This window comes from Chitinophaga filiformis (assembly GCF_900102545.1).
Taxonomy (GTDB): Bacteria; Bacteroidota; Bacteroidia; order Chitinophagales; family Chitinophagaceae; genus Chitinophaga; species Chitinophaga filiformis.
Genome location: NZ_FNBN01000009.1, coordinates 288,358 through 396,822, shown reverse-complemented (window position 1 = coordinate 396,822; position 108,465 = coordinate 288,358). Strand labels below are relative to the sequence as shown.

General features: G+C 46.2%; 75 protein-coding genes (1 of these 75 only partly in view). 31 read left to right on the top strand and 44 right to left on the bottom strand.

Features of this window, described 5'->3' with window-relative positions; translation table 11 throughout:
* A partial coding sequence (tnpA, locus tag BLR32_RS34670; RefSeq protein ID WP_394331203.1) for an IS66 family insertion sequence element accessory protein TnpA occupies positions 1 to 241 on the bottom strand: 241 nt, incomplete at its 3' end.
* A gap of 36 nt (positions 242 to 277) precedes the next feature.
* On the opposite strand from tnpA, the gene BLR32_RS28900 reads away from it, so the two are divergent.
* Positions 278 to 1,246, top strand: a complete 969-nt coding sequence (locus tag BLR32_RS28900; RefSeq protein WP_143011629.1) for a putative phage abortive infection protein — start codon at positions 278 to 280, stop codon at positions 1,244 to 1,246.
* 31 nt (positions 1,247 to 1,277) lie between these two features.
* On the opposite strand, the gene BLR32_RS28895 is transcribed toward BLR32_RS28900, so the two are convergent.
* The 3 genes from BLR32_RS28895 to BLR32_RS33880 form a co-directional block, all read right to left on the bottom strand.
* Complete coding sequence (locus BLR32_RS28895; RefSeq protein ID WP_089837233.1) at positions 1,278 to 1,757, bottom strand: hypothetical protein; 480 nt, start codon at positions 1,755 to 1,757, stop codon at positions 1,278 to 1,280.
* A 250-nt stretch (positions 1,758 to 2,007) separates the two neighbouring features.
* A complete protein-coding gene (locus tag BLR32_RS28890; RefSeq protein WP_143011628.1) occupies positions 2,008 to 2,520 on the bottom strand; it encodes a hypothetical protein in 513 nt (170 codons plus the stop codon).
* A gap of 132 nt (positions 2,521 to 2,652) precedes the next feature.
* Complete coding sequence (locus tag BLR32_RS33880) at positions 2,653 to 2,970, bottom strand: hypothetical protein (RefSeq protein WP_143011627.1); 318 nt, start codon at positions 2,968 to 2,970, stop codon at positions 2,653 to 2,655.
* A 301-nt stretch (positions 2,971 to 3,271) separates the two neighbouring features.
* Between BLR32_RS33880 and BLR32_RS28885 the strand changes: the two genes are divergently transcribed.
* Positions 3,272 to 4,231, top strand: coding sequence for a retroviral-like aspartic protease family protein (locus BLR32_RS28885; protein WP_089837230.1), 960 nt, complete (start codon positions 3,272 to 3,274; stop codon positions 4,229 to 4,231).
* Positions 4,232 to 4,734: 503 nt separating this feature from the next.
* On the opposite strand, the gene BLR32_RS28880 is transcribed toward BLR32_RS28885, so the two are convergent.
* Together BLR32_RS28880 and BLR32_RS28875 are read right to left on the bottom strand one after the other, a co-directional pair.
* Positions 4,735 to 5,043 carry an RNA recognition motif domain-containing protein gene (locus BLR32_RS28880; RefSeq protein ID WP_089837228.1) on the bottom strand — a complete coding sequence of 103 codons (309 nt, stop codon included), beginning with the start codon at positions 5,041 to 5,043 and terminating at the stop codon, positions 4,735 to 4,737.
* A gap of 581 nt (positions 5,044 to 5,624) precedes the next feature.
* Positions 5,625 to 6,164, bottom strand: a complete 540-nt coding sequence (locus tag BLR32_RS28875; RefSeq protein ID WP_089837226.1) for a hypothetical protein — start codon at positions 6,162 to 6,164, stop codon at positions 5,625 to 5,627.
* Between the two features lie 319 nt (positions 6,165 to 6,483).
* Here BLR32_RS28875 and BLR32_RS28870 point away from each other — a divergent pair, with 319 nt between their 5' ends.
* Positions 6,484 to 7,074: a hypothetical protein gene (locus BLR32_RS28870; RefSeq protein WP_089837224.1), complete on the top strand. Its 591-nt coding sequence runs from the start codon at positions 6,484 to 6,486 to the stop codon at positions 7,072 to 7,074.
* Positions 7,075 to 7,205: 131 nt separating this feature from the next.
* Positions 7,206 to 9,221 (top strand): M13 family metallopeptidase, encoded by a 2,016-nt coding sequence (locus BLR32_RS28865; protein ID WP_089837222.1) that lies wholly within the window; start codon positions 7,206 to 7,208, stop codon positions 9,219 to 9,221.
* An 83-nt stretch (positions 9,222 to 9,304) separates the two neighbouring features.
* On the opposite strand, the gene BLR32_RS28860 is transcribed toward BLR32_RS28865, so the two are convergent.
* On the bottom strand, positions 9,305 to 10,060 hold the full coding sequence (locus BLR32_RS28860) for an SDR family NAD(P)-dependent oxidoreductase (RefSeq protein ID WP_089837221.1): 756 nt from the start codon (positions 10,058 to 10,060) through the stop codon (positions 9,305 to 9,307).
* Between the two features lie 110 nt (positions 10,061 to 10,170).
* On the opposite strand from BLR32_RS28860, the gene BLR32_RS28855 reads away from it, so the two are divergent.
* Together BLR32_RS28855 and BLR32_RS28850 are read left to right on the top strand one after the other, a co-directional pair.
* On the top strand, positions 10,171 to 10,524 hold the full coding sequence (locus BLR32_RS28855) for a winged helix-turn-helix transcriptional regulator (protein ID WP_089837219.1): 354 nt from the start codon (positions 10,171 to 10,173) through the stop codon (positions 10,522 to 10,524).
* A 30-nt stretch (positions 10,525 to 10,554) separates the two neighbouring features.
* Positions 10,555 to 11,097: a hypothetical protein gene (locus BLR32_RS28850; protein ID WP_089837217.1), complete on the top strand. Its 543-nt coding sequence runs from the start codon at positions 10,555 to 10,557 to the stop codon at positions 11,095 to 11,097.
* A 17-nt stretch (positions 11,098 to 11,114) separates the two neighbouring features.
* On the opposite strand, the gene BLR32_RS28845 is transcribed toward BLR32_RS28850, so the two are convergent.
* Complete coding sequence (locus BLR32_RS28845) at positions 11,115 to 11,957, bottom strand: alpha/beta fold hydrolase (RefSeq protein WP_089837278.1); 843 nt, start codon at positions 11,955 to 11,957, stop codon at positions 11,115 to 11,117.
* A gap of 143 nt (positions 11,958 to 12,100) precedes the next feature.
* On the opposite strand from BLR32_RS28845, the gene BLR32_RS28840 reads away from it, so the two are divergent.
* From BLR32_RS28840 to BLR32_RS28830, 3 genes are all read left to right on the top strand, one after another.
* On the top strand, positions 12,101 to 13,090 hold the full coding sequence (locus BLR32_RS28840; protein WP_089837215.1) for a GlxA family transcriptional regulator: 990 nt from the start codon (positions 12,101 to 12,103) through the stop codon (positions 13,088 to 13,090).
* A 162-nt stretch (positions 13,091 to 13,252) separates the two neighbouring features.
* Entirely contained in the window at positions 13,253 to 14,182 is a 930-nt protein-coding gene (locus BLR32_RS28835) for a S1C family serine protease (protein ID WP_245705546.1), read from the top strand.
* A 136-nt stretch (positions 14,183 to 14,318) separates the two neighbouring features.
* Positions 14,319 to 15,845, top strand: coding sequence for a TolB family protein (locus BLR32_RS28830; protein ID WP_089837213.1), 1,527 nt, complete (start codon positions 14,319 to 14,321; stop codon positions 15,843 to 15,845).
* A 2-nt stretch (positions 15,846 to 15,847) separates the two neighbouring features.
* Here BLR32_RS28830 and BLR32_RS28825 read toward each other — a convergent pair whose 3' ends face one another.
* Complete coding sequence (locus BLR32_RS28825) at positions 15,848 to 17,665, bottom strand: glycoside hydrolase family 15 protein (RefSeq protein WP_089837274.1); 1,818 nt, start codon at positions 17,663 to 17,665, stop codon at positions 15,848 to 15,850.
* Positions 17,666 to 17,685: 20 nt separating this feature from the next.
* On the opposite strand from BLR32_RS28825, the gene BLR32_RS28820 reads away from it, so the two are divergent.
* Positions 17,686 to 18,420 (top strand): hypothetical protein, encoded by a 735-nt coding sequence (locus BLR32_RS28820; RefSeq protein ID WP_089837211.1) that lies wholly within the window; start codon positions 17,686 to 17,688, stop codon positions 18,418 to 18,420.
* Between the two features lie 125 nt (positions 18,421 to 18,545).
* Here the strand turns inward: BLR32_RS28820 and BLR32_RS28815 are convergent, their stop codons facing one another.
* On the bottom strand, positions 18,546 to 19,313 hold the full coding sequence (locus BLR32_RS28815; RefSeq protein ID WP_245705545.1) for a basic secretory protein-like protein: 768 nt from the start codon (positions 19,311 to 19,313) through the stop codon (positions 18,546 to 18,548).
* Positions 19,314 to 19,445: 132 nt separating this feature from the next.
* Positions 19,446 to 20,231: a patatin-like phospholipase family protein gene (locus BLR32_RS28810; RefSeq protein WP_089837208.1), complete on the bottom strand. Its 786-nt coding sequence runs from the start codon at positions 20,229 to 20,231 to the stop codon at positions 19,446 to 19,448.
* Between the two features lie 62 nt (positions 20,232 to 20,293).
* On the opposite strand from BLR32_RS28810, the gene BLR32_RS28805 reads away from it, so the two are divergent.
* From BLR32_RS28805 to BLR32_RS28795, 3 genes are all read left to right on the top strand, one after another.
* On the top strand, positions 20,294 to 22,048 hold the full coding sequence (locus tag BLR32_RS28805) for an amidohydrolase family protein (protein WP_089837206.1): 1,755 nt from the start codon (positions 20,294 to 20,296) through the stop codon (positions 22,046 to 22,048).
* Between the two features lie 37 nt (positions 22,049 to 22,085).
* On the top strand, positions 22,086 to 22,490 hold the full coding sequence (locus BLR32_RS28800) for an ACT domain-containing protein (protein ID WP_089837205.1): 405 nt from the start codon (positions 22,086 to 22,088) through the stop codon (positions 22,488 to 22,490).
* Positions 22,491 to 22,648: 158 nt separating this feature from the next.
* On the top strand, positions 22,649 to 23,224 hold the full coding sequence (locus tag BLR32_RS28795) for a hypothetical protein (protein WP_089837203.1): 576 nt from the start codon (positions 22,649 to 22,651) through the stop codon (positions 23,222 to 23,224).
* A 106-nt stretch (positions 23,225 to 23,330) separates the two neighbouring features.
* On the opposite strand, the gene BLR32_RS28790 is transcribed toward BLR32_RS28795, so the two are convergent.
* Both BLR32_RS28790 and BLR32_RS28785 read right to left on the bottom strand, forming a co-directional pair.
* A complete protein-coding gene (locus BLR32_RS28790) occupies positions 23,331 to 23,732 on the bottom strand; it encodes a hypothetical protein (protein WP_089837201.1) in 402 nt (133 codons plus the stop codon).
* A 203-nt stretch (positions 23,733 to 23,935) separates the two neighbouring features.
* Positions 23,936 to 27,889: a caspase family protein gene (locus tag BLR32_RS28785; RefSeq protein ID WP_089837199.1), complete on the bottom strand. Its 3,954-nt coding sequence runs from the start codon at positions 27,887 to 27,889 to the stop codon at positions 23,936 to 23,938.
* Between the two features lie 386 nt (positions 27,890 to 28,275).
* On the opposite strand from BLR32_RS28785, the gene BLR32_RS28780 reads away from it, so the two are divergent.
* A complete protein-coding gene (locus BLR32_RS28780) occupies positions 28,276 to 28,515 on the top strand; it encodes a hypothetical protein (protein ID WP_089837198.1) in 240 nt (79 codons plus the stop codon).
* Positions 28,516 to 28,646: 131 nt separating this feature from the next.
* Positions 28,647 to 30,179 (top strand): serine hydrolase domain-containing protein, encoded by a 1,533-nt coding sequence (locus tag BLR32_RS28775; protein WP_089837196.1) that lies wholly within the window; start codon positions 28,647 to 28,649, stop codon positions 30,177 to 30,179.
* Positions 30,180 to 30,239: 60 nt separating this feature from the next.
* Here the strand turns inward: BLR32_RS28775 and BLR32_RS28770 are convergent, their stop codons facing one another.
* Together BLR32_RS28770 and BLR32_RS28765 are read right to left on the bottom strand one after the other, a co-directional pair.
* Positions 30,240 to 31,334, bottom strand: coding sequence for a hypothetical protein (locus BLR32_RS28770; RefSeq protein WP_089837194.1), 1,095 nt, complete (start codon positions 31,332 to 31,334; stop codon positions 30,240 to 30,242).
* A 185-nt stretch (positions 31,335 to 31,519) separates the two neighbouring features.
* Positions 31,520 to 32,416, bottom strand: coding sequence for an AraC family transcriptional regulator (locus BLR32_RS28765; protein ID WP_245705544.1), 897 nt, complete (start codon positions 32,414 to 32,416; stop codon positions 31,520 to 31,522).
* Between the two features lie 400 nt (positions 32,417 to 32,816).
* Between BLR32_RS28765 and BLR32_RS28760 the strand changes: the two genes are divergently transcribed.
* Complete coding sequence (locus tag BLR32_RS28760; protein ID WP_089837191.1) at positions 32,817 to 33,704, top strand: helix-turn-helix domain-containing protein; 888 nt, start codon at positions 32,817 to 32,819, stop codon at positions 33,702 to 33,704.
* 344 nt (positions 33,705 to 34,048) lie between these two features.
* On the opposite strand, the gene BLR32_RS28755 is transcribed toward BLR32_RS28760, so the two are convergent.
* The 6 genes from BLR32_RS28755 to BLR32_RS28730 all read right to left on the bottom strand — a co-directional run bounded on the left by BLR32_RS28755 (position 34,049) and on the right by BLR32_RS28730 (position 44,237).
* Entirely contained in the window at positions 34,049 to 35,479 is a 1,431-nt protein-coding gene (locus BLR32_RS28755; protein WP_089837189.1) for an efflux transporter outer membrane subunit, read from the bottom strand.
* Between the two features lie 34 nt (positions 35,480 to 35,513).
* Positions 35,514 to 38,684 carry an efflux RND transporter permease subunit gene (locus BLR32_RS28750; protein ID WP_089837187.1) on the bottom strand — a complete coding sequence of 1,057 codons (3,171 nt, stop codon included), beginning with the start codon at positions 38,682 to 38,684 and terminating at the stop codon, positions 35,514 to 35,516.
* Positions 38,685 to 38,788: 104 nt separating this feature from the next.
* Positions 38,789 to 39,970 (bottom strand): efflux RND transporter periplasmic adaptor subunit, encoded by a 1,182-nt coding sequence (locus BLR32_RS28745; RefSeq protein ID WP_089837185.1) that lies wholly within the window; start codon positions 39,968 to 39,970, stop codon positions 38,789 to 38,791.
* Between the two features lie 340 nt (positions 39,971 to 40,310).
* A complete protein-coding gene (locus tag BLR32_RS28740) occupies positions 40,311 to 41,192 on the bottom strand; it encodes a helix-turn-helix domain-containing protein (RefSeq protein WP_089837183.1) in 882 nt (293 codons plus the stop codon).
* A 281-nt stretch (positions 41,193 to 41,473) separates the two neighbouring features.
* On the bottom strand, positions 41,474 to 41,914 hold the full coding sequence (locus BLR32_RS28735; RefSeq protein ID WP_089837180.1) for a MarR family winged helix-turn-helix transcriptional regulator: 441 nt from the start codon (positions 41,912 to 41,914) through the stop codon (positions 41,474 to 41,476).
* Positions 41,915 to 42,113: 199 nt separating this feature from the next.
* Entirely contained in the window at positions 42,114 to 44,237 is a 2,124-nt protein-coding gene (locus BLR32_RS28730) for an endonuclease MutS2 (protein WP_089837178.1), read from the bottom strand.
* Between the two features lie 204 nt (positions 44,238 to 44,441).
* Between BLR32_RS28730 and msrA the strand changes: the two genes are divergently transcribed.
* The 4 genes from msrA (at position 44,442) to BLR32_RS28710 (ending at position 47,786) form a co-directional block, all read left to right on the top strand.
* Positions 44,442 to 45,092 (top strand): peptide-methionine (S)-S-oxide reductase MsrA, encoded by a 651-nt coding sequence (gene msrA / locus BLR32_RS28725; protein WP_317042851.1) that lies wholly within the window; start codon positions 44,442 to 44,444, stop codon positions 45,090 to 45,092.
* Between the two features lie 161 nt (positions 45,093 to 45,253).
* The gene (locus BLR32_RS28720; protein ID WP_143011626.1) at positions 45,254 to 46,009 is read left to right on the top strand and encodes a hypothetical protein; all 756 of its coding nucleotides are present in this window, start codon (positions 45,254 to 45,256) and stop codon (positions 46,007 to 46,009) included.
* Between the two features lie 66 nt (positions 46,010 to 46,075).
* On the top strand, positions 46,076 to 47,023 hold the full coding sequence (locus BLR32_RS28715; protein WP_089837175.1) for a hypothetical protein: 948 nt from the start codon (positions 46,076 to 46,078) through the stop codon (positions 47,021 to 47,023).
* Positions 47,024 to 47,063: 40 nt separating this feature from the next.
* Positions 47,064 to 47,786, top strand: coding sequence for a hypothetical protein (locus BLR32_RS28710; RefSeq protein ID WP_089837173.1), 723 nt, complete (start codon positions 47,064 to 47,066; stop codon positions 47,784 to 47,786).
* A 143-nt stretch (positions 47,787 to 47,929) separates the two neighbouring features.
* Here the strand turns inward: BLR32_RS28710 and BLR32_RS28705 are convergent, their stop codons facing one another.
* The 6 genes from BLR32_RS28705 to BLR32_RS28680 form a co-directional block, all read right to left on the bottom strand.
* A complete protein-coding gene (locus BLR32_RS28705) occupies positions 47,930 to 48,421 on the bottom strand; it encodes an SMI1/KNR4 family protein (protein WP_089837171.1) in 492 nt (163 codons plus the stop codon).
* Complete coding sequence (locus tag BLR32_RS28700; protein WP_143011625.1) at positions 48,421 to 54,543, bottom strand: hypothetical protein; 6,123 nt, start codon at positions 54,541 to 54,543, stop codon at positions 48,421 to 48,423. The genes BLR32_RS28705 and BLR32_RS28700 overlap by 1 nt, the downstream gene beginning before the upstream one ends.
* 26 nt (positions 54,544 to 54,569) lie before the next feature.
* Positions 54,570 to 56,360: a hypothetical protein gene (locus tag BLR32_RS28695; protein WP_089837168.1), complete on the bottom strand. Its 1,791-nt coding sequence runs from the start codon at positions 56,358 to 56,360 to the stop codon at positions 54,570 to 54,572.
* A gap of 28 nt (positions 56,361 to 56,388) precedes the next feature.
* A complete protein-coding gene (locus BLR32_RS28690) occupies positions 56,389 to 58,461 on the bottom strand; it encodes a fibronectin type III domain-containing protein (RefSeq protein WP_143011624.1) in 2,073 nt (690 codons plus the stop codon).
* A 5-nt stretch (positions 58,462 to 58,466) separates the two neighbouring features.
* Positions 58,467 to 62,879 carry a hypothetical protein gene (locus tag BLR32_RS28685; protein ID WP_143011623.1) on the bottom strand — a complete coding sequence of 1,471 codons (4,413 nt, stop codon included), beginning with the start codon at positions 62,877 to 62,879 and terminating at the stop codon, positions 58,467 to 58,469.
* A 567-nt stretch (positions 62,880 to 63,446) separates the two neighbouring features.
* A complete protein-coding gene (locus tag BLR32_RS28680; protein ID WP_089837162.1) occupies positions 63,447 to 63,650 on the bottom strand; it encodes a hypothetical protein in 204 nt (67 codons plus the stop codon).
* A gap of 91 nt (positions 63,651 to 63,741) precedes the next feature.
* On the opposite strand from BLR32_RS28680, the gene BLR32_RS28675 reads away from it, so the two are divergent.
* Positions 63,742 to 64,143 carry a hypothetical protein gene (locus tag BLR32_RS28675; RefSeq protein WP_245705543.1) on the top strand — a complete coding sequence of 134 codons (402 nt, stop codon included), beginning with the start codon at positions 63,742 to 63,744 and terminating at the stop codon, positions 64,141 to 64,143.
* A gap of 5 nt (positions 64,144 to 64,148) precedes the next feature.
* Here the strand turns inward: BLR32_RS28675 and BLR32_RS28670 are convergent, their stop codons facing one another.
* The 8 genes from BLR32_RS28670 to BLR32_RS28635 all read right to left on the bottom strand — a co-directional run bounded on the left by BLR32_RS28670 (position 64,149) and on the right by BLR32_RS28635 (position 75,096).
* Positions 64,149 to 65,675 (bottom strand): SusD/RagB family nutrient-binding outer membrane lipoprotein, encoded by a 1,527-nt coding sequence (locus BLR32_RS28670; RefSeq protein WP_176842462.1) that lies wholly within the window; start codon positions 65,673 to 65,675, stop codon positions 64,149 to 64,151.
* Between the two features lie 9 nt (positions 65,676 to 65,684).
* A complete protein-coding gene (locus tag BLR32_RS28665) occupies positions 65,685 to 68,855 on the bottom strand; it encodes a SusC/RagA family TonB-linked outer membrane protein (protein ID WP_176842461.1) in 3,171 nt (1,056 codons plus the stop codon).
* A 62-nt stretch (positions 68,856 to 68,917) separates the two neighbouring features.
* Positions 68,918 to 69,832, bottom strand: a complete 915-nt coding sequence (locus BLR32_RS28660) for a FecR family protein (RefSeq protein WP_089837156.1) — start codon at positions 69,830 to 69,832, stop codon at positions 68,918 to 68,920.
* Positions 69,833 to 69,876: 44 nt separating this feature from the next.
* Positions 69,877 to 70,434 carry an RNA polymerase sigma-70 factor gene (locus BLR32_RS28655; RefSeq protein ID WP_176842460.1) on the bottom strand — a complete coding sequence of 186 codons (558 nt, stop codon included), beginning with the start codon at positions 70,432 to 70,434 and terminating at the stop codon, positions 69,877 to 69,879.
* 43 nt (positions 70,435 to 70,477) lie between these two features.
* Positions 70,478 to 71,260 carry an ethanolamine ammonia-lyase subunit EutC gene (gene eutC / locus BLR32_RS28650; protein ID WP_089837152.1) on the bottom strand — a complete coding sequence of 261 codons (783 nt, stop codon included), beginning with the start codon at positions 71,258 to 71,260 and terminating at the stop codon, positions 70,478 to 70,480.
* Positions 71,261 to 71,284: 24 nt separating this feature from the next.
* A complete protein-coding gene (locus BLR32_RS28645) occupies positions 71,285 to 72,661 on the bottom strand; it encodes an ethanolamine ammonia-lyase subunit EutB (RefSeq protein ID WP_089837150.1) in 1,377 nt (458 codons plus the stop codon).
* A gap of 10 nt (positions 72,662 to 72,671) precedes the next feature.
* Positions 72,672 to 73,991: an ethanolamine permease gene (gene eat, locus BLR32_RS28640; RefSeq protein ID WP_089837148.1), complete on the bottom strand. Its 1,320-nt coding sequence runs from the start codon at positions 73,989 to 73,991 to the stop codon at positions 72,672 to 72,674.
* A gap of 100 nt (positions 73,992 to 74,091) precedes the next feature.
* Positions 74,092 to 75,096 carry a GlxA family transcriptional regulator gene (locus tag BLR32_RS28635; RefSeq protein ID WP_089837146.1) on the bottom strand — a complete coding sequence of 335 codons (1,005 nt, stop codon included), beginning with the start codon at positions 75,094 to 75,096 and terminating at the stop codon, positions 74,092 to 74,094.
* Positions 75,097 to 75,232: 136 nt separating this feature from the next.
* On the opposite strand from BLR32_RS28635, the gene BLR32_RS28630 reads away from it, so the two are divergent.
* From BLR32_RS28630 to BLR32_RS28610, 5 genes are all read left to right on the top strand, one after another.
* Positions 75,233 to 75,622 carry a VOC family protein gene (locus tag BLR32_RS28630; protein WP_089837143.1) on the top strand — a complete coding sequence of 130 codons (390 nt, stop codon included), beginning with the start codon at positions 75,233 to 75,235 and terminating at the stop codon, positions 75,620 to 75,622.
* A 267-nt stretch (positions 75,623 to 75,889) separates the two neighbouring features.
* On the top strand, positions 75,890 to 77,050 hold the full coding sequence (locus tag BLR32_RS28625; RefSeq protein WP_089837140.1) for an alginate lyase family protein: 1,161 nt from the start codon (positions 75,890 to 75,892) through the stop codon (positions 77,048 to 77,050).
* Positions 77,051 to 77,173: 123 nt separating this feature from the next.
* Entirely contained in the window at positions 77,174 to 77,572 is a 399-nt protein-coding gene (locus tag BLR32_RS28620; protein ID WP_089837138.1) for a BlaI/MecI/CopY family transcriptional regulator, read from the top strand.
* Positions 77,573 to 77,587: 15 nt separating this feature from the next.
* Positions 77,588 to 79,393, top strand: coding sequence for a M56 family metallopeptidase (locus BLR32_RS28615; protein ID WP_089837136.1), 1,806 nt, complete (start codon positions 77,588 to 77,590; stop codon positions 79,391 to 79,393).
* Positions 79,394 to 79,636: 243 nt separating this feature from the next.
* Entirely contained in the window at positions 79,637 to 80,545 is a 909-nt protein-coding gene (locus BLR32_RS28610) for a hypothetical protein (RefSeq protein WP_089837134.1), read from the top strand.
* Between the two features lie 144 nt (positions 80,546 to 80,689).
* Here the strand turns inward: BLR32_RS28610 and BLR32_RS28605 are convergent, their stop codons facing one another.
* A complete protein-coding gene (locus BLR32_RS28605) occupies positions 80,690 to 83,929 on the bottom strand; it encodes a S41 family peptidase (protein WP_089837132.1) in 3,240 nt (1,079 codons plus the stop codon).
* Between the two features lie 100 nt (positions 83,930 to 84,029).
* A complete protein-coding gene (locus BLR32_RS28600) occupies positions 84,030 to 85,472 on the bottom strand; it encodes an amino acid permease (RefSeq protein ID WP_089837130.1) in 1,443 nt (480 codons plus the stop codon).
* 637 nt (positions 85,473 to 86,109) lie between these two features.
* Between BLR32_RS28600 and BLR32_RS28595 the strand changes: the two genes are divergently transcribed.
* From BLR32_RS28595 to BLR32_RS28575, 5 genes are read left to right on the top strand one after another with little or no spacing between them, the layout of a single operon-like run.
* Positions 86,110 to 88,458, top strand: a complete 2,349-nt coding sequence (locus BLR32_RS28595; protein WP_089837128.1) for an ABC transporter permease — start codon at positions 86,110 to 86,112, stop codon at positions 88,456 to 88,458.
* A 22-nt stretch (positions 88,459 to 88,480) separates the two neighbouring features.
* Positions 88,481 to 89,470, top strand: coding sequence for a hypothetical protein (locus tag BLR32_RS28590; RefSeq protein WP_089837126.1), 990 nt, complete (start codon positions 88,481 to 88,483; stop codon positions 89,468 to 89,470).
* A 46-nt stretch (positions 89,471 to 89,516) separates the two neighbouring features.
* Positions 89,517 to 89,945 (top strand): winged helix-turn-helix transcriptional regulator, encoded by a 429-nt coding sequence (locus BLR32_RS28585; protein WP_317042850.1) that lies wholly within the window; start codon positions 89,517 to 89,519, stop codon positions 89,943 to 89,945.
* A 13-nt stretch (positions 89,946 to 89,958) separates the two neighbouring features.
* Entirely contained in the window at positions 89,959 to 90,753 is a 795-nt protein-coding gene (locus BLR32_RS28580) for a helix-turn-helix transcriptional regulator (RefSeq protein WP_089837124.1), read from the top strand.
* A 59-nt stretch (positions 90,754 to 90,812) separates the two neighbouring features.
* The gene (locus BLR32_RS28575) at positions 90,813 to 92,651 is read left to right on the top strand and encodes a hypothetical protein (protein WP_089837122.1); all 1,839 of its coding nucleotides are present in this window, start codon (positions 90,813 to 90,815) and stop codon (positions 92,649 to 92,651) included.
* 5 nt (positions 92,652 to 92,656) lie between these two features.
* Here the strand turns inward: BLR32_RS28575 and BLR32_RS28570 are convergent, their stop codons facing one another.
* From BLR32_RS28570 to BLR32_RS28540, 7 genes are all read right to left on the bottom strand, one after another.
* Positions 92,657 to 95,053 carry an ABC transporter permease gene (locus BLR32_RS28570; RefSeq protein ID WP_089837120.1) on the bottom strand — a complete coding sequence of 799 codons (2,397 nt, stop codon included), beginning with the start codon at positions 95,051 to 95,053 and terminating at the stop codon, positions 92,657 to 92,659.
* A 239-nt stretch (positions 95,054 to 95,292) separates the two neighbouring features.
* The gene (locus BLR32_RS28565) at positions 95,293 to 96,747 is read right to left on the bottom strand and encodes a PQQ-dependent sugar dehydrogenase (protein ID WP_089837118.1); all 1,455 of its coding nucleotides are present in this window, start codon (positions 96,745 to 96,747) and stop codon (positions 95,293 to 95,295) included.
* A gap of 489 nt (positions 96,748 to 97,236) precedes the next feature.
* A complete protein-coding gene (locus tag BLR32_RS28560) occupies positions 97,237 to 100,461 on the bottom strand; it encodes a TonB-dependent receptor (RefSeq protein ID WP_089837116.1) in 3,225 nt (1,074 codons plus the stop codon).
* Between the two features lie 660 nt (positions 100,462 to 101,121).
* Positions 101,122 to 103,146, bottom strand: coding sequence for an aceric acid hydrolase (locus BLR32_RS28555; protein ID WP_089837265.1), 2,025 nt, complete (start codon positions 103,144 to 103,146; stop codon positions 101,122 to 101,124).
* A 7-nt stretch (positions 103,147 to 103,153) separates the two neighbouring features.
* Positions 103,154 to 105,334 (bottom strand): alpha-L-rhamnosidase-related protein, encoded by a 2,181-nt coding sequence (locus BLR32_RS28550; RefSeq protein ID WP_089837114.1) that lies wholly within the window; start codon positions 105,332 to 105,334, stop codon positions 103,154 to 103,156.
* Positions 105,335 to 105,346: 12 nt separating this feature from the next.
* Positions 105,347 to 107,221: a right-handed parallel beta-helix repeat-containing protein gene (locus BLR32_RS28545; protein ID WP_089837112.1), complete on the bottom strand. Its 1,875-nt coding sequence runs from the start codon at positions 107,219 to 107,221 to the stop codon at positions 105,347 to 105,349.
* Positions 107,218 to 108,465: the 3' portion of an alpha/beta hydrolase family protein gene (locus tag BLR32_RS28540; RefSeq protein ID WP_089837110.1), read on the bottom strand. The gene runs 147 nt beyond the window's last position; only the last 1,248 of its 1,395 coding nucleotides appear in the window; its start codon lies off the right edge, out of view; its stop codon occupies positions 107,218 to 107,220. Before BLR32_RS28540 ends, BLR32_RS28545 begins: the two co-directional genes overlap by 4 nt.

Here is a 108,465-nt window from a genome sequence, read left to right as displayed (position 1 = left end):
ATTTCTCAGGAATGAGCGCAACAAACGATGGTGCTTTGATTATCTTGGATTTACGTTTTCTTCCCATGTCAAACTGTTTCATCCAGGTCTTCAAACCAGACAGAGATATACCATTTTGCTCGCAAAACGCTTTCATCTTTAAAGAACTCTGTTGCCACTCAGATAGCAATCGCTTCTTTTCCGTAACAGATATCCGGGGTCTGGGAGATCCCTTGCCGAGACTTGATGTTGATTGGTCCATATTCCAAAACTACAACCGATAAACACCGCCGAAAAGATGCACTTGCTCGTAGGGATACAGATAGGCGATACTATTGGTGGAATTATGGGACCGCCAATAGCATTCTTAGGCGCTGGTTTGACATTCTTAGCCTTTTGGATCCAGTATAGAGCGAATCAACTCCAACGCTCACAATTCAGAATCTCCTTACGTCAACAAGAAGATCAACTAGAAGAACAACAAAGGATCTGGGAGGTAGAACGTTTCGAAAGCAGATTCTATGATTTATTAAAGAATCATAAAGAAAATGTTACGGAAATGAACCTTGCACCTGATGTAATCGGCAAAGTGTCGTTTCAGGCCTTATTTTATGAAATGCGGCACGTCTATAATGTAATTATAGACGTAAAGAAATCACACCCAATGATAGATGCACAGCAGCCTGCCGAGCGTCTGAACGCCATGTTAATGGCTTACAATATCTTCTATTATGGAATAGGCCCGAATTCAGAAAAGGCATATATAGGTGACTTTTCCAGCTTAGAAAAGTCAATGTTCATCCGGGTGAAGGGAATACTTCAAAATTGGCAAAAATCTTATCAGACTATCGGTAAACTAAGAGAATCTGCGGCTGAAGAACTAAGAGCAAAATGGCCGATTCATTACCACTATTATCCATATGATGGTCATTCAAATCTTCTTGGCAACTACTACAGACAGCTCTACCAGACTGTCACTTATGTTCAAACCAGGACGTTTTTGGATCACAATCAGAAATATGACTACTTGCGGTTTCTAAGGGCGCAATTAACAACCTTTGAGCAGCTGATGTTATTCTATAATGGGACTACCTGGTTTCCGGACAAATGGAAAATATATTTTACCGATTTCAGGTTGATCAAAAATATCCCACTAGAACTTGCAGACCTTGGCACAAAACCTGAACAATTGTATAAACCTGAAATTGAAAAACTGTGGAAGGAAAAACAAATAAAAATGTTCGAAGGCCAATCCATTATTGCGTGATAAAAAAACTAATTGTAATCAAATCAAGATTTCATTCGTTAAATAGTGGATCAAAGATAGCTATTGCAAAATGCTCCAAACGGCCAAGTTCATGTTCATCTTCCATAGGATGAAACCGAAATTTCAGTGCGGTTCTAATGTGTTGATTCACATAATCTTGATGGCTTTTAAAGTCATCAAGGCTGATCTGACCATTCTCGATCCACTCCTTTTTTAGCTCATTTCTTAAGGTTTTAAAGACGAATCCAAGTTCTTTAAATCGCTTAGATAAAAGCTTTTTGTTGAAGGTATGACTACGAAAATCAGCAGCCAATTCCCTGATACGAACCTTGCCGCTACGGGTAGTCTTACCAACATAAACAATATCATCTCCTTCATAAATAATATACAACCCCTGTTTCTCGACCGTTGTAATTTCTTTAAATGTCAACTGAGGGGAACCAATCACCCGCTGTAGAACTTCGGAAAATAGTTCGCTCTTAATGCGTATAATGCTTTTTTCTTCTTTCATGTTAATAAATGTACGTTCATGATGTTAAATTCCCATTTTTGAGCAACTGTTGCTCCTACTTTGTTTCCAGGTTGTAAAAGAAGGCGACAATAACTATAATCAGCCAAATGACGGCTAAGCCATCACCACAATACATAATAAAATATATAAATCAATCATCCTTACAAGTCATGAAATATATAATTTTCATTAAATCATTAGTAAAAAGGTTCGAACTTCGTCCCCGGTAGCCCGCGGAAGTTAAAAGCCTTCAGATGAAAGTCTGAAGGCTTTTTGTTGTAGAAGATTGTGGATTGAATGATCCAGAGCCTTCCATAACCAAAGGCTTCATCTCTCCTTTATCCAGGTCAAGTTTAAAAGATTGATAAATCGGCACATCCACCGATGAAGCCTTCAAAGATGCCCTAATACCTTCCAACGTCTTTGTATTTGGTTCATTTACAGAAAACACCACTATGGAGCAATCTGTGGAAAATGATATATGATTGATTGTAGAATATGCTTCGTGATTATATGTTTTTAACCTGATTTTTGTTTCATCCTTCGGACCTGGGCCGTCTCTATATATAAAATAGCCATTCTTGAAATATAGTATCCCATCTCCATTTGGCAACAAATATCCCTCCCCTGTATTACTATTATCCGAGGTATACACGGCATTGGGAATACCTGGTTGATATAATAAAATACCAGTGCTACTTTTTACAAAAACACCATTATCGCCGGCTACCGCATCAATCACTTCGCCTCTTACTAACGGCAAACTATATACGGAAGATTTCGCTATAGACCCCGGCATGGACTACGCAAGACTCGCTTCCGATGGTTGACTAGACCTTGTCGGGCAGGGTTGTTTACCTGCCGGGTAATTCCGAAGTGTTTCATTTATAAATCCTCACCCCATGGACTTTGCACAGCGCAATCGAAACTTGTCCCTTGTATCCGCTAAAGGGGACTGATTATCTAAATGATGATCAGTCCCTTTTTTCGGTTTGGGGTGGATTGCCCGATAGATGGGCAATCCTATCACACCATCTTTTATCTTCAGGTCAAGGAACTCACGCAGGCAGCCATGGTGGATTCTACCCAATCCTGCATAATTTGGTTCGAGGTTGCGATACCTGGGGCGGCGCGACTCAATTAAATGAGATAACTTCTTAGCAAAGAAGCATTCAAAATAAAGGGTTTGCGGGCTTTTTGCTTTTTTAGGCATTACCTGCTTTTACTTCGCATTATGGATGTAGTTCACTGCGTCATACCTAATTTTAAAAAGACTCAGTGACTTTTGCGCAAGATGCTGCTTATTAACCCTGTATAAGAACTGAACTCGGGATTTCACGCGACTTGCAGACGTAATTTTAAAACACTAAATGCGTAGTAAAATGGAAAGAGCTTCATTAGGAGCCATAGACCCGGCACCAAACAAGAGGGCCCGTTCTTTTTCTTACTTGCTTTGCATTGTAGTTTTTTTTATTTTATTTAGCGCACTTTTTTGATTAAAATGATTTGTTCCTATGAAAAGAATGCATATCCTGTTTGGTGGTTTGTTGATTCTTACTGTTCCCGCTTTTTCTCAGATACCCAAAGTTAAGTTGGAAAGTATCAGGAATAACGTAAGCGTAAAAAGGTCTGAAATAAAGACCAGCATTCCATTTGAACTTGTAGACGGAAACATTATCATCAATACTTATTGGGGAAAAGAAGGCCAGCCGGTAAAACTAAAGCTGGATAATGGCGCGAATACCGTGGTTGATTCCCTTACAAAAATTACCCTCAAAGATATTCGGGAAACCAACACTCCGGACAAAGCACGTCATACCCCTAACGGGCAAACTATCATGAGCCACTATTTAGTGACAGATAATGTCCGGGTGGGAGATCTTAATTTTAAGAACGTACCATTTCTGCCCGTACCTCATCAGGAGGGGCCGGAACAGGGCTTGATGGGTATTAATATGCTGAAAAAGGGGATCTGGAAAATTGATTTTGAGCACAAGCAGATCAGCTTTGCCACCACGATAGATTCTATTGAAGGAGTGAAGGATGCCAAACCTTTCCCTGCCAAATTTAACCGCGACGGTGATATCAAAGTAGAGATAGAGATAGATCATTCCCAGAAAGAACTAGTGAGTGTGGATTTAGGCTATAACGGAGATCTGGTTTTGCCACCCGCCTCCTTTACCCCAGTGATAAAGGATAAATATGTATACAAGGCAACAGGCACCAGTTCCACCATTGCAGGGGTAGTAGATACCAGATTTTATTTATATGAGCATGCCGTCTTCTCCTTTAATGGTGATACATATCTTGACTATGAAGTTTCCACTTCGGATATTGTAAAAGACAAGCTTTTAGGCGCCGGCTTTTTCTCTGATTTTAAATTTGTGATCTTTGATTTTGTGAACAGAAACATGTATGTATCTAAGGGGCTGATTCCCAGGAAGGTCAAGAGAATTCGTAAATGGTCGTTATAGCCATATCGCTGAAACATTCAGTTATCAGGATCTCGTAGGCAAAAAGCCGATAGCAATTCACACCTTATGCTTGATTTGACAATGCAAAGTCTATAGAAGTATAGTGACTGCACAGGAACTAAATAGTAAGTTCAGTGTGTGGCAAATCACAATATTTCGAAATCAGGCTTAGGGTTTCATTTTAAACAATGCACTATTCATACAGACCGGGGAACTCGTAAAGGCTAAAGTTTCCGAACTCACACCACCAATATGATGAGACAAATCTTCATCATCACGTCATAGGCCAAACGCAGTTGCCAACAGTTCTTGTTACTATATCCCATCCAGGAGGTTTATTGACGGTATAATTAGAAAATTAGGTGGGAAGTTCAGCTTGGGTTCCTGCTATTGGTACATAGAAAAGTAAAAGCAAAGCCACAAACTACTTAACGTATTCTGCGGCTTTGCTCTTCTGCTCTCTTAACAGATAAAGGTAATCGACGTTTTAAAACATCCAACTATTAGTATCTGGGTCTAAATCCAGGTCTTGGGCCGGATCTGGAGAAACGATTATTTTCTGGTCTTTCAGGTTTGGGACGAGCCTCATACACTACTATTGTCTGGCCAGCAACTACTGAATTATTCAATTCCTTAATTGCCTGTACTGCATTGGAATCGTCTGGCATTTCAACGAATGCAAAGCCTTTAGAACGGCCACTGTATTTATCATAAGCCACATTAATACTATATACAACTCCAAATGGGTCAAATAAAGACCATATTTCATCTTCAGTTGTTCTGTCACCTATATTACCTACAAAAATATTCACAATTATACTTTTAATTAAACACACATATTGCTAAAAAACAGCAACTTAGGAAGAAAAGAAACCCAAAATAAATCAGAAGGGGCCAAATCCAACCTTGCTAAAGGTATAGCAATAAATTGGGTAATACAGGATTAATTTATAGGGATATACATTATTATTAAATTCTCTAATAAGGATTGCTGTATTAGTACTAACAGATCAGATCTACTGAATGCACTGTAACATAGATAGATAACGCATTCCGTTTAGGCTCACTTCTCTGGAAAGATTTTCAACTGCCTGATGAGATTTGCCTGGTCTGAATTCATACGATTTATGATAGAATGTCCCTCCATATACCAACGTTAGTACACGCGATACAACCGTCTGCAACAAGATGCGGGCTCCGCAAAACAGACATTCCCTTTCCTTAACAGGTGGCTTTCATAGAGCTGGAAAGGCACAGCTACGCCTGCCTACTTTTAAAGTGGGAAGTAATACATGTCAAAATAATCTGTGCTGGCAAATTGAAGAATATGCAGGAATATGCAGACAAAGCTCCTCAACCAGCAGGAAGCCATTCGTAAACAGTAAAGACAGTTTTATGTAAGCAGCAACTCCTTCACCGTCTGACACCCCGGCAAATTTCCCGCTACTACAATGACTTTACCGCCTGCAGGCAACGCAGTTGCTTTATAATACCAATCTACTCTGTTGCGACCCAGCACTGCCTGACCGCTTTCTATGATAGCGCCCTCAGCGTCTAATACCTTTACCTCCACTTCTGCTACCCGGAACTCATTTTTGGCAGTCACCACTACATCCTCCTTTTCTAACCTGATACTTTGAACTTCCGGACTGCGGTAAGCATCCTTCACCGCCATATTGTAGGCATTCTGGCCCGGCCCGGCCAGCGACTGATAGTAGGCCTTTATCTCCGGATCGGCCATCATAACCTGCGCACGTGCCGAAGCAATGGTCATCTTATGCCTTGCTTCCAACTGTTTTTGTGTAGGCTTTTTCCTGGAAGGGCCGCGTTTCACCGCCATAATGATCTGCCCATTCCGTTCGTAGATGATGTAATGTTTGCCGAGAGTACCCCGTACAAGCTGCATGAGAATATTGTCTTTAACAATGGCCATAAAAAGGTTTTTTGAGGTTATCAATACAAAAGCTTGCTGTCTTAGTGCGACTAATATACAAATAGTTATGCAACCAGACATCATAATAGTATTTAGAGGTCACTTCAATATCCCATTGATATATAGGTATCCTTTAAATGGCCTTTTAATATCATCTAAGCTCCTTAATGATAAGCCGATTCCAGGCCGACGGTAAGCCGACAGTAAGCTATCCGAACGCTGCGTAAAGATTATCTAACTCCTGTAGGTCTATCATTTTGATGTGCCTGGTAGGTCTGAATTATATATCTTTACAGAAGATGCATTCCCTATATATCTTATGAGAGCACTTCTATTATCCTTATTAATCGGGACATTTCTGCTGCCTGTTCATGCCCAGAAAAGGGTTATTCGATTACAAACCTCAGACATAAACGTGGATAGTATCAGGCACTATCATCGAATCCTGATGATATCGGAAGGAGGAACGCAGGCTGAGGATTACATGAATAACCTCTCTGTTGAACTTATCGCGGCATTAAAAGAACTTAACATTGAATGTAAATACCAATATCTGGGAGACCCTTTGACGGTAAATACAAAAGCTGCACTTAGGCAGGTAATTAATTGGGAACATGATGCCTTGTTGCGTTTTATTCCATTGGCCAATAACGACAGGACGCGCCAGCACGATCTGTCATATTTTGCTACTCAGCCAGGATACAATGGACAAGTATACCGGCAGCGTCCAATAGTTACAGAACATATTATGGAAAATGCCTTTGAGCTATCGCTTGAAGAAAATAATAAGAATATATGGACGGCCAGGCTGGAATCATTGTCCCACCCAGATAAACAGAAAATGTACAAGAGGTTGTGTACCGTAATTATGAAAGAAATGAGCCGGTTTTATCTGATACCACGTGAGTAGTAGCCTATTAGTATAGTAATATACCCGATTTAAGATCCGGCATCTCCTGGTATAATGTATTTAATAAAGTATTAGATAGAAACGATATCTTTATTAACGTTCAACATTACCTCTACACAAATCTAAACTATATGAAAAACTGGCTTTTGCTATCCGTTTTCTTAGTTTCTTTTGTTGCCTGCCAACCAGGAACAAAAGAAAAATCCTTTATCGCCATTGAAGGACTTGACTCCACCATCCGGCCAGGCGATAACTTTTTCAATTATGTAAATCTAAAATGGTATGATACCGTGCAAATACCACCCAGCCAGTCGGGCGTAGGTGCATACCGGTTTATGAACTATCAGCAACGCCTCAAACTACAGGGTATTCTTGATAGTGTATCAAAAAGCAATAATTCCCCTGGTAGCCTGGAACAAAAAATCGGTGATTTCTTCGCTGCCGGAATGGATACCAATACTATCAATCAGCGTGGCTTTGAGCCAATCAAAACCGGGTTGAGCCAGATCAATGCCATCACCAGTGTTGCAGATATGCTTACATTCCTGGCGGAACAAACCAAATTGTCAAACGTATCTCTTATTGATTTCCAGGTTTCGCCCGATCAGGAAAACAGTAGCATGAATATGGGGCATATTTATCAAACTGGTATCGGCATGCCTGACAGAGATTATTACTTCAAGACGGATACAGCCACCGTAGCTATACAACAAGCATATAAAAAATATCTCGTAGATATTTTCACCTTGACTGGAAGCGATTCCGCGTTAGCGCAAAAAAATACAGCACTTGTTTACAATATTCAGAAACAACTGGCAACAGCGCATAAAACCAATGTTGAGTTGCGGGATGTAAAAGGCAATTTCCATAAAGTAGCACTGGCCGATTTAAATAAGCAACAACCCAATATAGGTTGGACGACCTTCTTCCAACATCTGGGTGCCACCATGGATTCACTGGACGTAGCTCAACCAGGTTATTATGATAAATTGAACGCACTCCTCAAATCGATTCCGCTTGAGGATTGGAAAATATACCTGAGAGCAAACTATACCAGTAATTATGCAGATTACCTCAGCCAACCTTTTGTGAAGGCATCTTTTGACTATAATAAAGCCCTTACAGGTCAGGCCGTGCAAAAAACACGTGGCGAGACTATGTCTGGCGTGGTAGATACCTATCTTGGCATGGCATTGGGACAATTATATACGAAGCTATACTTCCCCGAGTCAGCCAAAGCGCGGATGCTGGAGCTAGTGAATAACCTGCAAAAGGCATTCTCCAATAGAGTGGACAAGCTGGACTGGATGAGCGACAGCACCAAACAAAAAGCTAAGGAGAAATTATTTGCCATCACCAAAAAGATCGGATACCCCGATAAGTGGCGCGAATACAACAACGTAACCGTTGTGAGGAATAAATATTTTGAGAATGTGGTATCGGCGGCTGCGAACAATTTCCAATATAACCTGGCTAAACTGGGGAAGCCGGTTGACAAAACCGAATGGTTCACCACACCTGCTACAGTTACTGCTTATAATAATCCTTACGCGAACGAAATCGTATTTCCCGCCGGAATCCTGCAGCCCCCTTACTTTGACAATAATGCTGATGACGCGCTTAACTATGGCGGTATTGGTATGGTGATCGGGCATGAAATGACGCATACGTTTGACGACCAGGGGGCTCAGTTTGATAAGAACGGTAATGTAAAAAGCTGGTGGACAGCTCAGGACTATGAGAAGTTCAAAGCCAAAACACAACAGGTCATTGACCTGTACAGCCAGTTCACTGTACTGGATAGCATTCATATAAAGGGTGCGCTTACAGTAGGAGAAAACACAGCAGATCTCAGCGGAATTGCCGTAGCATATGATGCTTTTAAAATGACCAAACAAGGTCAGGATACAACGAAGATCGGCGGCTTTACACCCGATCAGCGATTCTTCTTTTCAATAGCCAGGATCTGGCGGGTGAAAATGAAGGATGAATACCTTCGCTATTGGGTAAACAACGATCCTCATTCTCCCCCCATGTGGCGTGTAAATGGCCCACTGATGAACATCCCGGCCTTTTATTCAGCTTTTAATGTACAACCCGGAGAGAAAATGTATCTGGATGCAGATAAACGGATCAAGATCTGGTAGAATGTGAAAGTCATTTTCTTTCACAAACTGAAAAGTTAGCAAAATATTTAAGGCCTTCAGATTTAGCATCTGAAGGCCTTTTTTTATAATCCGTAAATACCGCCTGAAACGGAAATCTTTTCTCCTGTAATCCACCCGGCATCATCAGAAGCAAGGAATACAGCTACTTTCGCAACATCTTCCGGCTGGCCAGTACGACCTAGTGGCGTGTTGGCAACCAATTTCGCTTCCATATCGCTGCCGATAAAGCCACCGCTATGTGAGCCTTCTGTTTCCACAATACCTGGTAAAATAGAATTGATACGCACATTTTTTGCACCCAGTTCTTTGGATAAAGAAATAGTTATAGCATCCAATGCTGCTTTAGTTGCGGAATACACCGCACCTGTAGGAAGAGGCGTTTTACCTGCTTCTGAACTGATGTTAATGATGTTACCGCCCTTATCACCAAACAGTTTTAAAGATGCCTGGATAGCGAGTAAAGAACCCCAAACATTGATGGCAAATTGTTTATCAAATGAATCTGCCGATACTTCTTCAATCGGCGCATATTGATAAATACCAGCATTGTTTACCAAAATATCTAATGCACCAAAAGCATTTTTTGTTTCCTCAAAAAGTCTGGTTACATCGGCGGCTTTCGACACATCGCCCTGCACCGAAATTGCTTTACCACCAGCGTCAGTGATGGCTTTTACAACATTGTCCGCACCTTCTTTGCTGGAAGCATAATTCACCACTACCTTAGCACCCTCTGCCGCAAAATACTTAGCAATAGATGCACCTATTCCTTTTGACGCACCAGTAACGACTACTACCTTGTTTTCTAGTTTATTCATATCTTCTCGTTTATTTGATGATTGAGGTACAAACTTATGACGACATGATATATTTCGGTAACTTTGTAACGAAAAGTAACAGTAACCTGGAGGTAACAAAGTAACTTATTATGGAATGTCAAAGAATTGAAAGACCAGATCACAAAAAAGAAATGATGGGCGTCCACGACGCAATGGACGTGTTGAGTGGAAAATGGAAAATACCTATTATCTCATCTATCTGCTATTACAACGAAAGAAGATTCTCTGACATTCTGAATGATGTACCCGGTATTTCAAACAAAATGTTGAGCAAGGAATTAAAAGAATTAGAAATAAATAAATTAATTAAACGAACAGTTTTAGATACACAACCTATAACCGTTCAGTATGTACTTACAGAACACGGTGAAACACTAAAAGGCATCATTAAGGATCTGACCGCCTGGGGGATATCACACCGGAAAAAAATTATCGGGAAATAGTTATTTTTAATTGCGCGTATCCCTATATCAATGGATCAATCACAACTTATTGCCAATATTAAGGAAGACCTGGTGCGAAAAAAATACTGCCTGCCATACAGTGATTTTAAGCCAGCCTGGAAATTCGCTTTTTACAATCCTGCTACCAAGGATGACCAGGGAGCCGTAGTTGTGCATCAGCCACCTGTTGATCAGATTACAACTACTTTTGTGGCCCTTTGTCTGGTGTCTATCCTATTAGGGTTAAGTTCGGGAAATTACGCTTATCTGCTTACTGCATTGCTATTATTAGCAACCACTGTCTGTTACAGAATCTTTTTCTATAAACCTTTATTTATCAGTATCAGCGCTACTGGTATAAGTTTCGGCGGACGGATATATCGCTGGGAAGACTTTATCGGCGCATATATGACAGTTACAGTAAAAGGTAAGTCATCAACATTAGCTGGCCTGGTATTAATTCAACAAGACGGTGGTTATATGTATCTGGACCTGTCCACTATGCGTCAATTTAACCGCATAGGTACAGCAATACGCGACTTCCAGCCTCCAGGCTGGAAAATCCAGCATTAATACGTATCCAATGTAGTTCACCCGCCAATAGCCATTCTTATGTACTTTACAGTTTCCTCCGGCTGCTCTTCAGGAACATAATGCCCACAGTCTTTTATCACCACGACCTTAGGCTCAGCAATAGCTTTCAGTGCGTTACCAATCTGTTCCCCCAATGCATATTGCCCTCCCAGGGCCCAAACAGGGATAGTTAAACGACGCTGTACATTCCTGTTATTTTCTGCGCTCAGGTTAAAAGCCCTGTAGTAGGCAAACCCACGCCCCAGTCTATCCTTTCCTGTATACGCCTTCACATATACATCCCTGTCTTCTACGCTGATAGCTGATTTAACGAACGACTTATTCGAGAAATACCAGGAAAGATACGCTTCTTCCCTACCCTCTACCAGCAATTCCGGTATATCTGCCACAGCATGGAAATAGAATTGCCATATCTTCTTTGCATTCTCCGGCTTAAATACGGCATCAGATATAAAGCCGGGGATAGCTGCATCAATGACAGTCAGGGTATTCAGCTGATCTTCATGTTGCAGCGCAAATGACACAGCTACCCAACTGCCTACATCATGCGATACCAGGTGCACCTTCCCTATTTTCTGTGCAGTGATAAATTTACTGATGATGGCAGCAACAGTTCTGGTATCATAGCTTTCCGCAGAACCACTGTTACCCAGACCCGGAAGATCTACCGCAATAACCCTGTTCCTTTTGGCCAGTTTCGGTATTACCTTACGCCATACATAGGACGTTTGCGGCCAGCCATGTAGCAGGAGGATCACCTCTCCCTGCCCTTGTTCGTAATAACAAAGCTTTGTACTTTCGATCTGGATGAATTTTGCATCCGGCATTTGTGCTTGCATATGCTTAGTGAATAAAAAAATAAACAGTGATAATAAAAATGTTTTCTGTCTCATGAAACAAAATTAGCCCCGGCACATTTTGTACAGGGAGACAAAAAACAGGTAATTCCTGCCAATTACAGGAACTACTCATTCATCTTACTATGTCTAAGGAAGAGAAACACATCGTTATCCTGGTACCGTCCAATTCTGCATTGATGGATATGGCCGGACCACTGGAAGTTTTTAACAGGGCTGCGATTCTGGCGCTGCGCGAAGAGCAGGATATCTGTTACATCGTACATACTGTGTCGGGTGAGAAGGCCCGCAAGGTTGTCACATCTTCTTTTTTGCCTATTCTCTGCGAATCTACTTTTGAAGAAGTGGATTATCCCATCGATACACTTATTCTTTCCGGCATCCCTGCGGATGATAACCAGCCTTTGGATGAACAGTTATTACCATGGATAGCCATGCAGGCAAAACAGGTTCGCAGGATATGTTCTGTATGTTCCGGCACCTTTATGCTGGCGCGGGCAGGAGTATTGAATGGGAAACGTGCCACTACACATTGGCGGCTCTGTCAACGTCTGGCAGATATGTTTCCTGAAGTGACGGTTGAAAACACCCCCGTCTTTGTAAAGGATGGTAACATCTATACTTCTGCGGGCGTAACTACCGGTATGGACATGGCCCTGGCGTTGGTCGAAGAAGATATGGGCAGATCCTTTGCGCTGAATATTGCCCGGCAGATGGTACTTTTCCTCAAACGTCCCGGCAACCAGTCGCAATACAGTACTATGCTGGAAGCACAGGAAACAGACTATGAACCGGTGAAGACTGCACTTGCCTGGTTGCATAAGCACCTGCATGAGGACATCACGGTAGAACGGCTGGCGCAGCAGGCAGCTATGAGCCCCCGCAATTTCGCAAGGATGTTTGTACAGGAACTAAAGATCACTCCTGCCAGATATGTAGAAAAGCTCCGGCTGGAACAGGCCTGCAGAAGCCTCACAGAAAAGAAACTGACGCAGGATGAAATAGCAGTACAAACAGGATTCGGTAATGCAGAGAATATGCGGAAAGTGTTCCTGAGAACTATGGAGGTCACACCATCTCAATACCGGAAAAGATTCAGAAGCTCATTTAGTTGACTGACCGTACACCTGCTTCCTCCGGAACATTCCTGCTTTGTTGCCGCCTGATTGACAGCCGCCGACCTTTCTGACAGATTAAATCCATCTGCTCCTGCCAGTCTGTCCAGATTTATAGGAGGTAAGATATTTGATGCATCTAAAAAAATCGATACAATTTAAATGATGGATGCATATTCTCAAATGATCATTGACGCTGTCGAAAAAGCCAGTCCGGCAGTGGTCAAAATAGAACGACTGAATGCCAACAATAACCAGGAAGCAGTGTCCGGAACTGGCTCCGGATTCCTCTTCTCTTCTGATGGTTATCTGTTCACCAACAGTCACGTTGTAAACGGGGCCACCAGCCTGAAAGTGATGCTGCAGGATGGCCGTGTATACCCAGCCAGTCTGGCCGGCCAGGATCCCGCTACGGACCTGGCGCTATTAAAGATTGATGCCCGGGAATTTTCTCCTGTGAAACTGGGCGACTCCGATGAACTGAAGATCGGGCAGATGGTAATTGCCATCGGGAATCCCCTGGGATTCCAGCACACCGTTACCGCAGGCGTGATCAGTGCTTTGGGCAGATCATTGCAGGGACAGGACGGTATGATGATGGATGCGATGATACAAACAGATGCCGCATTGAATCCAGGTAATTCCGGTGGCCCACTCATTAACAGTAACGGAGAGGTCATTGGTGTAAATACCGCTGTTATAAGAGGCGCACAGGGTCTTTGTTTTGCTATCAGCATCAATACGGCCAAGGCTATCGCCAACCAGCTGATCCGTTATGGTAAAGTCAAAAGAGCGTATGTTGGTGTTGCCATGCAGCAGATCGATCTCGTACCAAGATTGCGTACCATTCATCAGCTGAAAAACAAACAGGCTTTATTTATATCCAAAGTGGAACGCAATAGTCCCGCAGCCAAAGCAGGCATCCTGAATGGAGATATCATCTACCAGTTCAATGACCAGCCGGTGGAAACAGCTGACCAGTTTTTTAAAATGATGACAGCCGATAAAATAGGTCAGTTCCAGTATATCAATGTGATACGGGATAATGAGAAGCTTGAGTTGCGGATCACACCGATAGAAAGAGGAGATTGAGCGCGGTGATACTCGCTATGTAAATTAATAGCACCCTCTGCCGGAGGAAGTCTTTCATTCCCCGGGAAACATCTGTAAATTAGATAACGTTCCACGGCAAGACTGCCTCCAGTTGATCACGTTATACTATTTACACATGGGTAAGAAATTGTTGTTATTGACCATTAGCCTGCTGGCATTCAGCCAGTTCGCCCGACTCTCTGCGCAAACATTGGGCATTTTCGACGCACAAACAGATGTCGGCAAGGTGAAACATACCGGTACTACACAGTACAACCCAAAAACACAGCAGTACACCATCAGCGGCGCAGGTACGAATATGTGGTTCGGCAGCGATGAATTTCATTTCGTATGGAAAAAGATGAAAGGTGATTTCATTCTCCGTACAAATGCCCGCTTCATTGGCAAGGGAAAGGAAGCTCACCGCAAATGGGGACTGATGATACGCAGCTCACTGGATACCAACGCTACACACGTGAATGGTGTTGTACATGGAGACGGCTTAACCTCCCTGCAGTTCAGGCGTACTACAGGGGCGAATACCGAAGAAATAAAATCAACGCTGACAACTGCGGATGTTGTACAGCTGGAACGGAAAGGTAATACGTTCATTTTATCCGTAGCCCGTAACGGACAAACATTCGTCAGTGAAAAACTGGATGACCTCTCATTGGGAGATGAGGTATATGCAGGCCTGTTTGTCTGCTCACACAATCCGGATGTTGTGGAGAATGCTATATTCAGTAATGTGCGCATTACGGTACCTGCACCTGCCACCTTGGTGCCTTATCGCCAGTACATAGGCAGCATGCTCGAAATACTGGATATCGCTACACAAAACAGCACTATTGTTTACCAGACGCCGGGCTCCATACAGGCGCCCAACTGGAACAAGGATGGTAAATCACTGATCTATAATGCCGATGGATTATTGTACCAGTTTGACCTGGAGAAGAAAATCCCATCCCTGATCAATACCGGAGATGCGAAAAAGAACAACAATGATCACGTATTATCGTTTGACGGGAAAATGCTGGCCATCAGTAGTGGCGATGGAGAAAAAGGCGCTTCCATTGGTTATGTAGTGCCACGTACGGGAGGCACTCCTGCGCGTATCAACAAAATTGGTCCCTCTTATATGCATGGATGGTCGCCGGATGGAAAGTTCCTGGTATTTACCGGGCAGCGTAATGGAGAGTTTGATATTTACCGTGTGCCCGCTGCCGGTGGCGAGGAAGTCAGGCTGACCATGGCTCCCGGACTGGACGATGGTCCTGAATATACACCGGATGGCAAATATATTTACTTCAACTCCGTGCGTAATGGACTGATGCAGCTATGGCGGATGAAGGCGGATGGTTCAGAACAGACACAGATTACAAACGATGGTTTTAATAACTGGTTCCCGCATATTTCTCCGGATGGTAAATGGATTGTATTCCTTTCCTTCCTGAAAGAAGAAGTAGATCCTTCAGATCATCCTTTTTATAAACACGTTTATTTACGGCTGATGCCTGCCAGTGGGGGTCCTGCAAAAGTGATTGCCTACCTGTACGGCGGACAAGGCACGATCAATACGCCCTCATGGTCGCCCGATAGCAAACGTATCGCATTTATCAGCAACACAAACCTGCTGTTTCCCATATTTCCTTCCGGAAAATGACTTTACACGCGGCTCAACTGCTTGTTGAGCTCAACGGCAGCACTAATTAAAGCGAGGTGTGTGAATGCCTGGGGAAAGTTCCCCAGGTGTTCTCCCTTCTTCCCCAGTTCCTCACTGAAGAGTCCCAGGTGATTGGCATAACCGATCATCTTTTCAAAACTTTCTATTGCCAGCTCCAGTTCTCCGCATTTGGCAAGGGCTTCAATATACCAGAATGAACACATATTGAAAGTGCCCTCTTCCCCATCCAGTCCGTCAATCTTTTCCAGGTGGTTCCGGTAACGGTAAATGAGTACATCCAGGCGCAGGTCTCTGTCTATTACCTTCATGGTGGAAAGCCATCTGGGCTCCAGTGGCGTGATAAAGTGGGTCAGGGGCATCAGCAACGCGGCGGCATCTACTGCTTTGGCGCCTTTGTATTGCACCCATGCTCCCAGCTCTTCGTTCCAGAAGTTATGGTAGATGTCATTATAGATCTCATCGCGGACGGTCTGCCACTCTGTTTCCGGATAAGGGAATGAGCGGTGTTGTGCTATTTTGATGGCTCTGTCCATAGCTACCCAGCACATTAAACGGGAGTGCAGGAATTCCCGTTTTTCGTTCCTTATTTCCCATATACCATGATCGGCGGTTTTCCAGTCGCTGATCACACATTCCACCTGTTTCCTGATCAGGGCCCAGAATTCGAAGGTAATGGGTTCATAAGACTTATTGTAGATGTAAATAGTATCGATCAGTTCTCCGTAAATATCCGTCTGACGTTGACTGGCGGCAGCATTACCAATACGCACAGGTTTAGCTCCCTTGTACCCATCCAGGTGTTTCAATACCTGCTCTTCACCGGCTTTACTGCCATCAATATTGTACAGCAATTGCAGTTTGCTTTCCGAACACAGGTTGAAGATCCAGTTCATAAAGGCGGTCGCTTCATCAAAAAAGCCCAGTTTCAGGAAGGCATACATGGTAAAGGCGGCATCCCTTATCCAGTTAAAACGGTAGTCCCAGTTACGGTTACCAGCCAGGGTCTCCGGGATTCCAAAAGTAGGTGCCGCCACTACGGAACCGAATTTAACGGAAGTCAATAATTTCAGTGTAATGGCCGACCGTTGTATCAACTCCCCATAATGTCCCCTATAAGTCGATTTGCCTACCCATTGCCGCCATTTTACGATTGTTTCCTGGTAGATGTCCGTATAATATTCTACGCCCTCTAAAGGCTCCTTATTGTCTTTTTTAACTGCCTGCAATACGATATTGGCTACTTCCGATTCCCGGAGGGTAAATTCCGCGTATCCGTTCTTATGTTTCAGCCGTAAAGGAACATCTGCTATCAACCGGAGTTGCACATTCCCATCGTTAATAGGCGTAAAGATGATCTCATTTTTCCGCTTCTTCAGCACTGCCTCATGTTTAGCTGCCGCGTAATCAAACCGGGGTACGCAATTCACCTTGAAAGTGATATTCCCCCTGATGGTTTTGATCTTGCGGACTATCGTACAATCTGTATCTTTTTGTACATCAGCAATGGGCATATAGTCTGTCAGCTCAGCAATACCTGAATCGGAGAAATAACGGGTGAGCAGGATAGCCGTACCGGGTATGTATAATTGTTTGGAGGTATAATCCTGCATCTCAGGTTCAACGGAAAAATAACCGCCTTTAGTGGAATCCAGCAAGGAGGCAAAGATAGTGGGAGAATCGAAACGGGGAAAACACATGAAGTCAATGGACCCCGTCAGGGAGACCAGGGCAACTGTCTCAAGGTTGCCGATAATACCATAATTCTCAATGCGTTGATATGGTCTTTCCTGATGTTTCATACCAGTATTTATCATTAACCATGCCTAAAGCTGCCGATCCTGCTACAGCAAGGAAAACACCCCGGGAATTCCGCTATCTTCCGGCTTCCCAATGTGCTGCGGTACCTTATCTTTACAGTATGTTAGAACTGCCTATTACCGTGCGAATTCCCTCAGATGAGGAAATAGACTACCGGCCGGACATCGACGAGATCCTTTTCAAGAGAAGGAAAGCGAAGATCGTAGAAGGGTACTCTCTTACACTCAATGAGAATCCCCGTCTGCCCTACCGCTTCCAGGCCATGATCAATATAGACAACAGCCGTTTATGGGCCCTGTTCCAGGCGCTGGCTGCCACCCTGCCGGATAAGGTAAGCTGCGTGTATGGTATATATGAAGAAGATGCTGTTACCACTCCCCTGCTGCAGAAACAGTTCATACTGAAAGAGCTGGAAAAATACCGGGAGGAACTGACGCAGGACTGCCTGCTGGAGGCCGGACTGCTCTTCCGGGTAAAAGATATACTCCTGGAACTTAACATCAGTGAAAGTAAATATATCCGGTACTGGGGTGCAGAGTTGGAACGGTTCCGCCTGCTGATGCAATCATTTCATTTAACACAAGTGGAGGGGCTGGAATTTATTGATGAATATCCGAAGATAGTAACTCCGCTGAGAGAATTGGTACGTACGGCCAAAGCACCGGAAACTGTGCTTTATTATCTTGACCAGGCCTTTCATATTGACAGAACAGCACCTGATCCTTTTTTCGACTGATAAAAAATATCCCGGCTATCGGTATAGCCGGGATATTGTATAGCATTGCATGTACGCAGATCCCCGTTCATCCCCTCCTGGTTATTATACAATTATGGCAATGCTACGGAGTAATGAATGGGCTGCTACAATGCAGGATTAGCGGAATACTCTGCCCACAGCTGGTCTACCGTTTTAGTAGTCAGACTTACCCAGGTATTAGCTGTATAGGTCTTATTACGCAACGCAGTGTTCAGATCTGTTACGATCGTACTGCGTTTGTGCAGTTCCAGCCAGGCCAGGAAACGTGCGGTAACACGGTAGGCATCTGTATACGACTGAGAAGCTGACCAGTTAGGTAATGACCATCCGGCAGGACCGTTATTCACGCCATACTTATAACGGACATAATCGGCTATACCCTCAGTCAGCCAACCGGGAGCGCCACCGGTATATGCCTGTACTACGTGCATGATCTCATGCGTTACAACATCTACATCCTGCGGATGGCTATGGAACCATGCGGAGCTGTAGGTAATAGTGGTACCGGAAGTGGCCGCCACGCCACTGTAGGCTGGATCTATCACGAAAGTAACTGCTTTAACGGCGCCGGTATTGAACCTGGTCACCAACTGCGGATAAACGCTGAAAAAGATATCTACAAATTTCTGACGTACAGCGTCATCGAAAGTAGCGTCCTTGTTGGTGATGGTCACTTTGTAACCATTACTTGTGTATATGACGGTACCTACGGGTGTAGTGGCCGCCGCAGTGACTTCTCCGGCAACGCGGGCTGCTTCATTAAGATCTCCCTTAGGCTGATCGGGAGTTACGAGGTCAGATTTGCTACAGGCAGACATTAAAAAGATACCAAGGGTACCAATAATCATGGAATAATTTAGCGAATGTCTCATTTTGTGAGTGGGTTTACATAGGAGGCAGATGAACAGTGATCTCAGGAAAATAAACGCAATAAGTTCAATTTTCGTACGTCTGTCTTCCAGCTGTATTCCCCGTGCTAATATTATTGAATGACAAACAGTACTTTATACTTCAACCGGCTCCGGGCTTTCCTGCAGCGCCTGACGGGTATATTCCAGCCCCACAGTGTATATTGCATCGAAACGTTTAAAATCGAACATGCCGAACCCTCCTAACTTCTCTGGCTCAATGAAGCGACTACACAGCAGCTTGTTTTTCAATACCGGTTCATTAATGGCCATATGCAGGGTTCTTTCCATGTTGGCGCGAATGCCGCTTGCAGGATTGTAAGGAGTGAGCGGATTGACATGTACACCGATAATGGATGTATATTTCCCTATCAGCGGTTCTACCGGCAGGTTTCCTGAAATACCTCCATCCACATAAGGCACACCATCAATTACTACCGGCGGGAACAACATCGGGATACTTGAAGCCGCCAGTATAGCGGGTATCAGTGGCCCTTTGTCAAAAATAGTCTGTTGTCCCGTGGAAAAGTTGGTAGCGGTAACATATAATGGGATGGGCAATGATTCAAAGGTAGTATGTCGTAAAGTTTGCGTCAGCACCTTTTCCAGGAGTTTTAATGACAGGAATCCTGTCTTCAGGTGTTTCCAGTCAACCGTTAATCCCATCTTTGTATGCAGGAAGATCTCCTTCACCTCATCTGTAGTGTATCCGTCACAGATAAACGCTGCGGCTATAGAGCCGGCGCTGGTAGCGGCAATCACTTCGGGAAAAATATGCTGTTCAGCAAATGCTTTTAATACACCAATATGGGCATAACCACGGGCGCCACCACCGGATAGCACAAAGGGGCGCTGTATAGGGACTCTCAACTCCTGATTCATCCGGCTAATATATATAAAGAAAGTAAAATCTGCTATCTTTAGTATCTATCAAATCTAACCCGATGAAAAAGTTCCCTCTGTTATGGGCAGTTGCGCTCGTTATATATGCACTGCCGGGTTACACACAATCTACCACATCACCTGCAAACAATGCGTCCTCAACCCTCTGTATCACACATGCGAACCTGATAGATGTCAACATCAGTAAAACACTGGCAGATCAAACCATCATCATTGAGCATGACCGCATACTGGCTACCGGGCCTTCAAAGAAACTGAAGATACCCGACGGCGCTACTGTCATAGATGCCACAGGCAAGTACGTGATGCCCGGTATGACGGATGCGCATATCCATTTTTTCCAGACTGGCGGCTTATATACCCGTCCCGATGGCCTGAACCTCATGGCAGTATATCCTTATGAAAAGGACCAGCAATGGGCGAAAGAACACCTGAGTGATATGATGGCCCGCTACCTGGCATGTGGCATTACTACCGTTGCAGATGTAGGCGGACCATTCAGCAATTTCGCCATCCGTGATAAAGTGAATGCCGATCCCAGAGCTACCAATGCCTGGGTAACAGGCCCGCTGATATCTACCTATCTGCCGCCTAACCTGGATAAAAAAGATCCTCCTATTGTGAAAGTGACTACACCGGAAGAAGCCCGTGAACTGGTACGGAAACAATTGCCCTATAAACCAGACTTCATCAAGATCTGGTACATCGTAGTACCCGGTATGCCAGCGGAAAGCACTTTGCCTATAGTCAAGGCAACTATAGATGAAAGTCATGCCCACGGTCTAAAAGTAGCTGTTCACGCTACTGAGTATGAAACCGCGAAACTGGCTGTTACAGCAGGAGCTGACATCCTGGTGCATAGTGTAGATGATAAAGAACTTGACAATGAAATGCTTCAGCTACTGAAAAATAAACACACGGTGTACATCCCTACTCTCACCGTGATGCACGGATATAAGCGCGCGTTTACACAGCAGTTTGATTTCCCCATGCATGATCTGAAATATGGAGATCCGTTCATGCTGGGCACATTGACAGACCTGCAACATATCGACAAAAGCGTTGTGGGTTTTGAGTATAAAAATCTGCGCAGCCGCCATGTCATTCCTTCAAAAGAAGATACTGTAATGCGCACCAACCTGCGACTGGCACAACAAGCCGGTGTTAATGTAGTAGCAGGTACTGACGCAGGTAATATCGGTACGCTGCATGCCTCTTCTTTTTTCACTGAATTGCAGGCTATGCAACAGTCGGGATTGAGTAGCTGGGAAATCATCCGTTCCGCTACTATTAACGCGGCAAAAGGTTTCGGTAAGGACAAGGACTATGGCAGTATAGAAAAAGGAAAGATTGCAGATCTCCTGCTACTGGAAAAAGATCCTACGCAGGATCTGAATGTGCTGGCAGACATACCCACCATCATACACCGTGGTATACAATTACAGGCAAAGGAACTGCTGACGGTCACACCGGTAATACTGGTGCAGCAACAACTGAATGCCTACAATACCCGGAATATTGAAGCATTCCTGGCGCCTTACAGCGATAGCACGGCTATTTATGACCAGGCCAGCGGCAAATTGCTGATGCAGGGAAAAGAACAGATGCGGCAACGATATGCAGGCATCTTTGAGAAGGCAAAGGAATTACATTGCCAGTTGGTGAACAGGATCGTGATGGGTAATACTGTGATAGATCATGAAAGAATAACTGGTATGGGGGAAAAGCCAATTGAGGCGGTGGCTGTTTATACGGTTGAAAATGGCAAGATCGTGAAGGTTTCCTTTATACGGTAACAGACGCTTTCATTTTATTGCCCGTATATTTACAGATATGAGCGGTGTAACAGACATTTCTACCTTATTGAAACACATGACTCCCCATCTGCAGGAGGGAGAATATGTATTCTGCACGGTGAGTAATCCGGGGCAGATAGATCTGCAGGACGTCATTGGCACTTTCCGGGAAAAAGAAGGTACAACACTTATTCTTTCCCGGAAAACCGCCGACCGTCTTCAGCTGCCTTATACATATATTGCTGCCTGGATCACACTCACCATACATTCGTCACTAGAAGCGGTGGGACTTACGGCTGCCTTCTCCGCTGCTCTTGCCAAAGCGGGGATCAGTTGTAATGTGGTAGCGGCCTATTACCATGATCATATTTTTGTGGCGACAAGCGATGCGGACAAGGCCATGCAGACGCTTAAGTCGCTCAGTACCAATGCCTCTTTATAACAAAAGGATCATTCGCTCCGGTCTTTCTATACCGCTCAGATTGCAGTAAAGGCCGTTGCTGTAAAATAGTTCGTTGACGGTACCGGATGGATACTATTTTGAATTTTTTTTTTATCTTTCGACGTTATACTTAATCAGCTATCCCTAACCGAACCTACATGAAAACTAAAATGCTATCACTGATAACAAGTGCTGTTATCACTTTCTGTACGGGCTCCACGACTGTACTGGCGCAGAAAAAAGGGCTCAATCCGGGTACATTTAACATTGAAAAGAATGGTAGTGTTGTCTCCTCGCATGATATCAGGGGTAATGCCACTATTGGCACCAGTAAAATGGCCATTATGAACCTGGAGTGTACGCTTCGCGATGGAAACAGGACATTGTCCATCAAATTTGACCTGAAGAAAATAGGCGAATTTAAACCGGTTACCGTTTCGCTGGACCAGTCTGCAGGTGATGAGGAATCCGCCAACTTTGCACAGTTCCTGAACTATCCGAAGGATGAATCAGCAGAAACGGAGGCGGAAGCCGCCGGTAAGGATGTTTCCTGCAATGCAGAGAAAGGTACTTTCACGCTCACAGAGATCAGGTTTGATGATGTGAAAGCCTTTATTTCCGGTCATTTCGAGTTCACGGGCAGAAATGACATAGAATCAGGCGCTGAAAAAACGGTCTCCCTGAAAGGTACATTCAGCGGTGTGCAGATCGTTTGTATGGGCCCTCATCCGTGAGTCATTGGAAAATGACTGCTGCTACTGCTTTCACGTAAGAATGGTACTCTCTCCAACAGAAAGAAATGAAAGAAAGGGGATATCCTGTAAGGAGGTATCCCCCTCTTTATAGTTCCTGTCCTGTCAGACAATAAAAGAGGTTTTGTAACTGGTGGACATGCACTACCGGCTGTCCATAGGGTATCAACTGCCCTGGTGCGGCAGCCAGGAATTGAAAGGAATATCCCTGGTCTCTCACATATACACTGTCGTTACGATTGTACTTATAGGAAAAGACGTTTTCATCTTCTCCATGCGCCCTGTCTCCTCTTACAAATCCAAAGCTGTGCAGATATCCTGCATCCAGTGACAAGGGATGTACATTGGCCAGTGACAGTTTACTTTTGGGTAAGGTTGAACTATAGATGAAGCCCTCTAATATACCCTCCACCTCAAACACTGTTTCATTCATATACAGATCATAATACCATACCAGGTTCCCCGGACGCACGTCATTTGCTTCAATCATAATACAATAATTCTCCTGCAAGTATAACGGTATATTCCTATTATTTAACCTTTTCACTGCAGTCGATCTATATTTAAAACGGCGGCCCTTATGTCTGGAGATTGCATGTTAAAGTGGCAAGGAATTTCAACAGCTTACAATAATAAAGGCTGCCCGCACATACGGTGGACAGCCTTTTCTTATATCTGAACGGATAGTTACTATCAGGGCTGGACAGACATTGCCGGCGCTTCTGCAAATGGCTTCAGATCAGATTTCAGTTTCTCAATGACATCGACAAATTTGTCGGCCACGAGCTTGAAACCAGCGTTGGTAGGATGGATCTCATCGTACCAGCTGCCACGGTCTACGATCTCTCTTACATTGATGTAGTAAACCACACCCGGGAATGCAGCGGCTACTTTTTCCAGGCGACGGTTAAATTCATCTACCATAAAGCGGATCAGGGATTCCCTCGCTGCCTGCTGGTGCATATTCTTCCGGATCATATATTTACCCAGCCAGCTGGTTTTACGTGGGTAAAGGTCTGTATCAACAGGTATGATGTAGTCGTAACTGTGCACCAGCATACGCAGGTTTGGGTACCTGTTGTGCAGTTCTGTAAACATATCGGTATACCATGTTTCCAGCTTGTCCAGTTTATCGAAGAAGGTCTTGTTCAGATAACGGGCCGGCGTCATATCATCCTCCGCTGGCGTATCGCGTAAAGAGTACTGGAACTGTTCTCCAAGTATATCATTACCGCCACCGCTGACCAGGAAGATCTGCGCTTCTTCCTCTCTGATGCCCTTCAGGTATTCTCTCTGCTTCATATAGTTCTCCAGCGTATCTCCTGCTTCGGCAAAGCTGCGGATTGCATAAAGTTTGTACAGATGGTCTATGGTATCCAATACACGGATAGGATACTGGAACCAGGAATCGCCTTCTGCCACAATTCTTAACCTGTCGGTCTCCTTTAAGCGTTTATATAATCTCCTCCGCTGACGGCTCTCAATCGCATTAGCTGCCCACAATACTACATCGCCCCACAGGCCTTTTTCACCTTCCGGCACCTTAATTTCAGGTTTCAGCTTCAACCGTGTAGGTTGTCCGTTTTCATCTGTTACCAGGTCATAGTACAAGCCAGCGGCATAGTAAGACGTTTCGTCATATTCCATCAGCTCCTGCAGCATCTTACGGTCTATGTTGTTGAAGTCCGGATTATTGAAGACGAGGTATAAGGTCTGCGTGATCCAACCTTTAAATTCTGCAGGGATATCCTCATCTTCCATTACTGCGCCTTTGGCAACCTCTGTTTTACCTCTTACCAGTCCCTTTTCACGGTCGGCCAGTACATAAGGAGCCGGCAGGCTACCAAGGGAAAGCGCCTTCACATTGAACTCATCTGTGCTGACGATCAGCTTCAGGGTTTCCATGCTCAATGGCCAGTTATACTCCCTTGTAAAATCATCCTGGCGGATAACGATCCTGTCTTTGCCTTTCCTCGCCAGAATAAGCTCTTTGCCGGGGTCCAGCAGCCAGGGATACTGTGGCAGGTATTCCAGGTAACTGCTGAACTGGATTCCCAGGTACAAGGCAGCTACGTACACTGATTGTTGGGTTGTATTGGTGAGCTTTATTTCCATAGCGCCTTCCCATTGTCCCTGACCGGGTTCAAAATCGAAGGTCGCGGTTCCGGTATCTGTGCTGATCTTTTTCCTGCTGCCGTCCGGATAGATCCTGGCAACATCGATCTGTATAGGTTTTTCGGGGAAGCCTTCCGGGATCACGCTGTTTTGCAGTTGTTTGATGAAGTGCCACTGGGAGATGTGTTTCAATGTTTCTACCAGTTCAACATCCCCTTTCTCTTTTGTCAGATCCAGCGGGCGTACTACCGGCCGGAAAGGATCATTGGCCCGGGTAATCACTGCTTCGCCTGATCTGATATGCAGACTATAGTCTGCACTGCGGCCATTCTCCGCAGTTCCTGACTGGAATTCAAACTGACCTCCTGCCTTGCTTTCAATAGCATCCAGCAGTTCGGCCATTTCTGCAGGGTTACCATTGCTGTTGTTCAGTTCAAGTAATATTTTCCCACTCATCAGTCCTTCTGCAAAGGCTTTATGCGCCTTGTTCTGATCGGGTGTTCCGTCAATGGTGATAGCACTGTAATCAATGAACACATTGTCTATCTGAGCTGTCCATTTCTGGTTGACATCGGCAGCATTTACGATAGTGAGCTTTGTATTTTTATCTACGCCATGGATAGCGCCAATATTCAGCTGCCAGCCATGTTTACCGTAAGTGGCTTCAGCAATAGTAATATTATCTGTGAGGCTACGGTTCAGGAAGCCTGTGTACAGCAGTCTGTCGGTATCTCCTGATACATAGATACGCGGCGTCTGTTCAAAGCTGAAACGCAGATACTGCCTTATCCTGCTGCTCAGGTCATTATAGGAAACATTGCCAGTGCAGGCATCCAGAGCGCCCAGCAGTTTTTTAGTGAATACCCCTTCCCCATTTACTTCAACGGCAGACTGGTTGCTTTCGCAGGCGGCCATCTGTATATGAATCCCTTCGGGCAGGAATTCTTCTGTCTTTTTATCCCTGACATCTTCTTCTCTGATCTCATTACTAAAGACAAATTCACTCCACTCACGCTGAGGGAAGGCACCGGAATAACGTGTGTTGTCGTAGATCATACGTTTGATCACCTTGTCTTTACTGAAGGCAGCATTGATGAGCTGACCACGTGTATTATCGCCGGAATGGCAGCAGTCAAAGATCACTACGATATGCGCGGCAGTTTGTTTGTACAGTTTAGCGATCATATAACGCAGTTCCTTGTCTGTCAGCAGGAACTCAGCGGCCTTACTGGTACCTCCGTCATAACATACAATACATTCCAGTTTGCCATCTGTTTCGTCCCACATAGGCGCAGCATCTTCCTGGGTACCGTGACCTGAAAAATAGAACAGGACGGTATCTTCTTTCTTTGCCTGCCCCAGGTGCTCTTCAAATGCTTTCACCACATTGGCCCTTGTTACTTCGGAATCTGTTATCTTTTTGATCTTACAATCAAATACGGTACGGTTCTTCAGGTAGTCTTCCACCTGTTGCAGGTCATGCAGACAGCCGCTCAGTTTACGCACCTGGTCGTATTCATTGATCCCGGCCAGGAGGGCATATACTTTTCCGCTGGACGGTGGGATCTCTTTTGCAATGCCTTCTTCAAATTCGAAAGGATTATACCCTTCATTATCGGTTGCTTCCGGCGCTCCTTCTTCAGCACTGTTTTCATCAACAAACTGTGCAGCGATGCCACCTTCAGTGGTTAGTCCGATAGATAATTCCCTGGCTGCAAAGTTCAGTGAACGGGCAGTAGCTACAGGCGTAAACTCTGCAGCCGTTACCCCGCTGATCAATGTTTCCCAGTCAAAGGCAGGACCGATGTCCCATTTGCCGGAAGGACGATAGTTAATATGCGATACAATGCCTCTGAATGTCAGTACATCATTCGTAGTGCTATATCTTTTATCCTCCGGCAGGAACTGGCGGGGGATATTATATTTAGCGGTCAGATAACGGAGCAGGATGATAGTGCTCTCTATTTGTTCAGGCGTATAGGAAGCATAATAGGACTGTTCCCTGAAAGGTTTATCGATCTTCAGATAAGCAGCGGTATTACTCAATGGGCAATATTCATCAATAGGTCCCGGTTTACCATTTTGCGGAGCGCGGGAGTAAATGGTTTCGAGGTTTCCATCTCTGGGCACGAGATATGCGTAGTTAGAGAGCTCGATACCGATGGTCACCTTATCCTGTGCATTGTTTGTACCCTGATTTCCCAGGCCGGCTCCCAGATGGCCCGACCAGTTGCCCGAAGGAAATAACTGGTAGATAGTACCGTCCCGGGCAATGACAAAAGGTACGGAAACATGTCGTCCCTGAGTGGTCAGACTTAGCATATCGGACTTCAGATTACCAGCTGTAAAATGCAGTACTATCCGATCCTTTGTATGCGTGTCGGGATAGAAATAATTGCTACGGTCTGGTTTGTACAATTGTCCCTTGAGGATCAGTTGTTCATTGGGAACCTGCAGGGAAAATGGCGTAAGGAATGGAGCCGCTTCACTCTTGAAACGAGCTTCGATCTGGGGTAAAGAATCGTATCTCATGCCGAGGTAGAGTTTAAATATGGGGTATTGATAATAAATTACTGGTACTTATGTCAAGGCTATATACTCTGTAAACGTGTGATGCTTAAAATAACTGATTTTTCAATTGGTAACAAAGCGCGTCGTCTCCCCCAAATATATGACTTTAAGTTCAGAATCAGCGCTTTATCCTGCTTTCAGGGATAGAAGTTAAAGATGTGCCTGTATATTTATTTACCCCCTTTCTTACGACAAGTCTACAGTAACATGCTATTCTCTTTCAATAATTAATTATTTCAGAGATATAATAGTTTGGTAGATAATAGTCTTGGGGAAACAGCTAAAAATAAGCAGGATTTTAGCGATAAAAGAGGTTAATACTTTCTCTTTATTTAAAAACCTTAGTCATGAAAAAACATCTCGCAACACTCGGTTTGCTGATCGTATCCGGTGTGTTTGTTTACTTCCAGGGCATGCCTGGCCCTTCCTTTGCTGCCAAGGCTGCCACGAATCAGGCATACACTACTTATAATGATCAATTCAGACAGGATACCATACCTCGTTCTGATACATCCAGACATAAGATGAAGATGAAGCACAAGATGAAAAAAGACAGTACCTGGCGTAAAGACAGTATTCCCCAGTAAGAAATGAAAAAGAAAGCCTTCTGCCCTTGCAGAGGGCTTTCCTGCTTTATCACTTATCCCTTGTGTTTCGTCACATTTGTCCCATCTGCATCCCGTTCTTCCTTAGTATTGCGATCAAATCAACTACCACTATGAGACGCATATTTTTCCTCTCAGTCATCATGCTGAGCGGGATGTTTTCCTCAGCGCAGAACAGGCTCGGAAAATTAAACATCTATTTCAACAACATTTTGCGTACGGAAAGCATGAACGGGAATATACTGCTGGCTGAGAACGGACGGACTATCTATCAAAGGTATTTCGGCTATGCAGACATTCCATCCGCCAGCACAAATGATATCAACGTACGCTATAATCTTGCCTCTATATCCAAAATTTTCACATCAACAGCTATCCTGCAGCTGAAAGAAAAAGGGAAGCTTCAGCTGGGAGATACCTTTCAGCATTATTTTCCTGCATTCCCTTATCCTGGTATAACGATCAGGCATCTGCTGACGCATACGTCCGGTCTGCCTGACCTGGAATTGTATGAGCCGCTGGTAAATCAGTTTCCGGATACTATTATTACGAATGATATCATCATTCCCACACTGATAAAGGAAAACAAACCGCTGTATTTTCATCCTGGTGATAAGTTTGATTACTGTAATATGAACTATTCCTTACTGGCAATGCTGGTGGAAAAGCTTAGCGGACTTTCATTCAGTGAATATCTCCGGACATCTATTTTCCAACCTGCAGGCATGCTGCTGACCTATTGTGTAAAGACATCTTACCAGCAATCACAAACAGGAATAGCTACACCGCATACAATGGCTGCGTACTATGACACTGCGTACTCTCCTGTTTTCCAGTTGCAACGCTACCGCTATACCAGCTATAATAACAGTTCACCGATAGGAGCATCCAATATTATTACAACCATCAGTGATCTGCAATTATTTGACCGGGCTTTCTTTGATGGTAAACTGTTAAGTGCTGCATCAATTGCAGAAGCTTTAACGCCTCTCAGGCTAAATAATGGCGATACTTACTGGGACCATATGGATACCATGCTGGGAGAAGGCAGAGGTAGTTATGGGCTGGGCTGGGAGATCTTTGAACAACCGGGATTTGGAAGATCAGTGGGACATGGTGGCTTTCTGATTGGACTGGCTACTTTTTATTTCAGGAACATTGACAGGAAACAAACTATTATCGGGTTTGATAATGTTGCAGGCCCTGCTTTTGGCAACATTATTACCTCTGCATTCTATATCATGAATGATCGGCCGCCCATGCAGCTGAAGATAAAAACATCTCTTGTCAGACTGTTCGCCCGCACTATGGTGCAATATGGCGTGGACAATGCCATCACTTGTCTGACTAGTCTAAGAAGTGATACCAGTAAATATTATTTCAGTGAGCGGGAGATGAATCAGCTGGGGTATGAGTTTCTTTATTTCTCTTCATTTCCCGATCATCTTCAATTTGCTATAGAAACCTTTAAGGTCAATATGCTGCTTTTTCCTGACAGCTATAATACTTACGACAGTTATGCGGAAGCACTGTCGAAGGCAGGCAAGAAACAGGAAGCCATCCTTATGTATCAGAAGTCCATTGCGTTAAACCCGGACAACCAGGGCGGCATAAAAGCGCTGAAACAGTTACTCAGCCAGCTGTAGCACTCTATCCGTCCTGTTTTGAAATAGTGTGGCCGTGAAACAGCCACACTATTCGTTTTATTATCTGTTATTCAGTTCTGCTATCAGTGCCAGCAGATCAGTACCTGATACAGGCTGCAGATCGAAGGCCACCGGAGAATAGTTTGTACCCGCAGCAGGAGCATCGATCACTACATCCTTCAGTTCAGCATAAAACTGTCCGTTCAGTGCAGTAATTGCCAGGAATGTACCTTCCTGTCCTATGGGAACGATATTCTGATAACTCAGGAAGCCCTTGAAGCCGGCGGGTGCATCCAGGATCAGGTTATAGAATTTGACCACGGAGTTGATGTTCCTGGGTTTGAAGAACAACAAACTTGGCTGCTCGGGAGAAGAGTTGGGTGTATCATCATTAAATACATTAAAGTACCCGAGCACGGTTGTTCTTGGTCCGCCAACCGTATTAAAAGCATCGCAGTTACTCCAGGTAAGCAGATCGGTCAACTGAAAATCAAGTGTGCCTGTAGTTGAATTAAACAGCGCAAAGTTAGGCGCCTGAGTCCAGTCAATGCCTGGATTCTGAGCGACAGGCTGCGCTACCCTAATGGGCTGATTCTGGTAGTCAAAACCATCAATAGCCACAAACACCGAGGTATCACCATCCCACATAGGAACAGGCGCCTGCGGGCGGAATTCTCCTATTGGCACCACCTTTACGGTGATAGGAGTTGCCAGGGTAAGATCGGCGCCTGCTTCGGTAGCACTGACAAAGTATTCACCATAGGAAACCAGGTAATCACCCGCGGTGGCCGTGGGCCTGTCAGTGAGTACGAAATCTTTGGGAGTCCGTACTTCCCGGATAGCTACGGTTACCAGACCAGCGGGCAGTGAGCCATCCTTTCTGCGGAAGGCGCCTGCGGGGATGATGTAGCTGTTTCCATTCCGGGTCTTGATGGTGCTATTTTCCCGGGATTGAATAGTGAAAAACTGCGTCTTAGGGGCTTCTTTCTTAAAGAGGTCGGCTAACAACAGCGCATCCTTACTGGGGGCCAGTGCCGCTGCGGCAGTGTTGTTATTTAATTTGAGTCTTTCTTCTGCAGATTGTTTTTTACAGGCAGTAAAAACAGCAGCGATGGTTATTAGCAAAGCGGGTACTTTGACAAAAAGGGATTTCATATTTATTGGTTTGATTAGGAATTTCCGGGTTAATTATCTACCGCTATATATGGGTGGTGGTATATGCTATACAATAATAACTACAAAGAACTGAAATACAGCCGCACTGAATAAAACAGGCTGCTCACCTGAGATGAGCAGCCTTCAATGAGTAATATTTTAATTCATATGCTTCTTTACGTTGTTTATATACACAGGTACTGTTGCATGGCTTCCTTCTTATAGTCTGTAAAACTTCTCCCGGAAAAGTTCTTAAAGAATTTACTGAAGTGTGCGATATCATCAAAGCCAAGGCTATAAGCGATTTCCTTCATACTTGAACCAGAATAGGTAGCCAGCCTTTTTGCTTCCAGCACTACACGCTGGCGGATATGATGACTTGCCGGGAAACCGGATACTTTTTTCACCATTTCATTCAGGTGATTAGGGGTTACCGCCAGTTCATCAGCGTAATCTGCTACCAGTTTAAAGACCATGTATTTCTCTTCCACGATAGAAAAGAACTTGTTGACAAGGGTCCTGTTGCCCTGCTTTGACGGAGGCTGGGCAGCGGGCCTGTACTGACGGGTAAGGTAGATCATAAAAATATTCAGTAAGCCTCTGAGGATTTCCGATCGCAGCAGGAAAAAGTTATCGAATTCCTTCAGCATTTTCACCACCAGGTCTTCCATTTCTGTCCGCACATCTTCATTCAGCCGGATCACTGTTGTACCGGTCAGCTGGCGAAAAGAGTTGGAATGAAAGATCAGGGATGCGTTCTCTTTTGGCATGAGCAGGAATTCCTGACTGAAGGTAATGACATAGCCTTTTATATTCCTTTCGGGTTTAAACTGATGGACTTGTCCCGGGGTAAGACAATACACCTGGTTGGGACCTACTTCATGCTGTTCGTTATCTATCCAATAATGACCAGTTCCTTCCGCTACCCATATCAGCTCAAAACTGTTATGCTGATGTGGTGCATTACTTATAAGATGGCTGTTGGCAACATCATCTTCCAGTTTATAGATGCCGAATGGAAAATGAGTTTTCTCCGCCTGCAAGGGGGATTGTGCTGTGTGACGGTTTAGAGTGGTTTGCATATTACAGTAAGTTTGTGACATAATGTGTGGTTAATGGTTCCGAATTAATGACAATGTGCTTGTAGGAAAACAAATCATATACCACTCATTTAATCATATGATATACAGTCAATTGATATTTTTTCATCAACTAACAATTAACTATATTTAGCGATTCCACTGGTTTTATTCGTTTTATTTGGCGAAAAATGCTCTCCTTTCCCCCGGGACTCCCTGTCTATAGCTGTTCATCAGAACCGGCCACACTTCCGGCTACCTGCTCCGACATTTCGCGCAAAAGTCGCGATATCACGAAATATCGTGTTTTCTGTTTGCCCTTAAACGAAATAACGCACTGAGTATCAACACACAAAACTCAGGCATATAATTGGAAACTGCTTTGGCATAAACCCACTGTTATATGAAGTTTCCAGAATATCGCTCATTGCTGAAACCTGAAAGTGCAGATGCTGCCCTTCCTTTCATGATACATTCCATTCATAAAATGCGGGCCGAGGTAGCAGCTCACAACATGTTTCCTCATAAGCAGCGCTATGTTGAGATCATCTGGATCATCAAAGGTGGCGGTACCCTTGTGATGGACCTGGACAAATTTACCCTGCAGGATAATAGTATTTTTTGTGTCACACCAGGGCAGTTACATCAGCTGAAAGAAAATGAACAGACGGAGGGATATATTATCTCTTTTAATGAGGCCTTCCTGCACATGGGAGATCAGGACTTTGACCTGATGTACAATTCCGGTCTTTTTCAGACCTTTTCCAGGTCGGCAGGCATCCGGCTGGATGATGACATTGCGGAAGAAATGCAGGAGATAACCCTTAAAATGCTCAAGGAAAGTAATAATACGTATCTCTTCAAGACAGAAATGCTGCGGCGTTACCTGAAGATATTTCTGATCTATGTGGCCAGACAGTTCCAGGGACCCATGCAGACACTGATGCAAACCAGGAACCTCGAGCTGACGGAGAAATTCAAGTCGCTGGTAGAAACACATTTTAAAACACACCGGAAAGTGGCAGATTATGCGAAGCTTTTGGCAGTAACGCCCAACTACCTGAATGAGATCATTAAGAAGACAACCGCCTACCCTGCCAGTCATCACATCCGTCAACGTATTGTACTGGAAGCAAAGAGAAGAATTGCTTACTCTGACGAGTGTATGAAAGAGGTGGCCTGGCACCTGGGCTTTAGTGATATCGCGCATTTCAGCAAGTTCTTTAAGAATGCGACCGGCACCACTTTTACTGAGTTCAAAAAAGAATGCCTCGTTCTTACCACCGGCTGAGTATCAGGACTGGTGGGTATTCCCGGCAATCAAACATTTATTTTGCACCGGGTTGTAAAGAAGGCATAACGTCCATAATTAATACAAGTGAATCCTTAATTCCTGCATTGCTCTAAAACATATGATTTTTCATCTTTGCAGTGTTATCAATAAGATATCGGATCATCAGCGAAAAATTAAACCTGATATTTTTATCAAGTTGGCATTGGTTACCAAACGGCTGTTTCTCTTCAGAAACAGCTTTTTTTATAGTTGACAATAAAAATAAATAGCGCCACAGAGCTGCGGCGCTATTGGGTTACAAACATTATATCTACCTATTACAACTGTCCTTGATTAATTGTCTATTTCCATCCACCTCCCAGGCTTCTGTACAATTCAACAGAAGCGCTCAGCTGCTGACGGGTAATGTCAGCCTGTGTCAGTGATGCTTCGAGCGAACGGCTTTGTGCGGTGACTACTTCCAGGTAATTGGCCATTCCACTGCGGAACAGCATTCTTGCCTGTACTACGGCCAACTGCAGGGTATTCACCTGTTCGGACACTATTTGCTGCTGGTCTTTCAGTTTATCCAGTTTTACGAGAGAATTAGACACCTCTCCTATTGCATCCAGGGCTACCTGTCGGAATCTGATCACGGCTTCTTCACGTTGCACCTTTGCTACTTCCAGGTTTGCTTTTAGCTGTCCCCGCTGAAATATAGGCTGTGTAATACTTCCGGCCACGGTGCCAAACAGGGAAGCAGGCAACGTAAACCATTCACTGGCTTTGAAGGCATTGACACCTCCGCTTGCAGTGATATTCAGTGAAGGGTACATGCTGGCCTGCGCCACACCTACTTCCGCATTAGCGGCCTTCACGGCCATTTCCTGCGCTCTTACGTCCGGGCGGTTGCTGAGCAGTTCAGCAGGTATGCCTGTGGGCAGCAGCTCCCGCAAAGGAGTACCTGTAAGCGTAGTATTGTACACGATTGTTCCGGGCAGCTCACCAGCCAGGATGCGCAATGTATTCTGCTCGATGGCCTTAGCCTGTTCCAGCTGAGGTATCAGCAGGGCGGCGGTTTGTCGTTGTGCCACTGCCTGTTGTACCGCCAGTTCGGTTGCTTCACCGGCGGTCTTCTGCAGGCGTATCATTTGTACGATAGTATCGCTCAAAGCCATGTTGCTGCGGGCAATATTCAACTGAGCGTCCAGCATGAGCAGATTATAGTAGCTGTTGGCGATGTCTGCCACCAGCCCTGTCTGTACGGCATGCATGCCTTCATACGTTTGCAGGTAATTGGCCAGTGCTGCTTCCTTACGGCGTTTGATCTTTCCCCATACATCAATCTCCCAGGACAAACCTCCGCTGAGGCTATAGTCTTCGATATGATCTGTGCCCAGGAAAGTATTCAGACTGGTACCGTTTAAACTGTTCTTTGAAGGGATGGAAGTGGACGCTGCCGCCTGGAGATTCACAGTGGGCAGCCAACCTAATTTTGCCTGTTTCAGGTATGCCTGTGCCGTTTCTATGCGTTTCAATGCCAGCTGGAGATCATAATTCCCGCTCAGCGCCCTTCCTATTAATCCCTGTAGAGTGGTATCTGTAAAAAATTGTTTCCATTCTATTGTTGCAATACTGCTATCTGCCTTTGTATTGCCTGCAACGGCAGTGTCGCTGTACTGAGCAGGCAGCGTCACCGCGGGCCGCTCATAATTACGGCCCACCCGGCACGCTGCAAATCCTGCAACTATAAAGAAAGAGACGATTGGTATCCTGATATATTTTAGTGTCATCCTGTTTTTCTTTATGCTTTAATATTAAGTGCGCTTATACTGTTGCATCTGACGCCAGTTCCGGCGCCGCAGTTTTCAGCGGTTTGCCGCTGATCTTTTCCTGTAAATACTGGAAAACGATGAACAGCACCGGGATAGCAAAGACGCCCAGTATCACCCCTGTCAGCATACCTCCGGCAGCACCGGTACTGATGGAGCGGTTACCCAGCGCAGAAGATCCTGTTGCACGCATCAGCGGCGTCAAGCCCGCCACAAAGGCGAAGGATGTCATCAGGATAGGACGTAAACGCAGACGGGATGCCTCCAGTGCTGCTGCCAGCAGTCCCATACCGTTACGGCGCCGTTGTACGGCATATTCCACGATCAGGATGGCGTTTTTCGCCAACAGTCCTATCAGCATGATCAACCCTACCTGTACATATATATTGTTGTCGATACCGAACATGTTGATGAACAGGAACACGCCGAAAATACCCAGCGGGATTGACAGTATTACGGAGAATGGCAGGATATAACTTTCATACTGTGCTGACAGCAGGAAGTATACAAACACAAGACATAACAGGAAGATGATACCTGCCTGTCCGCCTGCCGCGATCTCTTCTTTTGTCATACCTACCCACTCATAAGAGAAGCCCCTTGGCAGGTATTGCTGCGCTACTTCTTCTACTGCCTTGATGGCATCACCGGAACTATAGCCAGGTTTAGGCTGTCCGTTGATGGTCACGGCATTAAAGAGGTTGTTACGGGTCACTGTTTCAGGGCCATACACCCTTTCCAGCTTAACGACAGCGTTTACAGGCACCATTTCTCCGAGGTTATTCTTCACATAGATCTCATTCAGCGATTCCGGTTGTGCACGGGAAGGCGCTTCTGCCTGTACGATCACGCGGTAATATTTACCGAAGCGGTTGAAGTCAGATGCAAAGGTGCTACCGTAATATACCTGCATGGTCTGCAGTACATCTGATACAGATACACCTAACTGTTTAGCCTTTGTTTCATCTATCTCCAGGTTGTATTGCGGGTTGCCTGCATTGAAAGTGGTAAACGCGAAAGCAATTTCCTTACGCTTCATCAGTTCACCGATAAAACCATATGCCGTATTGGCCAGTTTGTCGAGCGGGCCACCGGTACGGTCCTGCAGGATCACCTCAAAACCATCCACGTTACTGAAGCCCGGTACTGTTGGCATGTTGAACATAAAGATGCTGGCTTCCTTGATATTGGCAAGTTTTGCCTGCATCATACCCATCACATCTTTCAGGTCTTTCGCCTTTCCACGATCCTCATGCTTTTTCAGTTTCACAAAGCCAATCGCATAAGCAGAGCTGTTGGAGTTGGTGAGCAGGTTGAAACCGGAAACACTCAGGTAAGTATTCACTGCTTCCATTGCTTTCATCTCTTTCTCTACCTTATTTACTACTTCCTGTGTACGTTGCAGGGAAGTACCCGGAGGCATGGTCACAGAGTATACTACGAAGCCGTTATCTTCCGTGGGAATGAAGCCGGTAGGTGTTTTCTTCACCAACCAGACAGTCACACCCAGGATCACCAACAGTATACTGATAGGAATCCATTTACGTTTCACCAGGAAACGTACGCTGTTGATGTATTTATTGGTCACTGCTTCAAAACCTGTGTTGAATGCGTTAAAGAAACGCTTGCCAAATCCTTTGGTATAAGCGGCGCCGTGTACATCCTTGCTATGATTATTTTTCAGCAGCAGGGCACACAAGGCTGGACTCAAGGTCAACGCGTTCAGTGCGGAGATCAGGATCGCAATGGCCAGTGTAAAGGCAAACTGCCGGTAGAATACCCCTGCAGGTCCCTGCATGAAACCAACCGGGATGAACACGGCGGCCATTACCAGGGTAATAGAGATGATTGCTCCTGAGATCTCCTGCATACTGGTAATCGTTGCTGCACGCGGCGTCATATTAATATGCTCCATCTTCGTATGCACCGCTTCCACCACTACAATGGCATCGTCCACCACGATACCAATGGCCAGTACGAGCGCGAACAGTGTCAGCAGGTTAATGGTAAAACCAAACAGCTGCATAAAGAAGAAGGTACCGATAATGGCTACAGGCACTGCGATAGCAGGGATCAGCGTAGAGCGGAAATCCTGCAGGAAGATGAACACCACGATGAATACCAGTATAAAGGCTTCTATGAGTGTGTGTTTTACCTGATCGATAGATTCATCCAGGTATTCCTTGGTGCTATAGATATTGAAGTAGTCAACGCCCTGAGGGAAGAGGCCTGCAGCCTTTTTCATCAGTTCATTCACCTGTGTCTGGATCTCATTGGCGTTTGAACCGGCGGTCTGATAGATCGCGATACCAATACCATATTTACCATTCACGTGTGTATCACTACTGTAGGTAAAGGAACCAAATTCAACACGGGCCACATCTTTCAGTCTCAGGAGAGAACCGTCAGCATTTGCTTTCAGCACGATGTCCTCATATTGGGCGTTCTGGTTACGTTTACCCTTATACTTTATTACGTATTCGAAGGCTTCCTTGCTGCTTTCGCCAAAGCGGCCGGGAGCAGCTTCCAGGTTCTGTTCCCTGATAGCGGTCAATACATCCTGTGGGGAGAGATTGTTGGCGGCAAGGCGGTCAGGACGTAACCATATACGCATGGAATAGTCTTTCGCACCAAACACCATTGCCTGTCCGACCCCGGTTACACGCTGTATTTCCGGGATGATATTGATCTTCGCATAGTTCTGCAGGAATTTCTCATCATATTCTTCCTGGTCGCTGATCAGGTTTACCACCATGATCATACTGTTCTGTTGTTTCTGCGTGGTGATACCCGCGTTCACTACTTCCACGGGAAGCAGGCTGGTAGCTTTGGAAACACGGTTCTGCACATTCACAGCAGCCAGATCGGGATCTGTACCCAGTTTGAAGTATACAGTCAGGGTCATGGAGCCGTCGTTGTTGGAAGTGGAAGTCATGTAGGTCATGTTTTCCACACCATTCACCGCTTCTTCAATAGGAGTGGCTACAGAACGGGCTACGACTTCCGCGTTCGCACCAGGGTAAGAGGCTGTAACAGCTACGCTGGGCGGGGCGATATCGGGGAACTGTGTAACAGGCAAAGTGCTCAGGGATAGTAATCCCAACAACACCAGGATGATGGAAACCACCGTTGCCAGTACGGGCCTTTCTATGAATTTTCTTAACATAATCTTGTTGCATTTTTGTTTATCCGGATGTCTGAAGCGTAGTCGCCTGTGCGGCCTTCTGTGTGCCGTTAAAAAGGGCGTACGCTGCTGCTTAAAGGCACTACTTAAAGCGGCCTTACTTTCAGCAGACTATCCAGTGATATTGGTTGTGGTTGTATGACAACGCCATCGCGGAGACGGTCTAAGCCTGTATAGACAATAGATTCTCCGGGTGCTACACCTTTTTCCACGAAATAATAGGCGTTGCTTTTACCTGCTACTCTGATTGGTTTGCTGACTACTTTATTACTGTCGCCAACAGTAAAGATGAATACTTTGTCCTGCAACTCAAATGTAGCTTCCTGTGGCACCACCAATGCAGCAGGAAATGATTCAGAGATTTTCACTTTGCCGGTATTACCGGAACGCAGCAATCCGTTAGGGTTCGGAAATACAGCACGGAAGCTTACAGCCCCCATTGTTTTGTCGAACTGACCTTCCATGGTTTCAATACGTCCTTTCTCCGGATAGATAGAGTTGTCGGGCATTACCAGTTCCACAGGAGGTAATTGTTTTACTTTGTCTGCGATGGTATTGCCTTTCACTTTGTCTTTAAACTGGAGGAAGTCTACTTCACTCATGGAGAAATAAGCATACACTTCATTCACATCTGAGAGCAGTGTGAGTGGTTGTGTTTCACTACGTCCTACGAGGCTGCCTAGTTTATAAGGAATACGGCCAATGTAACCGTTTACAGGAGCAGTGATAACTGTATAACCCAGGTTGATACGTGCGTTGCCTACCATTGCCTCTGCCTGTGCTACGTTAGCTTTTGCAGCCTGCAGCGCAGCTTTGGCGGTTTTCAGCTGCACATCAGAAACAACATTATTATCTACCAGTGGTGTGAGTCTGGATACTTCCAGGGCCGCTTTTTCTTCATTGGCCTTTGCAGCTTCGAGGCTGGCGGAAGTATTACTTAACTGCTCACGGTAAGGACGGTCGTTGATACGGAAAAGTGGCTGGCCTGCTTTCACATAAGCACCTTCATCTACGAAGATCTTGTCGAGGTAGCCATCTACCTGTGGGCGGATCTCTACGTTCACTCTACCTTCGAGAGCGGCGTTATATTCACGGTAAGTAGTAGCAGGTACTGCTGCAGCCTTGAACACAGGCAATGCAGTGGGTGGAGGGGCTCCATCTGATCTGGCGGAAGAAGAGGCGCAACCTGATAATACTGCCATAACTATTAAGCTATAGAGAAAGCCTGCCGGCTTTTGTTTGTAAATAATCTGAAATAAGTGGTTCATACGGTTTGTTTTTCTTGATAGATGACAATAGCGATCCGGTCTGTAATCCTTATTGGCGATTTCAGATACATGACGGAGCTATGGGCAAATCCTGCCTTAGCCCTTTCCGAGGTGGAAGGAAAGGAAAACAGTTGTCACGTAGTTTGCACTACGGGGTAGATTTACGCTTAAAGAATTTTTAAAGACTGCTAAGTAAAATATAGTTTCCGGCGGTTAGCAGAAAGAGAATTTGAACTTCATGAGCTTGCGGTTTTAGTTTGACGGTTGCTAAAACAGTTTATTCCAATCAACCACAAAAGTAGATCGTATGGATTTGAAAATCGTTTAACAAATTACGGTATTAGTTGTACTTTTCCCGGATGCTTCTCTGAAAAGAGGCTGGTGTAGCGCCTGTATGTTTTTTAAAGAAGCGGTTAAAATAGCCATCATCTTCGAAATTCAGTTGTCCTGCTATTTCTTTGATACTATGATCTCCCCAGTACAACAACCGTTTTGCTTCTGTGATACGTTTTTCATCAATGATCTGTTTTGCTGTTTTTCCCATGGCTGATTTGATGGTATCATTCAGGTGTCCTGGTGTTACGAACATCAATTCTGCATAATGGGCTACCTGCGTTTTATCTTTATAATGCAGGTCTGACAGTTCATTAAATTGCCGTACGATGCGATTGGGCAGTGTATCTGACTGAATAGATGCAATATCCAGCTGGGGCAACCTTGCGGTTGCGGCCATAAAAGATTTCAGCTGACTACGGATGATCAGATCACTAAGCGGCTGCGGGTTTTCTGTTTCTCTCAGCATTAAGCGGGCGAAGCTCATTAGCTCTTTCAACTGACCATCTGTCAGCTGAATGACTACCTTTTCAAACAGGCATCCCCAGCATATCATACCACTGGCAGCTGTTTCCGGTATCAGGAATTCCTGCGAAAAAGAGATGTTCACAATTTCTGACAAGCTATCTCCACTATGCTGATGTATCTGGCCGGGCGACAGCATGATCAGCGCCGGGGCTTTCACGGTGTATTTTTCGAAGTCAATATATTGTATGCTTTCTCCTGACAACAGCAGGGTAAGGCTGAAATTTGAGCGTCTGTGTGGCTCCGACATATCTCCAGGCTGCACCAGGTACGTTGTACGATCGATATGAAATCCTCTCACAGGATTACCGGGCCTGTTAACGTCGGCATAGTTGTAAACGGGTATCAATACATTATTCCTCATAACACTTGGCGATTTGTTATTAATAATGGTTTCACTAACAGTAAAAAAGGTGATCAGGCAGATCTGATTAGACTAATTGATCGGACAGAAGCAGGCGGTAACAAGTAGTATTAACGTATAGTACAATTATAATATGGTGGTACAAAAGTATAAATTCCATCCACATTTTCTAGCAATCCATTGAATTTTAATTTATAGCTTGATAAATTAATGCTATACGATTCATGCTACTTTTCAATACCGTATTTAATTAGCCGGCTAAATAATAGGGTAAAAAAAACCTATTCTTCTTCTTCGATATTGTCTAATACCTGCATTAATAATCTCCTGAGCAATACCTTTTCTTCTGTGCTCATATTCTTTACAATCTGTTGTTCCAGTTTATTCCAGGTAGTATCTATAATTTCGGTTGCTGCTTCTGTGCCCTTTTCTGTGAGTTTTACCCGGACAACCCGCTGATCAGCACAGCATTTTTCTCTTGTCAGGAAGCCGTTCTTTTCCAGTCTTTCGGCCATTCTTGTCACTGTTGCCGGGGTAACGTCCAGGTTTTCCGTGAGTTCGTTCATCGTCATTTGGCCTCCGCATAGCAGCTGGGCGAGGAAGTGCTCCTGACCAGCATGGAGGTTGTAGGCGGCCAGCATCTGGTTGCCTTTATTCCTGTGTACCTTGCAGATCTGCACGAGCAGGTGGCTGATGGTACTGCACATCATCGGCTTGTTCATGGAACAAATATAATATTTAGCCGGCTAAATAAAAGTCTTTTTATTGTCATCTGTCATAAATAGAAAGCGGGTATATCAGTTCGATATACCCGCTTTTTTATGAAAGTAGTTCCTTTTTAGCTAGACAGCGTCGGCTCCAGTATTGAATGGGGTCGGCGCTCCTCTGGATGACTATTGAGCGTTATCAAGCGAATAGGGGCTACTTGGCTGCTTCTTTTGCTTCTTTGGGTCGCTCTTTTACGAGCACCAGGTCGGCCATTGGCACGTTCATGGGGATGTTGCCCAACTTCACGATACCGCGTTTATCGCGGATTTCCATTAGCTTACCTACCTGGCCATTGCTCTTTATTTTTACCTGATCGCCCAGTTTAAGGTCCCCTCCTACTACTTCAAGGAATTTCTCCTGCACTTTCTTTTCAAAGCGTTCGTTGATCTGTTTTTCCTTTTTACGGAATAAGAGCGCTTCTGCCTGCTTGAGTACTTTCTGTTTGTCGTCGGTGCGCTTCCATTCTATGACGATCTGCTTCATCTTGCGCTCCATATCCTTCAGATATTGCAGCTCTTCTTCCTTGATCTGGTTCTGGAGCTTGAGGGTAGTGAATTGCTGTGTTTTCCTTTCCTTGTCGGAGAGGATTTCGTATTCACGCTTCAGCTTCTCATTTTCTTTCAGGAGCTTCTGCAGTTCCTTTTCCTTGGCCTCGATCTTCTGGAGGTCCTGTTCGGCCTTATTTAATAGCTTATCCAGCTGAAAATGGCCTTCATCTACCAGGTTCCTGGCACGGGAGATCAGGGAAGGATGCAGGCCGATACGTTGCGCGATAGAGAATGTGTAGGAGCTACCCGGTTTACCCACGATCAGTTTGTACATTGGCAGCAGGTTCTCTTCGTCGAAGCCCATTGCACCGTTGATAATACCCTTTACCTTATTGGCCATGACCTTCAGGTTGAGGTAGTGGGTGGTTACGATGCCAAAAGCATGTTTCTTGGCCAGTTCCTCCATAATCACCTCTGCGAAGGCGCCACCGAGGTTGGGGTCGGAACCACTTCCCAGTTCATCTATAAAGAAGAGCGTTTTACCGTTGGCATTTTCCATGAAGTACTTCATGTTCCGCAGATGGGAACTGTAGGTACTCAACTCAAATTCCAGGGACTGCGTGTCACCGATGTGGATCATCAGCTGGCGGAAAATACCCAGTTGTGAGCTTGGATGTACCGGTACCAGCAGGCCTGCCTGTAACATGAGCTGGATCAGTCCTACTGTTTTCATTGTTACCGTCTTACCGCCAGCGTTAGGTCCGCTGATCACCAGGATGTGGCTATCTTTATCCAGGGTCAGGTTTACCGGGATGGTCGGTTTCTGGTTACGACGGTTGTATAACAACAGCAGTGGATGATACGCTTCCACCAGGTGTACCTGTGCATGAGGATTGAGCATGGGGTAGTTACCGTCCGTGTCCAGCGCCAGTTTGGCTTTACCCCTGATAAAGTCGTATAAGCCCAGGATTTCGTGATAGTTGTTGAGCAGTTGTGCATGCTGGCTGAGTGAAGCCGTTAATGTACGCAGGATCTTGTAAACTTCTTTGTTCTCCTCTCTTTCGAGGGACATTACGTCATTGTTCAGCTCAATCGTTTCTTCCGGCTCTATGAAGGAAGTACGGCGGGTATCAGACTCTCCGTGCTGGATACCTTTCACCATACGTTTATTTTCTGCATAGACGGCCACTACCCTTCTGCCGTTGAGGAATGCCTCTTCGGTATCTGCCAGGTAACCCAGTTTGCTGAGTTTACTGAGCACGCGGTCGAATGCGCGGCGCAGTTCGTTCCTTTTACGGTAGAGACTCATACGGATCTTTGCCAGTTCCGGAGTAGCGTTGTCACGCACATCTCCGTTCTCGTCGAGCACTTCATCGATCAGGGCTGTGATCTTTTTTTCGTAGTGGGTATGTGTGATCACGCTGAACAAGCCGGCGTATTGCACCCGCCTGTCGTGATCAAAGAAACGTACGATACTGTGCATGCTTTCTGCCAGCTTGCGCAGCAGCATAATCTGTTCACCACTGAGTACGGCGCCCTGAATGCCCAGCATCCGGAGCTCATTTTTCAGGTTCAGTACGTAATCGTTGGGAAAGTGCTCCTGCAGCAAAGTAAGCTGCTTGTATTCATGGGCCTGTTGAAGGGCCGTTCTGACATAATCAATGTGGGTGTGCAAACGCAGGTCATCTGCCATCTGTTTACCCAACTCCGTTTTACAATGCTCTTTTAACAAAGCCTGTACCTTGTCAAATTCCAGCTGTACCAGTGCTGAATCGGGAAAATATTTCATCTTACTTATCCATACAAAGCCTGTAAACCCTTTGTTTACAGACGGTTAAAATTGGCTAATGCCGCTCCGTACCTTTTACGGTCCGACAAAAGGAATGTTAAAGTTACTTAACTTGGTGATCTAATCCGTTATTCTTGTCGTAATTTAACTTGTTGAGGGTATCTGAGCCCTTGACTTCAAATGACACCATCAACAATTTAAATCATGCGAAGATACTCATTATTAAGCTGTTTATTGGCACTAACTATCAGTGCCTGTGCACAGGGCGGAAAAACAAAAGACAAAGTACCAGGCGATATGGAAGTCAGCAACAATGTTAAAACTGAAAAAGCAACATTCGGGGGTGGTTGTTTCTGGTGTACTGAGGCACAGTTCCAGTACCTGGATGGGGTAACCAAGGTAGAATCCGGCTATGCCGGCGGCACCGTTCCGAATCCGAGTTACGAAGAAGTGAGCACCGGTACTACCGGTCACGCAGAAGTGATACAGGTTACCTACGATCCTTCAAAGATCAGCTATGAAGAGCTGTTGCAGGCATTCTGGCAGAGCCATGATCCTACCCAGTTAAACAGGCAGGGCAATGATGTAGGGACTCAGTACCGTTCTGTAATCTTCTATCATAATGAAGATCAGCACAAACTGGCGCAACTGTATAAGGAGAAACTGCAGCAGTCGGGCGCCTACGACAAACCCGTAGTGACGGAAATAGCGCCTATGACCGCTTTCTACAAGGCCGAGGACTATCACCAGAATTATTACAATCAGAATGGCTCCCAGCCGTATTGTCACTTTGTGATCCAGCCCAAGCTGGAGAAATTTAAAAAGGTATTTAAGGATAAGTTAAAGAAGAACTAACTTATTGTAATACAACATTTTTCCGAAGCGAATGGCCTGCCGGTCATTCGCTTTGTGTTTTACTCCTTATCTGAGACTTTTACATATTTGAAAATAAAGGTATATTGCAGCAGGACAAGTCTTTATCCCTGCAACTGTTAAGCTCTATATACCAGATACCCATGAAATATGAACAATCCGTGGATGCGAATATCTCCGAACAGGAGAAGTCTTTTCGCTCCTTTATCAGCAACGACCCTGCGCTGAGTTATTTCCTCGAAACGGGCAGCATGCGTAATAATTCAAGGTTTTCAAGGGAAGAGATCTATAAGGATCCTGCCTTCCTCGCATTCATTTCCCCTTATTTTCAGGATGTTTATGTAAAGGCAATATTCAGGTCCTTTGATCTGAAAGATACAAACCTGATGAGTGATGTGGCCGTGAATCGTATCCTGCTGGACGATGCTCATAAGCAACAGGCTTTTGATCAGATCCTGGCATACCTGGAAGAAAGGAAGGCGAAACTGGTGTCGCTGAGCAACAAGCTGCATCTGGGAGAAGCCATTTCGCTGCTCGATTTGTCAGACTATGCTGGAATAATGACCATTGCCAACCTGAACTACCTGCCGGTTGAATTTAAGGATTTCCGTTCTGCATATGGCAGGGAAATAATCAAAGTGGTGCAATGGCTGGTAAGCCGCGATTTTCAGGCAGCATTGAACATGGCTACTGACCTGCGCCAGCTGAAATGTGATCCCCAGACAATGCACGATGCTGATGCCCTGTATCAGCAACTGGAAAATACAAGTCAGAAGGCCAGCGCTATTGAAGGTATTTCCGGTGGTGGCGATAGTGAAGTGAGTATTGGCAAGATCATAGGAATAATCATCGGGATCATTATTTTTATCATTAAACTGATGCTGATCTTTTCGCATTAATATACAGTTTGCCGGATAAGTAATATACCGATCCGGCAAACTCTCAGGCTCCATATAACCCAATACATGAAATATGAACAATCCACGGATGCGAATATCTCCGAACAGGAGAAGGCATTCCGCGCTCTTATCAGCAATGACCCTGCGCTGAGTTATTTTCTCGAAACAGGCGCTATTCAGTCAAATACCAGATTTGCAAAGGAAGGTGGCTATAGGGATCCTGCATTCCTGGCATTTATCTCTCCTTATTTCCAGGAGGCGTATGTAAACGCTGTTATCAGCGCGTTTGATTTGAAAGATACAAACCTGATGAGCGATATAGCAATGAATACTCTGCTGCTGGACGATGCTTACAGGAAACAGGCCTTTGATCGTATCCTGGTTTACCTGGAACAAAGGAAAGCTGTACTGGTATCTATTCATGCTAAACTGCAAATGCAGGAGCCCATTAACATCCTTAGCCTGACGGAACACACTGGCATCGAAACAATCAGTAATCTGAATTACCTGCCGGTTGAATTCCTGGAATTCCGTTCCACTTATGCGCGGGTGATCATGAAGGTGATCAATACGCTGGTCAACCGGGACCCACGGACATCAATGATCATGACTACCAATCTGCGTCAACTCACAGTTGACCTGCAAACTGCAAATGAGGTGGATGCGTTGTATAAGCTGCTTGACAATGCCGATCTGCAGACAAGCAATATTGATAGCAGTTACGGTTATTCCAACGACTCCGACTATTCCAACGATTCCGGTTATTCCAGCAATTCTGGCTACTCCCGCAATTTTAATAATTCCAGTGATTCCGACGGAAGCATCGGCAGGGTACTGTTGGGCATCGTGGTTATTATCATCATCATCATCATTACCGTCTTTGGGATGTCCTTTCCGGGTAATAGCGGGAACCATAGCAGTAACTCTTATCATTATCATCGTTCATATCGTCCCTCCTATCATCCATCTTATCATCCATCCTATCATCGTTCTTATCGTCGTAGTCGCCGTTAGCTTGTAACGGAAGATATCGATAGCACCATACATTCAAACTATGAAGTACGAACAAACCGCACCTGCGAATATTTCCGAACAGGAGAAGATATACCGCACTTTAATCAGCAACGACCCCGTGCTGAGTTATTTTCTCGCAACGGGTTCCATTCCACCAAACGCAAGATTTGTGAAAGAAGCAGCCTATACGGATGTTTTGTTCCTGGCATTTATTTCTCCCTATTTTAAAGAGGTATATGTCCAGGCCATATGCAATTCGTTTACGCTGAAAGATATGAACCTGATGAGCGATGTGGCTGCGAATCCGATCTTGCTGAATGCCGGGCATAGAATGCAGGCCTTTGACGAGATACTCGTTTACCTGGAAGAAATGAAGACGAAACTGGCAGCTATGCACCATAAACTGCAGATGTATGAGCCTCTGGAATTCACCGATCTCTTAGCCTATACGGATGCATCGATTATCTCAAATATGAACTATCTGCCGGTTGAATTCCTGGAATTTCGTTCCAGCTATGCAGGATGGGTTGTCAAGACCATCAAGTTACTGGTCAACCGTGACTTACAGACATCATTAACTATGGTCTGCAACCTGTGTGAACTGACAGTTGACATGCCGACTTTAAAAGATGTTCATGCGCTGTGCACGCTGATTCACGATGCGGATAATGAGCAAAAAGCTATGGAATGTGACCGGGAGAGACTGGCTCGTTTTATTTCCGACCTTGGCAGACGTCATAGACGTGATCCGTGGCCATTTTGATTGGTATGGTTGTTTTGAATGGATGTTTTGCCCGGTGAATAAGGTATAAAGGGTTTAAGGGGTCGGGGAAATATAAAAGCTGACTGAAGGATGGCGAGGGCCATTGTTTTCAGTCAGCTTTTTTATTGCAGTGATATTTAGTGCTATCCCTTTTCGGATTTCTTATCTTCTCCTTTTTTTAAATAAAGATAACCACTATACCAGTTTCGCTGTTGAATAAACGAAGAACAACTCTCAGCAGTTAATTTATATTCCCTGTCTCCTTCTTCGTACCGGTATACAGGTGGATCATCTCCCTCGTTAAGTTTAAAGAAGTAAAAAATTCCGTTCTCCATAAAACAACCGACAATAAACATGTTCTTATCCAGAACAAAATCAATGTCGCATTGTGACATGATCTCTTCTGCGCCCGCCCTCATTTCTTCATACTGCGGAAACTTATAGCTATTGTCATCAATAAACCTGAATCCACGATGCTTACCAAGAATGAGATATACTTCACGATAGCTACGAGGAAACTTAACTCCCAATTTTCCTTCTATCTCGGTTACTTCCTCTTCTGTGCATGCACCCGCTATGCCAAAGTACTCCTTATAACCGAGCAAAAAGTCCATATATAAATATTCTGCTGCCATTATTTTCTTCTATATCTCCCTTCGTAAATTTTTATCTCAGGAATCTTACTATCACGTGAAAAGATACCAAGTACATTTGTACACGACGGACAAACTGGCCTTTCGCTAAAAAACTCTATCCTTTCTATCTTGGATATGTCTATATCTGTCTGTTTTCTAAACCACTCGACAAACTTAGATTCAGAATCCTGAACGCGGTCATTATTTATAGTGAATTGCTCAAAATTACGAACTCCATCCGGTACATCTTCAATTACTTCGTCAATCTTGAGTCCCTTTTTGATTTGCACAGCGCTATTTCCGCTACCCGCAATTAGCGCTATAGGGATTAGCTCACCTTTTACATAGATATGTACAACCAGAATGTTCCTATTACCTGCAATCTTTGAAATATCCCTCGCTGCATCTATTATCGCCCATTCGTGATCACCGAAAGGAATATGGTCAGTGACACCGCCATTGAAGATTCCATTTAGGAAAAAGGATTCTTCAATATCAATATTCATATCCTTGAACATATCGGTTAGCCCTGTTCTTATTGCAGCCATAGCTTGAGCTTCATTAGATGCAGACAGCCCCGATGCCATCATCTTTCCTGCTGATTCAGCAAGCTCCTCTGCTCTCACCATGTTTTCATAAACTTTATCAAAAGTTTCAGGTGTGTTTGCGAATAAGGCTAATAGCTTCTTTTTAGAATCCGCCCAATCTGCTGCTTCGTCTGCCGTACTTTCTAATGCAAGCATAAAATTCCCACCCGCCTTTTGCCTTTTTACTCCACCAACTACAGCTTTATATGCCTCTACAAATTTATCATTCGCTGCTAACTTTTCCGCTATTTCAGCAGTTACACCAAAATTCCCGACAATTTCATCCACAGATCCTGTTCTGGGTCGGGCCGGACCCAACCGGATTGGTCGCTTACCCGCTGGCTTCTGCTCACCGATCAGCACCTTTCTACTCTCGTCAATGTTTCCATTTTTGTCTATATACTTAAATCCATTTTCCGCCTCTATTACTCCATTATCGTACACTTTCACAACTCCATCATTTGCAACAATTGAAACTTTTGCTTTACGTGCTACGTCCTGAGCTGTTTCAATATTACCGCATGAAAGCAATACCAGTTGTTTATCTGCAGGGAAACCTTGCTTTTTAATCCATCTGGCCAGGGATCTGTGATCCATCTCTATTTCCTGTCCCTGATGTATAATCCTAAACTTGCTTCCATCTCCATGTACCACTAAGTAGATGTTATTATCAATCTTCCCTCTGTCCAGGCGTTTTTTCACCAACTCAATATCCGCCGGCCTGTCCATCGATACAGCTCTCTTTTCGATTTGCTTTCCATCTGATATAATGTCCATGACCCCTGCCGACTCACTAAGCCCCGATCCTATTCTTTCTAACTCCATCAGCTCCCTCATCGTTGCGTTATGAGCCCTTCTGGCATCGAGCAATAAATCAAGGTCTTCTACATACTTTTCGACTTTGGGAGCCGCTTTTATCATGCTCGGAAGAGATAGAGCCATAGTTGCTATTTGCAAGCTAGTTCTCCATTCCGGTGATATGGCATCGGCATTAATCATCTGCAATGTAAGATCTCCTGCTGATCCTACCACGTCTGCAACAACAATAGCTTTTGCAATATATTGCCCTGCATTAAGGAATATCTTCAGATCTCCTATACCAATACACATCATACCAACATCAACCGCTAATGAGATCTGTTTCTCCGTTTTTCTCATATCGGCGATAGTTGCCATTAACGCCACCTGCACAGCCGGCATTGTCAGCAACTGGCCTTTGGGAATCGTCTTTCCATCCATTTCGAAGGAGCCGGCAACCCTTACCGCTATGTAGTCGTTATAGTTATATAGCTTGGTATTTATAAACAGCTTGTTATCTGCTGCGAATGTGATTTGTGCATTACTAAACTGAAACAGGTCTGCTTCTATCTCGGCTACCAGTCCAGGGGCCAGGAGTAAATCTCCCATTCCCTCCTGATTGTAATTGTAATGCCCGGAAGTAGTTATCATGTTACTTAATGCCATCAGGACACCTACCTGAGATGCTTCCGGCTTACCATCAGTAACATACAGGTCATAAATTTTTCTGACTTTGATATTATCCTCGATGTATTGCAGCATTGCGGCAGCCTGCTTATCCCCGATGAAACTGGATAATAAACGTATATATGACAGGTCCTTTCCTCCTAAGAGGATTATATCCTGGTTATTATAACCATCTGTCATCATCTTCAACGCCAATCCACGTTTTTCAACCGAAATTGACTGCAAATGGAATATAGGGTCTTTCCTCAGTTGCTCGAATACGTCTTTTACGGGCGTATTGCTACTAAATTTCTCCCAGAATTCTTCGTCGTCAACAATCACGGTATTGACATACTCAATGAACTGGGTATAGAAGGTCTTAAAGAATAAAATGTCATCCTTCCCATATGCTGCTTTAATATCAGGATGGTCTACCAAATACTGTCCCCATGGATAGTCATAATCATGTACAATTCTGCTTGTACCGGTAGGCCCGGCAGCACCTGGTGTTCCCGATGCTGAATATCCCGTTATGGTTTCCGGTGCTTCCCAGTTTCCATCCTTCTCCCAGGTAGTAGCACCGCCTGTAGTTTTAACTATATTAGTCTGTGTAAAGCGATCGAAATATTCAGGATAAACATTTCTCATCTGCGCCAGCTTATCTATCCAGATATATTCATCCTGACGACAATGTTTTTCCGTCATGCTGAGTGTTGCATTGCTTACACAATACAGGCATCCAAGGGTCGTTCCAGCGACTATTTCCTGCTCAATTTCCTCACTTGCATGAGTAATAGGATTAATAGAGCGCATTGGCATCTGCTCCTGATCCCTGAACGGCGTGAAAAGGTCTGTCATCTGAGTGAATGTCAGCTTCGGTTCCCCTCCCTTGTAAAAAGGAAGCGTCCTTCTGCTAAACTTCATCAGCTTGTACTTATCACTACATGAAACTGGGTAAACAAAACCTTCCACCTTTGCAGGATCAGGAACATTCTGTTGATAGACATTACCTTCAGGATCCTTGTATGTACCATCAGCAACAACGTATTCATATCTTCGCAACAAGCGCTGGCTGTTAGCTAACTTAAAGCTCCTGACTGCCCCCACAGTTATCTCAGGATCAAAGTGATCCTGTTTATCCTTAATCTTGATAGCACCGTACTGGAACTCTACACTGCCCAGATCTTTAAATGGTACTACCAAAATAGTACCTGCCGGTGTCAGGAAGGAAACAGTAGTGCTATCCGCGTTAAGGAAGTATCTGGCAATAGACATCGCAGTATAGTTATCCCCCGCATTATCATCCTCAAACACTCCCCACACACTTCCCGGATCATGCAACACATCCCACTGATACTTAATCAGTCCATAACCACTGCCATAATCCATCAGGTTATCAGTAGAACTCTTATCCAGCCCCACATTCGTACTGAACGTATGCTCGAGTGTATAATCACCATGTCCTATCTCATGCACCACCGTACGAACAACTGCTGCTTCACTGGCCTGTTTCGTGAACACAAATCCAAACTGGCTTCCACGTGGCATCTTACCTGTCAGATCACCATCAGACAACGCAGCTTCATTCACCAGGAACAGGTAAACGGAGTTGTCATCTATGTTAGTGGCTTTCTTATACGCTTTCTTCAGCGCTTTCTCCTCACCAGTGAAATTATTGCTCAGGAAGGCACTACCCTTATCCTGAAGAACACTATCGCCGTTGCTATCCCAGGTTTTATTGTAGCGGAAACTTTCGTCTACTTTAACGGTATAAGTAATACCCAGCTTACCATAAGTCTTCTGCAACGCCGTTTTTATCTGTTCCGTAGCCACAGGAGTCTGTGCACCAATCGGCACCAGTACCAGCGTTTTCTGCAATGGCTTATAACTTGGTACCAGCAGTTTACCCAGACTGATATAACCGCCATTACCATCAGGATGAGCAGCGTATATTTCCTGTGCATCACCGCCAGGACCACCGGTCAGGCTAATAGTGAAGCTATTGTCACCATTGTCTTTAGCTGTAAGTACGATACCCTTACCAGTGATAAACTTAAGTTTAGAAGCAGAGATACCGCTTGCCGCATTCGTCAATGTCGCGGTCACCTGTTCCTGTTCACCCGGTACAATGGCTTTTGAGCTTACATGGTATTTGCCACTTGCCAGCGATTCATATTCCTTCTCTACATTTGTTTTACCTGAGTAGCTACTCTTCCATGCATCAAATGCATACACATTACTTGTACCCGCCGTAAATGTCACGGTACCTTTATCCAGCTGTAAGGTCTTTAGGGATTCAAGTACTGCTGATGTGATAGCGTTATCACGTTTACCAATGGAAGTTACCTTACCGCCTTTGTCGATATTATACAGGTTGCCATCCGCGTCTTCGAGTACGAGTGGCAGAGTTTTTCCTTTGTCTTTATAGTTGATCACTTCCTCCTGGCCGGTATTACTGTCTGTGAGGGTAATAGTACCCGCGTCAGTATTTACCTTGATATTCGCCGGTGAGAAGATTTTCAGTTTGGTAGTAATATCGGGCACGAGATCGCCGTTCACGACACCACCTACATCATTACCACCATGTTGTTCGTCCAGCTTATCGCTTACGAATTTGTCGATGCCTTCTGTTACGGCAGTTACCTGGCCAGCTATTACCTTCAGATCGGTGTTAACGGTGATATCCTTAAACTCCATCTGCAGACCGATACCAAAGCCGAGTGTAATTACACGGCCTTTACCGGTGAACTTGCCATTGCCACCACTTACTTCGGTCAGGATGATGTCAAAGTTGCCTACACGGATAATCTTACCCGCGCTCAATGCGGGCTGCGGTGTCTGGTTATCCAGCGCGGCCAGTAAGCCGGCGTCTCCGCAGACAAAGGTTTTGGCGGAATCGGTTTTTATAGTAACAAGATCACTGAATGGACCATAAACGCCTGCGATCTTCCATTGCAGCCTGCCTTCGTATGCACGGTTAGGTTCCAGACTGCTGGCAGTGAATGCAGTATCTGATTGTTTCTCTTCTGTCTGCCAGTCGAACTCTGTATCGCCTACTTTAGTAGCACGATATTGCAGACGGTAAGCTTCAACCTGGTAGTTTGCCGCGGCCAATGGCCAGCCGAAACGCACACTGCGTTCGCCTGTAGCACGTCCTTTCAATACCGGCTTCGGTACATTATTCTGTGTGAAAGGATTTTTGCCAAGATAGGTGAACGTACAACTCTGGCTCAGCCCCTGATTGCTGAACATGTCCCTGCCACTTTTGTCGCGCGCCTGTACTGTCCAGACGTATTGCATGCTGTCCCTCAGCTGAGGTTCGCCGGGCCCGTATACGATGGTATTGGTTTCAGTGACTAATGTATAAATAGGTTTGGCGCTGCGTACGATGTAGTCAGGATTGCTACCGGCAGGTCTTATTTCGTAAAGAGAGAACACATATTCTGTTCCGCTTCCCGGTACCGGATTAGGGGAATTGCGACTACTCCAGTTGAAAGTGAGGAACTGCGGATCCAGCTTTTCCACACGGCTGTTACAGATAGGCAGGTTTAATAATGGCGGATCGCTCTTCCGGAAGAAGAAGACGTTGGAGCCCATGTTACTTACCTGTACCTGCGGACGGGCATAGTCGTATGCAGTGAAGGAAATGCGGTAAGCGCCTTCAGGCAGGGAGCGGGTCTTTTCGTACTCGGTTCTGCTGAACCCTCCACTGTATTCAATATTGGCGGGGTTAAGATAATCTGCCAGGTCTATTCCTCCGATAATAGTTGGAATACCCGGACTTAAGGAAAGCGGTCTGGGGTTAAACGCAGTGGCTGTCCGCATAATGACAGTACCATTCTGTTCTACGGTCATCCGCAGCCTTACGTTATAGCTGGGCAGTGTCAGGTCATTCTGTACCAGGATCACACGCAGCTTGTCGCTACCTGCTACAGCGTAATCAGGAAGATAAACGCTGTAAGGAGGTATGATCTGCGTACTGGCAGTAACGGGATATTGCTGGGCTTTCACGCTTGTTACACCTGCTGCAAATAGCAGCAGGCACAGAACGTAACGGTATATATGGGACATCCTCAGGATATGATTAAACATCGTTGTCAAAATGAATAGGTATAGTTGATCGTGCTTGTCAGTTCGTTGTAACCCGGCTGGTTAGTGGTGGCGCCACGCAATACCCACGAAACTGTAGCGCCGATGGTATGTGTCTGTTTGCTGAAGAACTTCCTCTTACCTTCACCATCTGCAGCCGTTTCGGATTGTTTGCTCTTAGGACTGTAATTGATGTTCAGTCCTGTATTGAACAGGGTGCTGTTGCTGGTAGTGGTCAGTCCCTCTCCTGTTGTATTTTTGGCAGAAGTCACGTTGTATACGGCGGAAACACCTGTACGGAGCGTCTTCTCCAGGAATTGTTTATTCACATTTACACCAGGCCCCATGAAAGTGGTGCTCAATCCGGCTGCGGAGTTCTTGTAATAGTTCACTGAAGCACTCATAGTCAGGTCTTTCGGCGGCAGACTATAAGAATAACTGACATTCGAAGTAAAGAATTTGCTCAATATTGGTGCGGTCGTATCAACACTGGTCCTGTCGCTGGCATACTGATAAGAAGAGTTCAGCGTGATGGCCTGCTGCCTGTCCTTATCACCGGTATGATACATCACCATGGCGTTGTAGGTATTGTTCACCTGGTAGAAATCCAGGGTATCCATTGGGTTGTTGAAGTAAGGATCCACCTGTGGTCTTACACGGGTATAGTTACTGAAGTTGGAATATCCTCCATTCAGTACCCAGTGTTCGCCTGCCGTAACACTGGCGTTTCCATTTACCACCCAGCGTTTGGCGTCGCTGGTCTTGCTCTTGTCCAGGTTATTCACCTGCATACCTGCATTAGCGGAGAGGTTCACCCTGCCATTGAATAGTTTAAATGAAGGCGCCACTGTAATGTTGCGCATATCATTCACCACATTATAGGCGCCCAGGGTTACATAGTCAGGCGCTACCCTTTCGTAGCGCAGCTGTACCGTGTAGAATGAGCCATTATATCCGAGTCCTGCCTGTATCGCGTCAAAGTAACGGGTATTGTTGGTGGGCGACAGGAAATGTTTTAACAGATTGGAAGTACCTCTGCTACTGTCAAATGCATTTTTCTCTCCACGTACATCACGGTTGATAGCGGATACAGAATACTCCATATCCACAAAGATGTGTTGTACGATACTCTGCCGTACAGTGAAAGCCACGGCTACGTTCTCTCTCGGTGTGATGGTAGCATCATCAGGGATAAAGGGAAGGGAGGCTGGATCGTCTTTAGCGCGGAAGAGTGATACGCCATAGGCATTACCTGCGTTTTCATATGCCACTTTCAGACCAGCACCCTTACGTTCAAAAGAGGCCCTGCTATAACTTTCCGGCGCCAGTACATCAAAAGGCACAGCTTTCAGCAGTGTACCGTACATTGCCGAGATATGCCATTTCGGAGGCGTCAGCTCCACGCCTACGCCATTGAACATATGCCCTGCCAGGGTATAGTTACTGAAGTTCATACTGGTACTCCCCACATATAAACGTGCCCACTTGTAGCTTGGTGCGAAACGGAACTGGTTAAATGGTTGGGAATAATTCTTTCCCTGGTTGCTATAACTAAAAGAGAACGGCATATCATAGCCGAACAAATTAATATTGATATTACCATTGAGATACCAGGCAAAGGGATCTCTCCTGGCCGCAATGCCACTTGCTGTATAGGCAGTAGTGCTGGCATTTACAGAGCCATTCATGGTCACTCCTTTCTTCACTCCAAACTGATCGAGCGCCTGACCTGTTACAGTGCCGGCACCGATCAGCAACGCACCGATCGTTGTAAGAAAAAATATTTGGCGGTACTTCATAACACAATGCTTTTATCGGAGAACCGGATTAAAATTTAACTTCTATTACCTTGCTCATTTCTGCTTTCACATCGCCCTTCATCACTGCGGTAATTTTATATTTATAGATATTCCCGAGGAATATTTCGTTATCCACCCATTGTGGTTTACTACCATCGACAGTGGCGTACAGAATAAAAGGATTATCGTTCTTTGCACGATAGATGCGGTATTGTTTTATTTCCGGCTGATTGTACTGCCAGCTTAACTCGATCTGTTTCTTTTCCGGATTCACTATTCCTTTAAGACCTTTCACTGAAGGGCGTTTACCTGTTTCAAACCAGATATCGCCACTTATTTCCTTTGCATGATTGCCGGCATCGTCATATACTTCCAGCTCATAGTAATAAGTGTTGCCCATTACTAATGCAGTGTCAGTATAGCTTTCACGTTTGGATGTGGTATCCCATGCGGCCACTTGTCTGCGACTGCTATCTTTTGTATTGATGCTGTACAATGCATACTTTACTACATCATGGCTGGAACTGTTGACCCATTCCAATACAATAGCACGCAGACTGTCAGACCTGTACGCTTTTGTGATGAGAGGCCGGGAAGGCGCTATGGTATCAGGTCTTCTTAACATCACGTATGGTGAATATTCTGAAGGGTTAAAGTTCTTGTCTACTGCTATCACTTTATAAAACACATGAGATGTGAGTGTGTGCAGGGTAATGGTATCAGTGAAATCCGGACGTTCCAGTATCTCGCGGGTTACTTCCACAAATTCCTCTTTAGTACTGTTAGCCCTGAATACCCTGTATCCACGCAGGTCTTTCTCGGTGTTAGCCATCCATTTTAAAGTGACGATACCCAGAGAATCCACTTTACCGGCCAGTCCAACCGGAACAGCAGGCGGCGTACTGTCTATCAGCTGCGCAAAGTAGGGAAATGAATAAATGGCTTTCCCACTCTTTGTGATCCCTTTTATACGATAGTAATTGGAGACCAGCGGCTTTTCGTCTGTGTATGTGGTGGCCGGCGACTTCAGTGTTACCAGCGGCAGGAATGGCCCTTTGGTGGTTTCTGCACGGGTGATGATCAGCTTATCCAGCTGACGGGATAATTTGCCAGGTAGAGACCATTGCAGTGTGATCTTCCTGTTATCCACCACAATCATGGTATCCATGGTGGGCCTGTCTGATACAGCTGGCACTCCCATACCTTCTACTGTTGTTGAATAAGGACCATATTCTCCGAAGGGAGTAATACCGCGTACACGGTAAGTATATTTGTTATCATTGTCAGGCAGGGAATCCTGGTAGTAGGAGAACCCGTTCTTATCAGGCGAAGTAGGCAGGATAGGCAGCTCTGATACAGGCTTAAAGTTTTTACCATCTGAAGCACGTTCCACCATATAAGCGCTATACATGGCGCGGTTAAATGTGGTCAGCCAGCCCAGGGTAGCGGAACTATCAGCACAGACAATTGCCAGCTCCAGCGGTCTTGCCAGCACAACAGGCTGATCGAGGGAAGCTACTACAAATGCGGTATCGATCACCAGGTTCTGTGGTTGCTGTGCAGGTGCAATACGGTATACATAACGCTCTCCTTTCTTTACGTCTGCATCTTCCAGGTACAAACCTGCACTCTGTGCTGCGGCCACTGACAAGTCGCAGTTCAGCAATGCCATACCCATCCGCCAGTCATTGGTATTCTGACTTTCTATGTAAGCGCCAATCCCCTGTTCAGGCGTCACCTTTTTAGCACCTTCTCCATAGATCAGTTCTGCAATCATGGCAATGCGGTCATCCTTCTCTGCAAGGGCTTCCATGCGCTGCAGGGTGTATGGTTTTAATGGCTGAGGTGTCAGCATAACGGGTTTAGGTTGATTAACCAATACACCATTCACTGCCACGGTGAAACGCTCCACTGTATAACCATATTTGTTACCGATCTCCCAGGCTATATAGCTGGCGGGCGACCAGCGCAGGCGTACCTTCCCATTTTTAGGATCGGCCACGCCCACTATTTTATGTTGATTATCCTGTCCGTAGGAAATACCTGTGCCGCAACATAACAACGTCACTGAAGTCAAAAGGGTTAAGAGAATACGACGCATGTAGTTTATAATTTATAGTAGATATTCTTTGTAACTGTTGATGTGATCCGGTTTGTACCTGGTAAACGATACTGCAGATCTACAGGATAATAAATATTGCCCTGCAGATCCGGGAAGGTGTTCAGCATCAGGTTGCCTGCAGGCGTAGATGCATTACCGATGGTGTACAGTCTGCCGGCTTTCGCAGACAGATCCATATAATCCTCATGCGCTACGTAAGGCACGTAGTACATGAAACGACATGCTCCGGGCCTTACAGGCGCTACACCATCAGTCACGTTATTGCTTTCCAGCTGGTAATAGTTATTATCGTTGTTGTACATGCGTACGGCTTCCAATGGCGGCAGACCTCCGGTTGCAGATGCATCGCGGGCAAGTGTCATAGATGGTGCAAACGGATAACCGTTGTACAGCAATGGCATGATCTTATTCTGCAGCCACTCATTGTTCATACCAGCTTTCAGCAGTATGAGCGGTTTTGTAGAGAAGGTTGCATCACCACTGATATCGAACTTGTCAAATGTTTCTGCCGTATTGAAGCGGGTACCAATGACTGTTACATAACCGGTGGCGATATCGAAGAGATCCTGTGAGCCGGTCACATTATTCATCTTCTCAGTAAATGTGCTGTATTTGCTGGTACGGAAGTTATACGCAATCACCTCTTTATCTGCTTCAGAGTTAGCGTTACCTTTCAGCGCTGTTTGTGTGATGGTAGTGCTATCGCCGTCATCTCCCACTGTGGTCTTTGCTTTCTTAGTGACGTTATCAGCAGCGTTTTCCAGCGACAGGGAAGAACGGACAATATTAAAGGTGTAGATCATTTCCTTTGACAGGTCCGCAGGAACATCAAAGTTCACCTGTGCGGCTGCTTCATCATAAGATACGTTCGTTGCAGCAACCTGTTTCTGTGCAGATGTGAAGGCAGCTTTTATGCTGTAGCTCTCACCTTTTTCATCTGTTTTCTGGAACAGTTTAGGCTGACCATATTTCAGTTTGAGATAACCTTTATTGTATTCACCCGGGAAGAAATTGTACTGATTTCTTACAGGATAAGCATACACTACGTTCTCCCAGCTGATGGTCTTAGGTTCTTCACCGGTTGTGAAGGTGCTGGATTTTGTTTCGTAGTCAATGTTTTTGCCATCGCTCTTTAATGCTTCCCAGCTGGCGCCATTCTGTTTCTCAAAATGAACTTTGGCGCCTGCAGTCAGCCGGGTTAATCCCGGCAGGATATCACGCTGATTGAGCGTTGCTGACATACCATCGGGGTTAACAACGATATTACCAGTGATTGGTGTCTTATCATTCATCAGTGTTACCCCATCCAGCTTCACACGGTAAGTAGCTACCTGGTCGTACTCGTTCATCATTGAGAAGGGCTTTTCTATTGCAAGGTTGAATGCTACCTGCGGAGAAGAGAATACACTAACGTCATTACCCTGATCATCAGGCTTGATGTCGCTGATTACCTCTACGTCTATTTCTTTTGCACCTACTATCTCACACTGAGAACCCAGTTCTACCTTAATGCTGGCTTTTCCTTTCACCAGACCGCCCAGTATAGAATATTTCACACCCGCCATACCTCTGAACCAGGAAGGATTAGGCAATTTAGCCTGCACCAGTATGGCTGCGGATAGTTTAGCGATGTCAAATGACTTCTTCTTTCCAAATACTTTTACACGAATACCGACATTTCCTTTCAGGTAAGCATATGCCTGTCCGGATGCATACCATCCGTTGAAACCTATAATACTGTTGCTACCCTTACATCTTGCCTCTCCGTAGTTACGCAGCAGGATGTCGGCGCCTGCACCTATGGCAAATTCACCATACACACCATAATCAAATGAGAAGCCCGCTTTGAAGTGTGCGCCAAAACCAAACCCTTTACCGGTACTCATGGTGTTTTCCATGGCCATGAAATCGGTATTGATACCATCAAACACTTCGCTTACTTCTGTGGGCACCGGCGGCATATCCTCCACTTTTGAACCCATCATAAAGTAGCTGCTCACTTCCGCTATTCCAACAATGGAAAGTGCATTCATCTGTGATGGACGTCCTATGTAGAGATACCAGTCATCCTTGCCTACGTGTAATACAGATTCGCCCACCAGTCCGCGGTCGTGGGCGCCTTTTACTACTCCGGCGATGTTCACATAAGTCTTTATACTTGCATCGAATGAACTGTTGACATTATCAAAGCGCATCTTAAACTGCACCCACACCGGTGCGGATTCATCCTCTTTTGCGTCGTTCTTACTCTTCGCTTTCACTACCTCATGCATTACATAACCGGCGCCATCAAATTGTGCATAACGGAACCCACCATTTGTCCCAAACTGTACTTCAAGCGCTACGTTGGCATTGATCACCACATCTGTTGACAACGCCATTGTCACACCTCCCATGAAACCCATACCGGCATCTTTCGATGGTACGTACTGGAAGATCTCGTTCACGTCTTTTAAACCACCTTTTTCATCAATAGCGTTCCTCGAATCATAAGGATCAAAATCTGAAGGACGTTCCATATGATAAGACATACCACCCATCATACCAGTGATCTGCAGCATAGGTGGTATCGGTACCCTGACACCTATATATGCATCTACGTGCCAGTAACGGAAGTCATCTTTGGATCCGAAATAAGCAGTTGCGGTTGCTTTAGGAACAGGTCCCGGCAGAGAGAAATCAAGCTTTCCTCTGAAGCCATTTCCGTATACAGGATGATTATCAAACAGCGTGATGATACCATGCATCTGGAAGGCCATTACCTTCACGTCCAGATCGATATCGCTGATGGTGACCTTATCCAGCTTCCAGCGTGTGTCTACTTTTTCAACAGGCTGGTTATCGACCATTACGGTCTGTTTGATCTCCTCCTGTGCTGCGGTGATGGTAAATGAAGTGCTACCGCTGAAGCCTTTGTCGCCTGAGCCCATAAAGTTCAGCATCACAGTAGCGCCTACGGCTACTTTTCCTTCGGAAATACCTAAACTCAGTTCGTCGAATGCGATGGGGAATCCACTCATCTTCGCATCACCGGCTGTGGCTATTTCGAATGTGCCGCTATGCACATACGGTTTCTGTGTTGAAAGGACCAGGTCTTCGAAAGAGATGTCTTTGATATTCAGTACACTCTTATTGAGCTCTACCTTACCCGTCAGTGTTGCTTTCGGAATGAAGTCCTTGGGCGTCTTGGTCACTTCTATACGACAGTCCTTATTCAGGGTAATTTTGCCGGCAAAGAAGGAGTATGTTTTATCCTTTGTAGTAGCCAGTGCGAAGGAATAGTAGGTATCACTTCCGCGCATACTGACTGCAGCGTCGTAAGCCAGCGGATCATCACCCAGGAAGCCTATTCTCATTTCTCCCCCCAGGGAGCCTCCGTTCAGTTTATTCTTACTGAAACTCAGTCCTACTTTGTCTATTGATAAGGGCCAGCCACCTGCACTGGCGTCTCCCAATTTTACAATATTCTCTGCGGCAACGCTACCGCTCACCCCCTGGTCGTCTATAATGAAGTTGGATACCGTCACCTTAGGCCGTCCTTTTCCGGAAGCCACCTGCTCCGGTAACCCTACTTCCAGTTCCTGGAGGTAGAATCCACGCCACAATAAGGGGCTTGAAGGATCTTCCAGCATATCGTTAGTAACGTTTAACCCGGACGGATTGGCCAGGTCACTCATATCGATGACAGCATGCTTTACTTTAAAGTTGAAGTCTTTCAGGCCTTTGATGCGAAATGCAGGAATATTGATATCAGCCATGATATTGCTGAGATCTTTTGCTGCATTTATCGCCAGGGCTGCCTGTACGGTTTCTTTACCCGGATCATCGGGTTCGATCCAACCTTTGTCAAACTCGAACACACCGCTCAGGTTAGCCGATTTGAAGCCATTACAGTCCCATTCGACATAATTGGTACCATCGCCGGGGAAGTTGACCTCTATATGTTCATTGAAGTTGATCTTCTGATCATTCAGCAACATCAGTTTGGTAGAGTTACCCACTCCTATACCTCCGGGCGTAAAAGTGATATCCTTTCCACCGAAGATCAGCTCGCGGGTGGTGCCGGGGAAGGTAAAACGGAAATAGGCGCTCAGATAGGCTCCCTGAGGCGTCATACGAATACTGTCAATGGCAATCACGTAGACCTTGCCGTTTATTTCACGGACAAGTCCCACGGGTAAGGTACCCAGCGATTCGTCGGTCAGGAAATTGATAAACTTGTTCTTTTCCTTGATTTTGTTGAACACGCTAATGGCATGATCTACAAGGCTTTCTTTGGCCGTATCCTGAGAAAGAGCGGCGGCGGAATTGGTGGCGTTAGCGTGAACGGGCCACAGGAAGAACATTAACAGTGTAAATACTGCCAGTCGTAGGACGGGTACAGGGTGGTGCTTCATCGGTCAACGGGTAGGGAGTCCCTTAATATTAACAATAAAACAAATGTAATTATTTATTGTCCATATTAGATTTTTTTATTTAATGTTAAGCGGATTTAATATGAGGATTAGGAGAAGGGTTGATTTTCAGTGACGTAAGAAATTGTCATTTTGAATTTTTCTGGAATTGTGTCATTTTTTGGTGTTGAGGGGAAGTAATTGCCGACGAGGTAGACGACGTATATACGAGACATACACGACGTATACACGACGCATCTACGGGACGACGGGGGACATCTATTCCGGGGGGACGCACGGTTCGGGGGTTATACGATCGTTTCCCGGGGTGAAACCATTCCAGGGTTATGCACGGTTTCGGGGTTACACACGGTTTGGGGTTTCCCCGGGGTTGTCACCCCGCGCAACAAACACTGAGCCCCCTACCGGGGTCTATTGAAGCTTCAGACACGCTTTATACCAGACGTATACCAGACGCATACCAGACGTATGGGTGGACTTAATAGCAGGCATCCTACCGGAGCATTTAACCGGAACATGCTTGCCACCCCGGTAAAATGCCTGCATTCACTATGCCATGGACTCGTTGACCATGGTATTAATTTTCTGTTGTGATTTGCGTAGGTGGCGGTTAGCCATACGGCGGGCATTATCTGCTGCAGATCCTGCCTTCTCCATGAGGCCTTTCATACCTCCATTTTTCCGGGTCATATATAAGATCACTCCAGCTGCTGCTGCGCCGACAATAGAAGCGGCTATCATTGCTTTTTTCATAACTCGTTCATTTTGGTATGCTTTGGTTAATACAAGAGTTATACCAATTGGCGTCAGATTTTATATTTTTGCCGGCACAATAAAACCAAACATGCCCGAAACCACACCTGTTTACAGTATCCCGTTGAAATACCGGAAAATGGAAAATCTGCATATCGTTTTCTGGCTGCTGAAAGACATTGGCTGGTGCCTGATCTGGAAGCCACTGGGCATTGCGATGATCTTCCCTACGCTGATAGTCGCTATTATTATCGCTTACCGCACACGGCAATTCATGTCGGAGTTATGCCACAACCTGGCGATCGCCGTATGGATCACGGCTAACTCTTACTGGATGATCAGTGAGTTCCTGCATTTTGACGCGGAGATCATTACCGGATGGATCACTTATAAGCATCTGGCATTGATCCCATTCCTAACGGGTGTGCTGATCCTGGGATATTACTATGTCTGGTATAAACCAAGGCATCCGGAAGAGGAAGAAACGATGTGATCACATCAATAGTCCCACCATACATGCTGTAACCAGTCGTCCGTTCCCCCCATCCTGTCCAGCGCTTCCTGGTAATGCACCGTGTTGCTGAATGCCTCTGTGGAAGGATAGAATAAACGCCTGGGGGGAATACCGTCTGTCTGCGATTCATTGCCCATATCAGTAATGGGCGCCAATACCGGATAGCCACTGCGGCGCTGGTTGGCATATGCCTCAAACCCGTTAGGGAAGAGTGCCACCCATTTCTGCATATTGATCTGTTCAATCTCCCTGCCGGGCGTCAGCCTGTGCGCGCGGACGAATGCCGTTGCCGTATCATCAGGGATATATCCTATTTCTGCGTACAGTTTCAGCTGGTCCATGGCGGCACGGATCCCAATCTGATACCAGTTATTGGCATCATCAGGTATCCATCCCCTGGCGGCTGCCTCTGCCTGCAGGAAGGCCACCTCCGCGTATCCCATGTGCAGGAATGGTGCATCCAGCTGATAGAAAGGCTGGTTCAGCACACAATATTTATCCGCAGCAGCTATTACTACTCCTTCCGGGCTGACATACTCTTCCTGGTCATCCCAATAGTACATCCCCGGTTTCATGGACAGGTAATTGGTAATGGTGGTAATATCCTTCCCCCCTGCATCTTTATTGACAAAGAAAGTGGGCAAACGAGGGTCTTTCTCTGCTTTGAGGTATTCTACGAATGTACTGCATCCCCTGACCCACTGGCGTACATTATCTTCCAGCAATGCCTGTGCATAGCCGTTGCCCCGCAGATCGGGATAGGCATAGTTGTCGTGCAGCATCCGGAAATTGTCATCCGCACTTTGCATCACGCCAGCTGCCAATGCCGCCCTTACCTGCTCTCTTGCAGTAATAGCATTCACTTTTGTGAGTCGCATAGCCAATCGGAGTCTCAGTGAACCTGCCAGACGTTTCCATTTATCCAGATCACCGTTATACACAATGTCGTTCGCTATGCCTTCTCTCGAAGGATTGAATTGCGCCGTAGCTTCCGCCAGTTCTTTAAAGAAGTTGGTATAGATATCTGATTGTTTATCGTACTCAGGAGTGTAGATCTTGTTGTAATAAGCCAGACCTGCCTGTGAATAAGGAATGTCGCCGTAGGTATCTGTCAGCAGGGAAAACACGTACACCCGCAGGATACGGGCTGCCGCCAGGTAATTGACGAGGGCTGAATCGCTCTTATGATTTTCCAGCAGGTCTACCAGTTGCTTTAAGCTCTTGCCATACAGGTTTTCCCACATGCAGTTGTTATAAAACTCATCCCGGATATACTTGCCTCCTCTGCTCATATCTTCTGCTCCTGTCAGGTATTGTACCATGGGCTGAAATATGTAGAGATCAGGATATCCCATCTCACGGCCGCCGTCCATGAAATAAGCGGCGGCTGTCAATTGCTCGCCGGGAGGAATACTATCTTTTGTCTTCGGATCTGTATTGATCTTTTCAAAACCAGCAGTACAGGAAGACAGTAATAAAATCATCAGTATGTTCCATCTGTATCTTTTCATGGGCATCACTTAAAACTTGACGAACAGTTTAAGACCATAAGACTTTCGTGTTGGCAGGGAACCATATTCCAGTCCCTGTGCAGTAGTGTTGTTGTAACTTGATTCAGGATCTATGTTGGGCACCGCTTTGTAAAACGTAAATGGATTGCGTGCGATCAGAGAAATAGTGGCTTCACGGAATGTTCTGCTGAAAGCATGTAAGGGCAGGTCATAATCAAGATGCAGTTCCCTGAGCTTTACAAAAGTAGCATCGTATATGAATGCCTCGGGGATGCTCTCTGCCAGCCTTTTCCAGTAGGACTGCGGATTCACATACGCTGTCACTTCATTGCCCGTGGCCGCGGCTATGCCTTTGATGGGCAATCCGCCAGTCGGGGTCCATTGCTCGGGTGTCTTTCCTGCGCTGATCCTTTCCTGTTCGGAACGCGCCCAGCCTTCCCGTCCTTCCAACGTTCCTTTCTGGTTCCCGTTTGAATAGGCCAGCAGGTTGGTCATAGAAAAGATGTTGCCGCCGTATTTGATGTCGACGAGCACTGTCAGCGCCAGTCGTTTGTATGCGAAGCGGTTGGTGATACTGCCTGTCCATGCATATTGGTTACTACCCAGGCGACTGTCTGTTGTAGTAGATTTCGGCAGATTATTCCCGTCCAATACCAGACGTCCTTTGAAGTCACGCAGAAAATGCCTGCCGGTCAGCATACCATACTCCGCATCTTTCTTCGCCACTACAGACACATTTCCCCAGCGCGCTACTGCCACCGGGTAATAGGGCGACATCAGCGAGTTAAGCGATTGTATCCTGTTCATGTTACGGGCAAAGATCAAACCGGCATCCCAACTAAAATGCTGATGCATCACCGGTGTTCCTCCCAATGCTAATTCAACTCCTTCGTTACGGATATTGCCGGAGTTGATCACAGCACTGGTATATCCGCTGGTAGTGGAAACGGGCGCATTCAACACCTGGTCTTTCGTCCTGGAATGATACCAGGTAGCGTCCAGGTGTAAACGGTTATTGAAGAAAGCCAGCTCGGCGCCTGCTTCATAAGCATAGTTGACTCCCGGACGGAGGTCTGCGAAGGGCACATTATCTACCGCCACACCGCCAATAGAATATCCTTTTATAAGAGGGATATCAGGATTGTAGCCGTAGGTAAGTCGCAACAAATAAGGTTGTACAGCGTCTGTGCCTGTTTGCGCTACAGATAAACGGAGCTTGCCGGAAGACAGCACCTGTTTATTCCTGATCAGCTCTGTAAACTGAAAAGCAGCGGAAGCAGATGGATAGAAATAAGCGTTATGATCGCGTGGTAATGTAGACGACCAGTCTTTACGGCCCGTCAGCGACAGGAATAATAGTCGCCGGTAATCAATATCCAGGGAGGCATATACCGCGTTGATCCTTTTCCGGAGGATCATTTCATAGCGCATACGGGTGCCAAAATTATCGATGTTTCTATCACCGCGGATATTCATTTCACGACCGGTAGTATTGCGGATCGTTTCTTTGTAGTCCATGCGGGTGGTACCCACGTTCATGGTGAACCGGAATCTATTCAGCTGGCGGGTATATGTGAGCAGCAAGTCACTGTTTATTTCCCACAATCTCCTGTCTTTAAGGAACATCGCCCCGAGCGGATTCACCGGCGTGGAATAGTTCATCAGCTCATTAAAGAAAAATGCGGAGTAGTCTGCGCCGGAACGTATCTGTACAGAGAAGCCGGAACAGAGTTTATATTTCAGGCGGATAAAACCATTGAAGCGGTCCTGGTCACTATTGTTAGGTTGCTCATAGATCGCCCAGTAAGGATTGACCTGGTAGGTGTTATTGTTCCAGTTGATGTAATTGCCTGTTACAGGGTCCTTGTAGTTTTTCAGCCAGTTGAGGTCAATATTCGGAGCAATGCCACTCAGTACATAGCCTACGTTATTAGGATTGTCGGACAATGCAGGCCGGTTAAGTACTTCCTCATCCAGCCAGGCCAGTCGGGTATCCAGCTCCAGTTTCCGTGTGAGCCGGGTGGTGACCCTGGCAGAGAAGTGATGTCTTTGTAATCTGCTGGTAGGTACTATATCGTTGTTAAGTGTGTTGGTATAAGATGCCCGCAGCTGTGTTTTTTTAGTCCCAGTAGACAGGGCCAGGGTATTGACAAGGGTAAAACCTTCCCGGAAGAACTTTGTAACCGGGTTCCGGGCTTTCACATAAGGCACCTTCATTCCATTCCAGAGCCATACCATGCTGTCGGCATCCATTTTTGGCCCCCAGCTGTATTGTGCATCCCAACGGGCTTCGGCGGCATTTGCAGGTAGCAGGCCTTCGCGGCCGCTGCCATAGGTGTCCTGGAAATCATAGCGACTGTTGGATTTCTCTAATACCGCATTCGACATAAACTCCATTTCCAGCCCTTTACGGACACCTTTCTTCGTCGTGATCAATATGACTCCGTTTGCAGCGCGGCTGCCGTATAAGGCCGCGGAAGCCCCTCCTTTGAGTACAGAGAGCGTCTCGACATCATCCGGGTTGATGATGACAGTGCCATCTCCCAGGTCGTAACCACCATATTTTTCGGCCTGACCGGGGGAGGTATTATTCACCGGGATACCATCTATGACGAGCAGCGGCTGATTATTTCCGCCCAGCAAACGCATTCCCCGGAGGGTTAGTTTTACGGATCCTGCCGCTCCGCTATTCACCGGACTGATATCGAGTCCGGCGATCTTTCCGCTGAGGGCATTCATAGGATGTATGTCCCTTGCACTGGTCAGCTCCTTCCCTTTTATTTCTGCGTGTGCATATCCCAGGGAGTATTGTTCCCTGCTGATGCCGAGGGCTGTTACCACCACAGGATTCATCTGCATGATACGGGTGGGCGCGAGTGTATCTGAAGAGTGAGCGACCACTTTCTTAAACCGGATAATGATCTGATGGCCGATGGTGCGGATCTCGTATTGAGCAGGAGGAAAAACACTTTCCAACGCGTCCTTTATGGAGATCTGTGTTTCATGCATGGTAACGGGTGTACGACCGTTGATGATCTCATTGGGGTAAGCGAAGGATACACCGGTCTGTTCGCCGATCCATTTGAGAAAAACGGCGACAGGCATCCTCTTCACCCGGATATCCAGGCGCTGCTGCAGTAGTGGAGGCTGTTGTGCGGTACCGGTCAGAACTGCACACAATAAGAGGGTTAAAATACCTAAAGTGGCCAGGACCTTCATAAGGGTAATGGAGCTGAGCTCAGTTATTGATCCAGGACAGCGCCAAATATTTCCAGCGCTTCATCCTGAGGTGTATTATGCAGGCGCAAGGTAATTCGTTTATGCCGTAAATTCTCAGCAACTTTTATTTCGGATATATGGTAGTGGGCGGCTAATACCTTTGCCACATTTTCGGCTTCTTCATTCTCGAATACCAGCTCGTTTGTGGCCCAGGCGCATTGATTGCTATAATTACCTATGGGGTGTCTTATTTCGTCATCATTCCGGCTAACAGTTGCCAGGTTACCGCTGCCACTGCTCAGTACCAGCTTCTTTCCTCCACTGTGCAGACTTATTTTTCCTTCAAAGACAATGACTTCTGTGAAGGTGTTTTCTATACGTACATTGAATGCCGTTCCGAGTACTTTTACGGTTGATTTGTCTGCTGTGACGAGGAACTGCCGCTGTGGATCTTTCACCACATCAAAATAGGCTTCTCCCTGCAGCAATTTCACTTCGCGTTCTTTGAACAACTTCCTGTAAGCCAGCGAGGTACCGGCTTTCATATGTATCATAGAGCCATCAGGAAGGGTGATACTATCTACATCGCCAGTGGGCGTTGCGTAAGTGATCCAGGCATTGCGGGATGTTTGCCACCACCAGCCGCCTGCAATAAGAAACAACAGCACTGCGGCTGCCGCTACGATCCTCCAGGGGGACAGACGCTTTACCCTGGCAGCCGGCGCCATCTGCTGAGACAATTCCTTCCACCCTTCATCTGCATTAAAGGGCATGGGAGGAACATCTGCTGCGGCTTCCCAAAGCTGCTTCAGTTCTGCATACAGGTGTTGATTCTCTTCCGATTCCTCTAACCACTTATTTAATGCAGCCTGTTTGTCCCTGTTACCGGGGTCTGTCAGACAATCTATAATGAACCCGGTTATATCGTTGTTGTTCATTGCTTTATACTATTACGACAATCCAGCACCTCGATACTTTGATGCTACTGCAATTTTTTTCCGTCCAATAAGTGATTACGCAGATATTTCAGGGCCACCGCCAGCTGAAAATACACTGTGTTAACAGTGATACCCAGCCGTTCTGCTATTTCAGCGGGTTCAAGTCCTTCGAAACGGCTGAGCAGGAAGATCTCCCGGCAGCGTGGGGCCAGCCCCTGTGCCAGGCGTATGATCTCTTTCTGCAGCAGCAGATGATCGGTGATTTCATGCAATGAGGAGTTGTCGGCCTGCCATTGCAGGGCCTCTTCACTTACATTCCTTGACCGCCGTTTTAATTCGTTGATACTTCTGTTGGTTATTGAACGATACAGGTAGTGGCGCACATTTCCGGTGATCTCAATCTGTTGTCCCTTTTCCCATAAATGTGCGAACAGGCTTTGCACGACCTCTTTGGCCAGGTCATCGTCTTTGACCCAGCGATAAGCTAACAGGAATAATTCCTCACTGTATGCTGCGTATATTTTCTGGAAGACACCGGCATTACGACTACGGAGGGCCTCAGTAGCTTCTTCGGCAGAGATATGGTATCCGTCTTGCGTCATCGTCATTATGAATGCCGCACAAAGTATTATTTTTTTTAAACAATCAAATAGAAATTTGGGAGGGATGATAGTTATCTTTCAACCCTACTCCGGACAACTGCAGTCTGATAGCCTCCTGCAAAAGATAACAGATCTTTCCAGCTGCAGTGTCATATGATAATCCTTCCTGGCGGATGTTGGAGATGCAGTTCCTTGATTCGTCTGTATTTCCTACGCGGGGATTAAATGTGATATAAGCGCCCATACTATCAGCCGCACTGAGTCCGGGCCGTTCACCTATCAGCATCAGCGTCATTTTTGTCTTTAACAACTCGCCTATTTCATCGCCGATAGCGACCCTCCCCTGCTCTGTCAGGCAGATGGGACCTGTTGCTATGCCCGCCGCTTTTAACATCGGTATTAACTGCGTTAATAACGGCAAGGTATGTACATTCATCGCTGTTGCAGAAAGTCCATCTGCGATGATAATGGCTACGTCTTTCTGCAATAGTGCAGCCGGTAATGTATGCAGGGTTTTAATGCTGTCAGCATCCAGTCGCCTGCCTTTATCAGGACGTTGCAGGTATTCCTGCCGGTCTGCCGCACTGCTGTGCAACAGCAAAGTACCGGTATGAAATGGTTGCAGCTGCTCCATCAGCAGTGTAATGTTCAGCTTTGAATAAACAGCATCCCGCGCATGTGCATGTGCGAGTTTAAAAGACAACACTTCTCTTAAAGGGATAGCGGTGCCTGTTCTTCCCAATGCGATACGCGCTGTGGTGAACGCTTTTAATGAAGACCAGGGATCTTCCTGTATTGGATGCCGGTGCTGTAATTCGTTGTTCATCCTATGATTGATTGTGATAACATTTCATCCTGCATTATAGCTTAACAGCTGATGCATTTTTCCTACCTGCTGCAACTGGCCTTTGTTGTTTATGATACCTTGTCGCTGTAACCAGGCTTCAAATTCAGGCGCAGCTTTCAGTCCCAGTACCTTACGGGCATACAGCGCATCGTGAAAGGAAGTGGATTGATAGTTCAGCATGATATCATCTGCTCCCGGCACTCCCATGATGAAATTACAGCCAGCCACGCCCAACAGCGTGAGCAGATTATCCATATCATCCTGGTCAGCCTCCGCATGATTTGTATAACAGATATCTACACCCATCGGTAGTCCCAGCAGCTTACCACAGCAATGGTCTTCCAGGGCTGCACGGATGATCTGTTTACCGTCAAAGAGATATTCTGGTCCGATGAATCCAACAACGGTATTCACCAGTAAAGGAGAGAATTTCCGTGCTACTGCATAAGACCTGACCTCACAGGTTTGCTGATCCACGCCTTCGTGTGCATTGGCTGACAAAGCACTGCCCTGCCCTGTTTCGAAATACATCACGTTATTACCGATAGTCCCTCTTTGCAATGACAAGGCTGCTTCATGGGCTTCCCTGAGTAAATTAAGATGAATACCGAAACTGCTGTTGGTCTTTTCTGTACCACCGATAGACTGGAATACCAGGTCGACCGGCGCGCGCTGAATGATCTCCAATGCGGTAGTGACATGACACAGTATGCAGGACTGTGTAGGGATGTCAAACTGTGTACGCAGCCCATCCAGCATATGCAATAACTGCACAACGGCCTGCGGACTATCCGTAGCAGGATTGATACCGATCACCGCATCTCCGCTGCCATATAACAAGCCATCTATGATACTGGCTGCGATCCCTTTCGGATCATCTGTGTTATGATTAGGTTGCAGGCGTACTGATAAGTGACCTTTCAGTCCTATTGTATTCCGAAAACGGGTGACGACTTCACATTTCTGCGCAACACTGATGAGGTCCTGGTTGCGCATCAGTTTTGAGACCGCTGCTACCATCTCTGGCGTAAGGCCGGGAGATAAACGTTGCAGCGTCAATGTATCTGCTTCATCACTCAATAACCAGTCGCGCAACTCGCCTACAGTGAAATGACTGACAGGTCCGAAAGCTGTTTGATCGTGGGTGTCGATGATCAGGCGCGTGATCTCATCTTTTTCGTATGGGATGATAGCTTCCTGCAGGAATGTTTTGAGCGGTACATCTGCAAGGGTCATCTGTGCAGCGACACGCTCTTCGTAGTTGTCTGCTGCCAGGCTGGCGAGAGCATCACCGGAACGGAAGGGTGTAGCCCGTGCGAGGAGGGTACGAAGGTCGGGGAAGGTGTATGTTTTGTGTTGTATGGTGTGTTGGTATGCCATTGCGTTTTGTTTATACCCGTGGTGTGATAGCGGCCGGTTCCCGGTGTTTCCCCATTGCGACGAAAATAACCAGCGCGATGATCAATCCTGAAAAGAACAAGAGCGCTAATAGTTGGTTGTAGTAGACGATCGCTATTAATGATACAATCGACAATACCAATGCGATGCCCGGGAACCATGGATAGAAAGGTGCTTTGAAAGGACGTTCTAATTCCGGTTCTTTTTTTCTCAGGATGAACAGGCTGATCATACTGAGGATGTACATCACTACTGCGCCCATTACTGATAAGATCACCAGTTGATCTGTTTTACCGAGATAGAGGGCAATCACGCCGAGTAATCCTCCTGCTATCAATGCCACGTAGGGCACTTGTCTCTTAGGACTGAGCGCTGCGAGTGCGTCTGGCAGATAGCCGGCGCGGGCCAGTGCAAAGAGCTGGCGGGAATAACTGATAATGATCCCGTTGAAAGAAGCAATCAATCCGAAGAGACCAATTCCCGCAAAGATCTTTGTGATACCGCTCTGTTTACCTAATACGATGCCGATGGCTTCCGGTAAAGGATAGTCGATAGCCGATAATGCTCTCCAGTCGGTGATCCCTCCTGTTAACATCATCACTCCAATGGCCAGTAACGCCAGTGTTAACATGGCAGAGATATATCCCTTGGGAATATTCCGGGAAGGTTCTTTCACCTCTTCTGCTACCATGGCAATTCCTTCGATGCAGACATACAGCCAGATAGCAAAAGGCAGGGCTGCAAACACGCCGAGCCATCCGGCAGGCATGGAGTTGTGCATGAAGTTGGAGGCTTTGAAGGAAGGTCCTACAATGCCCATATATATCAGCAGTTCCACTACTGCCAGTAAAGTGATGATAAGCGAAAAAAGGGCTGATTCTTTAATCCCCAGTAAATTGATGATGGTCAGCAGTACATAGAAAGCGATACCGCTGCCCAATACCGGGAGTGAGGGATGCAGGAAATGCAGGTAATTGCCCAACGCGAAAGCAATGGCGGGTGTTGCCAGCAGGAATTCCACGGCGGTGGCGTATCCGGCTACCAGTCCGCCGAAAGGGCCCATGGCCCTATGGGTATAGGTAAAGGGCCCTCCTGCCTGTGGTATGGAGGTAGTCAGTTCTGTAAAGCTGAAGATGAAGGTGATGTACAGCAATGTGATGATAAGCGTGGCGATGAGGAAGCCGATGGTACCAGCTACGCCCCAGCCGTAATTCCAGCCGAAATATTCACCGGAGATGACTAATCCGACGCCGATGGCCCAGAGGTGTATGGGCCTGATGACTTTCTTTAAAACTGTTTCCTGAGCAGACATATGTACACGGGATTGCTGGTAATGCCTGAATCATTACCATTGGTTCATAAAGTTTATTCCCGTTTCCCTCCGTGAAATGTTGTCAAGATACACAAAAAGATCACATTTCAAGCGCCAGCGAGGTATTCGCATTACGGCTGCCTGCAAATTTAAGCCTGTATTCTGTGGGCGTCAGCCCTACTTCCTTTCTGAATACTTTGCGGAAGGCTTTAATGTCGTTGTAACCACAGTCGAGCATGACAGTCAGGATGCTGTTGCTGGTCTGTTCCAGCATCTTTTTGGCTGCTTCGATACGGGTCTTCTGCAGGTATTCTATGGGGGTGATACCTGTAGCCTGTTTGAAACGGCGTACGAAGTTGCGGCGACTGGCAGGAATATTCTCCATGAATGATTCCACATTGCGTGCTTCCTGGAAGCAGGATTCCATGCGTTGCTGCACTTCTGAGATCAGCGGATCCGCATGTTTCTTTTCCGGCAGGAACATACCGAAGTAGGATTGTGTTTCACGGTCCATATCGATAGCAAATAGTTTCGCGGCCTTTACAGACATATCCTGTCCACAGTACTTCTCTACCAGGTGCAGTAACAGATGGAAAGTACTGGTAGCGCCTCCACTGGTGTAGATACCTGCTGCTGAGGTCAGCACTCTGTCGGGTTGCAGTAATACATCCGGGAAGTGACCAGCAAAAGCGCGACAGGCATTCATGTGTGTGGTAGCGGGCTTACCATCCAGCAGTCCTGTAGCTGCCAGCAGGAAAGCGCCGGTACAGAAACTGGCTATTTCGGCCCCTGCGTGGTGGTGTTGCCGTAGCCAGGGAATGAAGGTGCTGTTGGCGGCAATCGCCATATCCACATCACCTGCAATAAAAGCAGGGATCAATACAAGATCCGGTTTTGCAGCTTCCTTTATTGTCACCGTGTTATAACGGCCGTAATGGGGGAACATGTCCACTTCCTTCTGATCAGGCAGCACCAGCTGTATATTGAAGACGGGAGCCTGCTGGCTGACAGTATACATATTGTTCACTGATTCGAATACATCCAGGATGGCGGCCGTGCTTATCAGCCGGTGGTTGTAGGTGAGCAACAGTGCCAAATTCATCATGATTTCAGGTTTTAAACAAAGTGCTGGTCAAGTTACGACATTTGGCTAAAATCACCTTACCGGCTTCTTCATCAGTTATGCTAGAAAAGATTACAAGTATGTATCTTCGGGACCCAGTCACATTTAAACCACATTTATGGAAAAAAAGAAAGCAGGCACTATTCTCTGGCATGATCTCACTGTTCCCAATGCTGATGTTGTAAGCGATTTTTATCAGCAGGTAGTTGGATGGGAAAAGTCAGGACTCAGCATGGGCGATTATGAGGATTATGTTATGCAGGCGAAAGACGCTAATCCTGATGCTCCTGAAACGGTGGGTGTCTGCCATGCGAAAGGTCCGAATGCCTATATCCCACCCTACTGGCTGTGTCATGTAGCAGTCGACAACCTGGATCAAAGTTTAGAGCGCACACAGGCATTGGGCGGAAAGGTGCTGGGCGAGAAACGCCAAATGGAAAACCATGGCTGGTATTGCCTGATACAGGATCCTGCCGGAGCTTACCTGATGTTGTGGGAACAGGCATAACATACTGTTATTAATTCTTTATCATTCCTTTAGACCGGCATTTCTCTGAGAGTAATGCCGGAACGTCAACTCTTATGAAAAATTATCCGCAGTAATGCTTTAAAAGAGGTAGAAATATTATAATTTAACCAAATAATAATAAGTTTATTTTCCACGTTTAGAGTCCGCCGGGGACTGCATTTCCTTACACCTGATAATGTAAATAGCCATATACGTCTATCAGACTACAATTCATTCCGCTATAGCCTGATAAAAATCCCTCTTAACATGAAGAAGACCGTAAATTCCCTCCTCCTTTGCATGACTATGTTTGCCGTGGCAACCTTATTGCTGATGTGCAAAAAACAAGACGCAGACAGTATGAAGCCAATACCGGGCAAAAGCCTGATAGCCGCTGCTGCTGCGCCACAGATCGTTACATTCGTACATCCCGGTATGTTGAACACACAGGCCAGTCTGGACCTTATCGGTTCCCAGGTGAATGGTGGCGAACCTGTACGTTCTGCTGCTTACCAGAAAGTACTGGATTATGTTAATAACAATGCGCTGCCGACAAAATTCTGGGAAACAGTTACTGTGGGTTCCAACGGAGCTACTACAGAATCCAAAAGCCAGATCAGGAAGGACGCTATACTGGCATATGCACTGGCACTACGCTGGGCAAAAACCGGTACTGCCACCTACGCACAGCAGTGTATCGCTATTCTGAACGGCTGGTCCTACACTTTCAAACAGTATGCACTGATGTCTGGCGCTAACCAGTATCAGCCATCACTGGAGGCTTCCTGGACCACTCCCAGCTTCGTTGCTGCTGCAGAGATCATGCGTTATTATAAGGCCTTCGGACAATCAGCCGGCTGGTCTGACGCTGACATCAACCAGTTCAACAACTACCTGAACCTGGTGAAGAACAATTACATCAACAACACACCGGCGTACAACAACAACTGGAATGCTTCTGCCGGTTATGCTAAAATGGCCATCGGTATTTTCCTGAACAGCACTACTGTGTACCAGAATGGTTATAATATCATTACACAGCACCTGCCTATCATTATCAAGCCGGATGGTACTATTCCTGAATATTGCGACAGGAACGACTGTGTACACTTCCAGTATTCTCTGACAGCATTTTCATATGCCGCCGAGCTGGCAAGGATCCAGGGCGACAATTCCCTGTGGACATTCAACTCCAACCTGCTTAGCAAAGGCTATGACTATATGAGAGCTGCCTATGGCAAGACCACTTCTTGCACGACCTGTTCTACTTCCAGCCCCGTATTCCCGGGCACCGAAGTGGCTTACAGCTACTACCAGACGGCCAACCTGAAGTACCTCCGGGAACTACAGGATCCGCTGTATGTGCCTAATGACAGAACGTTCTTAGGCTTCACCTCCTATACACACTTTAACGTACCAGGCCTGTAATAAGCCGTAAACAGATTCACAGCTATAGCGGATAAAGACCGTCCCGGAACTCCGGGGCGGTCTTTTTTTAAAAAAGAGGACTTAGCTATTGCAACGTACGTTTTTAATGCATACCTTTGGATCATGAGCTTATTTAAGAAAGATACATCCCCTGAGATGGTGCCGACGAAAACGGAAATGGACGTACTGCAGATACTCTGGCAGTATGGCCCTTCTACTGTACGTTTTGTACATGATAAACTGAATGAGCAGAAAGAGGCGGTGATCTATACCAGCACCCTGAAACTGATGCAGGTAATGAAGGAAAAAGGGATGCTGGACCGTGATGAGAGTAGCATGAAACACGTTTACAGCGCTGCGGTGGAGGAAAATAAGGTGAAGGGCACCCTGCTGAGCCGTTTTATGGACTCTATGTATAATGGCTCTCCGAGCGATCTGATGGTGGCATTGCTGGGAAATGATAAGACATCTCCTGAAGAGTTGAAGAAGATCAGGGAGTTATTGAAAAATATGGATAAGTAACTAAACTTTAAACCCATGCACCCGTACCTCAACTTACAGTCAGGTGGCGAACGGTTTCTCCAGGCATTCAGCTGGATGCTGGTCCATTCTCTATGGCAGGGATTGCTGCTGGCTGTTGTGACGGCCCTCTTGCTGCAATTCACCAAAAGAGCGCCTGCGCGATTGAGGTACAATATTATATTTATCCAGTTTGTATTGTTTATACTGGCCTGTATCTGGACCTTCTTCCGTGGTATGAGCGGGCCTTCAGAAAGCTTTGTACCACTGGCCGGCGCCATCGGACAAAATGCGTCCCAGCTGCTGAACATCAATGCGATTAACGTACAGTTGTTTGCCGATGCCTGTGCTGCTTATATTTCCACCCATGCATCCACGCTGGTACTTATATGGGCTGTGTTTTTCACTTTCCGTTCTTTCAGAATGGTGCAGGGCCTGATCTATCTGCAAAAGACAAAACATCGATGCATACAGGTTGCCGCCGATTGGCAGGAACGGCTTGTGTTGCTTTGCAACAAGCTGCATATCAGTAAAAGCGTCCAGCTGGTGGAATCAGCCCTTGTGAAAGTGCCCATGGTAATAGGACATCTGAAGCCGGTGATACTGATGCCGGCAGGTTTATTAAGCGGGTTGCCTGTTGAACAACTGGAAGCTGTATTACTGCACGAACTGGCCCACATACGCCGCCATGACTACATCGTGAACCTGCTGCAAAGCGTTTGTGAAACCGTTTACTTCTTTAATCCCGGCCTCTTATGGATATCAGGATTGCTGCGGGATGAGCGGGAACATTGTTGCGACGATATCGCCCTCGGACAAACCGGCAATAAAAAAGAGTTTATACAGGCACTGATCAGTTTCAAGGAACATGCCATGTACAGTCATGCATCTGCTGTGGCATTCCCTGGCAAGAAGAACCAGTTGTTACAAAGGGTCAGCCGTATTATCAACAATAAAAATCAACCGCTGGGAACAGGAGAAAAGGTATTCTTCATGACAGGTGTACTGCTGCTGACGGCTATCTTATCAACAGCAGCTATTACGCAATTGCGGAGTATAGAAAGTCATGTTTTCAGCAAACAACATAACACTGCCAGGAATTATATTCCGCCTCAGCAGCTGCAGCTTTCAGATATTGCACCGAAGGATAGTGTCGCACCTGTAAAACCAGCTGATCCCGTTATTCAGCAGAAGGAACATCTGATCAATAACGTAAAACTTACGCCACCGGTCATTAGACGGCATGCAACGATCACCAGGGAACCTGTGATGGACAAGCATTATGAGGAAAAATTACTGGCAGATGATATACAGCGGGAACAGCCAGATGATGACAGGCGCAGGGATGAGATGACACCCACCCGGCCACAGTACACAGCAAGAAATGCACAGAGAGAAAACTGGTCTGCTTACAAAGAAGCATACGTTCCGGAGAATAAGCGGCGGCCGGGCAGATTATCTGAGCTCCGTCTCATTGCTGATGGCAGAGAGCTTAGGCTGACAGCACATGAAATAACAGCAGAAGAACATCAGAGAGAAGAAGCAAGACTAGCCCATTTGCAGGCCCAGAGAGATAAACTACAGGCAGACCTGGACCGCGAACAGGCAGAGAAAGATCGTCAGCAGGCAGACAAAGATCGTGAACAGGCTATCAGAGACCGTGTACAGGCAGACAAGGATAGAGAGCAGGCAAGACTGGACCGTTTACAGGCAGAGAAAGATAGAATGCAGGCCAACCTTGACCGCATACAGGCTGATAAAGACCGGGCAAGAACTGAGGCTGAAAAGAGACAGCTACAGCTACACAATAATCCAGTTATATAACAATTCAACGTTTTAAAAAGCCGTGCAACAGCACGGATGGCATTGTATTGCCACTACCATTCTAAAAACAACAATATGACGTAGAAATTTTTCGCAGTCCTTACTGCGACAGGACCTTCATTTCCCGTTCATTCCCGGGCCATCATTTACAAACATGCTTATTTTTTACAGCTGCGGCTGTAACAGGATGTTTATTGCCTGTACATCCCGGCACTATTTACAAACTTTTAAATTCATCAGAAAATGAGAACACGCTACTTCAAAAGCAACATACTGCTTGCAATATTCCTGGTATTGGCTATTTCCCTGCACGCACAGAAGGTTACTTCCCAATATAGTTCTACTCAGAAAAACGGGAAGGAACGCATCATTACTGACCGTGATGATAAAACCTATCAACTGGAATTCACAGATGGTAAGATGACCTTTTTATCAGTGGATGGTGTAAGTGTTCCGGAGGAAAAATGGGGCGATTATAAGACCATTATTGACGAGATCCGTGAGCAGATGAAGAAGGACAAGGAGCAGGCAAGACTGGACCGTTTACAGGCGGAAAAAGACAGGGAACAGGCTAGACTGGATCGTCTGCAGGCAGATAAGGATCGCCTTCAGGCAAACCAGGATCGCCTTCAGGCGCAAAAAGAAAGAGAGCAGGCCGGCAGGGACCGTCTGCGGGTCGAGAAAGATCGTGCACAAGCTGAATTAGACCGCCAGCAGGCAATGAGGGACAAACAGCAGGCAGACCGCGACCAACAGCAAGCGGATAAAGACCGGGAACAGGCTATCAAGGATCGCGCACAGGCGGACAAGGACCGTGAGCAGGCTGACAAAGATCGAGCACAAGCAGAGAAAGACAGGGCACAAGCTGTATTAGACCGCGCGCAGGCTGAAAAAGATCGTGCACAGGCTGAGGCAGACAGGAAACTGATGGCCGATCTGACCGCTGATCTGGTGAGTGACAAACTGATTACCGACGCGAATGACCTCCATATGCTGACACTCTCTCCCACCGAAATGACGGTGAATGGCGTAAAACAACCTGATGCTGTCCACAAAAAGTACCAGGACAAATACAGCCGTTTTGCTAAAAACAATTTAGCCTACCTCGCTGACGGCAACAACAAACACATCCAGATGCGTAGAAACAACTAAATAAAACCTGCTTAGATATTAGTTACTTTCCACTATGAGAAAAGCCGTCTCAGTTCTGGGATGGCCCTCTTTTTATCCCCTCCCTACAGTAAAGAGCGGGTGTATCATTGCTGACACACCCGCTCTTTCATTCTATTACGCCGATTACTTAATCTCTTTCAACATCTCTGTCACTGCTGCTTCCAGCTGGTCATCCTTACCAGTCAGCGCGTTTTCATAGCGCAGCGGTACACGGATATCCGGCTCCAGCTGTGTGTTCTCTAGCGGATGATCGCCTGTTCTGCCAAAAGTAGCTACCATCGGAATACCAAAAACAAGCGTAGGATCTATCTGCCGTTCCCACCAAACTGCAGTACCCGTTCCCGGTACCGGCATACCAATCAGTTTACCCAGGTTATCCTGTTTGTAGATGAAAGGAAAGATATGCGCATCACTGTAGTTGCTTTCACTCATCAGCACGCAGCTGGGTCTTGTCCAGCGGGTCTGTGGTTCCCATGCTTTTGTTCTGTGGCTCTGTGGTGCGAAGTTCATATATGCTTTTCCACTGAGGAAGTTGTACAGATCATCGTGCAGCCATCCACCACCATTGAAACGGGTGTCTACGATCAGGGCCTGTTTCTCTCGGTTCTTGCCCATTACTTCATCGTATGCAGAACGGAAGCTGGCGTCATTCATGCTCTGTACATGCACATATCCAACCTTACCACCGCTCAGTTTATCCACCATATTGCGCATGTTGGTCACCCAGCGTTTGTACATGAGGTTACCTTCATCGTTACCGGAGATTGGTTTTACAGATTCATCCCAACGTTTTTGTGTGGCAGGATCGTAGATGCTCACCAGGATGTTGTTGCCTGTTTTACGGTTCAGCAGTATAGCCCAATCCTGTTGTGCGGTGATCTCTTCTCCGTCTATACGCTCGATGATATTGCCTTTTTTCAGTTTGCTGCCGGCTTTGTCGAAGGGTCCTCCTGCGATGACTTCATCTACTTTCAGGCCATTGCCGGTGTATGTCTCATCATACAGTAAACCCAGTGCTGCCGTATTATCGCCATCAGCGCGGCCGGCGTAGTAACGACCACCGGTGTGGGACGCATTCAGTTCTCCCAGCAGTTCACTAAGCAGTTCCTGGAAGTCATAGTTATTACTGATATGCGGCAGGAAGCGCGCATAGTTTTTCGCATACGCTTCCCAGTCTATCTTTTTCAGCTCAGCCGGATCATAGAACTTGTCTTCCACCTGTTTCCAGGCGTGTTCATAGATATAACGGCGCTCTGCTTCCTGGTCCAACAGGAACTCTGTGCTGATGGCAACAGGTGTGATCTTGCCGGAGGTAGCATCTACTTTCACGACGCTGCCACGGTTGCTGACGAAGACTGTATTACCATCCTTGCTCAGTTCAATACTGCCCGGACTACCGCCTAATTTGGCCAGTATCTTCGTCTCTCCTGTTCTCGGTTCAGTTACCCACAGATCATAGCCCTTTTCAAAAGCTGCCATATAGTATACCTTGCTGGCGTCGCTGTTCAGCACATAGTCGCTGATAGAGGCGCTGTTGATGGTCATGCGGATGATCCTGCTGTCCAGGTTATCGAAGTTGGGATTGAAGGGCTTTTTAGGCGCAGCAGCAGTATCTTTCTTCGCAGTAGCGGAATCCTTACCGGATTTCTTTGCGTTGTCTTCTTTCTCTTTCAGGAGATTGAATTCGTCCTTAGACAGTTTATAACGGTCATATGCTTCCTGGTCAAAGAATACACCAAAGATGTCTACTTCAGTGGCGCCCTGTCTTGCCAGTCCGCGGCGGCCATTACGGTCACTCAGCCAGGTCATTACCTTACCGTCTGCCGCCCATTTGTTGCTATTTTCCCCGAAGCCGCTCATGACAGGATAGATCGTCTGTCCTTTGCCATCTGCAGCAATGATCGCGGCATTGCTCACGTTGAAGTAACCCTGATGGTCATCGGTCACGATCCACTTCCCATCAGGACTCCAGGCGAATTGCCAGTCGCCGTCGGAGTAGGAGAAGTTACGACCGGCAGGCAGCAGGGTGCGGCTCTTTTTAGATGCGATATTGTATACGCGCAATACGTTGCGGTCTTCCGTGTAAGCAATCTCTTTACCATCAGGAGAGAACAGCGGCTGGAATTCCTCCGCTTCAGTAGCAATCAGCGGTTCATCTTTCAGGATGGTAGAGGCGAAGAAATAAGGCTCTTCGGAGCGGACGATGGAAGTCTGGTAGATGTCCCAGTTACCTTTCCTTTCAGCCGCATAGACGATATGTTTCCCATCAGGCGCCCAGGCTACGGACCTTTCCTGCTGAGGCGTATTGGTGATACGTTTGGTCATATTGCCTTCCACGCTGGTAACAAAGATCTCACCGCGGGCTACGAAGGCCATTTCCTTACCGTTAGGGCTCATGGCAAACTCAGTTACATTGCCGCTGATGGGTAATGGTTTCGCCACGGAAGAGCGGCCATCGTTAAAGATCTGGACAGGCACTTTCTTTGGTTGCTGACCTTCTTTCAGTGTATAGATCTCCCCGTTCCAGGTAAAGCAAAGCTGGTTATCATCAGATTTGGACAGATGACGTACAGGATGCTTTTCAAAGCGGGTAAGCTGTTGCAGTTTAGTCTTATCAGTTAGGGAGCCTTTAAACAGGTTCTGAGAGATCCATCCTTTTTCACTCAGGTAAAATACCTGGTCATTATCTGCGAATAAGGGTTCCCGGTCTTCTCCTTCATAGCCGGATACCTGTTTGTAGGTTTTAGCGGCGATGTCGTACACCCAGATATCCCTTGTAACAGATGACGTATGGTGTTTGCGCCAGGGATCTTCATATCCTTTGATGTCCTGGAAAACGATCTGTGTACCTTTCCCGTTGTAGTGGGCCGACTCTGCACCGGCTGCGCTCACGAGGATGGAACGGCCACCGCTAACAGGCACATTATACAGGTTGTCGAACAGGCCCGAGCTAAAACGTACGTTGCTGGCAGGTGCATTGCGGGAGCTACCGAAAAGTACCTGTTTATTGTCAGGTGTAAAATCGTACGGAATATCGGCAGCACTGTTGTAAGTCAGGCGTGTAGGTGTACCACCTGTAGCCGGCATTACAAATACATCGAAGTTGCCGTAGCGGTCGCTGGCAAAAGCGATGTATTTACCGTCATGGCTCCATACGGGCATCATATCGTGGGCTTCATGAATGGTGATGGGAATAGCCACACCACCATTGGCATCCACCCGGTAGATGTCTCCTTTGTAACCGAAAGCGATGGTCTTGCCATCAGGAGAAATAGCGGGGTATCTCAGCCATAAGGCATTTTCCTGTGCATAGCTTGTTGTAGCAGCATAGCACATTGTAAGAACGAGTAGTAGTTTTCTCATAAATAAAGGCAGCTGTTGTTAATTCACTTCCAAGATAGTAAATGCAACAACGTCTTTATTCCGGAAATGATAAGTGGCGTTCTTTCCTGATGGTGCTGCCCTATTGCAAGTTATTCCGCAGTTTGCTATGCTTACGGCCATATCCGAAGTAGATAGCAAAGCCGATGAGCAGCCATACGATCAATCTTATCCAGGTATCCAGCGGTAAAGAGAACATCATCAGCAGGCAGGTGAGGATACCGAGTATCGGTACTACCGGTACAAATGGTGTTTTGAAAGCTCTTGGGATATCCGGCTGTTTTATACGCAGGATGATAACTCCCAGGCAGACCATTACAAAGGCCAGCAGGGTACCTATGCTGGTCATCTCTCCCACTACATGAATGGGTACCAGTCCGGCGAAAAGGCTGATGAAAATACAGAGTACGATATTGGACTTATAGGGAGTGGCGAAACGGGGATGCAGCGTCGAAAATACCTTTGGTAGTAAACCGTCTTTACTCATGGAATAGAACACCCTTGACTGGCCCAGCAGATCTACCAGGATCACAGAGGTATACCCGATCAGGATAGCGGCAATTACTGCAAGAAACAGCCACTCATATGGTGTATGTGCGATGGCCACCGCTACCGGAGCAGCATTGTCTTTGAATTCGGTATAGTGTGCAAGTCCGGTCATGACGTAACCAAACAGGACGAAAAGAATAGTACATATGATCAGGGATCCCAGGATACCTATTGGCATATTCTTTTTAGGATTCTTCGTTTCCTGCGCCATCGTAGCAACGATATCAAAACCAATGAATACGAAGAATACCACACCGGCTCCCCGCAGGATGCCGCTCACACCAAAATGTCCGAATTCGCCTGTATTCTGCGGAATAAAGGGCTTATAGTTCTCCGGGTTGATATAGTGCCAGCCAAGCGCTATAAAGACCAATACGACCCCAATTTTCAGCGCTACCACGATGGCGTTGAACAATGCGGAGCCTTTGGTACCGAAGATGATAATGGAAGTGATAAAGACGATGATCAATACTGCAGGCAGGTTAATATAACCGTGTATCTGTGTACCATCTGCCAGTTTGACCAGCTCAAACGGAGAGGTAACCAGTTGTGCCGGCAGGTGAATATTGAACTTATCGAGGAAGGTAATAAGATATTTAGACCAGCTGATACCCACGGTGGCGGCGCCTACAGAGTATTCCAGCACCAGGTCCCAGCCGATAATCCAGGCAAACAGTTCTCCCAGTGTGGCATAGGCGTAGGTATAGGCACTCCCGGCTACGGGCACCATAGAAGCCATTTCTGCATAACACAGCGCACTAAAGGCGCAACCAACAGCTGCAAGAATGAAGGATAATATAACGGCAGGGCCGGTATTATTGGCAGCGGCGATGCCTGTCAGGGAGAAAAGACCAGCGCCTATGATCACGCCGATGCCTATAGCAATGAGATTGATACCCCCGAGATTACGTCTTAATGTGTTGGCCCCACTCTGAGCAGCCTCCAGCTGGAGACTTTCAATTGATTTTTTTATCACAGGTAAAGTTGGTTTGGCTGCAAATGTACGTCTCTTCCTATTACCCTACAAAATTTATAGATTTCTATTTTCCCAGGGGCACCCTCAACTATTTTGGTTCTGTTAACATCTCATTAACGAGAACATTCATCCTCTTTTATAACTTAGACGATATATTTCATAGGTATAGGGATATCAGACAGCTGCTCTTTATAGGGCGGCTTATTTTTTAGATATACTTTTAGCGTGGATTTATCACGTATTTATGGTTAGAAAACGACTACGCCAGCTTAGGAAATAAGGCCAGAATACCCGCGGGGCTTGAGATCAGCAAAATTACCAGTAACAATGATGAAATGAATGTGCCTTTACGGGGCGCAGGTGGAAATGGTCAACACATTTTCATTTTCCGGGAAACGGGAAAATGGTGTGTAATGATGTGAAGGGAGCTGTATCCGTTAAAGGTGCAATTTTGTATTGCGTAATATGCGGAGAAGTACATGGGCTTATAACGGGAGTTTTCTCTCCCGCCCACATATGAACACCCCCTGTTCCAAAAACGAACACTTTACTAATTATTATCAATCGTAAGTCACAACTCATTAATGCGATACAATACTGGCACTACCTTAGTATCTTGTTTTGAAAAATTGCGTTCATGCTTCAGCATTACTTAAAGATCACTTCCAGAAGTTTTGTAAAGAACAGGCTTGCCGCGTTGATCAACATTTGTGGGCTGGCAATAGGCTTGACTGCAGGGATGCTGATCATACTCATCATCAAAAGTGAATTTGAACAGGACCGGTTCCATAAGAACATTGATCATATTTATATGTTGCTGTCAAACTCCCGGCAGGAAGGCACTATTAAAACAGGCAGCTCAATGCCCGCGCTATTGACAGGAGCTATACGCAACAGCATACCGGAAGTAAATTACGCGGCTCACTGCAGCTCCAACTCTCAACAATTGCTGACCTATGGTGGAAAGAGTATTTACGAGGATGGCATATATGCGGAACCTGATCTGCTGAACATCATGCACTTCCCTGCACTGCAAGGTAATCCCATTACCGCTTTGGGGGATGCCAGCTCTATTGTGCTAAGTGTTTCGACTGCAAAAAAGCTCTTTGGCAACGAAGATCCGATGGGCAAGATCATCCGGCACAACAACCAACACGACCTGAAAGTCGGCGCTATTATGCAGGATCTGCCGGCAAACAGCTCTGTAAACTTCCACGTGGCACTGCCTTTCCGGATCTGGGAACGGGAGAATGCAGGAACGTTCAGGAACTGGGATGCCTATGTGCTGGCCTCCTATGTAGAACTGAAACCGGGCGCAAATCTCACTGCCGTCAATAAGAAGATAAATGCATTATTCCCTACTCCCCCAACTGATATCAATACCGGGGTATTTGTCTATCCTTTTAAAGACAGATACCTCTATAGCAGCTTCAAAAACGGCAAGCCAAACGGCGGAAGGATAGAGATCGTATTGCTGTTTGCAGTCATCGGCGTATGCATAATACTGGTTGCCTGTATCAATTTTATGAACCTGTCTACCGCCCGTTCTGCTATGCGATCACGCGAAGTAGGCGTCAGGAAAACGCTGGGGGCCACGAAAAAACAGGTGATTGTCCAGTTCCTCGGCGAGGCTTTGATGATGACCACCCTTGCACTGCTCATCGCCGTTATACTGGCCGTATTGTTTTTGCCGAGCGTCAATTATTTTACGGGAAAGAATATCACGATCAGTTTATCTGACTGGCAACTCTGGCTGTTGGTAACAGGCATGACCTTGCTCACCGGTCTGATCGCCGGTAGTTATCCTGCCTTCGTCATGAGTGCTTTTCAACCGGTACGCGTATTGAAAGGCGTGATCACTAACAAAAAAAGTAGCGGCTTGTTACGTAAGGGGCTTGTTACTTTTCAGTTCATTATTTCCATTTTCCTGATAATCACGACCATCGTTATATACAGGCAACAATCATATATACAGCAGCGTCCTATCGGCTATGAACAAAGCAATCTTATAGATATTCCTGCCAGGGGTGAGATGAGCACAAAGCTCGGGGTCATGAAAAATGACCTGCTGCAATTGCCGGGCGTCATGGCGGTATCTGCCGGCGCTGATGACCTGGTAAGGTTTGGCGGCGCTACGGACGGCATTGACTGGCCGGGAAAAACAGCCGATCAGAATTTCTATATCAATGTTTCCGATGTGGCATATGACTGGGTGAAAACCGCAGGATTACAGATCCTTGAAGGAAGGGATTTTAACCCGGCTTTTGGCGTTGATTCCACTGGCTGTATACTCAATGCAGCTGCCGTACGGAAAATGGGCCTTAAAGAGCCCGTAGTGGGCACTAAACTGGGTAAGAACACCATCGTGGGTGTGGTGGCAGATTTTTCCTTCAATGACGCCTTCAACGCACCAGGACCTTTGATCGTGTATTTGAATCACGGACCTTTGAGCCATTTGTTTGTCCGCCTCCGGAATGATGCCAACTGGCAGAAAAGGCTGGCACAGATAGAGCAGATCGTTAAAAAGCATAACCCGGATTATCCCTTCGAGTTCCACTTTACGAAAGATAATTACCAGCGGCAATTCAAAGGCATCCGCTCCACCGGCCAGATGGTAAGTCTCACTGGTATACTAGCCATCTTCATATCGTGTATGGGGCTGTTCGGGCTCTCTGCGTTCCTCGCAGAACGGCGGAACAAAGAGATCGGTATCCGCAAGGTATTCGGGGCTAATGTTACAAAGATCTGGCTGATGTTATCGCAGGATTTTCTGAAACCTGTACTCATTGCCTTCCTGATAGCCGCTCCCCTGGCCGGCTGGGCGATGCATCTGCTGCTTTTTTCGTTTGACTATCACATCAACCTGTCCTGGTGGATGTTTGCACTGGCAGGAGTACTGGTATTGCTGGTGGCGCTGTTCACTATCAGCTACCAGGGTATAAAAGCGGCCCTGACCAATCCCGTAGACAGTTTGCGGGCGGAATAGCCTTTTTCTCTACCTTAGATACATGATACAGGAAGAAACCCCTCTTACCAATGAAGACATCCGGCTCCTCAAAACCGCAGCGAGGATCACCGGCATACGGTGGCTGCTGTTATTACTGTTCACTGCTGTTACCCTGGTACTGGCTTCCCTGTTGCTAATGGCTGCCTGCGGACGACATGCAGTGCTTTATATCCCTGTTTCCGCCGCCTGGGGAATCGTGATGGGCATCTGCTTCTTTATGTGGCGCAGCGCCCTGAAACAGCGGAGCATTATCAGAGCAGGCCTGCAAACCGGGAAAAAACGCCTGCTCCGCATACGGATAAAACTACTTCACGCCACCTCCAAAGGCGAACTTCAGTACATTACCGCCACCAATGAAATTATCGATGTGAAAGCCGCCCTGCCGGATAAAAGCTTCTTTTACGAACAGCGAAACACTTACCACCCGGCAATTATCAGAAGTATCAATGGACTGGCCGGTCAGGAAGTGGTACTGCACGTCAGCAAAGCAGGCAATATCCTCCTGAAAGCAGAATACCCGCATACCTCCTTCCGGGAAAGCACCGCCAGGATCTCTAACGATGACCAACAGCTGATAAAGGAGAAACAATCCACACTGGTAAAACTATTTCTCACCGGCTGTACCGGCCTTGCCCTGATACTATTGCTGGGCGCAATTGCCCGGGGATATTATTCCAACCTGTACATCGTCATTGCTGCCATTTATCTCATCTTCTTTTTACTGGCTACTCCTGCCTATTACGTGTATAACAGCTACTCCCAGGCCGAAAGTAAGATCGTCATCCGGGGTAAGGTAACCGAGATCCTCTCCACCATGCGGCCCAACCGGGGTACGGGCGACGTCTACTACAGGATTGGCGACAGGCTATACCTTGTCAGACCTATCGAGAACCTGGGTACCAGGGTACAGTCCGGCAATGAGGTAGAACTGCATTTTATACGCAAGCGGAACGGACGCCCCGGCAGAATGCTGTACGACATAAAATGCTAACCACTAATAAAAAGTTAGTACCTTTGGAGCACTTAAATGTGATACCATGGATCAGGCAAGTTTTGAAGACTTTAAATGTGAAACCGAGGACCAGACAGGTGGTAAAATCAAGATGGGCTCCTCGGAATGTTCTGCTGCCTTAACAGCAGTGGGCGATGCCCTGTATGTAATAGGCGGGAAATGGAAGTTAAGGATCATCATTGCCCTCTCTGAAGGATTTACCAGGTTCAATGAACTGCAACGCCGGGTAGAAGGCATTTCCGCCAGGGTATTGTCCAACGAACTGAAAGACCTTGAACTGAATGGTTTTCTTGTCCGCACGGTGCAGGTAGCGTCTCCTGTGATAGTGGAGTATAAACTGACGGATTATAGCGATACCCTGAAAAATGTGTTGATTGCGTTACGTGAATGGGGCACCATGCACAAGGCCAATATCAAAAAACGTATGAAGGAAGCTGCACAGGCAGCATCTTAAACACCACATCATCATGTTGTTAACCGACGGTAAATACTATGGCAATACGGTCCACAAGCTTGAGCTGAAGCATTTCAATCTCACGCTGACTGTATATACCTCCGCTACTACCCTGCCCAGACATCATCACGAAAACCCTTATCTCAGCCTGCTGCTGGAAGGCAACTATATCGAAAAGGGCAGCAAAGGGGATACTATGATCGCCGGTGGGCATTCCATCTTCCGGCCCGACGACCATGAACATGCCAATATCTTTGATGACAAGCCGGGAAAGTGCTTCAACCTTGAACTGAAGCATAACATCAGCGACCTGTTTGACCGGCAGCGGAAGGCACACCATACCATGGTGTTCAAACAATCTTTCCTTGATCTCTTCCTGCTGCATTACCGTTTCCTCAAAGGACATACTGCTGATACGCTGGATATGCTGTCTTTCGAGATCGTTACCAGCCTGTTTGAGCAGGATGCCCTTTCGAAGTATGGACAGGCAGCATGGATCAAAACCATCACCGACCGTATCAATGATATGCCCGATGATCAGCACCTGGTGAATGTACTTGCAGCGGAAGTGAATATTCACCCCGTGTACCTGCTGCGAAAGTTCAAGGAAAAAACGGGCCTGCGCCTGTCAGAATATATCACACGGGTACGACTGGAGAAGGCCGCCAACAGCATTGTAGCTGGCCAGGAGAACCTGACCCGTATCGGCTACAGCAGCGGATTCTACGATCAAAGCCATTTCAGTCGCAGTTTCAAGAGCTATTTCGGTGTTTCTCCCCGCGACTTCAACAAAACTGTAAAAGGTTAGTTCTGTACAAGTTTGTCCTTTACGGGAGTGCTTACTTTGTAAGTAAGATCCTGTAAAACATGAAACGTATCATCACATTATTTTTACTCCTTTACCTGGTACCTTCCCTTTCTCCGGCGCAACAAACAAATCTGCTGTGGGAAAAGGCAGGCCGGACATTCATGACCTTTGATCTAAATGGTTCAGCCGCCATTCTGAGGGATATCCTGCGTGATCCAAATACCAATGCCAGCGACAGCGCTAAAGTGTATCGTACCCTGGGCCTACGGGACTGGCAATTCCATCATGATTATGACCTTGCCATCAGGCGTATTGACAGCGCACTGGCTACTCGAGGAAGCGGCAATGCTTCTCTTGTAGCGCTCAGTAATATAGCCGCGGAAGCGCAGCGTTATCCGGCTGCATTAGCGGCAGCCGGTAAGGCGCTGCAGTTTGCCGCTACGCCTGTTGAATACAGGGATGCAGCCATCGCCTATGCCAACACTGTTTATCTTTCTTCAAAAAATAATCAACATCCTGATATCACGCTATTGAACACAGCAGGCAAGCTACTCAGGGAAGTACTGCAAAAGACACCGGGACATCCGCAGGCAGCAAAACTGCTGGTGGGAACAGGCATTCTTAAGAAAGACGGCCGTTTAGTGCTGACTGGATGGAGTGCTTATTTTCATTTCGTAACGGCAGACAGTGCCTATGCGTATCTGAAGGAACCAGCAAGGATATTATCCACGATATTACCACATTGGAAAGACAACAAGCTTTCCGCTAATGAAAGAGAACAGGTAGCCCAGGCGCTGGCTAAATCAGGCCTTTATGAGCATGCGGCACTACTGGCAACACCTTCGCAGCGGGACATTCCCATTTACGCCAGATACCTGCAGGAAATAGGCACGTTAACAGACAACTACTATCGTCAGATTGCTGTACATGCCGCCAATGACAGTCTCTTTGAACGACAGGTCATGACGCTTTGCGCAGGAGTACTGAACGACCTTCATTTATCCGCAGGGAAAGATTCTCTCACATTTGAGAAATTCCTTGAAGTGATGCAACCACGATTTGGTACAATGGGCTTTCTTGGCACTACATCCAGCTTTCATGCAAAAGAGATCTGCCTGGGGCATATTGTCAATATTACCCGTAAGGATGTATTGCAATACGGGTATAAGGCATCGCTTACATTTATTGAGATAGACCTGATGACCTCCAATGGATTCATCAGCTGGCTTTCCAACAAAAGATCCGGCAATGGCGGATGGTCAGTAAATGATACTATTTACAGGGTACGAGAAGCATATATGAGAGAACCTGTGGAAGCCTGGACATTAGTCACCGACAGCACTGTACGCAAAGAGCAGTTATCTATTTTTGAAAAAGCCACTGCCAATGCAGCCACACCCGACACCGCCACACTCCTGAACGGTATCAATATACGCCTGCGCTTAAACGAGATGGACAGCCTGTATGCTACGCTGTACAGACGGGGTTTACGCGGCAGCGATCTGCAATTACAGTTCATGAATACCCTTGAGAGAAAAGAGGAAGATGCTTCCATTTTTGCCCATGAGGGCAGGCATAGTATTGACCAGCTCTATTTTGCAAAAGACTTTGAAAAAGCACCCAGCAGCGAGCGGGAATACCGTGCCAAGCTGTCTGAGATTGTCTGTGCAGACTTTCCCCTGTTCATCTTCGGTAAGCTTGTTTCCACTGTCGGGATTTCAGGCCATGGCATGGCCAACAGGATGATCCTGGAGAATGCCCTGACCTGGATGGGAACACATCAACGGGAGATTAGTGGATATGATACCACGCTCCCTGCTATAAAACAACTGCATCTCCTTTCCGCCAGCCAGATACAAACATGTTTCCGGGAGGCCGACCCATTGAGTAAGCACTAAACCACTTACTCTCTTTTCAGGCTTTTCACCGGATCAGCTACAGCCGCCTTTACTGCGTGGAAACTCACGGTTGCCAATGCAATAGTGGCCACCAGTAAAGCAGCTGTGGCAAACATCCACCAGTTGAGCGTAATGCGGTATGGATAGTTTTCCAGCCACCTGTTTCCTGCATAATATGCTACAGGCATAGCCAGTATCAGCGAGATAATAACGAGCTTCAGAAAATCTTTTGATAAGATAGTAACTACCGAGGCTACTGAAGCGCCCAGTACTTTGCGGATACCAATCTCTTTCGTTCTCTTTTCTGCAGATAGTACTGACAGTCCGAATAAACCGATACAGGAAACGAAGATTGTCAGTATAGCACTCAGCAGGATGATCTGTTTCCACCTGGCTTCTGCATCGTACCGCTGACGGTTTTCAACATCCTTAAATACATATTCATAGGGACTCAACGGAAAGATCTGTTTAAATGTCTTCTCTATGTGAGCCAGTGCAGCCGTCTCACTATTCGGATGTAATTTGATAAAAGTACCGCCGTATTGGTTGGCATACTTCATAGTAAACAGTTGCGGGCCTATCTTCTGCGTCATGTCGCCATAATGATAATCTCTTGTCACTCCTATGACCGTATACTTTTCTCCCTGGAACCAGAAATTCACCTCCTGCCCTATTGCATCGCTCCATCCTGCCTGCTTTACAAAGGCCTCGTTCACTATCACCGAGTGCGCAGAATCGGATGGGAATGCCTTTGAAAAATTACGCCCTTTGATCACTGGGACCTTCAACAGCGGCAAATAATTCTCATCTATTGTTTCGTATACAAAGTCCATCGTAGTTTCTCCGTTCACCTTCGCAGATCTGATCCAGTCACCGCCACTCCTGAAAGTGACATCTGCCACTGCCGGACTTTTCATCAATTCAGCCCTGAGATGTTCTGCTGGCTGACGGGTTATTCCATTATGGCGGACTATTACAAGATGTGTATCATCATATCCCAGCTTTTCATTTGTCAGATAGCTAAACTGCTTGTAAATAGTGATGGTACCAATGATTAAAAAGGACGCAAGTGTGAATTGGAAAACAACCAGTCCCTTTTGCAGATAATTCTTACCAGATAAAGTGAAGCGGTTATACAGCACCTTCACCGGATTATAACCCGACAATATCAGAGAAGGATAAAAACCGGCCAGCAGGCTCGTACCAAGGAACAGCAGAATATATCCTCCTACCAGCTTCGTATCGAACAAATATTCCAGAGCCAGTGCTTTGTTTGCCAGGTCATTGAACACAGGTAATGAGAGTTGCACCATTACAAGCGCCAGGATAAACGCAGTAAAGCTGAGAATAAAAGATTCGCCCATAAACTGCATCATCAGTTGTTTTCTGTCGCCACCTACTACTTTGCGGATACCTATTTCCTTTGCGCGTTTGAGTGAACGCGCGATAGTCAGGTTTACAAAATTGATGCAGGCAATCAGCAAAACAAATAATGCAATACCGGAGAGAATATAGGAGTAAATTGGATCGCTGGCGTTTGTGAGTCCGTTATCTGCCCTGTAATCGCGGCTAAGATGCAGATCCGGCAAAGACTGCAGGTGATATTCAACAGTACCGGCAGGACCATATGTTTCCTCCTGCTTTTTCAAAGCTTCAGCAGCATCCCTTTTATAGAACTGCCTGATCTTTGCTTCAACCTGCGCAGCATCTGTGCCGGGCTGTAACAAGACGAAAGTATTCAGAAAGAAGTTGAACCAATTGTCATCATTAGCCTCCTCTGCTGCCGAGGGCCTTATCGGCATTAAGATCTTAAACTTCAAAGAGGAATTCTGCGGAGATCTTTTCGCAACACCAGTTACGGTATAGGGTTTGAAGTCCTCAGCCGCTCCTTTCATCATAATGGTTTTACCCAGGGCTTCGGTGGTGCCAAATAGTTTCTTTGCCACATCTTCATTGATCACGATTGAATTAGGCTCCCGCAATGCCGTTTGTGGATTACCACTTAACAGGGGAAAAGAAAAAACGGAGAAGAAACTGGAATCTACCCGGTGTATTTCCTGCGACTTAATCTCTGTACCCACTTTCACATCCCGCATATCGCTCTGCACACGTACAAATGTTTTGATCTCCGGAATATTGGCGGTAAAGCGGGGCCCCTGCAAATAACCTGTGTATCCACCCTTGCTGTCCATCTTTCCATCCTTATCATAGGTCTTTATGCCAATACGATAAATGCTGTTCAGCTGCTGGTGAAACCTATCGTAACTGACTTCATCTTTCACATATAAGATGATCAACATTCCGCATGCTAAGCCGATGCTTAGTCCGAGGATATTGATGACAGAATAGACTTTATTACGTAATAGGTTCCTGATGGCGGTTTTGAAGTAGTTTTTGATCATAACAATGAACTTACTGTGCTGACTGGCACAAAAATAATGACAGTTTCATTTACAGATGATTATCAATCAGTTCAGATTGTCCGGCACAGTCATATTGTCCGCTTTTGATACACGGGGTGTCCGCTTTCAACAGGGTCTTAAAATTCTCTTTGTCTGAAGAGGATTACATAAGCAGAAGAAGGCTCCCAAAGTATGGAGCCCCTCTTCTGTTTGACTTAAAATGGAAAAAATTTGCTTGCTTAGTAGTCGCCATTACCATTATCGTCTCCCATTCCTCCATGACCATTGTTGTTATTATCATTTTTCTTACCCGGAACAAGTTTCCAGATCTGACCGGTATTGCCAGAAGGGCCCAGCATGCCGGAAACAGCTATATACAGTTCACCACTCCAATCCTGTCCAAAACCTTTCAGGTAATGCTTCAGATTGTCCGGATAGTTCTTCAGCGTCAGTTCTTCAAAATTCCATAATCCACCGTTTAGGCCACCAGGAGTGGCCATGAACAATTCTGCATCCGCCTTACCTTCTGAGCGGGCAAAGGAACCGAAGATATACTTACCGGAAAGCCATGGCATAGCTTTTCCACGGTATACGTTACCACCTATGATAGTAATAGCGATCCCTCCCTTAGGATTTTCAGCGTTATTCAATTCAATCACCGGATCAATGAGCTTATTACCCAAATTATCCATCGTGGGGCATCCTCCGGGCAATTCCTTTTCATTATCTGCTGCATTAAAACAGTGTGTGCCTTCTTTTACATTCCATCCGTAGTTACCACCTTTAGTTACCACGTCAATTTCTTCATACAATACCTGACCGGCATCACCCAGGTACATCCAGTGTCCGCCACCCATGTCGAAAGAGAAACGATAAGGATTGCGGAAGCCATAAGCCCAGATCTCATCCTTACCTGGCTTACCTACAAACGGATTGTCGGCTGGAATACCATAAGGATCTCCTGAGTTTACATCAAGACGGAGGACATTCCCAAACAGGTTGGCTTCAATATCCTGTCCGTTACCACCCGCGTTTGTTTTATACCAGTCTTCCACGTGACCTGGCGCTACGTCGTCGGCACCACCGCCATCACCAATGGAAATGTACAGGTAACCGTCCCAGCCGAATGCAAGGGTACCACCGTTGTGATTACTCTGTGGATCGTCCAGGTCCAGTAACACCCTTTCTGAGCTCATATTAGCCATATTAGGATTACCGGGGTCTACTTTGAATTCTGCAATGCGACTGAGGTTGTTCCAGCTACCACCGCCTTCAGGACCACCGGGACGTGGAGGCAATGTGTAATAAATGTAGAACTTACCGTTGTTCTTGTAATCCGGATGGAAAGCAAGTCCCAGCAATCCACGTTCATCATAACCGGGGCTCAGGGGTACTAATTTACTGCTCACATCAAGAAAAGGTGTCGGCATTTTAGTTCCGTTGGCATCAACAATCCAGATCTTTCCGATCTGGTCAATAATAAATAGCCGTTTACTGTCGTCTGGCGCTGTTACTACTCCCAATGGAGAGACCAGACCGTCAGCAATGAGTTTTGAATCCACGACATTCGATTGATGGTGGTCATCTTTTTTACATCCCGTGACTACAAGCATGGCGGTTAACAAGGCTACAGTTAAAGGGGCCGCAAAACGGCGCAGGAGCAAACAGTTGGCTCTGGTGGAATTGATCTTCATAAATAATCGATTTTAGATTGTGAATAAATCATCAATTGATTAAGATCATCATTAAGTAATAAGGAGTTCTACGCTAGTTTTTCTTTACCGGCAGGCAGTACAGTTCTCGTGATCGTGCTCATGGATATTGACGTGGTTGGCAAAGAAAAGATATGGTATCACGTTTTAAATAAACGTTGATATTCGGATGATGGTTGCCTGTGGTTGAAAATAAATTTTACGCTTGGGGCCGTCAGTAAAGGGTTTCAGCAGTATTGGATCGGACGTAGCAGATGGGACAGTTACACTCATCTATGCTGAGTAGCTCTTTTTCAGTATGATGTTTTTAGTAGCTCATGAGTGTCGGTGTTTTTTTACGCTAAGTAGCTTCGGTTTCAGTATGGGATGTCGGTCGGCGCCTCTATGGAAAGCTGAAAAAAAGGAGGTTGCATCAAAAGCAATATGATGCAACCTCCTTGTGACTGTTATTCAGATCATCTATTTAGATCATCAGAAAATATATCTCGCACCTACCTGCAACTGCCATCTTGATATCAGGTCTGGGCTGGTGATGAACGTCTGTTTCTGCGAAGGATCAAACTGGTAAATGGCTTTGCCATCACCGTCTTTGCCTGCAAAACCAACAGGTTGATAATAACCGGTGGTGCTTGCATATTTACGTAGTCCCCATTTGCTGCTGATCAGGTTACCGAGATTTACTACGTCGAGGCTTAACTGTATGGTGCTGGTTTTTTCTTTACCGTGGAAGTTAAAGTCCTGCAGTACACGCATATCTATCTGGCTGAACCAGGGCGTGGTGCCAGCGTATTTCGTTGTAAACTGGCCACGGTGTTTACTCAGGTATTTATCCTGACTGATAAATGCTTCCAGTGCAGCCCCCTGTGCAGCAGCATTCTGCGTATTACCATCAGCGTCCAGGAGCGGAGCAAAGTTCATGTTCCTGATCTCTCCTGCTGTAGGCACATACATCAGATCATTAGCGGAAGAACCATCGCTGTTCAGATCACCTCCGTATACATAAGAGAAGCGGTTACCGCTTGTCCAGTTGCTGAAGAATGATACAGTGGTGGCATATTTGCCTTTACAATATTCAAACTTCTTGATACCGGCGAATGTGATACGGTGAGTATTACCATACAGCGAGTGAGAATTCACTGCCTTGTTGGCGTTGCCGAGAACGGGGTTGCGGTCAAATGCATCACCGGAGATCTCTGCGGAGATGGAGCTGGCGTCTTTTGCGATCAGGTAGTTATATCCCAGCATGAAGAAATATCCTTTCCCGAAAGTTTGCTGTGCCTGGAAAGTACCGTTGAAAGAGTAACCTACTTTTACGTTGGTAAATACATACGTAGCTGTATTTCCTTTGTCAGATGCCTGGTAGATGGCACGGTTGTCGCCCGTACCGGAATTCAGTACACCTGTAGGTGTACCCAGACCATAATCGCGCACCATCATCGCGTTGATGTCTTTTGAATAGGCAACATCTCCACTCAGTATGGTACCGGTAGGCAGTTTGTAATCCAGTCCGATATTGGAACGCCAGATCTGCGGCCATTTGAAATTGTGGGCTGTTACGTTGTAATAACCGGTGAACGGATTACCGATGGCATTACCCAGCCATACAAAGGGAAAGCGACCGGTGAAGAGGCCAGTACCACCACGCAGCTGTATGGTCTTATCGCCCCTGATATCCCAGTTAAAACCTAAACGTGGGGACACCAGTACTTTACCGCTTGGCATGCGTGTGTTGTCTATTTGCTGGCCGGGGCCATTCTTTACCGGGTTACCATTTTCATCGAATAGTTTCAGGTCGTCGGTGTTAGGAACAGTAGGTGAACCGGTGATGAAAGTACCGGCGAAGGTACCATCCGGATTAACGTTAGGACTGCTGTAACTGGCCTTGTCTGTGAAATACAGCGCCTTGTCAAAACGCACGCCATAAGTCACCTTGAAATGATCCGTTACACTGAATTCGTCCTGCAGATAAGCAGAGATCTGTCCCACGGTGAGGTAGTACCAGGTCCACTGGTCGGCGGCTACGCGGTTCTTTGCATACGTCACATTAGCGTCGTAGGTTCCTGCGGCCACGTTGGCCAGGAAGTCATTAATGCTCACACCGGAGAATACGGTAAAGCCAAAACCTGTCAGGTTAAAGGAGTTACCGAATTTGAACTGTTCATAGGATGCTCCAATGGTAAGGGTGTGTTTGGGGAGGATGATATTGAAGTTGTCTGTCAACTGCAACGCATCCTGGTTGAGGCGGTTATTAATGGAGAAAGGCTCGTATCCTGCTACTATGTAAGGTACATTGTATTTCGTGATGTTAAATACAGGGAAAGGTGAAGAAAACGGATCACGTTTATCCCTGAAACTGGTGAACACTGCACGGAACTTGTTGGAGTAGGTATCATTGAAGTTAGACTTCAGCTCCAATCCGAAGGAGTGCAGTTTGTTGATCATCTTATATCCTGAGTTACGGAACTGCAGGGTGATGGCGTCTGGTCCACGACGGTTTATCGCGTTAGGGTGTGCCGTTTTTTCCTGCGAGGCATCCAGACCATTGTAAGTGAATGACAGGTTATGTTTGCTGTTGATCACCCAGTCTATTTTTGCCAGCCATTTATAGTTCTTGCGTTCAAGGTCAAAATCCTGGTAAGGACCGGTTACATAACCAAAGCGTTGGGCCAATGCGGCACTGACAGCATTCAGATCTGATTCCAGTACGCGGGAAGTGGTTACATCGCCTGCATTGTTGTTGTTCCGGGCCACATAGGCGCTGGCGCCGTCTTTACGTTGTTCTGTTTCGAAGTTAACGAAATAGTACAGCTTATTCTTTTTGATAGCGCCTCCCAGTGAGAAGCCTCCCTGGAAGTGATCGAGTGTAGGCACTTTCAGTTTTTGTCCGTCGATCTTATCGCCGGAGATAGCATCATTGCGGTAAAAAGCATATACGGTACCACCGAATTTATTGCTACCACTTTTGGTAACAGTATTTATACCGGCGCCGGTAAACCCTGACTGGGTAACATCATACGGAGCGATATTGATCTGGATCTGATCTATCGCATCCAATGAAATAGGCTGCGCGTTTGTTTGTCCGCCGGGAGCCGGTGCATCCAGTCCGAAAGGGTTGTTGAACACAGCTCCATCCAGCGAGAAGTTATTATACTGCCCGTTCCTTCCTGCAAAGGAGATCCCGTTGTAGGTAGGTGAAGCAGAGGGGGTAATACGCAGATAATCATCCGCGGAGCGGGAGATGGTTGGCAATTGCCGGATCTGCACACTACTGATGTTGGTCGATGCCCCCGTACGCTGGTCGTTGAAGATGGTAGAACGACCGCTGATCACCACTTCATTGAGTTTTCCGGCTGCTTCCTGCAGGCGGAGGTCAAGCGCCGTGTTCTGCCCCAGGGTGAGATAGATGCCTGTAGCTGTTTCCGTTGCATAACCGGTAAAGGAAACGGTTACTGTATAGGGGCCACCTACGCGAAGATTGGGTACAACAAAGCTACCATCCGATTTGGTGACCAATCCTTTGTTGATACCGGCATCGGTGAAGGCTACCCTGACGGTAGCACCGGGCAGGGGTTGTCCTGCCTGCGTTCTGACAATACCACTTAATGTGGCGGTAGTCACCTGGGCTTGCACTTTAATGAATAGAAAACAGGTAATGAGTAAGCTTCCTATAAGCTTAGCTAGATTTGGTTGATGCATCTTGGTATAAATTGGGTAAGTAAATTGCTACAATCCATGAACGTAAAGCGCACTGATTATCCCCAACACCACTATACAATTTACTCAAAATTTTGCGCATTTCCCGGGCTTATGCTGCAAAAATTTCAATTGAGAGGGTTCAAAAGTAACATATGTAAGTATGTTTAAAGTGTAAAGTGCAGTGGATTGATGAGAAGTGGGATACAGGGTTTTCCAACCGGGCATGCGTTCATTTGATGTTGCATTGGTATAGTAGATGTTCGGAAGAGATTCGGTACGAATACATACCTTCGCGGAAGGCTACAAACATGTATGCCGTCGCGGCTGACCTAATATCAACGGAAACAGGGCAATTTCCGGCGCAATCGACATTTTGAGACAATATTGCCACCCGACCCCAAAACGGTCTATATCAGGCTTAAAACACCATTCCCGGTCGGTCCGGGTAATATCTCCTATTAAGTCTCGTTCTGATACCGCTCAAACAATGGTTCTCCTATGGGTATCTTACGTTCATCCTACGTTCAAAGACGTAGGATGAACGTAAGATACCCATAGGAGAACCATTGTTTGTATGGCTTCTGAGCGAAGATACATAGAAGGATATCAGGGAATTAACCCCTGGGACTACGGACAATGATCTACTACAGCGGGGCAGCTTTACCGGCTTACCGGCAGCCATACGCTCATATCGCTGCCGCCCCTGTTGGCCCAGGCATAATAGGGAATAAGCCTGACCTTAATTGGCTTTGAGGTAGTATTTAAAGTTTTGTATAATGTATTAGCCCAGTTAGCATGCTGCAACAACCGGGCCTCTCCTTCCAGGGCCATTATTCGCCCATTAGCCAGCTCCATTGCTGTAGGTTGCAGATGAATATTGGCGGGGATGATGATGTCTGTTAATGCCTGATCCTTTGGCAGATCGGTAGATTCTATACAGTAGACCAGTGGACCGCGTTTCACCGCCACCTGGTTACGGGTTTCCTCTACCAGCGGGTTTGATTCCACCAGTGTAGCCGGCATGTCGAGTGTAAGGGAGATCTTATCCCCTGCTTTCCAGCGTTGCTTCACTTTCAGATAGGTACCGGCAACAGGGGTTTCTGTTAGCGGTTTGCCGTTCACCATCACAGTTGCCTGCTGGCACCAGCCGGGAATGCGCAGGAAAAGCGCCATTTCTTTAGCGGGTACTTCCTGCAGAGTGATGGTAATATTTCCGTCCCAGGGATAGTTTGTCTGCTGTTCCAACCTTATCGCAGTACCATCGTTGAGTTTTGTGCGAAGAGTATTGCCTGCATACATGTCAACGTATAATCCTTCCTCGTTAATGCTGTACAGGTAGTTGCTCACTTCTGCAATAGTGCGCACCGTATTCGGCGGACAACAGTTAGATAATGCAATGTAAGGCTGCCTGCCACCCATCCAGCGCAGCTGGTAGGGATAGTTGCGGGAGGCAGCCAGCGGATTGGTATAAAAGAACTTATCACCATCCATGCTGACACCACTCAGGATACTGTTATACAAAGTCAGTTCCACGATATCTGCATAACGCGCATCACCAGTCAATTCCAGCATCCTGCGATTCCATAACAGGTTGCCGATATTGGCGCAGGTTTCATTGTGTGCAGACAGATTAGGCAGCTGGTAATTCTTCCCGTATGCCTGGTGGACCTTCTGTACAGTATCTGGATTGTAGGAGATCCCATCCACAGATACACCGTCATACAATGCACCACATCCTCCGGTGATGTACATTTTCCTGTTGATCACATCATCCCACATCAGGTTGAGCGTATGCAATAAACCCGTATCGCCTGTTTCGGCGTATACATCAGCTACACCGGCAAACAGGTAGTTGGCGCGTACAGCATGGCCAACTACTCTTTTCATATCACGGAAGGGCACTCTGTCGGAGTTGTCGTCTGTTCCTTCTGTCATGCCCCTGATGTCGATCAGTTTTTTGGCAAGGGCTAAGTATTTCTTATCTCCTGTGGTTCTGTACAATTCAATGATGCCCATATAATGCGAAGGACAGATAGCATTACGTGCCTGTTCAGGTGTGGCAGCATTATAAAATCCGATCAGGAAGTCTGTAGCCTTTTTAGCCACTTCCAGTAGGGTTGTTTTACCGGTGGCCCTGTAATGTACGCAGGCAGCGGTCATCAGGTGGCCGAAGTTATAGGCTTCAAAGCTTAGCTTATCGTCAAATATCTTTTGCCTGCCGGTTTGCTTTTGCTCAATGATGGATTTTGTGTAGACATAACCATCCTTGCGCTGCGCTTTGGCGATGACTGCGATTGCCTCGTCCATCATATGGTCCAGGGCAGTATCTCTGGTAACGGCGTATAGTCCGGCAACAGCTTCCAGTGTCTTGTAAAAATCACCGTCGTGAAAGGAAGGACCTTTGAAGGAACCAGTATCCAATCCGGCGGCTATTTCAAAGTTCTTAAACGAATGACAAAGCTCCGCGTTATGATAGGTGTTCCACAGGTGAGGCACCATAGTATTCTTACATACTTCAAAGCGTTCTGCCCAGAAACCTTTAGTCCACTGAACACTACCCATATCCACGCTGTGTAAGCGGGCGTAAGGACTGGCGCTTGTATTAAGTAGTCCCTTCTGTGCGGAAGCATATGCGCTCAGGCTCAAGAGCACGATTATCAGGAATATATTTTTAAGTTGCTGCATCACTTCACTATTTAACTGCCTCATAATTGATAACATAATTCTTTCCTGCCTGCAGGGGTATCTCATACCAGTCTTCTCCCTTGCTTTCTATGCTACCGGCTTTACACACCGGTTTCACCTGGCTGCGAAAGCGTAAGGTACCTGTACCTTCTGCAGTGGTGATATTCATTTCTTTTCTGCTGCAGCGGATGGAGATGTTTCCATTAGGTGTTGGCACCTGGCCTTCCATCCATTCCAAACCGCCTAATACAGGTTGGATATTATAGCTGGCATAACCGGGAGCCGTAGGTTTAACCCCCAGGTAATATTTCCCCAGCAGGTAAATAGGGCTGGCGCCCCAGGCATGGCAAAGGCTTTTGCCAAACTCCCTTCCATACATGGCATAATGTTCAGCACCTTTCTTCGCAGGATTGTATTCTTCCCAAAAGCTGGTAGCACCTAACTTCAGCATGCCACCCCAGTAGTCTTTCATTTCTTTCAGTACATACGACTGTTCACCCATGGCACACAATGCTTCCAACTCGTAGAAGCGCATATAAGGTGTGGTGATATGCTGGATGTTATCATTCAGCAGTACTGATTTCTTTACGGCTTCTTTCTGTTGTTGATTGAAGTAGTCATAGAAGATGGCAAACATATTCGCGTAGCGGGTTACATTTTCTGTTTGCTTCCCTTCTACCCTGCTGTGTACAAGCGCCTGTTTGGTTTCATTCCAGTAGAGATCAAACAGTTTCTTTTTCAGTTCAGTGGCATATTGCCTGTATTTGACTGCATCGGATTTCTCATTGGCGATATCTGCACATAGGGCCATGGCTTCGAGGCTACGACAAAGCAGTAGCTGTTCAAAACTTACGGCTCCCTTTTTACTGAGGCCATCTGCCCAGTCAATGAATATCCAGTCGCCGGGCATACCTTCCATCAGCCCGTCTTTACTTCTTCTGCCGAGGCAATACTCCATCATGGTCTGCATGCGTGGATAGAACTGCCGGATGAAAGTCTGATCGCCGGTATACAGGTAATAGTCATAGATACCCAGGAACCAGTAAAAGGTGTAATCCATGATGGTATTGATATGACTGGTTACGGGATCTTTTCCTCTCAATGCCAGCATTGTTCTGGATACAGTGTTGCTATCAAAGAACAGGTAGTAGTTCATCAGGTAACTCTGATAAGCATCGCCGCTCCAGATCCAGCGGTCACGTTTGATACCATCTATGAAGAACTCTCTTGTATTCAGGTGGAAGGTATATTTCGCCACGTCGTATATCCTGTTGATCTCTTCATCAGAGCAACGGAAACTGCCTTTCTCTTTTACATCTGCATGTTCGTATAACATGGATACGGAGTCTATCTGGATGCTGCCGTCTGTTACCATGTTCACATAACGGAATGCCTTGGAGAGCGGCATGATGGAATCCTTCTTAACCGGTTGCTGAAAGGCAAGCCGGTCTAAGGTGATGGCGCCTTTTTCACTCAGGGCTTCTTCTTTGCTTTCACCATAGTAGAGCGTAATGTTACCCTTGCCTTTTATACCATGCAGACGAATGAAGCCAAAGGTTTCCCTGCCAAAATCAATGAGTGTAGCGGCGTTATTCTTTGCCACACTAACAGCGCTTTGTGGTGTAAGGGGTAGTTTGCAGGCGGAAGGAGGATTCGTTATATCATTAAAATTCCAGCTACCGGCATTGAGCCATCTGGTAGCGGAGATATCAGAGGTCTTACCTGTTTCATCTATCCATTCTTTATCTTCAAAAGTGACTAACCAACTGGCATCGGAGACAATCGTTTTTCCGGCAACATAAACGGCGGGTACACTTGCCTGGTTGAATACTTTTATATTGATCCGGTGTTTACCAGCGGGCACTGTTATTTTAGCGGGCATGCCTTCGAGGGGCTCTCCGTCTATCTTTACGTTATAGATCCCTTCAGTGTGAATGCTCACTTCTTCAGGAGCTGTCAGCGCAAAGTCCTTATGAAAATCTATCAAGGGGTAATGGCTGTCAAACTTCCAGAAGACGGGGAAAAAGGTGCCTCTGTCGGTACGACGGTTCTGCATCTGGTTACTCAGCCAGATCTCAAAGTCGCCGGGATACCAAATCCACGTGGGCTTTGATTGTGCCAGTGTATACTGGTACAGGGAGAGTAACACCATTAGCAGCGGGCAAACTTTTAAAGCAATGTTTTTCATGATCCGTGTCCGTTATTGATATTGATTGATAGGTTGCGAATGATGTACAGGCGCTTTCTCCGACAGGAGATATTTGTAGGGCGCTTCCAGTCCGGCGGCCTGTTTAATGCTGTCAGCTACCTGCGGACCGTTATTCTGCCAGACATTATCAGGACCATTGGCATTTTGCAGAAATTTCTCTGCCGGGCACCAGTTGTCTTTTACGGTATAATAGGCTGTTCCTTCATCAGTGTACAGGTAGAACCAATGCGTGGGAATATGTGCATAAGGCGCTTTGTAAATACTGTCTATATAGTTTCCGATAATTTCAGAACCGGGTTGTGCAGAGAGGGTATAAATACCAGCTACATCATACATATGTCTGGCATAGTGATGGATTTTGTTGCCAATGATCCTGTTATTGCTCATCACATTGATGGTCTTCGTCCATCCCCATCCTACACTGATGCCGGTATAAGATACTTCATGCACCTCATTATGCGCGATAGTGACATCCTTTACATAACCTGCGCTGATACCCAGTGTGCCCCAGTCCTCATTAGTAACGTCGGTTATAAGGTTGTTGGAGATCATGATATTGCTACATACCGTGCGTGTATCTGTAGGATGATAAGGCAGATGTGTTTCCGTTGCTTCGTCTGAGTACATGCCCAGCTGAATACCGGTACCACCAATGTCTTTGAACAGGTTACCATTGATGGTATCATGGCGATTGCCTGTTTCATAGTCCAGTCCTGTGGAGGCCAGGTGTTCAAAGCGACAGGCGGTGAAACTGGTATACTGTGCATAGGAAACCTTCACAGCAGCTGGCGGACGGCCTATCCAGGCCTGGTTCTCCAATCCTTTCTTATCAGGCGTACCGGGAACTTCCAGCTTGTATGCGTCCAGCATATAGAGGCCAGCCTGTAAAGGTACGTGTCCCATTTTTGAAGGACGCAGCCAGCTGCTATGCTGAAAGCTGATGCCTTTAAAATGTACGTGAGATACCGGGTTATCGATAGTACCGGTCATTGTAATTAATGATTCCAGTACAGGTGCAATCACAGTGGCGGTTGACAGGTGTTCATTATCGCGTGGCCAGTAGTATAGCTTTTGCGCTTTCACATCGAGGTACCATTCCCCGGGTTCGTCAAGTAGTGGTAGTGCGTTGGTGAGCCAGAAGGCGGAGTTGCCGGATTCTTTGGAAATCCAGGGAGCAGGCCAGGGATGTTCTGACTGGATCTTACTTTCCGGCTGATGGAAGGTAAGCAGTGTACTATCGCCGTGCACTTCCAATGTCCTAATCCGGAGATTGGCAATGGCCCACCATTGATGGATAAACATTTCCAGTCCGGATGCTTTTTCAAGACCACGTATCAGCGGTGTAGGAATCCAGCAGCTGGCTGTCTGGTGGTTCCATGAGAGGATGCGCTGCATGCTATCGCCGTTGGTATCTTTTGCGCGGACGGCTTTTATGTCGTTTACCCAGAGCTGCCGGAAGTTCAGTGGTTCCGAGCCGATAGCCGGAACATCTGCTACCCAGATCTTTCCTTTGAATGGCTGCCAGTTTCTTATCTGTATACCTCCGCTGAGGATAGGCTGGTCATTTGGTGCGGCTTCTATAATGGTAGGACTTTCGGTAGTGCCCGCATCTTCGGGACGGATGAATATAGGTTCATAGAGAAAGTAGGTACCGCCTTTCAGGATGATATGAATACCATCTTTGATAGCGGGATCATGCAATCTTCTCCACTCGCGTGCCTGCCTCAGTGCAGCGGACATCGTAGCTTTCGGCTGAGCGGCAGTACCGGCATGCAAATCATTCCCCGAAGGGGCAATATAAATATCAGCTGCATAGGTGTGTTGTATCAATAAACAGACAGCTATCATCCACATTACCGTTCTCATTCATGGCTGTTTATGGCAGTTTTCCAAACCTGTTCCAGTTGTGCGAAACCGTGAATAGCATTAGCTGGCAGTTGCTCTCCCTTTTCGCCGAAGACATATAACGCAGGTGCATTTTCAATGGTGATCTTTGATTCATCAGCAGCGTTCATATCAAGCCTGAGATACTTCGCCATGAAATCATAGATAGGCTTACGCTTGTTAATCCCGAAGTCATGTCCTTCGCCAGGCAGGTGCACGTTGCTGACCTTATCCCGCTGGTTATAGTATGCGTATACTGTCTGTAAATAGGGCAAGTCGTGTTCGGGCATTTTATCCGTCCAGTCGCCTCCATCACTTACCAGCAATTGCGGATGAGGTGCAGCCAGGGCAGCTATTTCCACGTTATCTGTCCTGTTGCCACAGGCGTGGATAGGCATACCACTTTCACAGGGACAGCCACCATAGAAATAAGAGCTGATGGCTACTACCGGAGCGCTGACCTTAATACGATCATCGATCGCGGCCATTAATACTGTATGACTGCCTCCTCCGGAACCACCTGTGATGCCTACTCTTGCGGTATCTGCATCTTTGAGTGCCAAGAGATAATCAAGGATGCGGATAGCGCCAAGAGCCTGTATGGTCATGGCGAGACTTCTGCGGTGATCTGCTTCTTCAAATTGCAAGAGCGATTCGCCCCAGGCAAAGAGATCATAACTGAAGGCCATAGCACCCATACGGGCTAATGTTGCACAGCGGTATTGACAATCGGGCCTATAACGTTGCTGTTGCCAGTGGCCGTCAGGATTGAGGATGACGGGGATCTTACCTTTGTATTTTGCAGGCTTGTATAATGAGCCGTTGATGTATAGTCCGGGAAGAATTTCGATAGCGATGTTCCTCACGGTATAACCATCAAATTTCCTTTCCTCTGTGATGATGGGTTTAGATGCAGGCGCTGCAGGCAAATGATCCAGCTGCAGGGCTTCGCGTATGCAGGGTTTCAGCTGGGCTTTACGTTGTTCCCATTCCGGCAGGTTGTGATACTGTGCAGCGATACGGTCCAGTTCTGCCCAGCCATCTGCTACCGCCCAGCGATAGTATTCATATTCGTTGAGCTTATAGGCGTCTTTATCTTTCCTTACTTTCAGATCAAGGGGAGTCAGAATATTATCCAATGTAGCTTCAAGGGTAGGCCTGTAGCGCCAGTCGGCATACGCAACATATTTTCCAGCCACCTGTTTGTCGGTATATTTTATGCGGAT

Coding starts and splice junctions, on each gene's coding strand:
- BLR32_RS28900 (WP_143011629.1), top strand. CDS start 278: ATGCACTTGCTCGTAGGGATACAGATAGGCGATACTATTGGTGGAATT.
- BLR32_RS28895 (WP_089837233.1), bottom strand. CDS start 1,757: ATGAAAGAAGAAAAAAGCATTATACGCATTAAGAGCGAACTATTTTCC.
- BLR32_RS33880 (WP_143011627.1), bottom strand. CDS start 2,970: ATGCCTAAAAAAGCAAAAAGCCCGCAAACCCTTTATTTTGAATGCTTC.
- BLR32_RS28885 (WP_089837230.1), top strand. CDS start 3,272: ATGAAAAGAATGCATATCCTGTTTGGTGGTTTGTTGATTCTTACTGTT.
- BLR32_RS28875 (WP_089837226.1), bottom strand. CDS start 6,164: ATGGCCATTGTTAAAGACAATATTCTCATGCAGCTTGTACGGGGTACT.
- BLR32_RS28870 (WP_089837224.1), top strand. CDS start 6,484: ATGAGAGCACTTCTATTATCCTTATTAATCGGGACATTTCTGCTGCCT.
- BLR32_RS28865 (WP_089837222.1), top strand. CDS start 7,206: ATGAAAAACTGGCTTTTGCTATCCGTTTTCTTAGTTTCTTTTGTTGCC.
- BLR32_RS28860 (WP_089837221.1), bottom strand. CDS start 10,060: ATGAATAAACTAGAAAACAAGGTAGTAGTCGTTACTGGTGCGTCAAAA.
- BLR32_RS28855 (WP_089837219.1), top strand. CDS start 10,171: ATGGAATGTCAAAGAATTGAAAGACCAGATCACAAAAAAGAAATGATG.
- BLR32_RS28850 (WP_089837217.1), top strand. CDS start 10,555: ATGGATCAATCACAACTTATTGCCAATATTAAGGAAGACCTGGTGCGA.
- BLR32_RS28845 (WP_089837278.1), bottom strand. CDS start 11,957: ATGCAAGCACAAATGCCGGATGCAAAATTCATCCAGATCGAAAGTACA.
- BLR32_RS28840 (WP_089837215.1), top strand. CDS start 12,101: ATGTCTAAGGAAGAGAAACACATCGTTATCCTGGTACCGTCCAATTCT.
- BLR32_RS28835 (WP_245705546.1), top strand. CDS start 13,253: ATGATGGATGCATATTCTCAAATGATCATTGACGCTGTCGAAAAAGCC.
- BLR32_RS28830 (WP_089837213.1), top strand. CDS start 14,319: ATGGGTAAGAAATTGTTGTTATTGACCATTAGCCTGCTGGCATTCAGC.
- BLR32_RS28825 (WP_089837274.1), bottom strand. CDS start 17,665: ATGAAACATCAGGAAAGACCATATCAACGCATTGAGAATTATGGTATT.
- BLR32_RS28820 (WP_089837211.1), top strand. CDS start 17,686: ATGCCTAAAGCTGCCGATCCTGCTACAGCAAGGAAAACACCCCGGGAA.
- BLR32_RS28815 (WP_245705545.1), bottom strand. CDS start 19,313: ATGAGACATTCGCTAAATTATTCCATGATTATTGGTACCCTTGGTATC.
- BLR32_RS28810 (WP_089837208.1), bottom strand. CDS start 20,231: ATGAATCAGGAGTTGAGAGTCCCTATACAGCGCCCCTTTGTGCTATCC.
- BLR32_RS28805 (WP_089837206.1), top strand. CDS start 20,294: ATGAAAAAGTTCCCTCTGTTATGGGCAGTTGCGCTCGTTATATATGCA.
- BLR32_RS28800 (WP_089837205.1), top strand. CDS start 22,086: ATGAGCGGTGTAACAGACATTTCTACCTTATTGAAACACATGACTCCC.
- BLR32_RS28795 (WP_089837203.1), top strand. CDS start 22,649: ATGAAAACTAAAATGCTATCACTGATAACAAGTGCTGTTATCACTTTC.
- BLR32_RS28790 (WP_089837201.1), bottom strand. CDS start 23,732: ATGATTGAAGCAAATGACGTGCGTCCGGGGAACCTGGTATGGTATTAT.
- BLR32_RS28785 (WP_089837199.1), bottom strand. CDS start 27,889: ATGAGATACGATTCTTTACCCCAGATCGAAGCTCGTTTCAAGAGTGAA.
- BLR32_RS28780 (WP_089837198.1), top strand. CDS start 28,276: ATGAAAAAACATCTCGCAACACTCGGTTTGCTGATCGTATCCGGTGTG.
- BLR32_RS28775 (WP_089837196.1), top strand. CDS start 28,647: ATGAGACGCATATTTTTCCTCTCAGTCATCATGCTGAGCGGGATGTTT.
- BLR32_RS28770 (WP_089837194.1), bottom strand. CDS start 31,334: ATGAAATCCCTTTTTGTCAAAGTACCCGCTTTGCTAATAACCATCGCT.
- BLR32_RS28765 (WP_245705544.1), bottom strand. CDS start 32,416: ATGCAAACCACTCTAAACCGTCACACAGCACAATCCCCCTTGCAGGCG.
- BLR32_RS28760 (WP_089837191.1), top strand. CDS start 32,817: ATGAAGTTTCCAGAATATCGCTCATTGCTGAAACCTGAAAGTGCAGAT.
- BLR32_RS28755 (WP_089837189.1), bottom strand. CDS start 35,479: ATGACACTAAAATATATCAGGATACCAATCGTCTCTTTCTTTATAGTT.
- BLR32_RS28750 (WP_089837187.1), bottom strand. CDS start 38,684: ATGTTAAGAAAATTCATAGAAAGGCCCGTACTGGCAACGGTGGTTTCC.
- BLR32_RS28745 (WP_089837185.1), bottom strand. CDS start 39,970: ATGAACCACTTATTTCAGATTATTTACAAACAAAAGCCGGCAGGCTTT.
- BLR32_RS28740 (WP_089837183.1), bottom strand. CDS start 41,192: ATGAGGAATAATGTATTGATACCCGTTTACAACTATGCCGACGTTAAC.
- BLR32_RS28735 (WP_089837180.1), bottom strand. CDS start 41,914: ATGAACAAGCCGATGATGTGCAGTACCATCAGCCACCTGCTCGTGCAG.
- BLR32_RS28730 (WP_089837178.1), bottom strand. CDS start 44,237: ATGAAATATTTTCCCGATTCAGCACTGGTACAGCTGGAATTTGACAAG.
- msrA (WP_317042851.1), top strand. CDS start 44,442: ATGCGAAGATACTCATTATTAAGCTGTTTATTGGCACTAACTATCAGT.
- BLR32_RS28720 (WP_143011626.1), top strand. CDS start 45,254: ATGAAATATGAACAATCCGTGGATGCGAATATCTCCGAACAGGAGAAG.
- BLR32_RS28715 (WP_089837175.1), top strand. CDS start 46,076: ATGAAATATGAACAATCCACGGATGCGAATATCTCCGAACAGGAGAAG.
- BLR32_RS28710 (WP_089837173.1), top strand. CDS start 47,064: ATGAAGTACGAACAAACCGCACCTGCGAATATTTCCGAACAGGAGAAG.
- BLR32_RS28705 (WP_089837171.1), bottom strand. CDS start 48,421: ATGGCAGCAGAATATTTATATATGGACTTTTTGCTCGGTTATAAGGAG.
- BLR32_RS28700 (WP_143011625.1), bottom strand. CDS start 54,543: ATGTCCCATATATACCGTTACGTTCTGTGCCTGCTGCTATTTGCAGCA.
- BLR32_RS28695 (WP_089837168.1), bottom strand. CDS start 56,360: ATGAAGTACCGCCAAATATTTTTTCTTACAACGATCGGTGCGTTGCTG.
- BLR32_RS28690 (WP_143011624.1), bottom strand. CDS start 58,461: ATGCGTCGTATTCTCTTAACCCTTTTGACTTCAGTGACGTTGTTATGT.
- BLR32_RS28685 (WP_143011623.1), bottom strand. CDS start 62,879: ATGAAGCACCACCCTGTACCCGTCCTACGACTGGCAGTATTTACACTG.
- BLR32_RS28680 (WP_089837162.1), bottom strand. CDS start 63,650: ATGAAAAAAGCAATGATAGCCGCTTCTATTGTCGGCGCAGCAGCAGCT.
- BLR32_RS28675 (WP_245705543.1), top strand. CDS start 63,742: ATGCCCGAAACCACACCTGTTTACAGTATCCCGTTGAAATACCGGAAA.
- BLR32_RS28670 (WP_176842462.1), bottom strand. CDS start 65,675: ATGAAAAGATACAGATGGAACATACTGATGATTTTATTACTGTCTTCC.
- BLR32_RS28660 (WP_089837156.1), bottom strand. CDS start 69,832: ATGAACAACAACGATATAACCGGGTTCATTATAGATTGTCTGACAGAC.
- BLR32_RS28655 (WP_176842460.1), bottom strand. CDS start 70,434: ATGACGCAAGACGGATACCATATCTCTGCCGAAGAAGCTACTGAGGCC.
- eutC (WP_089837152.1), bottom strand. CDS start 71,260: ATGAACAACGAATTACAGCACCGGCATCCAATACAGGAAGATCCCTGG.
- BLR32_RS28645 (WP_089837150.1), bottom strand. CDS start 72,661: ATGGCATACCAACACACCATACAACACAAAACATACACCTTCCCCGAC.
- eat (WP_089837148.1), bottom strand. CDS start 73,991: ATGTCTGCTCAGGAAACAGTTTTAAAGAAAGTCATCAGGCCCATACAC.
- BLR32_RS28635 (WP_089837146.1), bottom strand. CDS start 75,096: ATGATGAATTTGGCACTGTTGCTCACCTACAACCACCGGCTGATAAGC.
- BLR32_RS28630 (WP_089837143.1), top strand. CDS start 75,233: ATGGAAAAAAAGAAAGCAGGCACTATTCTCTGGCATGATCTCACTGTT.
- BLR32_RS28625 (WP_089837140.1), top strand. CDS start 75,890: ATGAAGAAGACCGTAAATTCCCTCCTCCTTTGCATGACTATGTTTGCC.
- BLR32_RS28620 (WP_089837138.1), top strand. CDS start 77,174: ATGAGCTTATTTAAGAAAGATACATCCCCTGAGATGGTGCCGACGAAA.
- BLR32_RS28615 (WP_089837136.1), top strand. CDS start 77,588: ATGCACCCGTACCTCAACTTACAGTCAGGTGGCGAACGGTTTCTCCAG.
- BLR32_RS28610 (WP_089837134.1), top strand. CDS start 79,637: ATGAGAACACGCTACTTCAAAAGCAACATACTGCTTGCAATATTCCTG.
- BLR32_RS28605 (WP_089837132.1), bottom strand. CDS start 83,929: ATGAGAAAACTACTACTCGTTCTTACAATGTGCTATGCTGCTACAACA.
- BLR32_RS28595 (WP_089837128.1), top strand. CDS start 86,110: ATGCTTCAGCATTACTTAAAGATCACTTCCAGAAGTTTTGTAAAGAAC.
- BLR32_RS28590 (WP_089837126.1), top strand. CDS start 88,481: ATGATACAGGAAGAAACCCCTCTTACCAATGAAGACATCCGGCTCCTC.
- BLR32_RS28585 (WP_317042850.1), top strand. CDS start 89,517: ATGGATCAGGCAAGTTTTGAAGACTTTAAATGTGAAACCGAGGACCAG.
- BLR32_RS28580 (WP_089837124.1), top strand. CDS start 89,959: ATGTTGTTAACCGACGGTAAATACTATGGCAATACGGTCCACAAGCTT.
- BLR32_RS28575 (WP_089837122.1), top strand. CDS start 90,813: ATGAAACGTATCATCACATTATTTTTACTCCTTTACCTGGTACCTTCC.
- BLR32_RS28570 (WP_089837120.1), bottom strand. CDS start 95,053: ATGATCAAAAACTACTTCAAAACCGCCATCAGGAACCTATTACGTAAT.
- BLR32_RS28565 (WP_089837118.1), bottom strand. CDS start 96,747: ATGAAGATCAATTCCACCAGAGCCAACTGTTTGCTCCTGCGCCGTTTT.
- BLR32_RS28560 (WP_089837116.1), bottom strand. CDS start 100,461: ATGCATCAACCAAATCTAGCTAAGCTTATAGGAAGCTTACTCATTACC.
- BLR32_RS28555 (WP_089837265.1), bottom strand. CDS start 103,146: ATGCAGCAACTTAAAAATATATTCCTGATAATCGTGCTCTTGAGCCTG.
- BLR32_RS28550 (WP_089837114.1), bottom strand. CDS start 105,334: ATGAAAAACATTGCTTTAAAAGTTTGCCCGCTGCTAATGGTGTTACTC.
- BLR32_RS28545 (WP_089837112.1), bottom strand. CDS start 107,221: ATGAGAACGGTAATGTGGATGATAGCTGTCTGTTTATTGATACAACAC.